This window comes from Kineosporia babensis, assembly GCF_021129305.1.
Lineage (GTDB): Bacteria > Actinomycetota > Actinomycetes > Actinomycetales > Kineosporiaceae > Kineosporia > Kineosporia babensis.
Window position 1 is genome coordinate 288,358 of sequence record NZ_JAJOMB010000006.1, and the last position, 110,066, is coordinate 398,423.

Annotated in this window: 92 protein-coding genes and 1 pseudogene (1 of these 93 running past the window's edge); 59 read left to right on the top strand and 34 right to left on the bottom strand. The window is 68.9% G+C overall.

The features are described from left to right. From LR394_RS14085 to LR394_RS14100, 4 genes are all read left to right on the top strand, one after another. On the top strand, positions 1–844 hold the end of the coding sequence (locus LR394_RS14085) for a protein kinase family protein (RefSeq protein ID WP_231441847.1). The gene continues 995 nt to the left of window position 1, outside the view; the window shows 844 of its 1,839 coding nt (coding positions 996–1,839); its start codon lies off the left edge, out of view; the stop codon is at positions 842–844. Further along, positions 841–1,623, top strand: coding sequence for a vWA domain-containing protein (locus LR394_RS14090; RefSeq protein WP_231441849.1), 783 nt, complete (start codon positions 841–843; stop codon positions 1,621–1,623). Before LR394_RS14085 ends, LR394_RS14090 begins: the two co-directional genes overlap by 4 nt. Beyond that, positions 1,620–2,294, top strand: a complete 675-nt coding sequence (locus LR394_RS14095) for a protein phosphatase 2C domain-containing protein (RefSeq protein WP_231441851.1) — start codon at positions 1,620–1,622, stop codon at positions 2,292–2,294. The genes LR394_RS14090 and LR394_RS14095 overlap by 4 nt, the downstream gene beginning before the upstream one ends. Before the next feature lie 107 nt (positions 2,295–2,401). After that, positions 2,402–5,227: a TIM-barrel domain-containing protein gene (locus tag LR394_RS14100; protein WP_231441854.1), complete on the top strand. Its 2,826-nt coding sequence runs from the start codon at positions 2,402–2,404 to the stop codon at positions 5,225–5,227. On the opposite strand, the gene LR394_RS14105 is transcribed toward LR394_RS14100, so the two are convergent. Beyond that, positions 5,228–6,646 (bottom strand): Gfo/Idh/MocA family protein, encoded by a 1,419-nt coding sequence (locus LR394_RS14105; RefSeq protein WP_231441856.1) that lies wholly within the window; start codon positions 6,644–6,646, stop codon positions 5,228–5,230. It abuts the gene before it with no gap. Positions 6,647–6,660: 14 nt separating this feature from the next. Beyond that, entirely contained in the window at positions 6,661–8,064 is a 1,404-nt protein-coding gene (gene uxaC, locus LR394_RS14110; RefSeq protein WP_231441858.1) for a glucuronate isomerase, read from the bottom strand. Between the two features lie 84 nt (positions 8,065–8,148). On the opposite strand from uxaC, the gene LR394_RS14115 reads away from it, so the two are divergent. The 4 genes from LR394_RS14115 to LR394_RS14130 all read left to right on the top strand — a co-directional run bounded on the left by LR394_RS14115 (position 8,149) and on the right by LR394_RS14130 (position 12,805). After that, positions 8,149–9,165 (top strand): LacI family DNA-binding transcriptional regulator, encoded by a 1,017-nt coding sequence (locus LR394_RS14115; RefSeq protein ID WP_231441860.1) that lies wholly within the window; start codon positions 8,149–8,151, stop codon positions 9,163–9,165. Beyond that, a complete protein-coding gene (locus LR394_RS14120) occupies positions 9,162–10,679 on the top strand; it encodes a UxaA family hydrolase (RefSeq protein WP_231441861.1) in 1,518 nt (505 codons plus the stop codon). Before LR394_RS14115 ends, LR394_RS14120 begins: the two co-directional genes overlap by 4 nt. After that, entirely contained in the window at positions 10,676–12,001 is a 1,326-nt protein-coding gene (locus LR394_RS14125; protein WP_231441863.1) for a mannitol dehydrogenase family protein, read from the top strand. Before LR394_RS14120 ends, LR394_RS14125 begins: the two co-directional genes overlap by 4 nt. Positions 12,002–12,121: 120 nt before the next feature. Beyond that, positions 12,122–12,805: a Crp/Fnr family transcriptional regulator gene (locus LR394_RS14130; RefSeq protein ID WP_231441866.1), complete on the top strand. Its 684-nt coding sequence runs from the start codon at positions 12,122–12,124 to the stop codon at positions 12,803–12,805. 16 nt (positions 12,806–12,821) lie between these two features. On the opposite strand, the gene LR394_RS14135 is transcribed toward LR394_RS14130, so the two are convergent. From LR394_RS14135 to LR394_RS14150, 4 genes are read right to left on the bottom strand one after another with little or no spacing between them, the layout of a single operon-like run. Beyond that, positions 12,822–13,328, bottom strand: coding sequence for a hypothetical protein (locus LR394_RS14135; protein ID WP_231441868.1), 507 nt, complete (start codon positions 13,326–13,328; stop codon positions 12,822–12,824). A gap of 9 nt (positions 13,329–13,337) precedes the next feature. Further along, positions 13,338–14,207: a hypothetical protein gene (locus LR394_RS14140; RefSeq protein ID WP_231441870.1), complete on the bottom strand. Its 870-nt coding sequence runs from the start codon at positions 14,205–14,207 to the stop codon at positions 13,338–13,340. Next, the gene (locus LR394_RS14145) at positions 14,207–16,378 is read right to left on the bottom strand and encodes a hypothetical protein (RefSeq protein ID WP_231441872.1); all 2,172 of its coding nucleotides are present in this window, start codon (positions 16,376–16,378) and stop codon (positions 14,207–14,209) included. The genes LR394_RS14140 and LR394_RS14145 overlap by 1 nt, the downstream gene beginning before the upstream one ends. Beyond that, complete coding sequence (locus LR394_RS14150) at positions 16,371–17,132, bottom strand: hypothetical protein (RefSeq protein WP_231441874.1); 762 nt, start codon at positions 17,130–17,132, stop codon at positions 16,371–16,373. Before LR394_RS14150 ends, LR394_RS14145 begins: the two co-directional genes overlap by 8 nt. Positions 17,133–17,589: 457 nt before the next feature. Here LR394_RS14150 and LR394_RS14155 point away from each other — a divergent pair, with 457 nt between their 5' ends. From LR394_RS14155 to LR394_RS14190, 8 genes are read left to right on the top strand one after another with little or no spacing between them, the layout of a single operon-like run. Next, a complete protein-coding gene (locus LR394_RS14155) occupies positions 17,590–20,211 on the top strand; it encodes a vWA domain-containing protein (protein ID WP_231441876.1) in 2,622 nt (873 codons plus the stop codon). Between the two features lie 51 nt (positions 20,212–20,262). Then, positions 20,263–23,463 (top strand): tubulin-like doman-containing protein, encoded by a 3,201-nt coding sequence (locus tag LR394_RS14160; RefSeq protein ID WP_231441878.1) that lies wholly within the window; start codon positions 20,263–20,265, stop codon positions 23,461–23,463. Next, positions 23,460–25,688 (top strand): PX domain-containing protein, encoded by a 2,229-nt coding sequence (locus LR394_RS14165; RefSeq protein WP_231441880.1) that lies wholly within the window; start codon positions 23,460–23,462, stop codon positions 25,686–25,688. The genes LR394_RS14160 and LR394_RS14165 overlap by 4 nt, the downstream gene beginning before the upstream one ends. Then, positions 25,685–26,689 carry a hypothetical protein gene (locus LR394_RS14170; protein WP_231441882.1) on the top strand — a complete coding sequence of 335 codons (1,005 nt, stop codon included), beginning with the start codon at positions 25,685–25,687 and terminating at the stop codon, positions 26,687–26,689. Before LR394_RS14165 ends, LR394_RS14170 begins: the two co-directional genes overlap by 4 nt. Further along, positions 26,689–27,702 carry a TRAFAC clade GTPase domain-containing protein gene (locus LR394_RS14175; RefSeq protein WP_231441884.1) on the top strand — a complete coding sequence of 338 codons (1,014 nt, stop codon included), beginning with the start codon at positions 26,689–26,691 and terminating at the stop codon, positions 27,700–27,702. The genes LR394_RS14170 and LR394_RS14175 overlap by 1 nt, the downstream gene beginning before the upstream one ends. Then, positions 27,702–29,729, top strand: a complete 2,028-nt coding sequence (locus LR394_RS14180) for a hypothetical protein (protein WP_231441886.1) — start codon at positions 27,702–27,704, stop codon at positions 29,727–29,729. Before LR394_RS14175 ends, LR394_RS14180 begins: the two co-directional genes overlap by 1 nt. 23 nt (positions 29,730–29,752) lie before the next feature. Further along, positions 29,753–30,880, top strand: coding sequence for a nucleotidyl cyclase domain-containing protein (locus tag LR394_RS14185; protein WP_231441888.1), 1,128 nt, complete (start codon positions 29,753–29,755; stop codon positions 30,878–30,880). 15 nt (positions 30,881–30,895) lie between these two features. Further along, the gene (locus LR394_RS14190) at positions 30,896–34,255 is read left to right on the top strand and encodes a CHAT domain-containing protein (RefSeq protein ID WP_231441890.1); all 3,360 of its coding nucleotides are present in this window, start codon (positions 30,896–30,898) and stop codon (positions 34,253–34,255) included. Here LR394_RS14190 and LR394_RS42940 read toward each other — a convergent pair. Further along, the gene (locus LR394_RS42940; protein WP_231441892.1) at positions 34,239–35,093 is read right to left on the bottom strand and encodes an AraC family transcriptional regulator; all 855 of its coding nucleotides are present in this window, start codon (positions 35,091–35,093) and stop codon (positions 34,239–34,241) included. The two genes, LR394_RS14190 and LR394_RS42940, sit on opposite strands and share 17 nt — an antisense overlap. Positions 35,094–35,219: 126 nt before the next feature. Between LR394_RS42940 and LR394_RS14200 the strand changes: the two genes are divergently transcribed. Further along, complete coding sequence (locus LR394_RS14200) at positions 35,220–35,765, top strand: carboxymuconolactone decarboxylase family protein (protein WP_231441894.1); 546 nt, start codon at positions 35,220–35,222, stop codon at positions 35,763–35,765. A 196-nt stretch (positions 35,766–35,961) separates the two neighbouring features. Here the strand turns inward: LR394_RS14200 and LR394_RS14205 are convergent, their stop codons facing one another. Then, complete coding sequence (locus tag LR394_RS14205; RefSeq protein WP_231441896.1) at positions 35,962–36,330, bottom strand: HPF/RaiA family ribosome-associated protein; 369 nt, start codon at positions 36,328–36,330, stop codon at positions 35,962–35,964. Positions 36,331–36,404: 74 nt separating this feature from the next. Continuing rightward, the gene (locus LR394_RS14210; protein ID WP_231441898.1) at positions 36,405–37,064 is read right to left on the bottom strand and encodes a type 1 periplasmic-binding domain-containing protein; all 660 of its coding nucleotides are present in this window, start codon (positions 37,062–37,064) and stop codon (positions 36,405–36,407) included. Positions 37,065–37,226: 162 nt separating this feature from the next. On the opposite strand from LR394_RS14210, the gene LR394_RS14215 reads away from it, so the two are divergent. The 3 genes from LR394_RS14215 to LR394_RS14225 all read left to right on the top strand — a co-directional run bounded on the left by LR394_RS14215 (position 37,227) and on the right by LR394_RS14225 (position 41,565). Next, positions 37,227–38,414 (top strand): HupE/UreJ family protein, encoded by a 1,188-nt coding sequence (locus LR394_RS14215; RefSeq protein WP_231441900.1) that lies wholly within the window; start codon positions 37,227–37,229, stop codon positions 38,412–38,414. Positions 38,415–38,551: 137 nt separating this feature from the next. Next, positions 38,552–40,444 carry a purple acid phosphatase family protein gene (locus LR394_RS14220; protein WP_231441902.1) on the top strand — a complete coding sequence of 631 codons (1,893 nt, stop codon included), beginning with the start codon at positions 38,552–38,554 and terminating at the stop codon, positions 40,442–40,444. 65 nt (positions 40,445–40,509) lie between these two features. Further along, complete coding sequence (locus LR394_RS14225) at positions 40,510–41,565, top strand: WxL protein peptidoglycan domain-containing protein (protein ID WP_231441904.1); 1,056 nt, start codon at positions 40,510–40,512, stop codon at positions 41,563–41,565. A gap of 108 nt (positions 41,566–41,673) precedes the next feature. Here LR394_RS14225 and LR394_RS14230 read toward each other — a convergent pair whose 3' ends face one another. Further along, on the bottom strand, positions 41,674–42,171 hold the full coding sequence (locus tag LR394_RS14230) for a MarR family winged helix-turn-helix transcriptional regulator (RefSeq protein WP_231441906.1): 498 nt from the start codon (positions 42,169–42,171) through the stop codon (positions 41,674–41,676). A gap of 137 nt (positions 42,172–42,308) precedes the next feature. On the opposite strand from LR394_RS14230, the gene LR394_RS14235 reads away from it, so the two are divergent. Genes LR394_RS14235 through LR394_RS14250 form a run of 4 tightly spaced genes read left to right on the top strand, consistent with a single transcriptional unit; the run spans position 42,309 to position 46,965 of the window. Continuing rightward, the gene (locus LR394_RS14235; RefSeq protein ID WP_231441908.1) at positions 42,309–43,496 is read left to right on the top strand and encodes an acyl-CoA dehydrogenase family protein; all 1,188 of its coding nucleotides are present in this window, start codon (positions 42,309–42,311) and stop codon (positions 43,494–43,496) included. Between the two features lie 30 nt (positions 43,497–43,526). Continuing rightward, positions 43,527–44,429, top strand: a complete 903-nt coding sequence (locus LR394_RS14240; protein WP_231441910.1) for a haloalkane dehalogenase — start codon at positions 43,527–43,529, stop codon at positions 44,427–44,429. Further along, positions 44,426–45,625, top strand: coding sequence for an acyl-CoA dehydrogenase family protein (locus LR394_RS14245; RefSeq protein ID WP_231441912.1), 1,200 nt, complete (start codon positions 44,426–44,428; stop codon positions 45,623–45,625). Before LR394_RS14240 ends, LR394_RS14245 begins: the two co-directional genes overlap by 4 nt. Before the next feature lie 17 nt (positions 45,626–45,642). Continuing rightward, on the top strand, positions 45,643–46,965 hold the full coding sequence (locus tag LR394_RS14250; RefSeq protein WP_231441914.1) for an LLM class flavin-dependent oxidoreductase: 1,323 nt from the start codon (positions 45,643–45,645) through the stop codon (positions 46,963–46,965). Between the two features lie 83 nt (positions 46,966–47,048). Here the strand turns inward: LR394_RS14250 and LR394_RS14255 are convergent, their stop codons facing one another. The 3 genes from LR394_RS14255 to pnuC form a co-directional block, all read right to left on the bottom strand. Beyond that, positions 47,049–47,660 carry a hypothetical protein gene (locus tag LR394_RS14255; protein ID WP_231441917.1) on the bottom strand — a complete coding sequence of 204 codons (612 nt, stop codon included), beginning with the start codon at positions 47,658–47,660 and terminating at the stop codon, positions 47,049–47,051. 104 nt (positions 47,661–47,764) lie between these two features. Continuing rightward, positions 47,765–48,886: an AAA family ATPase gene (locus tag LR394_RS14260; protein ID WP_231441919.1), complete on the bottom strand. Its 1,122-nt coding sequence runs from the start codon at positions 48,884–48,886 to the stop codon at positions 47,765–47,767. Further along, on the bottom strand, positions 48,883–49,527 hold the full coding sequence (gene pnuC, locus LR394_RS14265; protein WP_231441921.1) for a nicotinamide riboside transporter PnuC: 645 nt from the start codon (positions 49,525–49,527) through the stop codon (positions 48,883–48,885). The genes LR394_RS14260 and pnuC overlap by 4 nt, the downstream gene beginning before the upstream one ends. Positions 49,528–49,662: 135 nt before the next feature. On the opposite strand from pnuC, the gene LR394_RS14270 reads away from it, so the two are divergent. Next, complete coding sequence (locus LR394_RS14270; RefSeq protein WP_231441923.1) at positions 49,663–50,388, top strand: SDR family NAD(P)-dependent oxidoreductase; 726 nt, start codon at positions 49,663–49,665, stop codon at positions 50,386–50,388. Between the two features lie 50 nt (positions 50,389–50,438). Here LR394_RS14270 and LR394_RS14275 read toward each other — a convergent pair whose 3' ends face one another. The 7 genes from LR394_RS14275 to LR394_RS14305 form a co-directional block, all read right to left on the bottom strand. After that, a complete protein-coding gene (locus LR394_RS14275) occupies positions 50,439–51,515 on the bottom strand; it encodes a hypothetical protein (protein WP_231441925.1) in 1,077 nt (358 codons plus the stop codon). Positions 51,516–51,625: 110 nt separating this feature from the next. After that, positions 51,626–53,554 carry a beta-N-acetylhexosaminidase gene (locus LR394_RS14280; RefSeq protein WP_231441926.1) on the bottom strand — a complete coding sequence of 643 codons (1,929 nt, stop codon included), beginning with the start codon at positions 53,552–53,554 and terminating at the stop codon, positions 51,626–51,628. After that, the gene (locus LR394_RS14285; protein ID WP_231441928.1) at positions 53,554–54,489 is read right to left on the bottom strand and encodes an N-acetylglucosamine kinase; all 936 of its coding nucleotides are present in this window, start codon (positions 54,487–54,489) and stop codon (positions 53,554–53,556) included. The genes LR394_RS14280 and LR394_RS14285 overlap by 1 nt, the downstream gene beginning before the upstream one ends. After that, entirely contained in the window at positions 54,486–55,382 is an 897-nt protein-coding gene (locus LR394_RS14290) for a carbohydrate ABC transporter permease (RefSeq protein WP_231441930.1), read from the bottom strand. Before LR394_RS14290 ends, LR394_RS14285 begins: the two co-directional genes overlap by 4 nt. Then, the gene (locus LR394_RS14295; protein WP_231441932.1) at positions 55,382–56,314 is read right to left on the bottom strand and encodes a carbohydrate ABC transporter permease; all 933 of its coding nucleotides are present in this window, start codon (positions 56,312–56,314) and stop codon (positions 55,382–55,384) included. The genes LR394_RS14290 and LR394_RS14295 overlap by 1 nt, the downstream gene beginning before the upstream one ends. A 2-nt stretch (positions 56,315–56,316) precedes the next feature. Continuing rightward, positions 56,317–57,708, bottom strand: a complete 1,392-nt coding sequence (gene ngcE / locus LR394_RS14300) for an N-acetylglucosamine/diacetylchitobiose ABC transporter substrate-binding protein (RefSeq protein WP_231441934.1) — start codon at positions 57,706–57,708, stop codon at positions 56,317–56,319. Positions 57,709–57,756: 48 nt separating this feature from the next. Further along, positions 57,757–58,527 carry a sugar isomerase domain-containing protein gene (locus LR394_RS14305; protein ID WP_231441937.1) on the bottom strand — a complete coding sequence of 257 codons (771 nt, stop codon included), beginning with the start codon at positions 58,525–58,527 and terminating at the stop codon, positions 57,757–57,759. Positions 58,528–58,750: 223 nt separating this feature from the next. Here LR394_RS14305 and LR394_RS14310 point away from each other — a divergent pair, with 223 nt between their 5' ends. The 5 genes from LR394_RS14310 (at position 58,751) to LR394_RS14330 (ending at position 61,906) form a co-directional block, all read left to right on the top strand. Continuing rightward, complete coding sequence (locus LR394_RS14310) at positions 58,751–59,668, top strand: MurR/RpiR family transcriptional regulator (RefSeq protein ID WP_407937046.1); 918 nt, start codon at positions 58,751–58,753, stop codon at positions 59,666–59,668. 197 nt (positions 59,669–59,865) lie between these two features. Next, positions 59,866–60,234, top strand: a complete 369-nt coding sequence (locus LR394_RS14315) for a DUF2500 family protein (RefSeq protein ID WP_231441941.1) — start codon at positions 59,866–59,868, stop codon at positions 60,232–60,234. A 15-nt stretch (positions 60,235–60,249) separates the two neighbouring features. Continuing rightward, a complete protein-coding gene (locus tag LR394_RS14320; protein ID WP_231441943.1) occupies positions 60,250–60,633 on the top strand; it encodes a DUF2500 domain-containing protein in 384 nt (127 codons plus the stop codon). Between the two features lie 190 nt (positions 60,634–60,823). Then, complete coding sequence (locus LR394_RS14325; protein WP_231441945.1) at positions 60,824–61,279, top strand: hypothetical protein; 456 nt, start codon at positions 60,824–60,826, stop codon at positions 61,277–61,279. Positions 61,280–61,312: 33 nt separating this feature from the next. Next, positions 61,313–61,906, top strand: coding sequence for a sugar O-acetyltransferase (locus tag LR394_RS14330; protein ID WP_231441947.1), 594 nt, complete (start codon positions 61,313–61,315; stop codon positions 61,904–61,906). 13 nt (positions 61,907–61,919) lie between these two features. On the opposite strand, the gene LR394_RS14335 is transcribed toward LR394_RS14330, so the two are convergent. After that, on the bottom strand, positions 61,920–62,264 hold the full coding sequence (locus LR394_RS14335; RefSeq protein ID WP_231441949.1) for a metallopeptidase family protein: 345 nt from the start codon (positions 62,262–62,264) through the stop codon (positions 61,920–61,922). 94 nt (positions 62,265–62,358) lie between these two features. Between LR394_RS14335 and LR394_RS41590 the strand changes: the two genes are divergently transcribed. The 7 genes from LR394_RS41590 (at position 62,359) to LR394_RS14375 (ending at position 75,012) form a co-directional block, all read left to right on the top strand. Next, positions 62,359–62,955 carry a sugar O-acetyltransferase gene (locus tag LR394_RS41590; RefSeq protein ID WP_331283062.1) on the top strand — a complete coding sequence of 199 codons (597 nt, stop codon included), beginning with the start codon at positions 62,359–62,361 and terminating at the stop codon, positions 62,953–62,955. Between the two features lie 135 nt (positions 62,956–63,090). Then, a complete protein-coding gene (locus LR394_RS14350) occupies positions 63,091–66,408 on the top strand; it encodes a DUF4132 domain-containing protein (protein WP_231441951.1) in 3,318 nt (1,105 codons plus the stop codon). Positions 66,409–66,434: 26 nt separating this feature from the next. After that, positions 66,435–67,544 (top strand): ATP-binding protein, encoded by a 1,110-nt coding sequence (locus tag LR394_RS14355; RefSeq protein WP_231441953.1) that lies wholly within the window; start codon positions 66,435–66,437, stop codon positions 67,542–67,544. Between the two features lie 3 nt (positions 67,545–67,547). Then, positions 67,548–69,869 carry a DUF5682 family protein gene (locus LR394_RS14360; RefSeq protein ID WP_231441955.1) on the top strand — a complete coding sequence of 774 codons (2,322 nt, stop codon included), beginning with the start codon at positions 67,548–67,550 and terminating at the stop codon, positions 69,867–69,869. Further along, positions 69,866–70,996, top strand: coding sequence for a VWA domain-containing protein (locus LR394_RS14365; RefSeq protein ID WP_231441957.1), 1,131 nt, complete (start codon positions 69,866–69,868; stop codon positions 70,994–70,996). Before LR394_RS14360 ends, LR394_RS14365 begins: the two co-directional genes overlap by 4 nt. Further along, positions 70,993–72,954: a hypothetical protein gene (locus tag LR394_RS14370; protein WP_231441959.1), complete on the top strand. Its 1,962-nt coding sequence runs from the start codon at positions 70,993–70,995 to the stop codon at positions 72,952–72,954. The genes LR394_RS14365 and LR394_RS14370 overlap by 4 nt, the downstream gene beginning before the upstream one ends. A gap of 213 nt (positions 72,955–73,167) precedes the next feature. After that, complete coding sequence (locus LR394_RS14375) at positions 73,168–75,012, top strand: adenylyl cyclase (protein WP_231441961.1); 1,845 nt, start codon at positions 73,168–73,170, stop codon at positions 75,010–75,012. Between the two features lie 111 nt (positions 75,013–75,123). On the opposite strand, the gene LR394_RS14380 is transcribed toward LR394_RS14375, so the two are convergent. Further along, positions 75,124–75,918 (bottom strand): FAD-dependent thymidylate synthase, encoded by a 795-nt coding sequence (locus tag LR394_RS14380; protein WP_231441963.1) that lies wholly within the window; start codon positions 75,916–75,918, stop codon positions 75,124–75,126. 44 nt (positions 75,919–75,962) lie between these two features. Further along, positions 75,963–76,094, bottom strand: a pseudogene (locus LR394_RS43635) (TetR/AcrR family transcriptional regulator); the annotation flags it as partial. A 104-nt stretch (positions 76,095–76,198) separates the two neighbouring features. On the opposite strand from LR394_RS43635, the gene LR394_RS14385 reads away from it, so the two are divergent. Then, positions 76,199–76,411, top strand: coding sequence for a hypothetical protein (locus LR394_RS14385; protein ID WP_231441965.1), 213 nt, complete (start codon positions 76,199–76,201; stop codon positions 76,409–76,411). On the opposite strand, the gene LR394_RS14390 is transcribed toward LR394_RS14385, so the two are convergent. Next, positions 76,382–77,566, bottom strand: a complete 1,185-nt coding sequence (locus LR394_RS14390; protein WP_231441967.1) for an MFS transporter — start codon at positions 77,564–77,566, stop codon at positions 76,382–76,384. The two genes, LR394_RS14385 and LR394_RS14390, sit on opposite strands and share 30 nt — an antisense overlap. Then, positions 77,563–78,207, bottom strand: a complete 645-nt coding sequence (locus LR394_RS14395) for a GntR family transcriptional regulator (RefSeq protein WP_231441969.1) — start codon at positions 78,205–78,207, stop codon at positions 77,563–77,565. The genes LR394_RS14390 and LR394_RS14395 overlap by 4 nt, the downstream gene beginning before the upstream one ends. A gap of 212 nt (positions 78,208–78,419) precedes the next feature. Between LR394_RS14395 and LR394_RS14400 the strand changes: the two genes are divergently transcribed. Further along, positions 78,420–79,769 (top strand): sugar porter family MFS transporter, encoded by a 1,350-nt coding sequence (locus tag LR394_RS14400; protein ID WP_407937055.1) that lies wholly within the window; start codon positions 78,420–78,422, stop codon positions 79,767–79,769. Here the strand turns inward: LR394_RS14400 and LR394_RS14405 are convergent. Then, the gene (locus LR394_RS14405) at positions 79,766–81,880 is read right to left on the bottom strand and encodes a transglycosylase domain-containing protein (protein ID WP_231441972.1); all 2,115 of its coding nucleotides are present in this window, start codon (positions 81,878–81,880) and stop codon (positions 79,766–79,768) included. The two genes, LR394_RS14400 and LR394_RS14405, sit on opposite strands and share 4 nt — an antisense overlap. 376 nt (positions 81,881–82,256) lie before the next feature. On the opposite strand from LR394_RS14405, the gene LR394_RS43640 reads away from it, so the two are divergent. Both LR394_RS43640 and LR394_RS14410 read left to right on the top strand, forming a co-directional pair. Continuing rightward, on the top strand, positions 82,257–82,583 hold the full coding sequence (locus LR394_RS43640; RefSeq protein ID WP_407937047.1) for an MmyB family transcriptional regulator: 327 nt from the start codon (positions 82,257–82,259) through the stop codon (positions 82,581–82,583). Positions 82,584–82,814: 231 nt separating this feature from the next. Next, positions 82,815–83,456, top strand: coding sequence for a Type 1 glutamine amidotransferase-like domain-containing protein (locus LR394_RS14410; protein ID WP_231442028.1), 642 nt, complete (start codon positions 82,815–82,817; stop codon positions 83,454–83,456). 12 nt (positions 83,457–83,468) lie between these two features. On the opposite strand, the gene LR394_RS14415 is transcribed toward LR394_RS14410, so the two are convergent. Further along, positions 83,469–83,666: a hypothetical protein gene (locus tag LR394_RS14415; protein ID WP_231441974.1), complete on the bottom strand. Its 198-nt coding sequence runs from the start codon at positions 83,664–83,666 to the stop codon at positions 83,469–83,471. A 634-nt stretch (positions 83,667–84,300) separates the two neighbouring features. Here LR394_RS14415 and LR394_RS14420 point away from each other — a divergent pair. After that, on the top strand, positions 84,301–86,361 hold the full coding sequence (locus tag LR394_RS14420; RefSeq protein WP_231441977.1) for a PQQ-dependent sugar dehydrogenase: 2,061 nt from the start codon (positions 84,301–84,303) through the stop codon (positions 86,359–86,361). 113 nt (positions 86,362–86,474) lie between these two features. Here LR394_RS14420 and LR394_RS14425 read toward each other — a convergent pair whose 3' ends face one another. Further along, positions 86,475–86,666, bottom strand: a complete 192-nt coding sequence (locus LR394_RS14425; RefSeq protein ID WP_231441979.1) for a hypothetical protein — start codon at positions 86,664–86,666, stop codon at positions 86,475–86,477. Between LR394_RS14425 and LR394_RS14430 the strand changes: the two genes are divergently transcribed. The 4 genes from LR394_RS14430 (at position 86,656) to LR394_RS14445 (ending at position 89,980) form a co-directional block, all read left to right on the top strand. Then, positions 86,656–87,693, top strand: a complete 1,038-nt coding sequence (locus LR394_RS14430; RefSeq protein ID WP_231441981.1) for an isopenicillin N synthase family dioxygenase — start codon at positions 86,656–86,658, stop codon at positions 87,691–87,693. The genes LR394_RS14425 and LR394_RS14430 overlap by 11 nt on opposite strands. Positions 87,694–87,732: 39 nt before the next feature. Next, on the top strand, positions 87,733–88,512 hold the full coding sequence (locus LR394_RS14435; protein ID WP_231441983.1) for an MOSC domain-containing protein: 780 nt from the start codon (positions 87,733–87,735) through the stop codon (positions 88,510–88,512). Then, positions 88,509–89,435 (top strand): PDR/VanB family oxidoreductase, encoded by a 927-nt coding sequence (locus tag LR394_RS42945; protein ID WP_231441985.1) that lies wholly within the window; start codon positions 88,509–88,511, stop codon positions 89,433–89,435. The genes LR394_RS14435 and LR394_RS42945 overlap by 4 nt, the downstream gene beginning before the upstream one ends. Before the next feature lie 152 nt (positions 89,436–89,587). Continuing rightward, positions 89,588–89,980, top strand: coding sequence for a hypothetical protein (locus LR394_RS14445; protein WP_231441988.1), 393 nt, complete (start codon positions 89,588–89,590; stop codon positions 89,978–89,980). Positions 89,981–90,178: 198 nt separating this feature from the next. On the opposite strand, the gene LR394_RS14450 is transcribed toward LR394_RS14445, so the two are convergent. From LR394_RS14450 to LR394_RS14465, 4 genes are all read right to left on the bottom strand, one after another. After that, positions 90,179–91,558 (bottom strand): AbfB domain-containing protein, encoded by a 1,380-nt coding sequence (locus LR394_RS14450; RefSeq protein WP_407937048.1) that lies wholly within the window; start codon positions 91,556–91,558, stop codon positions 90,179–90,181. Beyond that, complete coding sequence (locus LR394_RS14455; protein ID WP_231441991.1) at positions 91,555–93,042, bottom strand: family 43 glycosylhydrolase; 1,488 nt, start codon at positions 93,040–93,042, stop codon at positions 91,555–91,557. Before LR394_RS14455 ends, LR394_RS14450 begins: the two co-directional genes overlap by 4 nt. A 568-nt stretch (positions 93,043–93,610) precedes the next feature. Continuing rightward, complete coding sequence (locus LR394_RS14460) at positions 93,611–94,639, bottom strand: sugar phosphate isomerase/epimerase family protein (RefSeq protein ID WP_231441992.1); 1,029 nt, start codon at positions 94,637–94,639, stop codon at positions 93,611–93,613. A gap of 131 nt (positions 94,640–94,770) precedes the next feature. Then, a complete protein-coding gene (locus LR394_RS14465) occupies positions 94,771–95,991 on the bottom strand; it encodes an ROK family protein (protein ID WP_231441993.1) in 1,221 nt (406 codons plus the stop codon). Positions 95,992–96,133: 142 nt separating this feature from the next. On the opposite strand from LR394_RS14465, the gene LR394_RS14470 reads away from it, so the two are divergent. The 5 genes from LR394_RS14470 (at position 96,134) to LR394_RS14490 (ending at position 100,869) form a co-directional block, all read left to right on the top strand. Further along, complete coding sequence (locus LR394_RS14470) at positions 96,134–97,237, top strand: Gfo/Idh/MocA family protein (RefSeq protein WP_231441995.1); 1,104 nt, start codon at positions 96,134–96,136, stop codon at positions 97,235–97,237. A 19-nt stretch (positions 97,238–97,256) separates the two neighbouring features. Beyond that, complete coding sequence (locus LR394_RS14475; RefSeq protein WP_231441996.1) at positions 97,257–98,150, top strand: sugar phosphate isomerase/epimerase family protein; 894 nt, start codon at positions 97,257–97,259, stop codon at positions 98,148–98,150. Then, a complete protein-coding gene (locus LR394_RS14480; protein ID WP_231441998.1) occupies positions 98,147–99,187 on the top strand; it encodes a Gfo/Idh/MocA family protein in 1,041 nt (346 codons plus the stop codon). The genes LR394_RS14475 and LR394_RS14480 overlap by 4 nt, the downstream gene beginning before the upstream one ends. Next, the gene (locus LR394_RS14485) at positions 99,184–99,954 is read left to right on the top strand and encodes a hypothetical protein (protein ID WP_231442000.1); all 771 of its coding nucleotides are present in this window, start codon (positions 99,184–99,186) and stop codon (positions 99,952–99,954) included. The genes LR394_RS14480 and LR394_RS14485 overlap by 4 nt, the downstream gene beginning before the upstream one ends. 84 nt (positions 99,955–100,038) lie before the next feature. Further along, positions 100,039–100,869 (top strand): 3-keto-disaccharide hydrolase, encoded by an 831-nt coding sequence (locus tag LR394_RS14490; protein WP_231442002.1) that lies wholly within the window; start codon positions 100,039–100,041, stop codon positions 100,867–100,869. A 38-nt stretch (positions 100,870–100,907) separates the two neighbouring features. Here the strand turns inward: LR394_RS14490 and LR394_RS14495 are convergent, their stop codons facing one another. Further along, positions 100,908–102,134, bottom strand: coding sequence for an ROK family protein (locus tag LR394_RS14495; protein ID WP_231442004.1), 1,227 nt, complete (start codon positions 102,132–102,134; stop codon positions 100,908–100,910). A gap of 159 nt (positions 102,135–102,293) precedes the next feature. Between LR394_RS14495 and LR394_RS14500 the strand changes: the two genes are divergently transcribed. The 8 genes from LR394_RS14500 to LR394_RS14535 all read left to right on the top strand — a co-directional run bounded on the left by LR394_RS14500 (position 102,294) and on the right by LR394_RS14535 (position 109,643). After that, a complete protein-coding gene (locus tag LR394_RS14500) occupies positions 102,294–103,346 on the top strand; it encodes a Gfo/Idh/MocA family protein (protein ID WP_231442007.1) in 1,053 nt (350 codons plus the stop codon). Continuing rightward, positions 103,346–104,122 carry a hypothetical protein gene (locus tag LR394_RS14505; protein ID WP_231442009.1) on the top strand — a complete coding sequence of 259 codons (777 nt, stop codon included), beginning with the start codon at positions 103,346–103,348 and terminating at the stop codon, positions 104,120–104,122. Before LR394_RS14500 ends, LR394_RS14505 begins: the two co-directional genes overlap by 1 nt. A 61-nt stretch (positions 104,123–104,183) precedes the next feature. Further along, positions 104,184–105,497 (top strand): ABC transporter substrate-binding protein, encoded by a 1,314-nt coding sequence (locus LR394_RS14510; RefSeq protein ID WP_231442011.1) that lies wholly within the window; start codon positions 104,184–104,186, stop codon positions 105,495–105,497. Positions 105,498–105,499: 2 nt separating this feature from the next. Next, positions 105,500–106,423 (top strand): carbohydrate ABC transporter permease, encoded by a 924-nt coding sequence (locus LR394_RS14515; RefSeq protein WP_231442014.1) that lies wholly within the window; start codon positions 105,500–105,502, stop codon positions 106,421–106,423. Continuing rightward, positions 106,423–107,289, top strand: coding sequence for a carbohydrate ABC transporter permease (locus LR394_RS14520; protein WP_231442016.1), 867 nt, complete (start codon positions 106,423–106,425; stop codon positions 107,287–107,289). The genes LR394_RS14515 and LR394_RS14520 overlap by 1 nt, the downstream gene beginning before the upstream one ends. Positions 107,290–107,794: 505 nt before the next feature. Then, entirely contained in the window at positions 107,795–108,013 is a 219-nt protein-coding gene (locus tag LR394_RS14525; protein ID WP_231442018.1) for a hypothetical protein, read from the top strand. Continuing rightward, positions 108,000–108,338 carry a hypothetical protein gene (locus LR394_RS14530; protein WP_231442020.1) on the top strand — a complete coding sequence of 113 codons (339 nt, stop codon included), beginning with the start codon at positions 108,000–108,002 and terminating at the stop codon, positions 108,336–108,338. The genes LR394_RS14525 and LR394_RS14530 overlap by 14 nt, the downstream gene beginning before the upstream one ends. Positions 108,339–108,590: 252 nt before the next feature. Further along, a complete protein-coding gene (locus tag LR394_RS14535) occupies positions 108,591–109,643 on the top strand; it encodes a LacI family DNA-binding transcriptional regulator (RefSeq protein ID WP_231442022.1) in 1,053 nt (350 codons plus the stop codon). 72 nt (positions 109,644–109,715) lie between these two features. Here the strand turns inward: LR394_RS14535 and LR394_RS14540 are convergent. Further along, positions 109,716–110,066: MFS transporter (locus tag LR394_RS14540; protein ID WP_231442024.1), on the bottom strand; the 351-nt coding region annotated here is incomplete at its 5' end.

Below are 110,066 nucleotides of genomic sequence, written 5' to 3' on the forward strand. Positions count from 1 at the left end.
CGAACGTCCTCAAGTCAAAAGCCCACCCGTCGAATCCCCGCCCCCAGCGGCCATCGCCCGCCCCACCCATCTGATCCTGCTCCTCGTCCTGGCCATCGGCCTCGACCTGCAGCAGTACGCCTCCGAGGACCTCGCACCCGGAGCGCCGGGCGTCGTGCGAGCCACCGCCGACGGACTCTGGATCGTCAGCCTGGCCGGAATCCTGATCTGGCCACGCGCCCGGCCGGTGCTGGCCGCGCTGGCAGGTGGGGCCGCCTTCGCCCTCGTCGTGATGAGCGTGGGCTGGTTCGCCGTCGTGCTGCCGCTGCTGGATCCGGACGAGATCGCCCAGGGAGAAGAGTTCTACGCCGGGGCAGCGGTCTGCTACCTGATCGCGCTCGCAAGTTTCTTCCTGGTCTGGAAACACGCCCCGCAGCGTCCGGCCGAGCGCAGCGTCACCCGGCTGTATCTGGCCGGGGCAGTAAGCATTCTGCTGGCCGAAGGGCTCCTGCTCGACCAAGGAGCCGACGTCGTCCACGGCGGATGGCACACCCCGCTGGGCTACCCCTCCGGCGTACACCCCGTAGCCCAGGTGATCGGGGTCAGCGCGGTGGTGGGCGCCGTGCTGATGCTGTTCGCCCTCGCCGCTCTGGTCCGGCGCAGCCTGGCCTGGCTGATCGCGATGACCACCGTCCTCGCGACCCGTCTGGTGGTCACGGAAGACCACTGGGAATGGCGGGAACTGGCCGACCCGTGGGACCGGATCGCCCCACTGGCCTACTGGGTGGCGATAGCCGCCTTCGTCCTGTGCGCAGTGACCGTTCCGCTGGCCCGCCGCAGCGCCGAACCTCAAGGAGCACCGTGACCTACACCCGAAGGATGAGCACCCGCTACCCCGGCTGCGTCGTCGTCCTGATCGACCAGTCCGCCTCGATGGCCGAGGACATCGCCGGGCACACCGGAATCACCCGTGCCCAGGCGGTGGCCTCGGCGGCCGACGGCCTGCTGGACGAACTCGTGCAGCGCTGCGTCAAGGACGACGACCAGGTCAAACCCTGGTGCGACGTGGCGGTGCTGGGCTACGGCGGCCAGGGAATCGTCTCGATGTTCCCGCCCGGCTTCGTCTCCACCTCCGAACTCGACCGGTTCGCCCTGCCCAGCGCAACGGCCCAGGACGAGTTCGACACCGGGATGCACTGGATCAAGCCGATGTTCGACGGGCACACCCCGATGGCCGAGGCGCTGCAGCGGGCACACCAGATGATCCGGGGCTGGATCCAGAAGCACCCGGACTCGTTCCCGCCGGTCGTCCTCAACGTGACCGACGGCATGGCCAACACCGCCGATCCGCACGAGCCCGCCGCCGCCCTGCGCCGGCTCGGCACCAGCGACGGAAACGCCCTGCTGTTCAACCTGCACCTGTCCAGCAGCCAGGCGCAGCGCGTCGAGTACCCGGCCACCACACCGGTTCTGGAGGACAAGTACGCCGCCGCGCTGTTCGACATGTCCAGCGAGATCCCACCCCAGCTGGTCGAGACCTCGCGCTTTCCGCTGCAGCCCGGCGCTCGCGGGTTCGTGTTCAACGGTGGTGCCGCGGCGCTGCTGCACTTCTTCATGTGGGGAACGCCGGTCGGTGCGCTGTGACGTTCCCGATCGCTGAGCTGATTTCCCTTCCCCGGCGACACGGTTCATCGCCCGATGGGGAAGATGCCGGCGGTTTCGACGAGGTTCGCGGCCGGTTCGTGCTCAGCGACGGCGCAGGGTCGGCCTTCTCGGCCCGGACCTGGGCGCGGACACTGGTGCGGCACTTCATCAACGATCCGGAGGCCGGCTGGCACGAGCAGGCGGTGGCGTCCTGGCGGGCCGGCCTGACCCTGCGTACTCCTCGTACTCGCCGGGCGGCCGAGCAGGGCAGCGCCGCGACTCTGGTCGGTCTAGCCATGGCGGACGGGGTGGGCTGGCAGGCGACAGCGGTGGGCGATTCCTGTCTGTACGTTCTCCGCGCTGAGAACAACCTGTTGCCAGAGGCTTTCCCGATCGCCTGGGGAGACCGGTTTCCGGCTGCTCCCGAGCTGTGGACGACCGGTCGGCCTCCGCGCCTGGCCCGGCTCGCCGGTACTGCGGCCCCCGGCGACGTCCTGATTCTGGCCACCGACGCGGTGGCCCGCTGGGCGTCCGCCGGTCCGCCCTCGATCTGGCGCTGGCTGGCCACGACCGAAACGGAGCAACTGTCGGCGACGCTGGCCAAGTACCGGGACGAGAGCGAGATCGAGGACGACGACCTGTCGGTCCTGATCGTCCGGCCGCCTCTCTAACACCTGTCCGATATGTGATTTTTGTACACCTATCGACATCGTTGCCGCACCGGGTAAGAATGGCGGGCGCCACTGCGACGTCATCGGCGAGCGAAAGGTGGGCAACGATGCCCGGTTCCCGAACGCTGAGGAAAGTGCTGGTCATCGCCCTGGCGGTGGTGCTGTCGACGGTGGCTCTGGTGCCCTCGGCACAGGCTGCGGGACCGGCCCCGGCCGGGCGGTCGCAGGTGGTCTCCGGCCCGGCTCGCTTCCAGGTGCTCTCGCCCACCCTGATCCGGACCGAGTACGCCGGCGACCAGAAGTTCGTGGACGCCGGAACGTTCAACGTGGTGGGCCGTGACTCGTTCGGCCCACCCCGCTTCACCACCCGCACGTCCAAGGGCTGGCTGAGCATCGACACCGGAAAGCTCCTGCTGCGCTACAAGATCGGTTCCGGCCGCTTCGCCGACGACAACCTGCAGATCAGCCTGAAGGCCGGGCCGCAGTCGGTAGAGGCTGCTCCGTGGGCCGGGCAGGGCGTGGTGGCCTGCGACTTCGGCAAGCTGTGCGAGGCCGAGAAGCTGGACCTGGACGGGCTGGCCCTGGCGACGAACCATTCCGGCTACACCGGGGGTGGTTTCGTGGCCGGATACGAAGGCTCCGGCAATGCTCTGCGGTTCTCGGTGGCGGCGCCGTCGGCCGGGACGTTCCAGTTGGCCGTGCGGTACGCGAATGCGCAGGGCGGCGACGGGCAGAGCACCGAGCGGACCTTGCGCGCGGTGGTGGACGGGGACGCGGGCCGTCAGTTCACGCTGCCGCCCACCGGCTCGTGGAGCACCTGGTCGGTGGTCAACGTGCCGCTCGAGCTTCCGGCCGGCCAGCACGAGGTGAAGATTGTTCGGGGACCGGCCGAGTCGGGGAACCTGAACATCGACAGTCTCGCGGTGCAGCCGACCGGGGCGGCCTACCCGTCGCCGTCAGTGCCAGAACCACAGCCCTGCTCATTCGGAGACGTCTGTGAGGCCGAGCGCGGTGAACTCGCCGGCGGCGCGAAATCGGCAGACGACCACAACGGCGCCTCAGCAGGAAGTTTCGTGGCCGGGCTGGAGAAGATCGGCGCCGTGGGCACCCTGACCGTGACCGACGTGCCCAAGGCCGGCTCGTACTGGATCCAGGTGCGTTACGCCAACGGCAAGGCCGGTTCGCAACCCGTCCAGTCACGCGAGCTGAGCGTGCAGGCCGGGGGCGGGCCGACGTCCATCATTGATCTGAAGCCGACCAGTGGATGGGACTACTGGCGCACCGTGGCGGCGCCGGTCCGGCTGGCCGCCGGGACGAACCAGGTGAAGCTCGGCTGCCCGACCGAAGCCAGCTGCCACGTCAACCTCGACACCGTCGCCTTCACCAAGGCCAAGACGCCGCTGCTGGCCCCGCACGCCCCGCTGGGCGGCTACCGGCGCGGCCTGGACGGCGTCGACGGGGTGGCCCGGACGACGCCGGGCCTGCTGTTCCAGGACGGCTGGTCGCTGCTCGACGACACGGCATCGGCGCTTTGGCAGCCGAAGACGAAGAAGGTCACTCAGCGCGCGGCGGTCAGCGGCGGCTACCAGGACGGTTACGTCTTCGGCTACGGGCAGGACTACGACACCGCCCTCAGCGACCTGTCCCGGCTCACCGGGCCCACGCTGCTGCTGCCCAAGTGGGCCTACGGAGTCTGGTACGCCGAGTACTACGACCGCACGGCCGCCGACTTCCAGGACGTGATCGTGCCCCGCTTCAAGGCCGAGGGCGTGCCACTGGACGTGCTGGTGGTGGACACCGACTACAAGACGCCGGACCTGTGGAACGGCTGGTCGATCGACACCACGAAGTTCCCCGACCCCAAGGGCTTCTTCGACTGGGCCAAGCAGCAGGGCCTGCACACCACCCTGAACATCCATCCCAGCATCATGGGCAACGACCCGCTGTTCCCGGCCGCGCAGGAACGGGCCAAGGGCAAGCTGTCCCGTAGTGGCTGCAACGGCGGCCCGGACTGCTACACCTTCGACTGGGGCGATCCGGACCAGCTCGCGGCCTACCTGAACCTGCACGATGAGATGGAGAGCTACGGCGTCGACTTCTGGTGGCTGGACTGGTGCTGCGACGCCTCCCGTTCCACGCTGCCGGGCGTGACCCCGGACGCCTGGATCAACCAGCAGTACGCCGAGCGCAACGGTTTCGCGTTCAGCCGGGCCTACGGCTCGCTGCAGGCCGGTGGGTACGGCAACCCCGCGCCGGTGCCGACCGGACCGTGGGCCGACAAGCGCACCACGCTGCACTTCACCGGCGACACCATCTCCACCTGGGCGTCGTTGCAGGCCCAGGTGGGTCATGCCCCGGCCGAGGGCGCGGCCACCGGGCTGGCGGCCGTCAGTCACGACATCGGTGGGCACACCGGAGGACTGCAGGAGCCCGGGTCCGAGCCCGGCAGCACGAAACTGCCGGACGACCTGTACGCCCGCTGGGTGCAGCTGGGCACCTTCCAGCCGATCGACCGGCTGCACTCCAACCACAGCGACCGGCTGCCCTGGCAGTACGGCCCCGCCGCGGAGGCATCGGCCAAGAAGTTCCTGAAGCTGCGCCGCACTCTGCTGCCCTACACCTACAAGGCGGCGCAGGAGGCCACCCGTACCGGCACCCCGATCACGCGTCCGCTGTACCTCGCGTACCCGAAGGAGCAGGAGGCGTACGCCACGGCTGGATCCCAGTACCTCTACGGGCCGGACCTTCTCGTCGCTCCCGCCACCAGCCCGGGAACCAGCGCCACCACCTCGGTCTGGTTCCCGCCGGGCAGCACCTGGATCGACGGGTTCACCGGCAAGAAGTACCGCGGGGGCACCACCGCCGAGATCACCACCACCCTGGACACCATGCCGGTGTTCGTCCGTTCCGGAGCCCGGGTGCCCGGGTTCTGATCAGGTCAGGTCCACTCCCAGACCGAGGTCCGCCACGTCCACCGGCATCCGGCTGACCAGCGAGCGGTTGGCGGCGATCCCCACCGCCACCGCCCGCACCCCGTCCAGGTATCCGGCGGCCCGACTCAGGGGGTCGTCGCCGAGGCGAAGGTCGCGGCGGAAGACGTCTTTCAGCAGAATGGCGTCACCGCCGCCGTGCCCGCCGATGCCGGCGGGAATCGGGTACTCCTGGGCCCGGCCCCAATGCCGCTGCACCAGAAGACGATCGCGTTGCGGGCGCTGGTCGTCCGTGGAATCGGCGTGGGTGGCCGAGGGGTCGAGGACCACCTGACCCTGCTCGTCCAGGTCGATGAAACCGCGCTCGACCACGTCGAGTTCGGCCCGCCCCTCGGTGCCGTTGACCGTGACCCGGTAGCCCTCCCAGGGGGAGTGGGCGTTGAGCGAGTACGTCATGGTGGCGCCGCCCGCGTACTCCACCAGCAGCGACATGTTGTCCTCGATGGTGACGCCGGGGGCGAACGGATCCTGGTCGCGCCGGTAGCCGTCGTAGTGCTCGGAGTCGAGGTAGAGGGCCTTGAGGCGGGGGTCCTGGCGCAGGTCCAGGGCGAACGGGTCGCCGGCTACTCCGGTGCCGCGCTCCGGGCGCTCACCCAGACCGCGCTGGGCGGCGGCCTCGGCGCCGTAGAACTTCAGTCCGCCCAACGCGAAAACCCTTGCGGGGGAGTCTCCCAGCCACCAGTTGACCAGATCGAAGTGGTGACTGGACTTGTGGATCAGCAGGCCGCCGGAGTTGGCCTTGTCGCGGTGCCAGCGGCGGAAGTAGTCGGCGCCGTGCATGGTGTCCAGCACCCACTCGAAGTGCACGCTGGTGACCTGCCCGATCCGGCCGGACGTGATCACCTCGCGCAGGCTCGAATTGCGCGGTGCATAGCGGTAGTTGAACGTCATCACCACGTCGCGGCCGGTCTCGGCGACCGCATCGGTGATCAGCCGGCAGCCCTCGGCCGTGGTGGTCAGCGGCTTCTCCACCACCGCGTCGGCGCCGGCCCGCAGCGCCCGGTCCACCAGTTCGGCGTGGTGCACGTCGGGGGAGGTGACGATGACGACGTCCACCCGGTTCTCCTTGACCATCAGCTCAAGGTCCTTGGGGGCGTAACGGGGCAGGCCCAGTGAGCCGTCGTAGTAGTCGATGCGCCCCGGGTTCGGGTCGCACCAGGCCACGATCTCGCCGACGTCGGCGTGCTCGCCGCGCAGCGCGTCGATGTACATGCCGGCGCGGTGGCCGGTTCCGACAACGGAGTAGCGGCGGCGCGGGCGGCCCTCGGGCACCGGCGCGAACTCGGGAATCACGCTGGGGGAGGCGCTGGGGCCGGCCTTGGCCGGCGGGGCGGTGGGGTTCTGGTCGATCGGGCTGCTCACCGGAGACTCCTGATTCAGCTGCGTGCGTAGGCGATCTTGGGCAGGTTGTAGGCGAGATCGACGGCCGTCTCGGCGGCTTCGTCCTCGGTCAGCCGGTGCTCGGCGACCAGGGCGGCGAGGTAGCCGGCGTCGATCCGGCGGGACAGGTCGTGCCGGGCCGGGATGGAGGCGTAGGCGCGGGTGTCGTCCACGAAGCCGGAGGTGTTGTAGAAACCGGCTGTCTCGGTGGCGCTCTCGCGGAATCGGCGCATCGCGTGGGGGCTGTCCAGGAACCACCAGGGGGCGCCTAGACGCACGGACGAGTACACGCCGGCCAGCGGGGCGAGCTCCCGGCTGTAGCTGGTCTCGTCGATGGTGAACAGGATCAGCCGCAGGCGTGGATCCATCCCGAACTCCTCGAGCAACGGCCTCAGTCCGCGGGTGAATTCGATGCCCACCGGGATGTCCCAGCCGCGGTCCGGGCCGAAGGCGGCGGCCGAGGTGCTGTGGTGGTCGCGCAGGACGCCCGGGTGCAGTTGCATGACCAGGCCGTCCTCGGTGGACATCCGGGCCATCACGTGCAGCATGTGGCCGGCGAACGCGGCGGCGGCTGTCTCGCTCACCTTCCCGGTCAGAGCGTCCTGGTAGATGGAGGACGCTTGCGGCTGGCTCAGCGGGGTGGTGTCGGCGAGGTAGTGGCCATGGTCGGTGGCCAGCGCGCCGGCCTCGATGAACGCGGCCCGGCGCTGACGGAGGGCGGCCAGGTAGCCGGTGTAGTCGCCGGTGTCGATACCGGAGACCTGGCTCAAGGTGGCGACGTCCGTGGCCCAGGAGGGGCGGCTCAGATGGGTGAGGGCGTCGGGACGGAACGTCGGGATCACCCGCTGCCCGTAGCCGTCGGCCGCCAGTTTGGCGTGGTGTTCCAGCTGCGCGGTGGCCGGGTCGGTGGTGGCCAGGAGCTCGATGTCGAAGCGGTCGAGCAGGGCCCGGGGCCGGAACGACGGGCGGCTCAGGACCGCCGAGATCTGCTCGTACAGCTCGTCGGCGGTCTCGGCCGAGGGAACGGTGCTGACCCCGAAGACCTCCACGAGCTCGTGCTCCAGCCAGTAGCGCGAGGGAGTGCCGCGGAACAGGTGCCAGTGCCGGCAGAAGGTGCGCCAGATCTCGCGCGGCCCGGCCGCGGGCTGCCCGACGCCCAGCGCCTGGGGCGAGACGCCCTGCGAGTAGAGCATCCGGGTGACGTAGTGATCGGGGGTGACCAGCAGCGCGGCCGGATCGCCGAACGGTGAGTCGTCGGCCAGGGCCTGGGCCTCGACGTGGCCGTGCATCGAGACGATCGGCAGCCCCGAGGTCTGCGCGTAGATCCGGCGGGCCAGCTCCCGCACGGCCGGATCGGTGGGCAGCGCGCGGTCGGGATGCAACGTCAGCGTTGTCGGCATGTGCAAACCTTTGCATCTGAAACGCTTCTGTCAAGCCTCGTTCCGATCCTGCAAACCTTTGCAGAGTGGGCCAGGTGCGGCATGATGCCGGGAGGAGGTGAGGCGATGGCGGTGACGCTGCGCGATGTGGCGCTGGCTGCGGGGGTCTCGCCCTCCACGGTCTCCCGGGCGCTGACCGTGCCGGAGAAGGTGGACGAGCGCACCCGCGAGCGCATCCTCACCCTGGCCGCCGAGCTCGGCTACCGGCCCAACCGGGCGGCCCGCGGCCTGATCACCGGCCGCACCGGCAACCTCGGGCTGCTGGTGCCGGACCTGGCCAACCCGTTCTTCCCCGGCCTGGTCAAGGCGATCCAGGCCCGCGCGCTGGAGTCGGACTACCAGGTGTTCGTGGTGGACACCGACGAGGACGTCGCGCTCGAGCCGGAGCTGATCCGGCAGCTGGCCAAGCAGGTGGACGGGCTGCTGCTGTGCTCGCCCCGGATGCGCCCGGCCACGCTGCGCGAGGCCACCGAGGCCACGCCCACGGTGCTGGTCAACCGGGCGCTGGCCCGGGTCTCCTCGGTGACCTTCGAGAACGGTGAGGGTACGAGCGCGCTGATCCGGCACCTGGCCGGTCTGGGGCACCGCCGGATCGGGTTCGTCGGTGGTCCGGCGGGCAGCTGGTCGGGGGCCCAGCGGCTGCGGGGGGTGCGCACCGCCTGTGCTACGGCGGGACTTCTCCTGCACGAACTGGGCCAGGTGGCGCCGACCTTCGAGGGTGGCACGTCAGCCCTGGAGCTGGTGCTGCGAGCGCCGGTCACCGCCGTGGTCGCGTACAACGACCTGGTGGCGATCGGCCTGAGCCAGGCCCTGGCCGAGCGGTCGATCGAGGTGCCGGGCCGGATCAGTGTGGCCGGCTTCGACGACATCCCGATGGCCGGGATGATCCGGCCCTCGCTGACCACCGTGGCCATGCCGCTGGCCCGGGCCGGGTCGGCCGCGGTCGATCTGCTGCTGCGACACCTCGGTGAACCCGAACCCCGGGTCCGCCAGATCCAGGTCCCGACCGCTCTGCGGGTGCGCGGATCGACCGGCCCGTCCCTCGGATTGGATGAATCATGAGCCTTCTGCTGCGCCTGGCCGCCGACGACGATGTTGCGATCGTGCGTCGCGCTGTGGCTGCCGGTGATGCGCTGAGCCCCGGACTGGTTGCGCTGGAGGAGATTCCGGCCGGTCACAAGGCCGTGCTGCGGGATCTGCCGGCCGCCGCCGAGGTGCGCAAGTACGGTCAGGTGATCGGGGTGACCACCCGGGCGGTGCGGGCGGGCGAGCATCTGCACACCCAGAATCTGGCCTTCGTCGACGGCGGGGCCTCGGCCTCCACGGCGATCGGGCACGGTTCGGTCCTGGAGTTGCCGGCGGATCTGCGCCGCACCTTCATGGGGTATCACCGGGCCGACGGCCGGGTCGGTACCCGTAACAGCATTGCGGTGCTCACCACGGTGAACTGCTCGGCCGGGGTGGCCAAGGCGATCGCCCGGCGCACCGACGACGCGGTGCGGGAAGAGACCGGCGGACGAGTGGACGGGGTGGTCGCCCTCACCCACGGCACCGGTTGTGGAATGGCGAACAGCGGCCCGGGCTGGGACATCCTGCGCCGCACCCTGACCGGGTACGCCCGGCACCCCAACATCGGCGGGCTGGTGGTGGTCGGGCTCGGCTGCGAGATCAATGAGATGACGGGGGTGCTGGCCGATCTGGATCTGTCACCGGAGGTTCCCCTCGTCTCATACACGATTCAGGACGCCGGGGGCACCAAGGCCGCGGTGGCGAAGGGTGTCGAGGTGGTCCGGGAGATGGCTGAGTCCCTGGCCGGTCAGGAACGGCGTGAGGCCGGGGTCGATCAGCTGATTCTGGGCCTGCAGTGCGGAGGTTCGGACGGCTGGTCCGGGCTGACCGCCAACCCGGCGCTCGGGGTGGCCAGCGACCTGTTGGTGGCGGCCGGGGGCAGCAGCATCCTGGGCGAGACCCCGGAGATCTACGGCGCGGAGGTGCTGCTGATGCGCCGGGCGCTGTCCGGGCAGGTGGCCCAGGAGGTGCGGGACCGGATCGAGTGGTGGCGCGAGTACACCGCCTCGCTCGGCACCTCTTTGGACGGAAACCCGTCCCCGGGCAACAAGGCCGGGGGCATCACCACCATCCTGGAGAAGTCGCTGGGCGCGGTGGCCAAGGCCGGTCACAGCCCGCTGTCGGCGGTGGTCGGGTACGCGCAACCGGTGCCGACGCCTGGCCTGACGTTCATGGACACCCCCGGCTACGACCCGGTTTCGGTGACCGGGATGGTCGCCGGCGGGGCGAACGTCCTGTGTTTCACGACCGGCCGCGGTTCGGTTCTGGGAAGCCGTCCGGCGCCCACCCTGAAACTTGCCACCAATCGTCAGCTGGCCCGGTCGATGGCCGACGACATCGACATCGACTGCTCGGGCATCGTCGAGGAGGGCATCGACGTGGCCGCGATCGGCCGCCAGATCTACGACCGGGTGCTCGAGGTTGCCTCCGGAGAACTCACCCGCAGCGAGGAACTCGGCGCGGGGCAGGAAGAGATCGTGCCCTGGCAGATCGGAGCCGTACTGTGAAACGCCTTTCCTCGGAGACTTTGACCGGCGCCCAGAGATCTTTCGGCCCGGACGTCCCGGTGCAGATCGTGCACCTGGGCATCGGTGCCTTCCACCGCGCCCATCAGGCCGTCTACACCCAGCAGGCCGGAGCGGGGGAGTGGGGCATCTGCGGAGTGACGCAGCGCTCGGCCACGGTTGCCGAGCAGTTGCGCCCGCAGGACGGCCTGTACTCGGTGCTGACCCGGGGCGCCGACGAGCAGCGCCTCGACGTCGTCGACGTGGTGCGGGACGTGGTGGACGGCAGCGCGGAACCCGAGCGGCTCACCGCCCGGCTGGCCGATCCCGAGGTCAAGGTCGTGACGCTGACGATCACCGAGAAGGGCTACCGGCTGGGCCCGGGCGGGGCTCTGGACCGGCTGATCGCCGGCCTGGCCGCCCGGCAGGCGGGTTCCGGCGCACCGCTGAGCGTGCTCTCGTGCGACAACCTCAACGGCAACGGCGAGGTGCTGCGCGACCTGGTCCTGGCCCACAGCCCGGGTGATCTGGCCGACTGGGTGCTGCGGAACGTGAGCTTCCCCAGTTCGATGGTCGACCGGATCGTCCCGGCCACCACCGACGCCGACCGGGAACAGGCCGCCGCCCAGCTCGGTGCGCACGATGCTGCGCTGGTGGTCGCGGAACCGTTCCGGCAGTGGGTGATCCAGGACGACTTTGCCGCCGGGCGGCCTGCCTGGGAGAACGCCGGTGCCGAGATCGTTGCGGACGTGGCACCTTACGAGCGGCGAAAACTGCGGGTCCTGAACGGCGCGCACTCGTTGCTGGCCTATCTCGGGGCGCTGGCCGGCCACCAGACCATCGCCCAGGCCGCGTCCGACGAGGTGCTGGCGCAGGCCGCCTGGCGGCTGATCGAGCAGGACGTGGCGCCCACCCTGGCCGAGGACGGGCTGGAGGTGCTGGGATACGGCAAGGTCGTTCTGGACCGGTTCCGTAATCCGGCCCTGCCGCACCGCACCACGCAGGTCGCCATGGACGGCAGCCTGAAACTCGGCCCGCGCCTGCTGGGCACGATCCGGGACGCCCGCGCGAGCGGAAGGCTGCCCGAGTCAGCGCTGCTGGGGGTGGCGGCCTGGATGGCCTACGTCGAGGCCACCACCACCGACGGCGACCTTCCCCTCGACGACCCGCACGCCGACGTCCTCAGTTCGGCCGTGAAGTCCGGGGACGTGGTGGACTCGCTGCTGGCCGTGGACCAGGTGTTCGGCCCCGATCTGCGTGAGGACACGGCCGTGCGGTCGGCCTTGACCGACCTGCTGCCGCTGGCCCGGAGCTTCCGCCGCTAAAGGTTCCGGGAGCGACAGGAGGGGCGGACGGGATCAGCGTTTGCGGTGATCGGTGACGTCCGGGTCACAGATGGCAAACAGGGCTCGGACGGTGCTGCCCCGGTGCGTATGGTCGTGGTCATGTCGCAGGAGGCGATCTGGCCGGCGAAGAGTTTTCTGGGGCGCCTGCCGGGGGAGATGCGTAACTCGATCCTGTCCCGGGGGCATGCCCGGCACTACGAGGACGGGCAGGAGGCGATCGTCGAGGGCACCGAGTCGCCCTTCGTGCTGATCGTCCTGTCCGGCTGGTTCAAGATCGTCGCGACCATGCAGACCGGTAAGGAGGCGCTGGTCGCGGTCCGGGCCGGCGGGGACCTGATCGGCGAGCTCGGGGTCATGGAGGACACTCCGCGGGTGGCCACGGTGCGGGCCAGCGGGCCGGTGGACGTGCGGGTGATCAGCCGGCTCGACTTCCGCGAGCTGCTGGCCGAGATGTCCGAGGTCGCGGCGGCGGTGAGCGGGGTGATCGCGAGCCGGCTGCGGGTGGCCACGCGCCGGCAGGTCGAGTTCACCACCTGCCCCAGCGATGTCCGGGTGGCCCGGATCCTGCTGGAGCTGATGGTGGCGCACGGCCGGCCGGTCCGCGGCGGAGTGATGATCGACGTCGCGCTCACCCAGCCGGAACTGGCCGGGCTCTCCGGCTGCACCGAGCCGACCGTGCACCGGGTCCTGACCGTGCTGCGCCGGCAGAAGGTGGTGGAGACCGGCTACAAGCGGGTGGTGGTGCTCAACGAGGACGAGCTGGCCCGGCGCGCCGAGGGCTGAGCCCGGCCATCAGTTCTCACCACGCCAGGACGGCCAGAGCGAGGGCGGGGAGTGCGGCCAGGCCGAAGAGGGCCAGACCGGCGTTCAGATAACGGTTCTTGGTCACCGCGATCCGGGCGATCAGTTCGGAGACCGCCCAGACCTCGGCGGCCAGCACCTGCGGATCGTGCAGGGTCGGGGGTGTGCCGAGCGCGGCCACTCCCGGGTAGGAGAAGCGGTTGGCGGTGCGCGCGTGCGGCATCCGGGGCCGCAGCGCCTGCCCCAGACAGACCGCCGAACCGGCGGCCAGAAGGAACAGCAACCCGCCGAAGATCCAGGTGAGCACTCCGCGTCCGCCGCCCCCGACGTCCTTCAATTGGCCGCCCTGACTGATCAGGACGCTGAACACCCCGGCCTCGATCGCCGCGAGAATGTTGGCTTTGCCGTCGGCCTGCTGCACGGTCTGCTGAAAATGGTTGAGCGCGGCCAGCGCCACTTCCAGGTGGGACTGGCCGGTGAGCTCCTCGGCCACGGTGTCGGTCATGCCTTCCTCCTACGCGTAGTCCTGGTCGTACGGCTCGTCCTCCGGCGGCGGAGGCGGGCCCGGCCGGGAGGAACCGTTCAGCTGCGCCGGGGGTGGTCCCTCGTCGGCCGACAGAGCGCTCAGGTCACCGAGCAGACGCTGGCGGACGGCGGCCAGGTCCACATCCTGCAGACCGTTGTTGCTCTGCAGCAGGCGCAGCAGCTCCAGCCGGGTGTCCCGGTCGATCTGCCGGTTCTTGGACACCAGGTCGATCACGGCCCGGGAGTCGCCCGGGTTGTTGGCGATGTGCACGGCCAGGCCCGAGGGGTCACCCCTCATCGCCAGGTTCACCGCTTCCACCTTGCGCGCGCCGATCTCGTCCTCGACCATCTGCTGACCGAGGCGGGAATCGATCGTCAGCATGACGAAACAGGTCTGGATGGTGATGCCCTCGGGCATCCGGCCGGTGCGGGCCCCGAACCGCGCGTTGATCGCGGCCGTCGCCTCGTGCGCCTGGTGCGCCTCGAACTGTGATGACAACGGCCACATCAGCGATCGCAGCCGCTCGGTCAGGAACTGCTGGCCGTCGCCGAGGTTCTGCGAGACGGCCAGGCCGGGCCGGTCGACGAACCAGCTCACGTTCACCTCGGCGCCGAAGAAGAACGCACTCCTCAGCGCGGCCAGCTGGTAGTAGAACGTGGAGCGCTTGACCGTCACGTCGACCAGGTACCGGCGCCGGATGGTCAGCCGCTCCGACATCGAAGGGGTGCGGCCCTCGGCCACGACAGAACCGTCGCCGCTCGCGTAGACCACCGTATGGCCGGGCACCGCCGGGCCCAGAGCCAGGCCGTTCACCGATTCCTCGCGCACCAGAGGCAGACTCCGCGGGGGCTCGTGCATCATGCCGCTATCTCCTTCTCCACCCAGGCCCCCAGATGGGGTGCCGTGCCGTCGGTTCCGTTCCAGCTGCGGGCGGTGGCCCGCAGGATCTGCCGGGTCCGGGGGTCGAACGCGACCTGCTGCAGCATCCGCTGCATCTCCCGTCGGGCCTGCGGATCTGCGTCGCACAACCGGGCCCAGTAGGTCAGCACGCTGCGGGCCCGGGTACTCAGGTCGGAGTTCAGGGTGTGCCACCAGAGCCAGACGATCTGATGGCGCCGGGTGCTGTCGGCGATGGTCAGCTGCAGCAGCGTCGGCCACCGGCCGTCCCCGTCGCTCACCAGGTCCCAGGCGATCAGCAGGAAGAAGAACCGGCCGGTCCAGGCCATGTCGTCCTTGCGCAGGTTGGCCCACTGGTACATCTGGTTCACGACCTCGCCGAAGTACAGCTGGGGGTCGTGCACCACCAGGGTGGCCAGGCCGTCGGCCACCTCCCGGCGGACCGCGTACGACTCGTCGCGGGCCAGCCGCAGCAGCGCGGCCGGCAAGAGCTCGTCCCGCTCGATCAGCGCGGGCGCCTCGTCCCGAACGGCGCCCAGCGCGTAGATGCGCGCGGCGGTGCAGCGCAGGTTCGGATCATCGGCCCGCTCCCACTCCTCGGTCATCAGCCGCAGGGCCGGGCGCATCTGGGCATCCCGGGCGGCGAAGGTCAGGGCGGTGGCGGCGGCATCACGCAACCGTTCGTGCTGCGACTTGGCCCAGTTCAGCAGCAGCAAGCCGTACATGTGGTCGAAGGCCTGCACGGTCAGGGCCCCGACGGCGGTAGCCGCCCGGGAACGGATCCCGGCCGCCGCCCGCGCGCCGAGATGGTCCAGCCAGTGCACCAGCGCGATCCGGCTCTCCCGGTACTCCGTCCACACATGCAGGAACAGGCGGGGACCGAAATCCGCCTGGGCGTAACGGATCACCTCGATGTCGACCTTGCCGTAGCGGGTCCAGAACAGAGCCGGCTCGATCACCGCACCCAGTTGCTGCATCTCCCGCCGCCGGGAGGTGCCGAACGGATCGGCCGGGCGCTCGCGGCGGTCGCGGTCCGACCGGAACGGGTCGAGCTCGCCGAGCAGCCGGGTGGCGGCGTCGGCGATCACCTCGTGCGGCTGCCCCTGCAGCACGGCCAGAGCGATGGCCAGGCAGCGGGTACGCAGATCGGGCAGTTCGGCGAACCAGTCGGCGACGTCGGACTCCCCTCGGCCCTTCAGGGACGGTTCGAGCAGGGCCCGCAGCGAGGGCGCCTCGGGTGAGCACCGGGCCAGCTGATCGGCGATCTCACTCGCGGTGGCCAGCCGGGTCTGCGGTCCGAGGTGATCGGCGACGATGCCGGCCAGGTCGGGGTGAGCCAGCAGGCCGGGCAAGCGGTCTCGGCCCACCGCCCCCAGCCGGTGTTTGAGGACGGCGGTGAGCACCTCCATCCGCTGCGGGCCGGGCCCGAAGTCGACGTGCCCGACGAGCGGGCCGGACTGGGGCAGCCGGGACAGGTTGCTGACGGTGATCACCAGGCGGATCTTGCGGTCGCGCAGCTGGACGGCGAGCGCATCGAGGTCGAACGCGCGCATCGGGGCCGCCGGGGACTCGCCCGGTTCCTCGCTGAGGATCAGCGCGGCACAGGTCTCGGGCAGGTCGCCGACGGACAGGTCGCCGAGCCGGGTGGCCGGGTCGAGTTTGTGGATCTGCTCGGGCTCGGACCGGTTGAGCGCATGGACGGCCGCGGCGGTGCGCCCGCTGCCCAGCGGGCCGGTGACCACCGTGATCGGGAACTCCTGTACGGCCTGGCTCAGCCGGGTCGCGCCGGGACTGCCGACGAAAGCCAGAACAGAGACTTCTCTTTCGTCGTCCGACAGTTCGTAGAGCCGGATCCTGGTGTCGTGACGGCCGGTGATGACCGTGACGTTCTTGTCCCGGCCGACGTAGTCGTTACCGACGTAGCGGTGCCAGGCCCGGCCGGCCTCCTGGCGCTGGTGTTCGTTGTCGGTCTTCTGTCCGGGTGAGTGGGTGCTGTCCTCGCTGAAGGCCTTGTCGAAGCTGTTCTTCTCGGCCGGTTTCGGCTTCTCGGCGGCGGCCGGGGCCTGGGCCTCGGGTTCTTTGGCCGGCGCGGGCTGGGGTTGTGCCGGCTTCTCGGAGTCGTTGTCAGCCATGGAAGGTCGCGTTGGCACCGCTGGAATGAATCGTGGTGTTCTTGTCCCGCGCTATGTAATCTCTGCCGACGCTGACGTGAGTCGGCGGGTGATCGGCCTCGGGCTCGGCCGGCGTGGGAAGAGGCGGATCGGGTAGGGCCGAATCCATCGGCAGGGAAGGTGTTTCCAGGCCGGGCAGCTGGACGTGCACCGTGCCGCTGCGCTCCTTGGCCTGGAACGGCGCCGACCGGAAGCTGTGCAGATCGGACCGGCCGGACTTCTCGAGCTTGTGGTACCAGTCGTCCGGGATCCCCAGGACCAGGTAGGCCTCGGGCACCTCGGTGAGAAGAGCTCGTAGCAGCGGCAGGTCGACGATCCGGCAGGCCTCGTCGATCGGGTCCCCGGACCAGCCGTCGAAGCCCTGGCCCGGCTGGTCCCGGCTGATCTCGCCGATGTTCAGGGCCAGCCGCAGCCGGATCGTGTGCGCCGCCGAGGCCCCCAGCGCGTGCAACCGCAGCTGCTCCCGCAGGGTGAGTGCGAACCGGGCGGTGAGCTGGTCCCGGGTGGTGGTGGCCTCGAGCAGCACGGCGGCCCCGTCGCCCCGGTCGATGATGTCGATCAATTGCTTCCCCGGATCGATTCCGGAATCGCCGAGAGCGGCCAGAAGGATGTCCTTCAATGATCGGCGCAGCATTCTCTTGACGAAGTCGGTTCGGGCGCTCGAGGCTTCGATGTCGACCACGGCGATGAATGCCGTGCGCGTGGTTTCGGGCATGCTGATCCATTCTCCGGCGGGCTGACTTCGGGCTCAGGTATACCCCTGCCGGCGCCGGTCAATACCGGCGAATGAGGGGATTCGGGCTTTTGCCGTGCGGCGGCGGTGCGTGACGACGGCCAGGACTCGTCCTGCCCTTTCGGGCGGAGTGGGTGGTTTACGTCTCACGCATCGTAGACAGCTTTGTGCTCGTGGTGGGGTGAAAGCGTCAGATTGTTCGGGTGATCGGTCGCCCGGTGTTGGGCGGCTGGGTGTTATCCCCGGGGTAAGTCCGGGTCCTTGGCATCAATTGAGGAATTCTGCGGCGTATTGGACCGCGGCACCTTATGGTCGACCTCGGAACCGTCGTACGGATCGCGCCGCGACTGCCTGAGCCTGCGCTTTTCGTGATCACGGCCGGTGCCGCCGATACCTGTTTCCAGTCTCTGATCCGGTTCGGGGAAGTAGGCCAGAAATCATGAAGAAGCGCTTCATTGCCGGTCGCCGCTTACTGATACCGAGCGTTGTCGCGGTCCTGGTTGCCTTGCCGCTCGCGGGGGTGGCCACGGCCGGCCCGGGGCCGGCCCGGCTCGCGGCGGAGGCGGCGGAGGAGATCGAACCAGCGGTGATGGATGCCGTGGTCCTGGTGGACCAGTCCGGCAGTCTCTCCGACGAGGACGTGGCCCGGGAGAGCGAAGCCGTCTCGGCGATCGCGCAGAGCGGGCTCAGCGCGCGAAGCCGGGTCACCGTAGTGGGTTTCGGCAGCAACAACGGCGGGCAGAGCGCCACCACCACCTTCTGCCCGCCGACGATCCTGCGGGACTCCGCCGCCCGGCAGTCGCTGGCCGACTGCTCGGACACGATCGCCCGGCGCACTGCTGAGGAGGGGAACGACACCGATCACGCCGCCGCGGTGGGTCAGGCGATCGATGTCCTGCAGCAGGATTCGCCGAAGGGTGCGATCAAGGCGGTGTTCTTCCTGACCGACGGGCGCCTGGACGTACGCAACAGCCCGAACTACGGCGCCGCGCAGGACCGGAACGCGGCCGCCCAGGTGCAGCTGGACAAGCACCTGGCCACGGCCAAGGACCAGGGGATCCAGGTCTGGCCGCTGGGTTTCGGTGCGGAGATCGACGAACCGGCTCTGCAGGCCCTGGCCGCGGGCGGTGCTCAGGGGGACGTCCGGTGCCAGGCGAAGCCGCAGGCCCGGGTGGTGCGCTCCTCGGCCGACGTGCAGTGGACGCTGGTGAAGGCGGCCGCCGGGGCCACCTGCTCCTTCGTCGAGGATCCGGACACCGGGAAGATCGACCCGAACGGCACCGAGGACCTCAAGGTCTCGATCTCCCCGCTGGCCACCAACGGCTCGATCATCGTCGCCAAGGGCGATCCCGCGATCAAGGTCACCTACCTGAAGCCGGGCGGTGGCGAGGTGACTTCCAGCGGGCAGCAGGGGGAATCGACGTACGAGCGCAGCGGTGACAACACCAGGACCGACACGCTCAGCATCGTCAATCCCGATCCCGGCGAGTGGACGGTACGCCTGGAGGCGCCGAAAGGGATTGAGAGGCAGCAGATCGGGGCCACCGTGGTCTGGCAGGGCGCGCTGCGGACGTTCTTGGTCACCGATCCGCCCTCGCCCAAGCCGGGCGAGGAGTTCACGGTGTCCATGTCCCTGCTTACCCGCAAGGGCCGGATCACCGACGCGGACCTGCTGACCGGGATGTCGGTCGGGGTGAAGGCGCAGGCTGCCGGTGGCGCTGAGACAGATGTGCCGATGAGTGACAACGGGAAGGGCTCGGACCCCAAGGGTTCCGACGGTGAGTACACCGGCACGATGACCGCACCCGACCAGGAGGGCGCGCTCGGCCTGCGGGGCTCGGTCACCGGGGCCGGCGTCTACAACACCGACGTCCCGCTGGAGTTGATCGTCGCTGCCGACGTCATTCGTCCGCAGGTGCGGTTCGAGTTCGACACGCCCGATCAGACCTGGGCCGGTGAGACCATCGCGGGCACGCTCAAGGTGAACAATCCGGGCGAGACGCGGGACGTGCAGATCCAGGCCGAGGACCCGACCGGGACGCTTCAGGCCGGGGTGAACCCCGGTGGTGCGTTCTCGTTGCCGTCGGGAGACAGCGAACGTGACGTGGAGCTGAGCGTGCTCCCGGAAAGTAGTAACGGTGAAGCAGCTCTCAGCGTCAACCTGGTCGATGCCGCCGGTCAGCAGGTCTACGGCAACACCCTGCTGTCGGTCGAGGTGCGGGACGAGCCCAGTTGGATCGAGAAGAACCGCACGCTGCTGATCGCGCTGTTCCTGCTCGTGGTGCTGGCTGGGCTGGCGCTGCTCGTCGCCCGGCAGGCCCGCCGGCGGCGGCTGGACGTCCGTAAGCTCACGGTACTCCTGAAGACCGAGGACGGCTCGCAGTTCAGCCTCAAGGCTCGCACGGGATGGTCCGACCAGTTCAGCTTCGTGATCCGGGCGCCGGAAGACCTGTCCCGGCGGCTGTCGTTCCCGAGCCCGGGCGATGCGGAGATCTACCGCCTGCGCCGGGCCGCGCGGAACGTGGTGCGGCTGAGGACGCCTCAGGGCGAGCAGATCAACCTGCAGAACGGGAAGTTCGAGACGCTGCCCGAATCCCCGGAGCTGAGCATCGGGGTTCAGGACGACCGCCGGCGGGTCCCGGCCAAGAAGCCGCGAAAGAACAAGCCCGAGCCGGTCACTCCCGATCGGGGGTCGGCGGACATCTACGACGGCTACCCGGGCGGCGATGACGTTTACGGCGCAGCCGCAGACCCCTATGGCAGCTCCGATTCTCAGGGCCCGAGCGGTTCTGGGCGGGGAGGGCGGACCGAGAAGGACACCGACCCCTTCGGTTCCGATTCCTACACCGGTGCGTCCAGCGTCCATAGTTCTGAACCTTACGGCGGCGACCCCTTCGGCGGCGACCCGTACGGCGGAAACCCCGGCGGGAGTGACCCGTACAGCGGAAGTTCTTACGGGAGTGACCCGTACGGAGGCGACGATCCGTACGGCAGCCGGCCGAAAACGTCTTCAGGCCGGTCGACCGCGGCCACGCACGACAGCGACGACCCGTATGCCTAGGCCAGTCAAACCCTTTTCCTGGCAGCACCGATCGAGCGGAGACGATCACGCATGACCATGAGCCTCTATCAGCCGGTCCTTTTCGTCGGGTTGGGTGGTACCGGCGGTCACGTCGGTGTCGAGCTGGAACGTCGCCTGCGCGAGGAGATCTGCGGCCCGGACGGCGCCGCGTTCGCCGAGCAGTGGAAGCAGAGTTCGCTGCTGCCCTACCAGCTGCCCTCCTGCGTCCAGTTCGTCTACGCGGACGTGAACCAGGGCGACCTGGACCAGTTGCCCCTGCGCAGTGGCCTGGGGCCCGAGCATCTGCCCGCGGTGCACCGGACCGCGCATTTCGTCCGCAACCTGGTGCCCACCGTGGAGACCTACCCCCGGGTGGCCAGCAATCTGCGGTTGTCCTCGGGGGCGACCGTGAACTCCTGGCTGCCGCCCGAGCCCGGTGAGCCCAAGGTCTCGCCGCTGAAGCGCGGGGCCGGTCAGTTGCCGACGGTCGGGCGGGCGGCGCTGTTCGAGACCTTTCAGGACGGTGTGGGCCCGGCGATCGGTGATCTGAGCCGGGCGATCGGCAACCTGAGCAACAGCATCGAGGACCTGGACCACCTGGGCGGCCGGTGGAACGGGACGGTGGACGTCTTCGTTGCGTTCTCGGTGGCCGGAGGGACCGGGGCCGGGATCTTCTACGACTACCTGCACCTGATCGGCAAGGTCTTCAACGACACCGGCCTGAAAGCCCAGATCTATCCGTTGGTTCTGATGCCGTCGGCGTTCACCGAGGGGCTGGGCGGAGGCCGTCCGGCGCAACTGAACGCCGGACGTTCGTTGCTGGATCTGTTCCGGTTGATCGACGAGCAGAACGGTGGGGACGCCCAGCGCAACCTGCGCGGCGAGAACCTGGACGGGCCGGGGATCGTCGATCCGGACGACGTGGCCGTGCGCTACCCGAAGGAGGGCGAGGTGCGGCTGGAACCGTCCACCGTCCAGACCGCCTTCCTGTTCTCGTTGCCGGTCGGGGCGCAGAAGGAGGACCTGCACCGCTCGATGGTCTCGCTGATGCTCTCCCTGGTGGGCTCGGAACTGGACGAGAAGAAGTCCGGCCACAACGCCCGGGTGGGTGACGATTTCCAGACGTTCTCGGCGAGTTTCATCAACGGCGGGGTGGACCGGGAGATCGACTCCTCGAACGGGATCGGCGGCTGCGGGGTCTCCACGGCGCTGGTGGCCTCGATGACGGTGCCCGAGGACGAGCTGGCCGACTTGGTGGCCGGCCGGCTGCTGCGGCATGCGGTGATCGAGCTCTCGGCGCCGTTGCCGGGCCGGGTCGAGCAGAACCGTCAGCCGATCGAGCGGTTGTTCGGCTCGTCCGGGATCGGGGAGATCCTGACCCGGCCGGTGCGGGGCGTGCATGAGCAGCAACCGGTCTCGGGAGCCAAGGACATCACCGCGGCGCTGACCGACCGGGCCCGGGAGATGCAGGACGAGCTGGCCGAGCTGCGACTGCGGCTGCATCGGGAGATACCCCGGATGGTCGGCGATTTCGAGCCTCGCCGGGCCATCACCGAACTGCTGGGCGAGCTCGACGTGTTCCGGGTGCAGCGGGTGGCGGCCGGTCATCCCCGGCTGGCGGCGGAGATGGACAAGCGGGGCGCCGAGGGGATGATGACGCTGCGGGTGGCCGAGCCGCCGCGCGCGGACCTGATGGAGACACCACCGCCGATCCCGCCTCTGCACGACCGGTTCCTGAGCCGCGTGAAGTGGGACGACGAGGAGCCGGTGGCCGCGCGCGAGGCCCAGGACCAGTGGTTCGCCTGGCGCACGCGCACCATCTGGAGCGCCATCTGGAAGGAGTTCCGGCCGCAGTGGTCGATCACCTGGTCCACCGCCGCCACCCCGCTCAAGGGCATCACCGACGAGCTGTGGCGCCAGGCCCAGGCCGACGAGCAGCGCTTCCAGGCCCGGGCCGAGAGCCTGGCCCGCACCCGGGTCGGGGTCTCGTACCTGCTGCCGCCCAACGGCGATCTGGAGCGCTTCTACGTCCGGGTCCGGCAGAACATGATCGACACCCGGGTGGACGACGGTCTGCTGCGCCCGGCCGCCCGCGAGGCCGAGCTGATCACCCAGCTGATCGGCGCCGAGGGCTGGCGCCAGGCCTACGACAAGACCCGCGACCAGAGCGCCGAGCAGATCGTCCTGCAACTGCGCGGGCGGGTGAAGGCCGAGGTCAAGAAGTTCTTCCGGGCCCGCCCACGGGGCCGGCAGCCGCTGCTGGCGCCGATCAGCGAGCGCTTGGCGGCCGCGGCCGGGGTCGCCCCGGGCGGGCAGTCGCTGCCGGAGGAGGACATCGCCGACTTCCAGGCCAAGCTGGCCGGTCTGGTGCCCGGCGCCTTCAACCCGCAGGGCCCGGCCGGGCGGCCGGTGAAGGTGCTGATCTCCTACCCGGCCGCGGCCAAGAACGAGCAGATCGAGCAGTACCTGCGCGGTCAGGTGTTCCTGCCGGAGGGGGCCAAGGTCCAGCCCGAGTTCCGGCGCACCTCGGCCGAGACCATCTCGGTGGTGTTGTTCCGCACCGCGATGGGGGTCACCGAGGTCCGTGAAGTACGGGAGGTCCTGCGTACCTGGGCCGGAGCCCAGCACCGGGAGCAGCCCCGCGACTTCCTGAAGTGGCGCCAGCGCACCGGGTTCGACTTCTCCTACCTCGCCACCCGGGAGAAGCACCGGGTGATGATCCTGCACCGGATCCTCAACGCGATGTGGAACGGGCGGGTGCGCACCAGCGGTGATCCGCGATCGCCCGAGGAGGTCAGCATCGAGATGGACGGCGGCACGACGATGATCCTGCCGCTCAAGCCGCTGGACCGGGCCTCCTCCTGGGCCAGCCTGCTGCGGGCCTACGAGGTGTGGACCCTGGACGACGACGCGGTCCGCAGCCGCTTCTGCGACCAGCTGATGAACGAGTTGCCCAACGGCATCTCGGCCCGGCCGGACAAGCCCAGCGACCTGTACCTGACCTTCCGGGACGTCTCGCTCTCGCAGCCGGACCTGATCACCGAGCAGCGCGAGAAGCTGCCGGCCGGCAGCCGGGGGATGGCCGACAGCGCCCTGAGCTTCTGGCAGAACACGCTCAAAGCCGCTCTGGACACGCCGTTCCGGGGCGTCGCCTCCCCGGTCCGGGACACCCTGCGGCATCTGGAGGACTCCTTCGCCGACCGCGACGAGGCGGGCCCGCGGCCCGAGCAGGACGGGAGCCTGAAGTGGTGAGCATGCCGCTGGAGACACTGGAAGCGGTTCCCGGCCGGGTGGTGGTCCTGGACCTTCAGGGCACCTCGGCCGAGGCGGCCACGGCCCGGGCCCGGGAGATCCTGGCCGACCGGGCCGGCGGTGATCTGGCCCGGATGGTGGTCCTGGACAGTGCCGCCGCGCTGTTCGCTCATCACGAGACCTACCAGGAACTGCGCGGCTCGCAACGGATCGCGACCCTGCTGTGCGTGGCGGTCGGCCCCCATGGGGACCCGGACGACCCGACGGAGTCGCGGTTCAAGGTGCCGGCCACGATCGGGGCCGGGGACGGCTCGGCGGCGGTGCTGTGGGTCGGTGACCCGGCCGGAGTGCGCTGGCGGCCGCTCGCCTCGTCCGCCGCGCTCACCCGTCCCGATCAGGACGGGCGGGCGGGCCTCGGTCAGCTGATCGACCTGCTGTCGGTCGAGGCGATCTACGACCGGGTGGCGGCCCTGTCGCGTGACGTGCGGGGCGGGGTGGCCAGTCCCGGGCTGCAACTGGCCGGGGGTGACGCGGACCCGGCGCTGGGCCTCTCGGCGCTGGCCACCGTCCTCGAAACGGTCAGCCGGCCCGGTTCGTACGCCCAGAGCGATCGGCCCCATGCCCGCGACTTCCTGGCCGCTGTGCTGGGCCCGGACACCGCGAGCACCCCGGACTGGCCGCGCCTGGCAGTCCGCGGCGCAGCCCTGGCCGAGACCGAGGCAGCCGCCCGCTCCGCCGGTGAGCAGGCCATCGAGGCCATGGCCCTGGTCCGGGGAATGTCCCTGCCGATCAGCGGGCCGGGACTGGTGAGGGCCGCCGGTGAGCAGGTGGCCGAGGCCGGTGAACGACTGGCCGAACTGCAGGCCCTGACCGGCCATCTGACCAGGGTGGTGGGACCGGCCGAGCAGCAGGCCGCGGCCGGGCGCACCGGGCTGCGTCCCCCACCGCCGAGCGTCGCCGGCCGGACCGCGCTCGGGCGCAGCGTCGGTGCGCTGGTCGACGGGCTGCTGGCCGACGGCTGCTCCCTGGCCGATGCGCAGGAACAACTCTCGCTGCTGGAGTCGAAGCTGCGGCCACCGACCCCGAAGGAGTACCAGAACCGGATGGCCCGGCTGTGCCCGCCGGCCCTGATCGACCGGCTGGTCCGGCCACCGGCCTTTCCCACGCCGCAGTGGTGGCTGCCACTGGGCGGGCTGGCCGCCATGGCTCTGGCCGCGATCGGCGGCACCGTGTGGCTCCTGCCCGCCCTGGCCGTGCTCGTGCTCTGGATCGCCGCTGCCGCGGTGGCCTGGAGCACCCCCGGCATCGCCCTCTGGGACCGGGTGGCCGGGATCGCCGTGGCCGACGGGGCCGCGGTACTGGGTCTGGCCGCCGGCATAGGCCTGGCCAATCTGCTCGCCGGCCGTCTGGACTCCGGCCAGCAGGTGATGCTCGGCCTGGCCGGGCTGCTGGCCGGGGCGCTGCTGATCCCGCTCGTCGTCCTGCTCTCCTGGCAGCAGCGGGCCGCGATCTGGCAGGAAGAGGTGCCGGAAGAGCGCGGGCCGGGCGCGGTGGACGGGCTCAAGGGCCTGATCGCCGGGATGGTGGGGGAGTGGTCGCGCACCCCGGCCCGGGACGAGGCCGGCGATGCCCTGCGGTGTGGGCGAGCCACCCTCGACGGCCTCCTGAACGCGATCGCCGACCAGCCGGCACCGCCGCCGAATCACGTCCAGAGCGAGCCCGGGCAGGCCGCTTTCACCCAGCAGGTGATCCACCACCAGTTCCTGGACGTGCAACGACGGCTGCTGAGCCGACGCTGGGCCGAGCTGACCAGCCTCCCCCCGATCGAGCACCAGCGTCTGGCCCGCGAAGCCCTGCACGAGAAGCTGTCCCAGTGGCAGGAGCGGCTCAGCAGCCACGACCCGCTGGGCCCACTGGACTTCGCGGTCACCACCGACCCGGTGCCCGCGCCACCGGAACCGGATGTCGGCGACTACCTCTCCCGGACCACCGCAGCCCCGGCCGACGGTGACATGTGGCAGCTCACCGCCCCAGCTGACCTCGCGGTCCTCGACCTGGCTCCGGAGCGGATGCAGGTGGCCCGGTTCGCCCCCTCGGCCTTCCGCAAGGCAGCCGACCAGCTGCCCCCGGGCGTCACCTGGTCCGAGGGGAACCTGCGCGCGGGTGCCCTGCGGCTGATCCCGGTCCGCCCCGAGTTCGTCGTGAAGCTCTGGGGGCAAGCGTGAAACACAGCGAGGAGAAACTGGAGTACCGAGGCCCGGGCGGCGCCGACATCACGGCCGAGGTCGTGCACCGGCATCCGGACCCCGACCCTGGCCATCTGCCCGCCGGGGTCGACGCCGAGATCGTCCGGGTCCACGTCGACGGCGACCTCATCGACCTGCACCGCCTCACCGTCGTCTCGGAGAAGCACGCCGACCCGGCCGTGCGCGCCCAGGCCTACGCCCAGCTCGACGCCGAACTGCTGGCCGGGATCCGGCTGCTGCGACGCGGGCACCCGGTCCCCGGCCCGCGCTCGCTGAGCCGTCTGGTCGGACGCGAGCGCCCGGACAGCCTCCCGTTCGTCCTGCTGGCTGCCCGTCGGGGAGTTCCGGTGGCCGAAGCCGCCGGCAATCTCCTGCGCGAAGAAGAAAGCCATTTCACCGCAGCCCTACTCGGGGCCTACCGCTGGATGACGGCGGCCGGGTTGTCGCACCGGGCACTCACGGCCCACAGCGTGCGCTGGGACTCCACCACCCGCACCGTCCAGATGGAGCACTTCTTCGCCAGCGGCCTGATCGACACCCCGCGCCCCCGCCCGGCCGGCCTGATCTCGCTGCCCCCCAACGTCAACCCGGATGCCCCGGCCGGATGGATCCTCGACCGGGACGACGCCCGCGCCGTCGCCGAACTGCTCTTCCTGGCCCTGACCGGCCGTCGTGCCTCCAACCCGGAACTGGCGCGCCGGCCGGACCTGGACCAGGCACTCGAGAACGCCTTCCACCCCGATCCACGGCAACGGCCGACTCCTCGTGACTTGCTCGAGCGGTTTCGCGTCCCCGAACCGCTGGGTCCTCCGCCGAACAACGACATGGGCGAGGGCATGGCCGATTTCGAGCGAGAGCGACTGCGCAAGCACCCGGCTGCGGTCGGCGCCGCTGCGGCTGAGCCGCACCGGGCCAGTCCTTCGGGTGGGCGTGGCTTCTTCCGGCGACGCGGGCGCCTCGAGCACGACAGGAGCCAGTGATGACCGAAAACCACTCCGGCGCCGAGCCGATCCTGTGCTACCACTGCCTCAACCCGATCGACTGGGCGACCCAGCAGCCGTTCCGCTACGACCCGGCCCAGGAGAGCTGGGTACCGGTCCCACCCGCGCACGAGACCTCGGCGCAGGCCTGGGCCCACGGCACGGTGAACGCGATCATCTACTGTCCGCACGAGCAGTGCCGCCAGCAGCTGCCGTTCAAGTACGGCCAGCACGGCCCGCCGGTGATCATCGGCTTCGTCGGCGAGACCGCCAGCGGCAAGACCCATCTGATCAGCGCGATGATCCAGGCGATCGAGGCCCAGGGCCTGGCCGGCCTGAAGGTGCAGTGGGTGGACGGCTCCCGGCACAACAAGGTCAAGGACTCCGCCATCCGGAAACTGTTCGGCGAGCGGGTCCCGCTGCCCCGGACCGAGCGCAGCATCGTCGAGTTCACCGACGCCTTCATCGCCCAGGAGACGAACCGGCCCGCCCGGGTGGTCGCGCTCTTCGACGTCTCCGGGGAGGACCTGGTCTCGGCCGAGGACACCCGGCGCTTCCTGTTCGGGGCCGACGCCCTGATCTTCGTCGCCGACCCCAAACTCCTCGGGATGTTCGGCGACCGGGCCATCGCCACCGTCCTGAACGTCCTGCCCGCGCACCAGCTGGACCGGATGGCCAGCGCCGTCGTCCTGAACAAGGCGGACCTGCTGCAGTTCGACTTCCCGATCGACCTGTGGCTGCGCCGCCCGGTCGGCCTGGACCCCCGGGCCGTGCTCCAGGAGAGCCGGGACGTGTACGCCTACCTGCACAGCCGCGGCGCCCAGGCCTGGAACCGCCCCTACCAGGTGATGCCGAGATCCACCCTGCACGTGGCCTCGGCCACCGGCGGCGACACCGTCGGGAACCAGTTCGTGCGGGGCGTGAATCCCCGCCGGGTCCTCGGCCCGCTCCTGGCCACGCTGGCGATGACCGGCGTGATCACCTCCGCCCCGGCCCAAGAGATCGGGATCTGATGGCTCAGCACGGTATCGAGGTGGCCGCCCACCAGATCGAGTTCCAGTGGCGAAGGACTCACGGGTTCAACGCTGTCGCCGCGTCCCTCAACGATGAGCAGGAATACGACGCCATCCGCAAATCGCTGGTCAGCGTGGCCGAAACTCCTCAGGGGCAGCGGCTCTCCCGCCAGGCCTCCAGCGTGGTGCTACAGGTGACACCGGTCCGCCGGGCGGTGATCTACCGGCAGTACAACGAACGGCCCGGTGAGGGGGACCGGGCCGAGATGTCAGCCCGGGCTCTGGTCACTGGCCGGGTCCTGAACGAGGGCGGCGGTACCGGCCTCCTGATGGCTCTGGGCCTCTTGGCCGGCGGAACCAGCATCATCGGCGCAACAGATTCTCGGCACGAAGGCTCTGCCCTGCCACCGGTGACCCCTGAGCAAGTACAACTGTCTCATCAATACGCCAGGAACATCATTTCCCGAGAAGGGGATGCCCTGGGATACCCGGCGTCCTGGCGCCGTCCGCTCATCACCATGCTCCTGGACGAAACCTCCGAGCGCCTGTGGATCGCCGCGCCGCCCGAGCACGAACTGGTCGGTCAGCCCGGGAACTGGCAGGCCCGGCTCATGGCCGATGTCCTCTGGGTCGTCTTCCCGATCCTGTCCGCGCTCCCGGCCGACAAACCCGGCTGGGCCTACTCCTTCTCGTCGTACGAGGACCAGCGGACCGATCGCAGCAACACCGGCCTGCCGAGGGTGATCTTTCTGGGCCCGCCCGACCCGAACGCCCCGGGCGCCTTCGCTCAGCTGCCTGGCAGACGGCTGAAGCTGGAGCGGGCCGGGCAGCCGCCCGGGTCCAGTGAACCCATCTGGTCCAGGATCGCGCCGAAGCTGGTCCTGGCGATGGACCGGTACGGGCCCGACCGGCTGTCGAAGACTCTCCAGGAAAACATGGTTCCGACCCCTGGGAAGACCGCCCTGTGGACGGCGGAAAGAGTGCTGGACGAGCTCCTGCAATCGCACCCGAGCGCGGACGAGCCTCCGTATCAGGAACCGCCGAACAGCGCCGGCCCGAGTCCCTACCAGAATCCCACCCAGGACGAGGACACGCCGGTGACCGCCGCGGCCGAACCTCGGGACGCCTATGCGGCCCCGCCCTCTTTCGTCCCGACCAGATCCGAGGATCGCATGCCAGCAACTGACACCCGTCGTCCGGCCCTGGCCGGTCCAGACGACCGGCTCGCTCGCAAGGTGGAGACAGCGCCGCCCGGGGATGCCTTGGCCACGCTGATGGACTACTCCGGGGAGTACGTCGAGAAGGCCTGGGAACAGCACGGACGGCAGGCCCCGCGCCAACTGACCGCAGTGGCCAACCGGCTGCTGGTACCGAGATTGTCCGACGCACACTCCCGGGGGCCGGTGATGGCCTGGCTGGCCCGCCCGGCCACCCCGGCAGCGCTGGTCCGGGCGATCGACGACACCGGAATCCGGGATCCTGAGCGCAGTCTGCTGAACGATGACGACATCAGGTCTCTGGACCAGGACCTCGAGCGCGCTCTGGGACGCCGGTGGTTTCGTGAGCACGCAATCTTCACCAGCGATCAGTCTTCCGACCGTTCGGGACTCCAGGGGAGCAGCAATCGCAGAAGGAATCTTCCCCGGTATCTGGTGCCCTTTCAGGGCGCAGTCTCCGGCCTGCTGGCCAGCCTCCTGCTCTGGGCGATCGCGCTGCTGGCCGTGATCGTCCTCTATCAGACGTTCACCGGTGATGTCGCGCAGCCGACCGGGCCCGATCCGGCACAGGTGACGTTGCAGCAGGAACTGGATCAGCAGAAGGCCGAGTTGGCCCAGCGCGAGAGGGATGCCCAGACGCAGAAAGAAGGACTGGATCAGCGGCAGGAAACACTGGACGAGAGGCAGGAGGAGCTCAACGGCCGGATCCAGGATGTGACGGACCGCGAGAATGCGGTTCAGGAAAAGGAAGAAGCCCTGCAGAGTCAGACGTCGCAGAACGACTCACCCGCACCCACGGACACCAATTAGCCGGAACGGACCACGGGGGAATCATGTTCGAGACGGATGACATTCTCGCCCACCGCGAGCTGACCGGTCCCGGACACCAGGGCGACGGTGACCGGGGCCGGGCGCAGGTACCGAGCACGAGCATCACCTACCCGCGTCCGTTGCTCTACCGGTTGCCGCCATCGGAACTGCCGCCGGCGCTGCAGCGAAGGGTGGACGACCAGGGTGTCCAGTACGTCGGGCTGATCCTCGCCTGCAGGCTCTCGGCGCCGGAGAAGCCCTGGACCTATGCGCGGGCCGGGCTGCAGGTGATCCTGAACAATGCTCGGGCCCGGGTTGTCTCGCTGAACGAAGGTGAATGGCCGGCGTCGGACGGTGCCGATCATTTCGGTCTGCTGACCCATGAGTTCGGGTGGATGTTCCGGCCTCACGAAAAGGAGGGCTGGAGCGACTACGTCAGGCAGGCCGTGGTGGAGGCTCCGGGCGAAGAGACCGAGGTGGGCGGGCGGCTGGAAGGGGAGGCGGTCCTGACCAAAGGTGTTGCCCGGCGTACGGTCCTGACCCAGGCGGGGGATCCGGTGACGTTCTGCGAGCCGATCTCGGGCGAGCAGCGCGAGGGCGCTACCAGGGTCGTCATCACTCTGGACGTGGTCGGTTACAGCCGGCACCGCACGTCGGGGCAGGATGCTGTGCAGAAGCGGCTGTTGTGGGTGGCCGAAGAGGCCTTGAAACCGCTGGCGCTCGGCAATGTCTTCACTCAGGACGCGGGGGACGGCCTGCAGCTGGTTCTGCCGGCCGGCGCCGACGAATCCGTGGCGATACCGACCTTCTACCGCGCCCTGGTCGCTGCCCTGGATCAAGTGCACGCCGAGCTCGGTGAAGGCGAAAGCTTCCAGATCAGAATCGGTATGGCCCGGGGGCACACCGCTGCTGGAGTCACCGGCGTCCGTGGGCAGGCGGCGGTTCTGGCCGCCCGGCTGTGTGACTGCGCCCAGGCTCGGGAGGCGATCAGGGACTCGGGTGCCGACTTCGTCCTGACCGTTTCCGCCGAACTGTACGAGGACGTCGTCAAGCAGGCCGGTCGCCACCCGCGTCCGGCCTCCTTCACCCCGATCCGGGTCGTGGACGAGGGCAAGCACCTCGACGTCCAGGCCTGGCTCCACCGGCCCTGAAAGGTGGTTGCGTCCATGACCTCACGGCAACCCGGGGTGGCCGCGCTGCTGATCGATCTGCTGCTGCTCGAACAGCATCGAGTGGATCCCCGGCCCGCTCCTGACGTCGCCGGTAACGACCGGATCCTGATCGAGGCGGCCACCGCCCTGGCCGCCACCTGCCCCCGCCGGGCGCTGCACCGGCTGTCCGATTTCACCGTGTACACCGAGGACGACCTGACGCTGGGCCGGGGGTTCGCCCTGGCCGCAGGGTTCCTGGACACGAATGCCCTTCCCTACGGCGCCGAACCGGTCACCGAGATCCCTATGGGCGAAGGGCAGCAGATCTTCGGCGCCTGGCTGTCCGGAGACGGAAAACATCTGGCCGACAGAGGTCTTGAACGTCCGGTGGCGGATCCGCAGTGGCGCCTCGTGCATGCCCTTACGCATCGGGTCGTTCCCATGCTGGCGTCTTCTCGCCTCGGAACTCCCCAGCCGGGGCTGATCCACGGCTGGCGTACCGAGATCATCCCGCATCTGGAAACGCACCCGGTGACAGCGCCATACGGCTGGACCCTGTACGCGGAAATGCTTCACCGCAGCGGCCAGGAGCTCGAGGCCGTTCAGATTCTGGAACGGGTGCTGTGCGCGGTCCCCGACGATCATGCCGCCCGCGGCCACGCCCATCGCGTTCTGGGAGATCTGGCCGCCACGCCGGATACCGCCTGTGAACACTGGGAACGTTCGCTGGCCGAGTACCGCCAGCCCGGTCTGGCCGCCGGTACGGCCGCGGTGTTGCTGCGCCTCGCCAACGCTCCCGGCGGTTCTTCCGCTCATCTGGACGAGGCGGCAGTTCTGGCTAAATGGTCTGGCCACGAGGGACTTACGCAGGTAGTGCAGGCCCACCGCCGCACCCGCACCACCCTTGCCGCCCGGGAGGAAGCGCCCGAGGAGTGGGCTCATCGGATCGGCAGCCGGAGCCTGGTGCGCGGGATCTGCCGGCTGCTTCTGGCCGCGGCCCAGCAAGTTGCGCAGGCCGGGGACGTCCTCGCGGGTATCGACCTGTGTACCGAGGCGATGAGCCGGGCCCAGAGGATCGAGGCCGGTACCGAACTGTTCGACGCCCTCAGCGTCCGCGCCACCCTACTCTCGGCCGCCCATCCGCTGCTGTCGGCGGTGACGGCCGTGCAGGCGATCCGATCGGTACACCAGGCCGCCGCCCGTGAGCCGCTGCTGTGGGCCCGGTGCGTCGTCCTGGCCAACCACGCCGTCGAGCGCGCCCATTTGCTGCAGTCGGCCCCGCTGCTGGAACGGACGATCGAGGTCGCCGAAGCGCTGTGCGCAGCCGTCCCGCACTCGAACTGGCCTGAACTCGCGGCCGCCCTGACCCAGTTCCGGACCGAGACCACCGGCCGGATTCAGCGGATGCAGGCGGCCCTGGACTGGATCGCGGCCCGGGACGTGCGCGACACCGGCGCCCGGATCCCGCAACTGGAGTTCGAGCACCTGCTGGACGAAGCACTGGCTCAGGCGCAGGAAGCTCAGGACGAGGTGACGGTCGCAGCCGTGCACGCGCTGCGGGGCGACCAGGCGGGCGCAGTCGCTGCGGCCGAACGGGTGGCGGCCTCAGATTTCCAGCTGGGCGCGGAACTCCTGCTGCTGGCCGGCGAGCCGGATGCCGCCCTGCGAACCCTGAACCAGCTACCGGACGACGATTCCCGCGGCTGGCCCTGGTCCGGCCCGACATTGCGGGCCGAGATTCTGTTGGCTATGGGCGATACGGTGGCAGCGATCGAACAGGCCAACCAAGGTATGGACGATTACCGGGCCTGGGTGGCTCGGCTGGGTCTGGATTCGTTGCGGGTTGCGGCCGGGCAGGACGCTGCGGCCGGACGGGTGCATGCAGCCGTCGTGCGGGCCCACGGTGCATTGTGGGAGGCCTGGAACGAAGGACAGCACCCGGATGTCAGTTCCGACGAAGCGGCCAGAGCCTTCGCGGCTGCCTTGACAACGGCCGACGAAGCTCGCGGAGGGGCAGCAGTTTTCGCCCGGCCTCAGCGGCAGCGTGTTCTTCGGGGGCGGCAACTTGCCGAGGCCCGCTGGTCAACCGCTCTGGAGCATCTGGCCCGGGCCGAGCTGGAATCGACGGGGCTGCAGGATGATCCCTCGCCCGAGCTGTCCGGCCGGTTCATCGAGGCCGAGCAGGAGCTACGGGCCTCGATCGCAACCACTTCAGGCCGGCACGCCTGGTCCGGCGAGAAGGAAGCGGCCCAGCACTTCACCGACAGCGTCGCCAACGCCTTGCCTGCCGACACCGTTCTTCTGGAGTACTACCTGAACGGCGCTCACTTGATCATCCTGGCGATCGGCCCGGCCGGTCGCGCGGTCAGGACCCCAGCAGCGTCGGCCCAGGTGCGCAGGCTGCACGGTAGCGTTCGAAGGCCGGCCGCCCCGGCGGAGCTGTCCGAGCTGCTTCTGAGCCCGGTCGCCCGGGACATCGAGCCGTGCCGCAACGTGCTGATCGTGCCGCACGGAGCACTGTCCACCCTGCCCTGGCACACCCTGCCGTTCGGAGCTGGACGCCTGGACGACGAGCGCAACGTGAGCCTGCTTCCCGCCGCCGGCCTGATCCCGGCCCTGGCTGCCGCGCCCAGGCCAGATCTGGCCCGCGGCAGTCTTTCTATCGCAGCCCCCGATTTCCTGCCGGGCTCGCTCGACGAACTGCCGGCCAGCCGGATCGAAGGCGAGGTGGTCGCCCGGCACCTACCCGCAGCCACCCTGCTGACCGGGCCGCAAGCGTCCGTTGCTGAGATCCGTAACCATCAGGAGCACTGGCTGGAACGCGGTCAGGATCCCCGAGGGCCCGCTCTCGTCCACATCGCCAGTCACGGCTACGTCGATCCGGACTGGCCGCATCTGTCCTGGCTGGCCCTGAGCGGATCGGAAAAGCTCCGTCTGCCGGACATCTTCGCGGCGGTGTCGCAGTGCGATGTGCTGCTGCTGTCGGCATGCCAGGGTGCCGAGGGGCGAGCGACCGCGGCCGGAGACGTGATCGGCCCGGTCGGCACTGCCCTGAGCGCCGGCGTCTCACACGTAGTGGCCCCGGTGGGCGCAGTGAACGACATTGTCGCCTGCCTGTTCATGTCCGAGGTGGCCCGGCAGCTGGGATCAACTCCGGCCCCGGATATCGGTCAGGCCGTGGCGGTGGCCCGAAAGACGCTGCGGAGCATGAACGGTGAAGATCGCCGCGAGCGGTACCTCGAGCTGTCGGATCTGACCGGTCAGCCGCCCGGCGCGCTGGATCACCCTCGCTGGAAGGGCATTGGCGGCTGTGGCGACGGAAGGCCTGATCCGGTGGACAAGCTCGTTCATATCGGCATCAACTGCTCTGACTGATCGCCCAGTTCCGGGGCGAACTGCCCAGATGCTGGGTGAAGACCCGGGAGAACGATGAAGCGTTGGCGTATCCCAGGCGGGCGGCCACGGAGGAGACCGGGGCGCCGGAACGCAACTGCTGCTGGGCCAGAGTGAGCCGCCATTGGGTCAGGTACTCGCCGGGGGCCAGGCCGATCACCTTCTTGAAGTGGGCGGCGAATGCGCTGCGCGACATCCGGGCCTCGCGGGCCATCGTCTCGAGATCCCATTCCTGGTCGGGGGATTCGTGCAGCGCCAGCAGCAGCGGGGCCAGGCGGGCATCGGCCAGGCCGGTGAACAGGCCCGATGGCACACCCAGTTCGTTCACGTGATCCAGGATCCAGCGCAGCAGCTGGATCAGGACCACCTCGAAGAGCCGGTCGGCCACCAGGCGCTGACCGCAGCGCACCTGGTCGACCTCCTCGAAGAGTAGTTGCAGGGCCGGGTCCAGGCCGGCCACGTCGGCCAGCGGGAGCACGATCACCGGCGGCAGGGCGCGCACGATCGGGTGCGTCCGACCGCCGTCGAAGTCGAGCGCGGCGCAGGCGAAGTCTGAGTCCTCGGTGGGCGCGTTGTGGAAGGCGTGCTCCAGCGGGCGCGGGTAGAACAACAGGGTCGGGCGATCGATCTGCAGGCGCTCCAGACGTCCGCCGGAGCCCTGATGAGTCACCGCCATCTCGCCCCGGCGCAGCACGTGCAGGAAGCCCCGGCCCGGCTGGGACGCGAAGGTGGTGACGCCGCACAGCGGGCCGGTGTGGAACAGGCTGGTGCTGACCCGGAACATCTCCAGGAGCGGCGAGATGCGATCGAAGGAGCTCACGACCCGAGTCTAGGACGATCGGTCATGAAGAGAAGACTCTCTGATACGTATCGTCCGCTGATTCGGGGGAACCTGGTCTCACGTTCATCCAGCCGGGTGTGCGAAGAACAAGGTTCAGGAGTTCCCATGGCCAACGTCCCCCTCGTCGAGCGCACTTCTGCCACCGGTTCCGTGCAGGAGCAGCTGGAGCAGATCAACGCAGCCTTCGGCGCTGTGCCGGCCATGTTCAAGGCGGTGGCCAACTCGCCCGCCGCCCTGCAGAGCATGTGGAGCGCCTTCGGGGCCTTCTCGACCGGTTCCCTCGGCCCGGCCCTCAGCGAGCAGATCGCTGTGGCGGTGGCCAACCGCAACTCTTGCGAGTACTGCCTGGCCGCGCACACCGCCCTGGGTAAGAAAGCGGGCCTGAGCCGGGAGACGCTCATCGCCGCCCAGGACGGGCAGTCCGAGGAGCCGCGGACCGCAGCGTTGCTCGCCTTCGCCCTGAAGCTGGTGAACGACCGCGGCCAGGTCTCAGCGGCCGACGTCGAGGCGCTGCGTGAGCACGGCTGGACCGACGAGCAGATCGTGGAGACGATCGCCCAGGTGGCCCTGAACCTCTTCACGAACTACATCAACATCGCGCTGGACGTGCCGATCGACTTCCCGTCGGTGGCGTTGCGCAAGGCGAGCTGAGGCACCGGCCGGGGGAGCCGGGCGGACTCGCGGTCGAGGCGTTCACCATCACCGAGGCCCTGGATCGGCCGACGGCGCGAGAGGCGTCTCGATGCGGGTGATCTGCCGGCGGACAGCCACGTGGACCGGCTGGCCCTCGGGCCTGGAACCAAAAGGTCCCGGCATCACCGTAGGGCGATGCCGGGACCTGGGTGGTTCAGGAGAGCAGATCCTCAGGTAGTTCCTGCGGCTCGCCCGCGGTGCGGATCGACTCGCGCCCACGGCGGGACGAGAGCTTGGCCGTGCTGGTCTCCAACGACTTGGACAGCTTGCTCACCGCCCCGTGGTAGGCGTCGTGCACATTGCCGGCCGAGTGCGTCACCACGACCGACTTCACCCCGGCGATCCGGGCGTCCAAGCCGCATCTGATGTCGTCGGTCCCGGACTTCTCGCCGTTCTGGTCGCTGAGGTGGACCTCCACCCGGACCAGCTGGTCGGCGAAACGGGACAGTGAATCGACGAGCTGGTCCTCGATCCAGTCGGTCTCCGTCCGGATGTTCTTGTCGGTCTGGACCTGAACCTGCACTGGGCGCCTCCGTCGCTTTCGATGGTGCCCAAGAGCTTTTCACAGACCTCCGCGCCCCGCGATGTGAGAACCGATCACGACAACCAGAGGACGCCCCCGGTCACCTGATGGAGCACGGCGGCCACTCCCGCGCGTACCGCGTCCGCACACCGATCGGCGGTGAAGGTGGCCGGGTCGAAGGGGGAGGCGGCCCGTAGCTCAGAACCCCGGTAGGCGGCGCCGGTCCAGTCCACCGCCGTCACATTGGCAGTGGGCTCACCGGTTTCGGCGCCCAGGACCAGGAACTGCTGGTCCAGGTGGCTGGCGCTGACCAGGGTGAGGGCGTCGACCAGAGCGTTGCCCGCGCTGACGATCAGATCGCCGTTCATCGCGATCGCCTCGGTCAGGCGGGGCACCAGATCGGTCTCGCCGGTGCCGTCCACCGTGCGCAGATCCACGTCCTCCTGATCGGCCCACTCCTCGACGGCGGTGACCAGGGCCTGGGTGGCGGAGTCGGAACCGGCGGTGAGTAGGACGACGCGATACCCCTTCGGCGGATGCACCGCGTCCCACGACCCGGGCGCCGGGGTGAAGGTGGCCTCGGGGGTAGGTGGTGCGGCCGGGTCGGTGAAACCGGCGGTCAGGGCGCCGATCGCGGTCGGGGCCGGGCGGGGCTGCGACCAGTCGCCCGATCCGCAGGCCGCAGTGATCAGCGTGGTCGCCAAGAGGACAGCGACCAGGGAACGGGGGCGCACGGGCTCCTCCTCGGTGATTGCGTGAGTACTTTTTAGCCCCCTTGAAGGCTTCAAGGCAGATTGTGACCGTTTCGGGCTAGGTTGTTCCGCATCTGTTGGCCCAGGCAACTTTATTCATTCATCTGGAGGGTGGAACGTGCTCGCGCCAACAGAAGGAGTCCCATGTCCAGCCGCACTCTCCGTGCCGTCGTCCTCGGTGGCGTCGTCGCCGCGGGGATCGTTCTCGGTGCGGCCCCCGCCCAGGCGCACGGTTTCACCTCGGTGGTCTACGTCGATGCCACCGCACCCGAGAAAAACCAGGTAAGAACGGAAATCGGCCTGGAGTACGACCTGCTCGTCGTCTCCGCCGCCGACACCCGCCGCAACGACCAACTGTTCCAGGACGGCACCGCAGCCTTCGAGAGCGGCGACGCCGATGCTCAGGCCCAGGCGCTGGAGCAGCACTCCGGCACCGTCCTGGAGTACGTCACCGAGCGCTTCTCGGTGGCCGGGTGCACGCCCGAACGGGCCGGCGACATCACGATCGCCGAGCGCGAAGGCGTCCCCTACGCCTTCCTGACCCTCGACCACACCTGCACCTCGGGCGAGTACGTACTCACCAGCAAGCTCTTCCCGGACAGCGAGACATTCGTCCGCGACACCAAGACGATCGTCACCTACGCGGTCGGCGGGCTGCACGGCTCCGCCGCCCTGGACGCGTCCACACCGTCCTTCGATCTGTCGCAGAGCGGTTTCCACCGGTTCTGGGAGTTCTTCAAGCTCGGCGCCGAGCACCTCTACGAAGGTCCGGACCACCTGCTGTTCCTGCTCGCCCTGATTGTCGGCTCGCGCCGGCTGCGGGAGGTGGTGCTGGTCGCCACCTCGTTCACCCTGGCCCACTCGGTCACCTTCATCCTGGCCGCGCTCGGGCTGGTCAGCGTCTCGGGCGAGATCGTCGAGCCGATCATCGCGCTGTCGATCGCCGCGGTGGCGGCCTGGTACCTGTGGCGGCTGATCCGCCGCGGCAGCCACGCGTCCGAGCTCGATGCCGCGCCGGAGGCCGGCCTGTTCCGCCTCGACCGGGCCGGATGGACGCGGCTGGCCGTGGTTTTCGTCTTCGGGCTGGTGCACGGTCTGGGATTCGCCGGTGCGCTGGGCATCGACGAGGCGTTCTCCTGGACCCTGCTGTGGTCGCTGCTGGTGTTCAACGTCGGGATCGAGGCGGTGCAGCTGGCCATCGTGGCCGTGCTGTTCCCGGTCCTTGCCGTCCTGCGGCACCGGGCCCCGACCTCGGCGGTATGGATCAGTGGCCTGGTGTCGGCGGCGGTGGCCGCCGTCGGTCTCTACTGGTTCGTCGAACGGGTGCTCTAAGGCGCGAAATGGCATTTCCTGCCAGGACTTAGTCGATGATCCAGTAGAAGCACTGCAGGAGTTCACCTTTCGTTCACCGCGAGGCTGAACATTGAGCCCGCATCATTACTGTTCACCCTGAAAGGGATGAATCACACGTGTCTCACAACGACGCTTGCCGAGCGAAGCGACTGGCTCTGCCGATCGCAGCCGGCGCGCTCGGCCTCGCCGTCTCGATCGGGGGCTTCGCCGCCCCCGCTCAGGCGGCCGACGCGGTCACCCTGACCGGCGTCATCCTCGGCGTCGGCGCCGACGAGTCCCAGCGGATGGTGACCTGGTACTCCTCGGGCGACACCACCCAGGCCGTGCAGGTGGCCCCGGCCGCCCAGGTCGTGGACGGCGAGTTCCCGGCCTCGGCCAAGAGTTTCTCTGCGGTGGGCGGGGCCAACATCGCCTCCAGCGGCGGCTTCAACCGCAACGCCACGATCACCGGTCTGGCCGAGAACACCAGCTACTCCTACCGGGTCGGCGCCGAGGGCAACTGGTCGAAGACCTACACCTTCAAGACCCAGGACTTCGAGGGTGACTTCGACTTCCTGTTCCTGGGCGACCCGCAGATCGGCGCCTCCGGCAACGTGGCCAAGGACCAGGCGGGCTGGCAGGACACGCTGGACGTGGCCACCAAGGACAACCCGGACGCCGAGATCCTGGTCTCCGGTGGCGACCAGGTCGAGACCGCCAACACCGAGACCCAGTGGGACGCCTTCCTGGCCCCCGACCAGCTGCGTCAGGTGCCGTGGGCGGCGACCATCGGCAACCACGACGTCGGCGGCAAGGCCTACGAGCAGCACCTGGCGGTGCCCAACGGCGACCGGTCCGGGCAGTACTACGCCAACGGCAACCCCGCCTCGAACACCTCCGGCGGCGACTACTGGCACATCTACAAGGACGTGCTGTTCATCAACCTGAACAGCAACAGCTACACCACCTCCTCCGGCGGTGGCGGCGACGAGGCGCACCTGAAGTACGTCAGCGACGTCATCGAGAAGCACGGTGACGCGGCCAAGTACACGGTGCTGGTCTACCACCACTCGATCTACTCGCCGGCCTCGCACGCCAAGGACAGCGACAACAAGGTCCGCCGGGTCGACTTCCCGACCACCTTCTCCAAGCTCGGGGTGGACCTGGTGCTGCAGGGCCACGACCACGCGTACACCCGCAGCTACCTGATCAAGAACGGCGAGAAGGCGGACGCGGACGAGAAGCCCGGCGCGGCCGACGTCTTCGCCGGCCCGGGTGGCGTGCTCTACGTGACCGCCAACTCGGCCTCGGGCTCGAAGTACTACGGCATCACCAAGCCCGACAACAGCGGCACCAGCGGCGCGGGCAACGGCGCCGACCCGCTGAACCCGGACAGCTACTGGTACAACTCGGTCCAGAACCAGGAGAACACCCGCACCTACGTCAAGGTGAAGGTGAAGGCGGACGAGCTGGTCGTGGAGAACATCCGCAGCGAGACGAACGTGGGCTCGAGCGTGGACAAGGTCACCGTGCACCCGTACAACGGTGAGGGCCAGCAGATCCAGGTCCGGGTGCCGAAGGCCGCCCCGGGCGAGTTCGGCTGGACCATCGACGGCAAGAACGGCCTGGTCGACCTGGGTACTGCCGAGGAGAAGGACGGCGAGTACTACAGCGCCAACGGTGCGATCAACCCGATCACCGTGAAGGACTCCCGCAGTTCGCAGGCACCGTGGTCGATCTCGGCCTCGGTGGGCGACTTCAAGGACGCCGACAAGAAGTTCTCCGGCTCGCTCCTGGGCTGGACCCCGAAGGTGGCCGAGGCCGGCGCCGGGGCCAAGGCCGGTGAGAAGGTCGAGTCCGGCCTGAACGGCGGCGAGGGCCTGTCGGTCTCGCGCACCCTGGGTCAGGCCGACCAGGGCCACGAGAAGGGCGAGGCCAAGCTGGCCGCCGACCTCGACCTGAAGATCCCGAGCGAGGTCGCGCAGGGTAGCTACCGCGCCACCCTGACCATCACCGCGCTCAGTAGCTGATCCCCACCTGGGTGGGGCGGCTGCCCGGCTGCCCCACCGCTTTTCCTCAAGGAATGAGCCCGGTCGTGAGAACCGTAAGAACCCTTGCCGCAGTCGCTCTTGCTCTGAGCGCACCCCTGTTCGGCGCGAACCCGGCACTGGCCGCCCCGGTGCCCACCGCGTCCATGATTGCTGCCTCGGACGACGTGACCTGGACGGTGCGCACCGCGTCCAACGAACTGGGCGAGGCCCGAACCAGTTTCAGCTACGACATCCGGCCCGGCGCCACGATCGAGGATGCGATGGTGGTGGCCAACCGCGGCAAGACCCCGCTCACCCTCGGGGTGTACGCGGCCGACGGCTTCACCACCGACGCCGGCCAGATGGACCTGGTGACCAAGGACGCCGAGTCGATCGCGGTGGGCGCCTGGGTGCAGGCCGACCAGGAGAGCATCACGGTCAAGCCCGGCAAAACCGCCAGAATCCCCTTCTCGGTGACGATTCCCGAGAACGCGACGCCGGGCGACCACGCCGGCGGCATCATCACCTCGCTGGTCCAGGCCGACGACACCGAGACGATCAACGTCGACCGCCGGCTGGGCATCCAGATCAAGCTGCGCGTGGACGGCGACCTCAAGCCCGGGTTCGCGATCGAGGACCTGAATGTCGGCTACCGCGGCACGCTCAACCCGGCCGGCCAGGGTGACGCCGAGGTCAGCTACACGATCCGCAACACCGGCAACGCCATCCTGTCCGGTCAGGGCAACACCAAGATCACCGGGCCCTTCGGCTGGTTCGCGACCGACGGCCCGGCGCAGGCGATCCCGGGACAGCTGCTGCCGGGGGAGACCTGGAAGGTCAGCGGCACCGTGGAGGAGGTCCTGCCCTCCGGCCGGCTGAACGCGAAAGTGACGCTGGTGCCGATCATCACCGATGCGGCCGGCTCCAGCACGACGCTCGCGCCGGTGACCGCCTCGGCGAGTGCCTGGGCGCTGCCGTGGACGCTCATTCTGCTGATCGTGGTGCTGCTGGCGGTGGTCGTCGGGATCGTGGTCGTCTCGCGGCGAAACCGTGCGCGCCGGAAAAAGCTTGAGGACGAGCGGGTGGACGCCGCGGTCAAGGAGGCCTTGGCGGCTCGCTGAGTTGGTTGCCTGGCAGGCCCGGTCCGTTGCGGACCGGGCCTGCTGCTTTTGCCGGACGGCGTCAAGAAGCTGTCGGGATCGGGGTGGTCTGAACGAGCGCTGGTGAATTCAGCTGCCGCGCAGATGCCGGTCGGCGAAGTCGTCGTCGTGGGTGAGCTCGACCGCCAGGGTCCGGGTGAGGCGGTCGATGTTGGCGGCGAGCACGCTGAGCTCTTCGGGTAGCCAGTCGCGGAAGGTCTGACGGAGAGTCTCCACGCGAGCCTTGCGCACCGCGGCCACCCGGGCTCGGCCGGCGTCGGTGATCGAGATGATCACCGTGCGGTGGTGCTCGGGGTGGCGCTCGCGCTGCACCAGCCCGGCGTCGGCCAGGGGTGCGACCCGGCGGGTGGCGGTCGACGGCGTCATGTCGAACTGCTCGGCGATCTCACCCATGGTCAGCGCCTGCCCGTCGGCGAGACGGGACAGCAGCAGGAAGGCGGTGCGGTCGAGCATCGGACCGCCGCCGGTCTCGCCCCGGTGGAAGCGGTGGAACTCGCCGAGCCGGATCAGCCAGGCGATCGACTCCTGGATCCGGGCCAGCTCGGAGTCGGCCGACGGGGTTCCCATGGTCACCATCGTGCCCGATGCCGTCCTCTGATCGTCCGGGCCCTGGGGCGGAAGCTCGATAGTAAGTCTATTGATTTTGTAGGAAATGCTGCTAGCGTCATTTTCATCGTGCAAATGAAGGCGTGGAAGGACGTGGCGTGACTCAGCCGACCGAGGTGGGACAGCAAGACCTGGCGGAGGTGCTGAGCGGGCTGGAGGCCGATGCGGCGCAGCGGGAACAGGCGCCGGAGCGGCCTCACGCGGTCCTCGACGAGCTCCGCCGGACCGGGCTCCTGAAGCTGCGGGTCCCGCGTGAGCACGGGGGAGCGGATGCCACCCTGCGAGAGGTGTTCGCCGCGCTGATCGACGTTGCGCGGGCCGACTCCAACGTGGCGCAGGCTCTGCGTGCGCACTTCGCCTACATCGAAGGGCTGCGGTTCACCCCGGACAGCCCGGCCCGCTCGGCCGCCCTGGACCGGATCGCGGGCGGCAGTGTGATCGGCAACGCGATCACCGAGCCCAGCGGCGCGGCGGCCGGAGATTTCGCCGGGCTGTCGACACAGTTCGTGCGCGACGGCGAACAGTGGACGATCACCGGCACCAAGTTCTACTCGACCGGCACCTTGTACGCGGATCAGGTTTGGGTGTGGGGTGTGACCGAGGACGGTGTACCGGCCAGTGCCCTGATCCCGCTCGATCGGCCCGGCATCACCGTGGTCGACGACTGGGACGGATTCGGGCAGCGTGCCAGTGGTAGCGGCACCACCCACTTCGATCGCGCACCGGCCACCGCGGACGAGGTCGTCCTGGCCGGGCCCGCGCCGCGCCTGGCCGTCGGCTCGTTCCTGCAGCTGTTCCTGACCGCAGTGGTGGTCGGCAACCTCGAAGCAGTGAGCAACGACGCCCAGGCTCTGCTGCGCGGGCGAAGCCGGGGCATCAGCCACGGCACCACCGAACTGCCCCGGCATGACCCGGTTCTGCTGCAGCAGGTGGGCGACATCGCGAGCAAGGCCTACGCGGCCCGGGCGATCGTGCTCGACGCGGCCTCCCTGCTCGATCACGTGGATGCCCGGCTGCACGCCGGTGAACTGGACGGAGCGGTTGCCCAGCAGGCCGGTCGCCGGGTCGCCGAGGCCAAGATCTCGATCGAGCGCCTGGCCCTGGCGGCGGCGACCGCGCTGTTCGAGGTCGGGGGTGCTTCCGCCACCCGCACCGGCGCCAACCTGGACCGGCACTGGCGCAACATCCGCACGCTCGCCTCGCACAACTCCACGCGGATCAAGGCCCGGGTGGTCGGCGACCACATCATCAACGGCGCCGACCTGCCCGACAACACCTACTTCTAAGCCCTCCCCGGAACCAGGAGCACCTCTCCCATGAGCAAGAACACCATCCCGGTCGAGGCTTTCGGGCCCGAGGCCAAGAGCGTCGATGTGCCGGTCCTCGACTCGCACCTGCACCACGTCGAGCAGGGCGAGGGCGCGCCGATCGTCTTCCTGCACGGCAGTCCCACCAACTCCTACCTCTACCGCCACGTGTTCAGGGCGCTCAACGGCAACGGACGCCTGCTCGCGGTGGACCTGATCGGATTCGGTGACTCCGGCCGTCCGTCGATCGCCTACGAACTGGCCGACCACGAGCGCTATCTCGACGCCTGGTTCGACGCGCTCGACCTGCGTGACGTGACCCTGGTACTGCAGGACTACGGCGCGGCCTTCGGCGTCTCGTGGGCGGCCCGGCACCCCGACCGCGTGCGCGCGGTGCTGCTGGCCGAGCCCGTGATCCGGGACATCGAGTCCTCGGCCCTGCCGGAGGCGTTCGTCGGCGCGCAGAAGCTGATCCGCACGCCCGGCGACGGTGAGAAGTTCGTGGTCGAGGACAACGGTTTCCTCACCCAGGTGTTCCCCGGCGCCTTCCTCGAACCGCTTGCGGCCGAGGACCTTGCCGTCTACCAGGCGTCGTTCCCCACGGCCGAGTCGCGGGCGCACCTGATCCGCTTCCCGCGCAACCTGCCGATCGACGGTGTTCCGGCCTCGAGCGTGGAGTACCTGGCCCGCAACGAGGAGTGGCTGAGGACATCGGCCGAGGTGCCGAAGACGCTGCTCACGTACCAGCCCGGATTCCTTCTCACGCCTACGATCGAGGCCTGGATCCGCGAGAACGTAGCCAGCATCGAGGTTCACGACGGCGGCGCGGGCGTTCACTTCGTGCAGGAAGAGCAGCCGCAGGGCCTGGCCGATGCGGTGAAGGCGCTGCTGGCCCGGGCGGGCGAGCGATGAGCGGGGCAGCGGTGCAGCCTGGTTCGGCCGAACTGGAGGCCCTGCTGGCCCGGATCGCCGAGGGTGCGCTCCGGCGCGAGGCCGAGGGTATTGCGCCTTTCGAGCAGATCGCCTGGATCAAGGACGCCCGGCTCGGCGCGTTCCGGGTGCCGATCGAGGAAGGCGGGGGAGGGGCCGGCGTTCGTGAGTTGTTCGAGCTGGTGGTGCGTCTCAGCCATGCCGACTCGAACATCGGGCACCTGCTGCGGGCGCATTTCGGCACCGTGGAAGACATTCTGACCTGGCCCGCCTCGCCGCGTCGGGAGCGCTGGCTGGCCCGGATCGTGGCCGGGGATCTGTTCGGCAACGGCAACAACGAGCTGGGCGCCAAGCACGCGGGCGACTTCAGCAAGTCCACCACGTTCACGCCGGACGGCGACAGCTATATCGTCAACGGTGCCAAGTACTACTCCACCGGAACGCTTTACGCGGATCACACCTTCGTCACCGGGGTGACCCCCGACGGGTTTCCGGTGCAGGCGCTGCTGACCTTGGGCGCCGAGGGCATCACGATTGAGGACGATTGGGACGGCTTTGGTCAGTCGCTCACGGCGACCGGGACCACGCGGTTCGAGAACGCTCGCATCGCCGCCGAAGAGGTGACTCTGCCCCCGGCCGACCTGAGCTCGATCCCGCGCTGGCACCTCGGCCCGTTCTACCAGCACTACCTCAATGCGGTGGTGGCCGGAAACGTGCAGTCGGTGCTGGACGATGCCGTCGCGCTGATCAGCCGCCGGGTGAGGAGTTTTACCCACGGCTCGGCCGACCTGCCCAAGAACGACCCCGTGCTCCAGGAAGTCGTGGGTGAGATCTCGGCCCTCTCTTCGGCGGCCACCGCCGTCGTCCTCGAAACCGCCGACGTGCTGGCCGGCGTCCCCCATTCCTTGGTAGCCGGCCGCACCGACGACGACGTGGTGCACGAAGCGGCCTTGCGTGCGTCGCAGGCCCAGGTGATCGTGCACGACCTCGGCCTGCGGGCCGCAACCGCGCTCTTCGAGGTCGGCGGAGCTTCGGCGGTGAAGCGCCCGGCCCAGCTGGACCGGCACTGGCGCAACATCCGCACCGTGGTCTCGCACAACCCGGTGCGCTTCAAGAACCGTGCCATCGGCGATCTGCTGGTGAACGGCGAGACGCTGCCCGACAACACCTACTTCTGATCGGAGGCTGCCCTCTCGTGACTCGCCAGCTGCATCTCAACCTGTTCATCCTCGCCTCCGGGCACCATGAGGCGGCCTGGCGGCACCCCTCCTCGAGGCCGGAGGAGATGTTCGGGCCGGGCTTCTACACCGGGCTGGCCCGCAGCGCCGAGGCGGCGGCCTTCGACGCGGTGTTCCTCGCCGACATCCCCAAGCTCGACGACAACATTGAGTACAACTCGGCCGGCCGGCTCGATCCGCTGATCACCCTGGCCACGATCGCCGCGGCCACCCGGCGGATCGGGCTGATCGGCACCGCCTCCACCACCTACTCCCACCCCTGGCAGCTGGCCCGCTCGTTCTCCAGCCTTGATCACCTGTCGGGCGGCCGGACCGGCTGGAACATCGTCACCACGGACTCCCCAGCGGCAGCACGCAATTTCGGGCTGGACGGCAACCCGGACGCGGGCACCCGCTACGAGCGCGCCGACGAATATGTGGACGCGGTGCTGAAACTCTGGGACAGCTGGGAGGACGACGCGATCCGACTGGACCGAACCGCGGGCCGCTACCTCGACCCGTCCCGAATTCACCATCCAGGCCTGCGAACCCAGCATGTCAAGGTTGCCGGAGCGCTGACCACCCCGCGGCCGCCGCAGGGCTATCCGGTGCTGGTGCAGGCTGGTTCGTCGAACCACGGCCGGGCCTTCGCGGCCAAGTACGCCGAAGCGATCTTCACCGCCCAGCAGCACATCGACGACGCCCGGGCCTTCTACACCGACGTGAAGGGCCAGGCCGCAGCCCGCGGGCGCAACCCCGAGCACGTGAAGATCCTGCCCGGCCTGAGCCCGGTCATCGGCGGCACCGAAGAAGAGGCGCTACGCCTGCAGTCCGAGCTGAACGAGCTGACGGTACCGGCGTTCGGGCTGATGCAGCTCAAGGACTTCGCCTACGTGGACCTCGATCACCTGGACCTGGACGAGAAGGTCCCGGAAGAGGCATTCGCCGGCGCCGGAGGCGTCACCGACAACCTGAAGAGCCGCACGCAGGTGTACGCCGACATCGTGCGCCGGGAAAAGCCCACCCTGCGAGAGCTTCTGCACAAGCTGGCCGGGGCCCGGGGCCACAAGGTCCTGGCCGGCGCACCTGAGCAGATCGCTGATCACGTGGAGCAGTGGTTCAGCAGTGGCGCCGCCGACGGCTTCAACGTCATGCCGCCCTCGCTGCCCAGCGGCCTTGACACCTTCGCCGAGACGGTGGTGCCGATCCTGCGTAAGCGTGGCCTGTTCCGCGAGGGCTACACCGGAACGACGTTGCGCGAGCACCTGGGCCTGCCGCGGCCGGAGAACCAGTACACATAGGGGTAAATCGGCTCAGGTCCTCCGGGTCAGGATGCCGATCCTGCGGCGGCCCGGCAGCTGTGTGGCCTCCCGACCGCCTCCGGTCAGAGGTGCTCGGGGGCGTTGGCCAGGATCGTCCGGGCGGCAGCGGCGGCCACCTCGATCTCGGCATCACCGTAGGTGCGCTCGTCGCCACCTTGGAGAAGCAGGGTGAAGGCGGCGTTCTGTCCGATGAACTCCAATTCGGCAGCGCTCTGATCGAAGTTGTAACTGAAGCCGGCGACGTCTCCGACTCCGCTCACGCTCCGGACGTTCTTGTACTCGATGGTCTTCTTGAGATAGGCCGTGATCTGTTCGACGATCTTCGGATCGGTCGTGGGGGAACGGGCGATGATCTTCATATCGTGCCCGACCTTCGATCCGGTGACCACGTACCGGCAGTCGCCGGAGCTGATGTCCTCGTCGTAGGAAACGGTTCCGCCGGTGGCCTTCTCCAGATCTTCGGCGGGAAGCATCTGGCACATCCAGCTTTCCAGCGGTGAGACCTCGTCGGAGAAGAACTTGTCCGCGATGGCCAGAACGCCGAACAGGGCCACGACCGACAGGGCGAGGCAGCCCATCCCGCCGAGACCGATCAGCAGGATGATCTTCTGCGGCGACAGGGGCAGGCGGCGTCCCCCCGGCGCGACGTTGGGCTGCCCGGTTCCCCGGCTCATGGTGTTCCCCTCTTCGCTCTGCGAGCCGGGAGGATATCAAAGCCGCACTTGGTGTTTCGACGAGAAACGGGCGAAAAGGTATGAGTGTTGCAAAATTCTGTCGTTCACATCGGGGAGGCGAATCCCGGTCCAGTGAAGGGCGAACCAAATGTCAGACGTTGAGTGAGCACCTGGTCGCTGCTGCGTACCGCCAACCGAAGTCGTTCTTCCAGCGTGCCGGTCAGCAGTACCCAGGAGTGCCCGGCGGCGGTGAGTTCGTCGATGAACCAGCCGGTCATCGCCGCCCGTACCGACAGATCACCCTCGCGCATGCCGTCGTCCTCCCAGGGCACTCCTTCGTGGTCGGTGATCAGGTAGAGGTGTCGCGGGGGTAACTGCTGCGCCCACGGCTGGAGGGGACGGGCCTGGGCGCCGAGGTAGCGGCGCTCCCAGAGGAAGGTCGCGAAAGAGTCGGTGTCGCAGGTCAGGACCGGTGATCCCTGAGCAGCGGCGCGTTCTTCGGCGGCGGTCTGCTCGAAAGCTACTGTGTCGAAGTCTTCGTGATCCCAGGTGATCTCGTCCAGTGCAGGCTCGGGAAGTCCGCGCTCTCGGGCGGCGGAGCGGGCCTTGTCCCACTTGATCTCGGTGTGCTCCCGTCCGTACTCACCCACCCAGGCGGTCCGCTCCCAAACCCCACCCCGGCGTCTGTAATTGGAAGCCAACATGGTCGAGATCGTTGTGGTGCCGGTTGATTCTGCCCCCAGCAGGACGATCCGGGTGGTCAGGCCTGCGCGGGTGGCCGGTGCCAGCGAATCCCAGAAGCCAGCCAGATCGGACCGTACACCGGTGGCCGACAGCCCGTCCCGCCGCATCGGCGCCAGGTCGGCGTTGAACCGCCGTGCCAGCTCCGGACCGTACGAATCCCCGCAGTACACAACGTCTACGGCCGCATCGGAACCAGCGGCCCGGATGCCCGCCTGCATCACCGCTACCTGCGCCTGCCAGACCTGTTCATCCCCGAGGTCCATCGGCGCATCGCAGCGAATGCCGGCGACCACCACCTGCGGATCGTCGGCATGCTCGGCCTGCAGCCAGGACACCCGCTCGGCCAGGCTGATGCTCTCCGCGATCGAGGCCATCACCAGGACCGTCACACGTTCGCAATCCAGCGCGGCCTGCCGGATCACCCGGTGATGCCCCTGGTGCGGCGGGTAGAACTTGCCGATGAAGAGCCCGTGCCCGGTCATGCCGCGACCGTACTGGGCGTGGCGTTCGTGCCGGCGGCCGAAGAGCGCCACAACCGCAGGCCATTCAGGCACAGGCCCAGGAAGAGCACGTAGATCACCGCGGTCAGGTAGAGCCCTTGACTGGCGTAGAGCGGCACGTAGATGCAGTCCGCCGCGATCCAGAAGTACCAGGTAGCGATGCGCCGGGTGTTCAGTAGCCACTGAGCCGCCAGAGCCAGCGCCGTGGTCAGCGCGTCCCAGAAGGGGCTGACGTCGTCCGCGGCACGCAGCAGCACGGTGAGGCCGGCCGTGCCCACCACGACGGCCGCCAGGCATCCGGCCAGCAGCAGAGGACTGGCCGTGCGTACCGGGACATCGGCAACCTGGCCGCGCCGCCACTGCCACCAGCCGATCGCCCCGAGCACGATGAAGACGATCTGCAGACCGGCACCCGCCCACAGCCGCGCCGACATGAACAGCACCAGGAAGAGTGCGCAGTTCACGATGCCGACCGGGAAGTTCAGCACGCTGGCTCGCATGGTCAGCCAGACGCACAGCCCGCCGGAGACGAAGCCAAGCAGCTCGGCCCAGGTCACGGCGTGCCCGTTGAGCTCGAACAGCGCCTGGTTCAGCGGTGCCACCACATCGTTCAGCCAGTCCATCGCACTCCGTCCTCATTCGCGTCGATGTGACGATATATGAAGAAGGGTGAGCTGCCCAGTGTCTTCGGCGACTTCGCCGGATCGGTGGTTCACGATGGAGGGAGCAATGTCGCTCGCTTCGCCAGGAGGATTCACATGACCGACCTGTCCGGCCGTAAGGCTTTCGTCACCGGAGCGTCCGGCGGGATCGGCGCCGCCATCTGCGCCCGCCTCCAGGCCGACGGCGCCACCGTCTGGGCACTGGATGCCAGGCCCGCGACCGGAGAGCAGATCGGCACTTTCGTCGAGATCGATGTCAAGGACGCCCAGGGGCTCTCGCGGGTGGTCCGGCAGGTGATTGAGGACGCGGGTGGCGCCGACATCCTGGTCACTTCGGCCGGGGTGGTGGAGGACGACGTCCCGGCTGAGGAACTCGGCGCCGACCTGTACGACCACGTGATGGGCGTGAACCTGCGCGGGGTGTTCCTGACCTGCCAGGCGTTCGGGCGCACCATGCTGGAACAGGGCTCTGGCAGCATCGTCAACATCGCCTCGATGTCCGGCAACGCCACCGTCAACTTTCCGCAGCGGCAGGCCATTTACAACGCGTCCAAGGCCGGAGTCAGCGCCCTGACCCGGTCTCTGGCCGTGGAATGGGGCCCGCGCGGGGTGCGGGTCAACGCGCTCTCGCCCGGCTACATCGATACCCCGCTCAACCACCTCAAGGCGCACCAGCACCAGACCTGGAAGGACCGCACCCCGCTGGGCCGGTTCGGCACTGTGGAAGAGGTGGCCGCCGCCGTCAGTTACCTGTCCGGACCGGAGGCCGGATTCTACGCGGGTGCGGAACTGCTGATGGACGGTGGCTATTCGTTGTGGTGAACGGCGGTGACCGGTCTCTTCACGAGACCGGTCACCGGTCTGACCGATGATCAGGAGCAGGTCCAGGTGACCGGAGTGGGGTTGGGCCACTCGGAGTCGGTGGACGACCAGCTGGTGCCGATCACGACGCCGTCCTCGGTCACTTCCTCGGCGTAGGAGCCGGTGTCCGGCAGCAGGGTGGGCAGAAGCGTCTTCACGCCGTCCTGCCACACCGTGGCACCGCTGGTGGTCCAGGAGCTGACCCGGACCGAGGAGTTGCCGGCCAGAAGACCGCTGCTGTTGATCGCGTTCGGGCTCTCGTTGGTGCCCATCGCGGTGTACGAGTCGCCGTCCCAGACCGCGCTTGCGTCGTCCCAGTAGTCGCCGTCCTCGCGGTAGGAGCTGACCCCGCCCAGGATGTAACGCCCGTTCACCGCATGGGCCGTGGTGCTCTTGGCGTTCTCGCTCTCCAGGATCGGTGCGAGCCCTCCACCGACGGTGCCCTTCAGACCGACCGAGTAGTTGCTGTCGACCTCGCTGGTACTGGCCACCACGGTTCCGGCGTCATCGATGTCGTGCAGGTTCAGAACCCCGTCGCCGTACCCCAGATCCAGGTACTTGCGGGGCTTGCTCGCCGACCAGACGATGCCATGGGTCTTACCGTCGATCTGCGCCTCGCCCACGATGGTGCCCGCCTCGTTGATGGCGCCGGCCCGGGCCGCAGACGCGCCGGCCGGCATGGTCAGCCGGGTGATCTTCCCCTTCGACCACAGGTACGGGCGCTGCTCCACCAGGTCGTTGGCCACGACGAGGCCGTGGTCGGTGACGTCGGCGGCCTGCGCCGCACCCTTGCCGGGCGAGTCCAGAACAGTTGCCTCGGAGCCGCGTTCACTCCACAGAACGGCCTTGTCACCGTAGTCGTACGGCGGCATGCCGCTGCCGACGAAGTACTGCTCGCTGGCCCCGGTGACGTTGAACCAGGCCAGGCCCTCCGGAACCGCTGCCCGGGTGAGTTCCCAGGTGCAGTCCGCCGTGGGTGCAGCGGTGGCGGCGGAGGCCGACCCGGCCGTGGCCGGAGCCACGATCAGGCCTGCGGCCGCCACCACCGACGCGACCCGGGCGGAGCTGTGCTGAAACGCAAAACGCATGGTCATCCCCACTCTGAGCGCTATTCGAACGGCCCGGCCGGGCGATGACCACCCTTACATGGATGCGTTTGATTTGGGTGGTTATTTCTGGTTTGGGGTTCTGGTCGCGCTCAGCCGCGGCCGAAGGTGAACACCGCCGGGGCCTTGCGGTCGGCCGGGCGCTGGACCAGCACGCCGTCGGCCGTGGTGATCGGCATCTGGGTGATCGCGTTGATCAGCTGGTAGCCGCCCTTCACCGGCTTGATCTGCCACTTCTCGAGATTGTCGGCCTTGCAGTCGCCCACCACCGAGACCGGCAGCTTGTCGTCCAGCGGCGACCCGAGCCACAGCCGCCCACCCTGCATCCGCAGGCAGGAGCTGTTCTGCGTGGTGATCCGGTAGTAGCCGTCGTCGGTCGCCTTCAGGTCGAAGGTCTGCTTCTTCGCAACGGCTTTCAGCTGGTTGCCGTCGGCTCCGATCCAGTTCTTCCCGAGCTTGACCGTCGCCTTGCCGTCCTTCAGCGGCTGGAAATCGACGTTCTCGTATCTCGGCGACCGGCCCAGTTCGTCCGACAGGGCGGCGAACTCGGCGTAGTTGCCGACCGTGTGCTCGGTGGCCCAGGTCGACTCGGCGATGAACCGGGTGGCCGCGAACAGGTCCTGCTCGACCGAGTTCTCGGTCTGTGTGGTCGAGTAGTCCGGCCAGGCGGTGATCTTGGCGCCGCGGACCTGGCCGCCGTTGGGGTTGTCCGGGATCGGGGTGGGGTCGGTGCCGTCGAACTTGCGCGGAGTCCAGCCCTGGTTCCAGAGCGACTCCTCGTTGATCGGGTTGGAGCCACCGTTGCGGATCAGGTAGAGCGAGTAGGAGGCGTTCTGCAGGTCGTAGCCGCGCTCGATGATCTCCTGGGCCTGGACCATGCTGGCCCGCCCGTCCCAGTACTCCACGACGATGTCCTGATCGAGCTGATGGGTGGCGTTCAGCGGGATTCCGTCGTTCCAGACCCGCAGGGTGCGGCCGCGCTCACGCAGGTGACCGGCGACGGCGTTGATGAAGTCGACGTAGACGTCTTCCGGCACCGCGTCGGGCCCGTACTGCTCGGGGTGGGCGTCCATGTACTCCTGGAACTGCGGGTACTGCTCGAACGCCGAGCCGAGCATGTACTCGTCCGCCCCCATGTGCCAGTACGTGTCGTCGAAGACCTTCGCGTACTCGTCGGCCAGCGTGGTGACGAACTCCAGCGCCTCGGGCTGGGTGATGTCCAGCCGGTCGGGCTGTTTGACGCCGGCCGAGTTGGTCAGCTGAAGCTCGGGGTAGTTGGCCAGCCAGGGGCTCATGTGCCCGGGGGAGTTGACCTCCAGGACCAGCTGGATGTGGTTCTCGTCGGCCCACTTCTGCAGCTGACGGGCCTCGGCCTTGGTGTAGTAGGCCCAGAAGTTGGCTTCGGGGTAGGCGTCCGACCTGACCTTGGTCTCGATCCAGAGCTGGTTCAGCTTGAGGTAGGACATGTCCTTCATCAGCCGCTCGAACCACTCGGTCGAGACCTGGATCTGGCAGGCGCACACCCCGACTCCGCGCTCGGGATACGCCGGCACGTCGGTGGTGCTGCCGCCGGGAATGGTCTTGGACCGGGTGAGGAGCTGGACCAGAGTCCGGGTGCCGTAGAAGGTTCCGGTCTCGGTGGCCGCCTCGATCTCGACGGTGCGGCCGACGTCCATGGTGTAGCCCTCGTCGCCCAGGGCAGCGCGCTTGTCCACCGAGAGCACGACGTCTCCGGTGCGTGCCTTCCCGCTGCTGACCGGGACCTTGCGGCCGAGCCGGTCCTGCAGGTCGTCGGCCAGGCGGTGGGCGACCTGGGTGGACGTACGGTCGGTGATGATCCGGGAGGTCTTGCTCCAGGTGAAGCTGCCCGCGGCCGGTTCCCAGTCGGTCAGCGCGGGAATCGTCAGGGGAGTGCTGTCTTTCGAGGGAAGGGGTGCTGCGTCGGCCGTCGAGATGCTGGTGACGAGAGCCAGTGTTGCGATGGCCGCACCGGCCAGCCGGGCGGTCAGGGAAAGAGCCATCAGGTGCAATCCTCCAGGGTTTTTCGGATGCGTTCGTGGCTGGCGCGCCGGTCCAGCCCGGCCTGCCGGAGGGCCAGGAAAGATGCCCCGGTGCAGCCGTTCTCGGTGATGCGCAGGTCCCGATCGTACAGCGAGTCGGACAGAATCCGGGAAAAGCCGAGCTGGGGAAGGAATCCCTGGGTCAGCACCGAGCCGCCGAGCACCAGCGGGCCCGCGGATCGGAAACGCTTGATCAGGATGGCCAGATGCTCCCCGGCCTGTTCGAGGATCAGCCGGGCGGTGGCGTCGGACGCTGCCTGCTCGAAGGCGATCGGCGCGAGCTGGGCCAGCTGAACCGGTGATTCGGCGTAGGCCGCGCGGATCAGGTCGTGGCGATCGGCTACGCCAAGAGTTTTCAGCACCTGGGCAGTCAACGTTGTCGGGCGCGCCAGGCCGCCGAGATCGGAGACCGCCGCCTGGACGACACGCTGGCCGATCCAGAACCCCGACCCTGCGTCTCCCAGCAGCCAACCGGCGCCTCCTGCGACGTCGGTGAGCACACCGTCCTCGATCAAGGCGGCCACCGAACCGGTGCCGGCGATGACCGCCGTTCCCGCAGGCTCGTGGGCTCCGGAAAAGTACATGGCGGCAACATCACTGGCGAGCTGGATGGTCGAGGGCCGAAGGCCGGCGCCGGCGGCGAGGGCCGGGATGTCGATCTTGTCCGGTTCCCCGGCCATCGCCAGCATGCAGTGCTGGACCTCGATCTCCGGGCCTGCCTTGGCCCTCGCCTCCCGGACGGCGGCCACGATGGACCGTGCGGCGCCGTCGATTCCGCGACTGGTGGGGTTGCCACCGGCCTGCTGGGAACGAGCGATGCAGGTGCCGTCGGCCCGGACGAGGAGGGCACGAGTGGTGGTGCCCCCCGCGTCGATACCGAGGTACCCAGGGATCACTTCAGACTGCCCTGGGCGACCGAGCCCTGCAGCCGGCGCTGGAAGATGATGTATACCACCAGAACCGGCAGGATCGTCATCACCGCGCCGGCGAACAGCGCCCCGAAGTCGACCGAATAGCCTGCGCTGGAGGCGAAGGCGGCCATGCCCTGGGTGAGCACCCACTTGCTCTGGTCGGTGTTCAGCACCAGCGGCAGCAGGAACTGGTTCCACAACCCGACGAAGTTGAGGATCGCCACCGAGGCCATGCCGGGCCGGGCCATCGGCAGCATGATCTGGAAGAAGGTCCGCCACGCGCTGGCCCCGTCGATCGCGGCGGCCTCGGCGATCTCGCTGGGCAGTTCCTCGAAGTAGGAGATCAGGAAGAAGACGGTGAACGGATACGCGAACGCCGTGTAGGTCAGGATCAGCCCGGGCAGGGTGCCGAGCAGGCCCATGCCCTGCAGCACGAAGAACAGCGGCACCACGGCGAGGAAGATCGGGAAGGTCAGCCCGGCCAGGATCAGCTGCCGGATCACCGTGCGGCCGGGGAACTCGAAACGGGCCAGGGCGTAGGCCGACATCGAGCCCAGCAGCATGGTCAGGAACAGCGCCGAGCCGACCACCAGGACGGTGTTGAGGAAGTAGCTGCCGATCCCGGCGGTGGTCCAGGCCGAGACGTAGTTGTCGAACGACCAGCGCTCGGGCAGGGCGAACGGCGAGGCGAAGATCTCCTGCGAGGTCTTGAACGACTGCAGGACCGTCCACAGCAGCGGAGCCAGGACGACCAGGGTCCAGACACCGAGGATGGAGTGCGAGGTGACGGCGGCCCCGCGGTCACCGTTGCGGCCGGTGGGCCGCTGCGGAGCCGGGCGGGCGGGTTCGGTCTGCGGGGGCAGCGTGGTCTGGGTCATCAGGCCCTCCCGGCCTTCGTTGCGAGGCGGGCCAGGCGCAGGAGGCCGACGAAGGCGAAGGTGATCAGGGCCAGCACCACGCCCATCGCGCAGGCCTTGCCGAAGTCGGCCTTGGTGAACGCGGTGGTGTAGATCTGCTGGGTGATCACCAGGGTCGAGTTGTCCGGCCCACCGGTGGAGTTCAGCGCCTGGACGTAGACGAAGCAGTCCAGGGCGAAGATCCCGATGTAGATGTAGGCCGCCCGGACGCTGCCGGACAGGTACGGCGCGATGATCGAGCGGGCCACCCGGAACCGGCCGGCGCCGTCCAGTCGGGCGGCCTCCAGCACCTCGTGGTCGATGCCCTGGATGGCCGCGATGAACAGCACCATGTAGAAGCCGACCATGCCCCAGACCGCGACGCCGATCGTGGCCGCCATTGCGGTGCGCTTCTCGCCGAGCCAGGCGTAGGCCTCGAAGCCGTCCGCGCCGACGTTGGTGAGCACCCCGTTGAGCAGGCCGTTGTTCGGGTCGTAGACCTGGGCCCAGACCAGGCCGACAACGATCGCCGGGATCACGTACGGGAAGAACGAGATGACGCGGTAGAAGGCCGATCCGCGCACCCCGCGCACGCCGCCGGCCGAGGGCCCGCCCACCGTGACCAGCACGGCGAACGCGAACGCGATGCCGAGGGTCACGACCGGCAGAATCAGCAGGAGCAGCAGGCTGTTGCGGACCGCCTTGAGGAAGGTCGCGTCGCCGAGCAACTCGGTGTAGTTGTCCAGACCGACGAACGGCTTGTCCGGGCTGAAGCCGCTCCACGAGGTCAATGAGTACGTGACCGCCTGGGCGAACGGCCACAGCACCATCACCGCGTACAGCGCGAACGGCACCAGCAGGAAGACGACCAGCAGGCTCGCGCGGTCCAGATCGAGTTGTCGGCGACGCGCCACGATCACTTCACCTCGACCTTGGTGATCGAGTCGTCCTCGCGCACGGCGTCGGTCAGGTCCTGCATCTTCTTGGTCAGGTCGGCGACCGAGGAGTCACCGGCCAGGAAGGAGTTCCACAGCACCAGCATGTCCGGGCCGAAACCGTAGAGGTCCTTGAAGGTGTGCGAGAAGGCGTCGGCACCCGCCGCCTCGATCATCTTGGTCTGAGAGACCAGGGCGGTGGAGCCGAAGCCGTCCTCCGGGACGGTGCCCTTGACGATCGTGGAGGCGAGCTTGGCCTCGGCGAAGGCGGTGGCCGCCTCCTTGGAGAGCATGGTGCGCAGCAGTTCCTTGCCGCCGGCCTTGTTCTTGGCCTTGGTCGGCACGAAGAACGGCTCACCGGCCGAGGCGTGCACCGCGGTGGCGGGCAGCACCGAGGAGGCGGTGGCCGGAGGAGCCGGGAAGCCGGTCATCTGGAAGTCGTCGGCCGTCTGCTCCTTCATCTCGTTCTCGATCCACGAGCCGGACGGGTACAGCACGAACTCCTTGGCCTGGCTCCACTGCGCCTGGGCAGCGGTGAACTGGGTGCCGGCGCCACCGGGCCGGAAGTAGCCGGCGGCCACCGCCTCACCCATCGCGGTGAGCACGGCCTGCACCGCGGGCAGGCTCCAGCAGTCGGCGGCCAGGTTGCCCAGCGCGATCCGGACGTCGTGACCACCCTCGACGATGGCCGAGTCGATGGCCAGCGTGAGGTAGTAGTCGGCGGCCTCCTTGCCCCAGCCGAACAGGTACAGGTCCTCGGCCTTGGCCTGGGCGCCGAGCTCGAGGATCTCCGCCCAGGTGGTCGGGACGCTCCAGCCCTTCTCCTCGAAGAGCGAGGCGGAGTACCAGATGCCGTACAGGGTGAGGCAGTAGTTGATCGCCACCAGCTTGCCGTTGACCGTGGTGTCGTTCAGCATGCCGTCGTACAGGGTCTCGCGGATCGCGGTGCCCTCGAGGTTGACCGCGTCGACCACCTCGGTGAGGTCGTCCACCTGCTCGAACAGGGCGCTGTCGGCGATCTTGTCGGCACCGGAGTTGTCCAGCAGGTCCGGCGGGTTGCCGGCCACGAACCGCGGCTGCATCTGGGTGGCGATCTGGGTCGAGGCGGTCACCTGGACCGAGACCCCGTCCTGGGTGCCACCCAGGATCTTGCCGGCGTTCTCGACGTAGTCGACGCCGTAGCCGCCGTCGAAGATCACGGCGTCGACCTTGCTGTCGGCGGCGACACCGAACGGGTTGGTCGCGCTGACCTCACCGGTGGCGCCGGTCGCCTCGGAGCCGGAGGAACAGGAGGCGAGTGCGATACCGGTCGGCAGGGTCAGGCCGACGACACCGGCGAAGCGCAGGAAGCCACGGCGGTCGAGCTGGGACATGGGCAGATCCTTCTTCGATAAGGGTTGGCTGATCGGGACCGGGCAATTTCAGGCGTAGCGGCGAATGCGGTCGCCGTACTTGCTCTCCAGAGCATGGTTGTGCTCGTCCCCGCTGGGGATGTTGGCCGAGATGTACAGCGGAGCGGGGGTTTCGGTGCTGCCCAGACGATGGGCGATGCCCACGGTGAGCAGCTGGGCGATGAAGGCCGAGGTGATCGAGGAGACCGCGCCCACACCGAGACCGCCCGGGCTCTCCAGCGTGGTGTCCCCGTAGGGTGCCCGGTTGTCGATGACGACGTCGGCGATCTCGGAAAGACGCTTGCCACTGGGGTGTTTGGGGGTGACGGCCGCGGTGTGCGCCAGGCTGGTGACCGCGATGACCTTGTGCCCGTGCTCCTGGGCGAGCAGGGCGGTGCCGACGATGCTGCCGTTGACCCCCGAGTTCGAGGCGATCACGAACACGTCGGCCGGGTCGCGGTCGATCGTCGCGAACAGGTCCTCGGCGATCCGCGGGTCCCGTTCCAGTGGCGGCTGACCGGCCAGTTCGGCCACCGAGTGCTTGCCGTGCAGCACCACGTTGCGCAGCGCCACCTTGTTGGTCGGGATCAAACCGCCTGCCCGCCCGGCGATCTCCATGGCGAAGGCCTCGGAGTGCCCGGTGCCGAACGCCTGGATCACCCCGCCGGCCTCGATCGCATCGGACAGCAGGGCGATCGCGGGCTCCAGCGCCCCCGCGGCCGCGTCCTCGGCGATCGCCGCCAGACGCGTGCTCACCTCCTGGTGGAGGTCGCGAGCGGGGGAGAAGGACGGAACCGGCATGGACGCTCCTCGACTGAATCGATCAGCCACCACGGCGGCGGTGGCCGGTTAGGCGATTCAGTGTTGAGCTGTTTTGACCGGCCTGTCCAGTAATGTCGACGAACGGCATGAATGGTTTACACGGCGGCAATGGATGTGGCTGAATGATTCATCTTTCTTGACGGCCAGATCCGGCTTCGTGAGAATCCTGCTGTCCGCCGCCCATCGAGGAGGGCCCGAGTCGATGCCCGGCCTGCAGGGGACCAGAACAGTAGGGGTGACGGAGCTGATCCGGGACGCCCTTCCGGACCTGTCGCACTCGCTCGCCCGGGTGGCCCGGGCCGTGCTGCAGGACCCGACGGCCGTGGCCGGGCTCTCGGCCGATCAGCTGGCCGGCCGCGCGGGGGTCTCGCAGGCCAGCGTCACCCGGTTCTGCAAGGCGATCGGGCTGGATTCGTACCAGGGGCTGCTGTTGCGGATCGCGCAGGAGAGCGGCCGGTACGCCGGGCCCTGGTCGATCACCGAGCTGAGCAACGACATCAGCCCGGACGACCCGCTGGACAAGGTGCTGGAGACGGTGGCCGCGGCCGACATGCGCAGCCTCGAGCAGGCCAAGGAACGTCTCGACCTGAAGGCGCTGGAACGCGGCGCCCAGGCGATCGCCAAGGCCCGCCGGGTGGATCTGTACGGCGTCGGCGGATCCGGGGCGGTGGCCAACGAACTGGAGATGCGGCTGTTCGGCATCGGGGTGCAGGCCCGGGCCTGGCTGGAGGTGCACGGTGCCGTCACCTCGGCCTCGCTGCTGACCACCCGGGACGTGGCGGTGGGGGTCTCCGACTCGGGGGTGACCGCCGAGACCTTCGAGGCGCTGCAGAGGGCCCGCGAACGCGGAGCCATCACGATCGCCATCACCCGGCGCTCATCGTCACCGTTGGCGGCCATGGCCGACATCCAGCTTGCGGTCAGCGGTTTCGACACCAAGTTCCGGGCCGGATCGTTCGCCTCCCGGCACGTCCAGCTCCTGGTGGCCGACGTGCTCTATGTGCGGGTGGCCCAGTTGGGCTTCGACCGGGCCTCGGCCGCCATCGCCCTGACCTCGCACCTGGCCCCCAGCCACTCGGTGGTGGGGCGGCGCCCAGGCCGCAGGAGCGCGAGCCCTTAGCCGTTCTGCGGTTGCCGGACTGCTGTGACAACAATCCCTGACGGGCTCACCGGGCTGGCCGCGATCGTCCGTCGCTGTGGTTCTTTCGTCGCACTGCCGTCCGCCCGGAGGATGAAGCCTTCCACCGCCACCCCCTGCCAGGATGAGCCCGCGCTCGCAGATCGGGTCTGCGGACGGCTCGGGCAGGAGGCCTGGCAGTGAAGACAGTCGACAGTGTTCTGGGGTTCGTGATCCTCGCGGAATGGTTACTGGCGTTCGGATATCTGGGGTTCAGATTCGCCCGCACGCTGGGCCGGATGCGCCAGGGCGCGGTGATCAACCAGAACGCGGCGTCCCAGAGTTACGAGGCCGTGGTGGTGGGGCGACGGGTCGACGTGACCGGCGCAGCCAAGCGCCAGGAGGAGGCAACCCACTTCCAGTACCTGACTTTCGAGGGCCCGGACCAGGCCCGGCAGGAATTCCTGATCAAGAACGGCGACCACCACTGGATCCGGACCGGTGCTCGCGGCCTGCTCAGTCACCAGGGCCTGCAGTACACCGGATTCGTCCCCCACCGGCAGAGCTGAAGGAGCCTCCTAGAGATGACCACGACCCTGGGCCTGATCGGCTTCCTGATCCTGACCAACGCCGTCTTCGGTTACATCCTGTTCGGCATCACGCCGGGGACGATCCGACAGCGACTGCGCGACAACGGCCGGCCCAAGGAGGAACTGCCCTCCCAGCTGGTGGCCAAGCGGCACGAGGTGCATCTGCAGCACGGCGAGGGCGATCCCTGGCACCACACCCGCTACTTCGCCGCATTCCAGGTCTCGGGGCGCTCCAGCTGGGTCAGCAACGTGCTCTTGCCGATCCCGCGACGAGCGTCGGGAGTTTCCCCTGGGAGCTACCGAGTGGGGACTGCTGGCCGAGGGCGATCACGGGGTGCGGCGGTGTCAGGGCTCCCGCTATCTCGGGTTCCGGCGTGAGCCCGGGCTCGCTGAATAATCCGTTTCCCGGAGGGTCGGGATACGTCATGATCCTGGCACGATGTCACGGACGAAACGGCGTAGGACGCCACCGGAGAAGAAGGCGCTGAGTCTCGCGAGGGATCGGCGCAATGCCCACGGAGAGCATGACAAGGCCTCTCGGCGAAGGATTCCCGCGAACAAGCGGCGGGTGAACCGGGCCAACCGCCGGGTGGAGGAGCACCATCTGGCGATCGCGGCGCGCGGCGACGAGGACACGGTGCTGCGCGTGGAGGAACGCCTGCTCGGACGGACCCGGCAGACCTGGCGCAAGACGCCGGACCGGCCGCTGGGGGAGCACCGGGCCCGGCAGCGGAAGCGGCGGGCGCAGAGCTACCGCTCGCACCGCTTCATGCAGTACGTGAACGGCACGCGGCCGGTCCCGGCCGACCTCGACCCGAACCAGGCCGACTGGGTGTTCACGTTCCAGTACTGGTCGGCCGAGGCCGAGGTGATCCAGGACCGGGCCACACAGGAGAAGGCCCGCGCGGCCCGGCAGAAGGAGTTCGACCGCCAGGACGCGCGGCGCAAGCTGGCCGAGCGGCGCGCAGCCCACCGCAAGGCCGCCGTTCAGCAGCGCAAAGGGCTGGCCGAGGGCGGATTCTGATCGTCCTCATGCCCATCGCCTACACTTCACCGGGTGACGCGGGCGGAGCAGGACGTGCTGGAAGGTATCCGAGCGGGCCGGCTTTACACCGAGACCGAGGCGGCCTTCCGGGATCCGCTGCGCCGCGCCGAGGAGATCTTCGCGTACAACCTCACGCCTCCTTCACAACCGGAGCGCCGGCGGGAACTGCTGGAGGTCATTCTGGGCTCGGTCGGGGAGCGCACCGTTCTCCTGCCGCCGTTCCAGGCGGGCTTCGGCAGTAACGTGCATATTGGCGACGACTTCTTCGGCAACGTCAACATCACGTTCGTGGACGACGTCGAGATCCGGATCGGTCACGGCGTGATGATCGCCCCGAGCGTCACGCTCACCACCACCGGCCATCCGGTGCACCCCGATCTGCGGGTGGACTTCCGGCGGTTCTCGGAGCCGATCGTGATCGAGGACAAGGTGTGGATCGGCAGCAACGCGGTCGTGCTGCCGGGGGTGCGGATCGGCTACGGGTCGGTGATCGGGGCCGGCAGCGTGGTCACCCAGGACGTTGCGCCGATGAGCATCGCGACGGGGGTTCCGTGCCGGGTCCAGCGGGCCATCACCGACGCCGATCTGGCTCAGCGGCAGGCCTAGTCTCTGTCGCCCCCTAGCTCCACCCGAGGTCGTGCAGTCGCGCGTCGTCGATCCCGAAGTGGTGGGCCACCTCGTGCCGGACCGTGATCCGGACCTCCTGCGCCACCTCCTGCTCGGTCTCGCAGATCGCCAGGGTCGGGTTGCGGAAGATCAGGATGCGGTCGGGCAGGCTACCGGCGGCCCACCACTCGTCCCGTTCGGTCAGCGGCGTGCCCTCGTACAGGCCCAGCAGGTCGGGGTCGTCCTCGGGGGCGTCGTCCTCGACCAGGATGACGACGTTGCGCAGATTCCTGGTCAGCTGCGGCGGGATCTCGTCCAGGGCCAGGCCGACCAGCCGTTCGAATGCCTCGCGCGTCATCTCCATCACGACACCGATCTTTCCCTACCAGGCTGAGAGCCGTATGGCACCGGTCAGGGGCTCTGCGCAGCCCGTCGTTCTAGACTGGCCGGCCGTGACCCTGGACGAACAGTTCGCGCTGATGGCCACCGGTTTGCCGTACGACGACCTCAGGCCGGAGCTGATCCAGGCTCGTGTGGCCGCGGTGCAGGCGACGAGCGACTACAACACTGCTTATGGACGTCCGCAGCCAGAACGCGAGGCACTGTTGCGGAAAGTGGTGGGCTCGGTGGGTGAGGGCGGCAACTTCGAGCCGACGTTCCGCTGCGAGTTCGGCCGGAACATCCATCTGGGCAAGCACTTCTTCGCGAACTTCGACTGCGTGATGCTCGACGGCGCCCCGATCCGGATCGGGGACAACGTGCTGCTCGGGCCCAAGGTGGGCCTGTACACGTCCAACCATGCCCTGGATCCGGGAGAGCGGCGGGAAGGGGCCTGCGTGGCCCGGCCGATCACGATCGGCAACGACGTGTGGATCGGCGGCGGGGCGAGCGTCCTGCCGGGGGTCACCATCGGGGACGGTGCCGTGGTCGCGGCGGCTGCAGTGGTGACCAGGGACGTCCCCTCCCGGACGGTGGTGGCCGGCAATCCGGCGCGGGTGCTGCGGGAGATCACGGACGCCGATCGCACCGGGTATACGCCCTCGCACTGACGCGCACCGGTTCGGCTGACCGCTCGTGGGCAGTCCGGGCTGGTCAGGGGCTCGATCGGCATTTTGTCGGACCCCGTGGCTAGTGTTCCTCAGCGAATCGAGGAAGTGCTTTTCTGGCGGAGGAAAACCGGGCCCATGCGTGATTTCAGCTTTACCCCGACCTGGCAGCGGCACCTGACTCCCCGTCGGGGCAGCCTCGGAGCCGCTACCTTCACTCCGGTTCCCCGCGCCGGTGAGACAATTCGGGCCTTGCTCGATCAGCAGGCAGCCGATGTGGAGAGCATGCTGAGCATGTCGTCCGCTGATCTGCGCGAGGCCGCCGTCGTGCTTCGCGACGGCCTGGAGAACGCCACCCCGCTCGCGGCGGCGCTGCAGGCACTCGCCCTGGTCCACCGCTGGGACGTCAAGGAGCACAAGGCGCCCTTCGCCGATTACTGGCTGAGCGAGCGTGGTCTGCCGTTCGCCGTCGAGGCGGCGGTCGAGTTGATGGGTCTGTGCATCGACACCGGGGGCAACGGTCTTCGTTCCCTGCGGCCCGGGGAGAAGATCGAATCGGGCTACTGGCTGCCGCAGGCCCAGGTGACGCTGCGGGTACGGGCGGCCCTGGCGGTAGCGTCCGACGCCGAGTACGACGAGATCATCGGCCGGCTGAAAGCACATCGGTCCCGGCACGAGTACCACCGTCTGGCAACATCTCTGCTGGCGCCGACCGAGACCGCCTGGGTGGAAGAGGACATCGCCGCCACCGCCGCGGTGGGAGACGACTACCGGGGCTTTGCCCTCACCCAGGCGCTGAGCACGCTCGAGCAGATGGAACGCCTGGAGAAGGCGGTCCGGGCGCCGTGGTACTTCCTGTGGGTGGTGACCGGTAGCCATGCCTACGTGGCCACGCTGACCGATGCCCTGGGTACCGGTGTCCTGCCGGTGCTCCTGCGCTGGTTCGACGAGAAGGAACTCGACACCGAGGCCCGGCGGCGGATCCTCTCGGTGATCGCGCAGATGCCGGCCGAGGCCGCGATCCAGGCGCTCGCCGACCGGGTGAGTGAGAAGTTCGTCCTGCCGGCCCTGCTGGAGGCGTCCGAGCGATTCCCGGCCCTGGCCCTGAAGGTTCTGGCCGCCGCCGGGAGCCGAGGCCAGCTGGCTGAGCTTCTGACCGCACACGTACGGACCAACCGCGAGCTGGCGCAGCACGAACTGGCCGCTCTACCGTCGGAGGCCGCGAGCCGGGTGCGGGCCGTGCTGCAGGATGCGGTCGCCCTGGACGAGGCTCCTGCGCAAGCCCTGCCACCGCTGCTGGTCACGCCGCCCTGGGTGAACCGGGCCAAGGTCGCCAAACCCGTGGTGGTGGGAGGTTTGAGCTGCGCTGATGTTCCGGTGATCAGCTGGCTGGAGCAGGAGCAGGAGAAGTTCGGCGTTCACACCGGGTTCGATTTCTCCAACGACTCGCACAGCTGGGAGGAACGAGCCCAGGGCGTGCTGCGCGGCAGCTCCTTCTGGTGGGAGGGCCCGGCCTTCTTCGCTCTTGCTCCGGAAGAACTGGCCCGGCCCCTCCTGGCGGAGTGGACCCCGCACGAGTACACCGAGGCCGACGATCTGGGACCGGTCGTCGCCCGGTTCGGGGTGGCCGCTCTGCCTGCCCTGATCCGCCGGGCCCGGCAGAGCCCGAGCCTGGTGGGCCCGGTGCTGATGCCGCTCGCCGCGCCGGTACTGGCCGTGCTGATGGCTGATTGGCTGGCCCGGCTCAAGAGCGTGCGTTCGCTGGCCGCGACCTGGCTGTTGCGCCACGCCGAGCCCGCCGCCCGCGCGCTGGTTCCGCCGGCTCTGGGTAAGGCCGGGACGGCCCGGCGTCAGGCGGAGAACGCCTTGCTGTACCTGAGCACCCACGGCCGGCGCGAAAGCGTGGAAGAGGCTGCTCGGGGCTACGGAGAGCAGGCCGAGGCGGCGATCACGGTGCTGCTGGAGCGTGACCCGCTGAGCCTGTTGCCGAGCAAGGTTCCGGCTCAGCCGGTCTGGGTTCAGGCCGCGGTGCTGCCGCCGGTGCGGCTGCGGGACGGTTCCGGAGTGCTTCCGGCATCGGCGCTCGAGCACCTGGTCACGGTTTTCGCCCTCAGCCGGATGGACCAGCCCTACGCCGGGCTGGAAGTGGTCCGCGAAGCGGTGCTCCCGCAGGATCTGGCCGGGTTCGCCTGGCAGCTGTTCCAGCGCTGGTTCGCGGCCGGCGCGGTGGCCAAGGACAACTGGGCGCTCGACGCTCTGGCCCTGGCCGGGGACGACGAGGCGGTCCGCAAGCTGACCCCGATGATCCTGGCCTGGCCGGGCGAAGGTGGGCATGCGCGAGCGGTCACCGGGGTGGCGGTCCTGGCCGGGATCGGCACCGACGTGGCGCTCATGCACCTGCACAACATCGCCCAGCGGGCCAAGTTCAAGGGCCTGAAAACCGCCGCCCAGGCCAAGATGAGCGAGGTCGCCGAGGCGCTCGGCCTGACCAGCGAGCAGTTGGCCGACCGGCTGGTCCCGGGACTCGGTCTGGCCGCCGACGGCAGCCTGCGGCTGGACTACGGCCCGCGGCAGTTCGTCGTCGGATTCGACGAGCAGCTCAAGCCGTACGTCGCGGACGCCTCCGGCAAGCGGCTGAAGAGCCTGCCCAAGCCCGGCGCGAAGGACGACCCGGAGCTGGCACCGGCCGCCTACCAGCAGTTCTCGGCGCTGAAGAAGGACGTGCGCCGGATCGGCCCGGACGTGATCCGGCGCCTGGAACGGGCCATGGTCACCAGCCGGCGCTGGAGCGGCGCCGAGTTCCGGCAGCTCTTCGTGGAGCACCCGCTGCTCTGGCACATCGTCCGCCGTCTGGTCTGGGGCCAGTACGACGAGCAGGACCAGCTGATCGGAACCTTGCGGGTGGCCGAGGACCGGACCTTCGCCGATGCGGACGACGAGGAGGTCACGCTGAGCGACGACGCGGTGGTCGGGGTGCTCCACCCGCTCCAGGCGGGCGCCGACGTCCCGCTCTGGGCCGAGGTTCTGGCCGACTACGAGATCCTGCAGCCGTTCGCCCAGCTGGCCCGGCCGGTCTTCGTGCTCACCGAGAAGGAAGCCGCCGACGGACGGGTGGAACGGTTCGAAGGACTGAAGATCCCCAGCCGGAAACTGCTCAGCCTGGAACAACGAGGCTGGCTGCGGGAAGACCCGATGGACGCCGGCTACCAGGGATCCATGCAGGTCTCGTTCGATTCCGGGGTGGAGTGCGGGATCCAGCTGGAGCCCGGACTGATCGTCGGGGACCCGGACTTCTGGGAAGAACAAACGCTGTCCGACGTCTCGCTCAGCGCCCGCAGCGCCTGGGCCACCGAGCAGATCCGGGCCGGCCGGCCGTTTCCGCTGCGGGAGCGTGATCTCATCGCGGTCTCCGAGATCCTGCGCGACCTGACCGACATCACCCAGCCGTCGGCCTGACGAATCCGAGAACTGGAGCACTGCAGATGGAAGCCGTAGAGGTCACCGCGCCGGCCGAACAGGTCCAGCGCCCCCGCGCGGAGGTCCGGTACGAGCAGGAACTGGCCCGCCTGAAGGCCGACGACCAGGCGGCCCGGCCACCCGGCTGGGCGCTGAGTGTGCAGGCCGCCCGCCGGTTCATCGTGGGCGATCAGAAACTCGACGTCAGCCGTAAGTTCGTGGGCGACCCGTCGCTGATCGAGCGCGCCCTGGTCACGCTGGCCACCAGCCGCGGCCTGATGCTGGTGGGCGAGCCCGGCACGGCCAAGTCGCTGCTGTCGGAACTGCTGGCCGCGGCCGTCTCCGGCGACTCCACCCTGACCATCCAGGGCGGGGCCGCCACCACCGAGGACCAGATCCGCTACTCGTGGAACTACGCCCTGCTGGTCTCCGAAGGCCCGTCGCAGCGCTCGCTGGTGCCGGCCCCGCTGCTGCGCGGCATGGCCGAAGGACGCACGGTGCGCTTCGAGGAGATCACCCGCTGCCCGCTGGAGGTCCAGGACTGCCTGCTGTCACCGCTGTCCGACCGGGTGCTGGCGATCCCGGAACTGACCGGGCCCGGATCGATGGTCTTCGCCCGCGACGGGTTCAACATCATCGCCACCGCCAACACCCGCGACCGCGGGGTGAACGACATGAGCTCGGCGCTGAAGCGGCGGTTCAACTTCGAGACCGTCTTCCCGATCGCCGACCTGGGCACCGAACTGGCCCTGGTCGAGGAGGAAGCCACCAAGCTGCTGCAGCGCTCGGGAGTGACCGCCGCGCCGAACCGGGGCGTCACCGAGGTCCTGGTCACCGCGTTCCGGGAACTGCGCAGCGGCCAGACCGCCCGGGGCGATGCGATGGAGCGGCTGTCGGCGGTGATGAGCACCGCCGAGGCTGTCTCGGTCGCGCACGCCGTCGGGCTGCGCGGCTGGTTCCTGCGCGGTGAACCGGGCACGGCCGAGGACCTGGTGGCCTGCCTGGCCGGTACCGCCGCCAAGGACAGCCCGGAAGACCTGGCCAAGCTCCGCCGCTATCTGTCGCAGCAGGTCACCTGGCGCTCCGGGGACCACTGGAAGGCCCTGCACTCGGCCCGTCACCAGCTTCCGGGCTGAACCGTGGCGGTCACCTTCATCGGCGTCCGGCACCACAGCCCGGCCTGTGCCCGGCTGGTCGCCCGGACCATCGACGAGCTGCAACCGGCCTACGTGCTCATCGAAGGCCCGGCCGACCTCAACCCCCGGCTGGACGAGCTGCTCCTGGGCCACGAACTACCCGTGGCCGTGTTCACCAGCTACCGCGACGAGGAACGGCGCCATGCCTCCTGGGCGCCGCTGTGCGACTACTCACCCGAGTGGGTCGCTCTGACCCGGGGCCGGGCCGTGGACGCCCAGGTGCGCTTCATCGATCTGCCGGCCTGGCACCCGGCCTTCGCGGGCGTCGGAAATCGTTATGCCGACGCCGAACTGCGCTACGCCGAGGTACTGGAACGGCTCTGCCGGGAGTTCGGCGTCGACAACGTGGACGTCCTGTGGGACCACCTCGTGGAGATCGCCCCCGCGGACGATCTGGCCGAACGCCTGGTCACGTACTTCGACCTCGTCCGGGGCGAGACCGCGGCCGATGAGGGCGACAGCGCTCGCGAGGCGTACATGGCGCAGTGGGTGGCCGCCGCCGCGCAGGCCGGTGGGGACGAGCCGGTGGTCGTGGTGACGGGCGGATTCCATCGCCCGGCGCTCGTGGCTGCACTGGCCCGGGCCGGGTCCGGGGGAGACGAGCCGCAGGATCCTGGCCCTTCTGCGGGATCCTCTTCGCCGCCGTGGCCCGACATTCCGGCCCTGCCCACCCACGCACACGGCGGCAGCTACCTGGTGCCGTACTCCTTCCGCCGCCTGGACGCCTTCGACGGCTACCAGTCCGGCATGCCCTCACCCGCGTACTACCAGGCCCTCTGGGAGTACGGCCCGCACGGCGCGGCCCGCCACCTCTCCGAAGCCGTCACCACCAGGCTTCGAGAGCGCAAGCAGACCGTCTCCACTGCCGATCTGATCGCCGCGCGGACCACGGCCGAAGCTCTGGCCATGGTCCGCGGCCACACCCATCCGGCGCGCACCGACGTTCTGGACGGTCTGGCATCGGCGCTCGTGAACGAAGCCCTGGACGTCCCCCTGCCCTGGACCAGCCGGAGCCCACTCGGCAGCGGCAACCATCCCGTCGTGGTCGAGATGATCGCTGCCCTGAGCGGATCCCGGGTCGGCCGGCTGCATCCCGATACCCCCGCGCCTGCGCTGGTTCACGACCTCGAGGCCGAGCTCGAACGAGAAAACCTCGCCGGCAGCGCCAATCACGAACTCGACCTCACCCGCGAGCACGACGCCAGGCGCAGCCGGCTGCTGCACCGGGTGCGGCTGCTCGGGATCCCCGGGTTCCACCGTGAGCGCGGGCCGAGCACCGGTCTGGACCCGCAGTTGCACGAACACTGGCAGGTCCGCGTCCACCCCGACCGCCTGGCCGCAGCGATCGAGGCCGGCGCCTACGGCGCCACCCTGACCGATGCGGCCGCGGCAGCCCTGACCGAGCGGGCGGTCACGGCCGGCAGCGACGTGGACAAGCTGGCTCGGGTGCTGTTCGACGCGGCGCTCGCCGGGCTGAGCACGGTGCTCGACGATGCGCTCCAGGAGGTGGACCGAGCGGTCGGGCGCGTGCCTGAGCTCGCGCCGCTGGGCCAGCTGCTGGCGGTCGTGCTCACCATGTGGCGGCACGACCGGGTTTTCGGTACCGCGCACACCACGGCGCTGAGCACGGTGATCGCCGCCGCGGTGCGGCGGATCCTGTGGCTGGTGGAGGGTGTGCACGGCGGACCGCAACCGGCCGATCGGGGGCGGATCGGCGCGTTGGTGGCCTGCCGCGACGCGTTACGGCACGCGGGCACCACGCTGAAGCTCGACCGCGAGGATGCCCTTCGGATCGTCGGGCGGGTGGCCGCGAACTCGGCGGTGCCCCCTGACCTGCGGGGTGCGTCCTTCGGCTTTGAGTGGTCCTTCGCGGCTGTCGGCGATCCGGAGCGGGTCGTGCGGGGTGCGTTTCAGCCGGCGACTGCGGGGGACTGGCTGGCCGGGTTGTTCGCCCTGGCCCGCGAGGAAGTGCTGCACACCGAAGCCGTGCTGACGCTGCTGGACGAACGGATCACCGGGATGGACGCGCACGAGTTCCTGGTCGCGTTACCCGCTCTGCGGCAGGCTTTCGAGTTCTTCCCGCCGCGGGAACGGGCCCAACTGGCCGAGCGGCTGCTGGCCCGACGCGGACACCACGGCGATGCCCGGGCTCTGTTGCGCGGGGTGAACGATCCGGAACGGGTGGCCGTGGGTATGGCCCTGGACCAGCGGGTCGATGCCCGCCTGCGCCGGGAAGGGCTGATCGTGCAGGAGGTGCGACCTTGATCGATCCGGGACTGGAACGCTGGCGCCTGGTGCTGGGCACTCCGGCCGGAGCCCTGGGACAACTGGATGACGAGGCCAGCGGCCGGGACGCTGCCCTGGACTGGTTGTACGGGCGCGACGCGGACCTGGAAGCCCGCGGGGTGCGCAGGGCGCCCCTGCCGGATCGGCACGGGGGCGCCGGGGACTCGGTCGTCACCACCGTGGACTGGCTGAACGACATCACCCGGCTGTTCCCGAAGGAGACGATCGAACGGCTGCAGCGCGACGCGGTCGAACGCTACGAGATCCACGACGTGGTCACCGACCCGACGGTGCTCGAGACGATCGAGCCGAACCCGGCCCTGCTGCGCGCGGTCCTGCAGACCAAGCACCTGATGAATCCGGAGGTGCTGCGCCTGGCCCGGCGGATCGTCGAGACGGTGGTGCGGGAGCTGATGGAGAAGATGAGCACGCAGGTCCGGACCGCGTTCTCCGGCACCCGGTCGCGGCGGCCCAGCCGCTGGAAGCAGGCCCGCGACTTCAACGTCAACCGCACGATCCGCGCGAACCTCGGGCACTACCGGCCCGAGGAGCAGCGCCTGTACATCGATACCCCGCACTTCTACTCCCGCGACCGCAAACACCTGCAGCAGTGGCAGGTGGTGCTGCTGGTCGACCAGTCGGGCTCGATGACCGACTCGGTGATCCACTCGGCGGTCACTGCGGCCTGCCTGTGGGGACTGCCGGGGGTCCGGACCCACCTGGTCGCCTTCGACACCGGCGTCGTCGACCTGACCAGCGACGTGGACGACCCGGTCGAGCTGCTGATGAAGGTGCAGCTCGGCGGGGGCACCGACATCCATCGGGCGGTGCGCTACGGCGCCGGGCTGATCGAGCAGCCGCGCCGGTCGATCGTGGCGCTGATCAGCGACTTCTACGAGGGCGGGGATCCGGGGCCGCTGGTGCGCCAGGTCGCCGAGCTGGTGGAGCAGGGCACCAAGGTGCTGTGCCTGGCCGCGCTCGACGAGCAGGCCAATCCGTCCTACGACCGGACGACGGCCCAGCGCCTGGCCGACGTCGGGGCCGCGGTGGGCGCAATGACACCGGGCGAACTGGCCTCCTTCGTTGCCGAGCAGGTGGGACGATGAGAGCGGAACTGCTGGCCCTCACCCCGGACTCGCTGGCCGAGCTGACGAACCGGGGCCTGGTGAAACGGGCCACCCGCGATGTCGAGCGAGCAGCTCCGGTGGTGGTGGAGAACGAAGCGGGGACGCTTGCGGCGACGTTCGCGGACGGGGTCACCACGGAACTTCCGGTCGGGGGACTCGAGGCCGGGCGCTGCAGCTGTGGTGCGGTGGGGATCTGCCGGCACGTCCTGGCACTGGTGCTGGTGTACACCGCGAGTGCTCAAGAACCCGATCAGGATGTCTCAGGGCAGGCCGGGGCGGAGCACGAGGGCGCCGCCGAGGCGATTCCAGAGAACGACTGGAGCCCAGCCACTTTCACCGACGAAGAACTTGAGGCACACATCGGCAAACGGGCCCTGACCGCAGCCCGCCGCGCTCACAAGGCCGGTTATGCGGCTCACGTGCGCCGGGCCGCCGCCACGAACCCGGTGCCGAGCGTGGATCTGCCGTCGGCGACCGTGCGCTTCCACGTACCCGGCGACCTCGGCTATGCCCGTAGCGATGCCAAGGCCGGAACCCGCGAAGACCTGATCGCCCTGGCCGTCTGGGCCTTCCGGGCCGCCGACGAGCAAGAACCGACCAAGCCTGAGGTGCACGTCCAGGTCGGCGGAGAGGCAGCGGGCGACGGAGGTAACGAGCTGGAAGAAGCAGTCACCCTCGCCACCACCGTATTGACCGAAGGCGCCGTCAACCTGGAGACCGGCCTGGCCACCCAGATCGCCACGGCCCGCAAGTCGCTCGAGGCGGCCCGGCTGCGCTGGCCACTCCTGGCACTGGACGATCTGGACACCCAGCTGCAGGCCTACCGGGACCGCTCGGCCCGTTACCGGCCGGAGGCCCTGGCCGATCACGTCGCGGAACTCCTCGCCCGCCACCGCGCGGTCACCAACGACGGAACCGGTCTGCACTCGCGGATTCTCGGCACGGACGAGGCATCGCAGACCCAGCTACGCCAGGCCCGGCTCGACGGTCTGGGCGCCCGGGTCAGAGCGTTCGGTGACGAGCGCACGGTGGAGGTGTTCCTGGCCCATGCGGACAGCGCTTCGGTGCTGGTGCTGCGCAAGGTCTACAAGGCCGGCGAGCGGGGTGACGGGCTGGCGGCCCGGCGCGTGGCGGGGACCACGATCCAGCGCCTGGCCGGGAGTTCGGTGATCACCGACTCGGCCCAGCGCAGCGCCAGCCGCACGGTCCGCATCGGCTCGGGCAGTCTCAGCCGCACGCACGCGATGACCGCCGCCCGCCCTTGGCAGCACCTGCCCCCAGGCATCATGGCACCCGATCTGCAAGGCCTGGCCAGGGAACTGGACGAACTTCCGCCCCGCCTGGTTCGGGCCCGGGTGGAAGCCGAACTGGTGCGGGTGATTCCGCTGGCCGGGGTCGAGGCGGTCACGTACTCACCCGGCGACCAGCGTCTGGACGCGGTGGTCACCGATGCCGTCGGCACGGCCGCGCTGATCTCGGCGACCCACGAATCCTGCACGCCAGGAAGGCTCGACGCGCTGGCCGCGGCGCTGGAGGACGATCCTCGCTACGTGTCGGGAATGGTGGCCCGGCGGGGCGGCCGGATTCTCATCGATCCGATCGCCCTGGCCTTCGAGGACCGGGTGATCGTGCCCGACCTCGCCCCTACTGGACGCACCGCGGCCGCCGACGGGCCGGCGCTCGGTGCGCCCGACGTCCTCCATCAGGCTCTGGACGAAACAGCCGCCCTACTGGCCGAAATCGCCCATCGGGGAATGGGGCACTTACCACCGACGATGACCGATCGCCTGCAGACCGCGGCAGGAATGCTGCGCACTGCCGGACTGGTGGCCGTGGCAGCCGACGTCCAGCAGCTCGTCAGTACGCCGCCTCACCAGGCCGTAGACGTGTGGGCGAACGCGTATCTGAGGGTGAGCCTGGCCCGGGATCTCAGCTGATGGAAGGCACGACCTGGCCGTGCCAGGGGCCGTCGCTCGAGGTGCCGTCACCCCAGCCGCTCCATCAAGGTTCTCTCGCCGGACCGTCATGGTCTCCTCAAACGGCCCGGACTGCCTTGACCCAGGCCGCAAATGGGGCAATTCTCCGGAGTGAGCCATCCCTGATGACCTGCGACGCAGCCGCGTCCCGTCAAGCTCAGCTAGGAGTTACTGATGTCCCCCGCACCCCGCTCGGCCCGGCCACCCGGTCGCACCGCCCTGGCGATCCTGATCGGCTCGGTCCTGGCCCTGCTCGCCGGTCTCGTCGCGTTCTCGCCGATGGGCCCGGCCACCGCCGCGCCGTCCGAACCGGAGGCGCCGGCGATCGAGACCTCGGACACCCCGGACCTCGGTGAGAACGTCAAGGTCTACGACGAGTCCACGCCGGCCGAGCAGATCCAGGCGGACTTCGACGAGGCCTTCGAGGCGCACAAGGTCAGCCCGGACGCGCAGTTCGGCGAGCAGCGCTACGCCTTCCTGTTCAAGCCCGGCACCTACGACCGGGTCTGGGCCAACCTGGGCTTCTACACGTCGGTGGCCGGCCTCGGCCGCAACCCCGACGACGTGACCATCAAGGGTGCGGTCAACGTGGACTCGGGCTGGAATCACGGCGACACCGCCAACGCCACCCAGAACTTCTGGCGCAGCCTGGAGAACGTCTCGGTCGTCCCGGAGGAGGGCACCAACCGCTGGGCGGTATCCCAGGCCGCGCCGATGCGGCGGGTGCACATCAAGGGCGACCTCACGCTGGCCCCGTCCAACCAGGACAACGGCCAGGGCTACTCCAGCGGTGGCTACCTGGCCGACAGCTTGGTCGACGGCAAGGTCTCGTCCGGCTCGCAGCAGCAGTGGTACACCCGCGACAGCTCGATCGGCAGCTGGGAGGGCGGGGTTTGGAACATGGTCTACTCGGGGGTGGAAGGCGCTCCGGCCAACGCGTTCCCCGACTCGCCGCACACCACGCTGGACAGCACGCCGGTGACCCGGGAGAAGCCGTACCTGTACGTGGACGACGAGGACAAGTACCAGGTCTTCGTGCCCTCGCTGCAGCGTGACTCGGCCGGTACCAGCTGGCCGGACACCGCGGGCGATCCGATCCCGATGAGCGAGTTCTACGTGGCCAAGCCGGGCGACAGCGCGGCCACCATCAACCAGGCGCTCGAGCAGGGGCTGAACCTGTTCTTCACCCCGGGCACCTACGCGGTGGACGAGACGATCAAGGTGACGCGGGCCGACACGGTGGTCACCGGCATCGGCTTCCCGACGCTGATCCCCGAGGGCGGGGTCACGGCGCTGAGCGTGGACGACGTGGCCGGGGTCAAGGTCAGCGGCCTGACGTTCGACGCGGGCACGACCAACAGCGAGACGCTGATGACGGTCGGGACCGAGGGGGAGCACGCCGACCACGCGGACAACCCGACCAGCATCCAGGACGTGTTCTTCCGGATCGGCAGCAGCGTCCAGGGCAAGGCCACCACCACGCTGGTGGTCAACAGCGACGACACGATCATCGACCACATCTGGGCCTGGCGCGCGGATCACGGTGGTGCCCCGACCGGCTGGGGTGTGAACACCGGCGACACCGGGCTGATCGTGAACGGTGACGACGTACTGGCCACCGGTTTGTTCGTGGAGCATTACCAGAAGTACGAGGTGATCTGGAACGGCGACCGCGGCAGGACCATCTTCTTCCAGAACGAGAAGCCCTACGACGTGCCGGACCAGGCCGCCTGGATGAACGGTGACCAGAACGGTTACGCCGCTTACAAGGTCGCGGACGACGTCACCGAACATGAGGTGTGGGGCGGCGGATCGTACTCGTTCTTCAACGTCAACCCCGAGGTCAAGCTCGACCACAGCTTCGAGGTGCCGGAGAAGGACGGGGTGCGGCTGCACAGCCTTCTGACCGTCTCGCTGGGTGATGTCGGCACGATCAGCAACGTCGTCAACAACACCGGCGGTGCAGTGCCCAACCCGGCAGGTAACACGACGCCGCGCAACGTGGTCTCGTACCCGTGAGGTAAGTGCCGGGCCGGTCAGGAGGCCGGCCCGGCACAGAGGTCCTGTCCTGTGGATCTTTGCCTCGTGCGGGGCGCGTCCTCGCTACGGCCATGATCCGCCGGGCAGAACCTAAGCCGTTTCGACGTCGTGACGCAGCTGGCGCCATCCCCGCAGGTTGCCGAGCTGCGGTTCGGGCGAGGCCGAGGGCCGGGCCACGTGTTCCAACGGGCTGGCGTGCATCGGGGAGGCCGAGACCAGCCTCGCGTAGAGCTCCAGGTCCTTGGCCGGGTCCCGAACCCCGTCGTGGGTCAGGTACGAAACCCGGGCGCAGCGCGCGGCACTGACCTTGAGCACGTCAGCCTCGTCAAGGGAGTCCTCGGCGCTGATGTAGGGCGTGTGCCACTGGCCGGCCGTCAGCTCGGCGGGGGTGGAGTCGAGCAGGGCTGTGCGCATGGCCTCGGCGCAGGCGCGGATCTCGGGCTGGGCCAGCGGGCTGCAGCGTTGCTCGAAGAAGTTGTCCCACTCAGTCGAGGTGACGATGACGGTCTGCCACATGAACGGCTCGAGCAGGCGGTTGCTGAGCTGCTTGTGCAGACCCGCCTTCATCAGTTCCTCGGCGGCCACCAGCGCGCTGTCCCGAGCCCGCAGCCACACCCGTTCCAGTTCTGAACTCTCCAGCGCAGAACCGGCCTGCATACCCGGCTGGTTGGCACCCCATTCCAGCGGCATAGCCGGGTCGTTGCGCACCGTCTCCAGTTGCTTGGCCACCGGGATGGCGCGTGAACTGGCGGAGTTACGGGAGAACACCCGGTGGGTGTTGAACTCGGCGAGCACGTAGCGATGCATCTTCACCTCGAGCGTGCTGAGGCGGATGCCGGACGGGCCGACGGAATCGGCGACGATCCGGGCTGACGGCTGCGACATGAAACATTCTCCCGGGGCGGACTGAACGACGAAGACGTCCGAGGTTAGCGATGGCGGCCCAGGGCCTGGACCCCGACCTGGATGAGATCGAGACCGGCCAGGAACTGAGCCCGGTCGTCGTGCTCGCGCAGTTGATCGGCGACACTGCGTATGAAGGCGGCCTCCTCGGCATCCAGGTCGGTCTCCGGCCCGGGCCGCGCTGGGTATTCTGCCGCAGGTCATCACCCTGCCGGAGAACCAGGCCTCCAGCGCGGCCGCGCTCAACGACACCATTCAGGAGATGGCCACCAGCATCGGCATGGCGGTCACCGGAACCATCGTCGCCGCCGCCTTGAGCGCACCACTGGCCGGTATCGCCACGAGCCCCGCCGACGTCCATAGTTTTGAGAATGCCGTCACTACAGCGACTTTCGCTAGCGCAGTGATCTGTACCGCCCTGGTGCTCTGGGCCGCGCAGCGGGACCTACGAGACAGTAAGGGGCTCGAGCCGTAGATGCTTGGACCACCCAGAAGCGCACAACGCCGTGCACAACAAGCAGATGAGCGCTACGGCGGACAGCATGCCGGGGTATCCGAACCACGGGTGCGCCGCGGCCAGTGCGGCGGGGATCAGGAAACCGACGTAGGCCAGGGCGTAGTAGACGCCGGTCAGGCCGACGAGTTCTCCGGGCTTGGCTATCCGCTGCACCTCCAGCAGCCCGGACACCACGGCAATGCCGTACGCGGCACCGAGAACCAGGGCAACCGGCACCGCCAGCCAGGGCGAGCGCACCACGGCTGTGATCGCGGCGAGCACCATGCCGGCGGTCATCAGCAGCATGGAGACGGTGATCGCGCGGGATGTCGAAATGTCATCCAGGCGGCGGGCGATCGGCTGGACGGCGACGCCGGTGCCGAGGGTGGCCACCGTGAGCGCGGCGGTGAAGAGCAGGGCCCAGTCTCCGAGCTGTTCGCTGACCAGGGAAGGGATGACGGCGTAGGCGACGCCGGCCGAACCGAAGATCCAGGGGGCCATCGGCACCACCACCCGCAGGAATCGTGGGTGTTTCAGCGCGGAGAAGGTGGTACGCCCGGGCTCGGTGGTCGGTATGGGATAGCGCAGAAGGGCCAGGATGACCGGTACGCAGAGGACGGCGTGCACCAGGTAGGGCCAGACCAGCGCCGGTTCGGTGAACTGGGCGAGCAGCCCGGCAGAGGCCGGACCGAGGGCGAATCCGCTGCTGAGCCAGATGGTGGCGCGCCGCGCTCCGGTGCCGGGGGCGAGTGTGGGGTCGAGGGCTGCCAGTTCGGTGATCCACGAGGTGCCCACGGCCATGGCAATGCCCACGGCCAGACCGCTCAGGGCCCGCCCGGCGAAGATCCCGGCATAGCCCAGTGAGTCACCGAGGCCCAGCAGGGCGCTGCCGAGGAGTGAGGCCAGGAGTCCGGCCAGCAGCACCGGGCGTCGCCCGTGCCGGTCGGACAGTCCCGAGGCGAGCAGCAGTCCTGGTATCAGTCCGATCACGTAGGCGCCGAGGAAGATGTCGACGTCCAGCTGCGAGTAGCCGCTCTCGGAGCGGTAAGCCAGGAGTAACGGGGTGAACTGGTTTCCGCCCCAGCCGATCACGAACATGGCGAAGGCGACGCGGCGCCAGGCAGGAGAACTCATGAACCGAAAGTCACCGTGTGGGTCTGGGAGAGATGCTCGAGCAGGGAGGTGGCGAAAGCGTCGACATCGCCGGCGAGCACCAGATCCCGTAGGTGGGTGTGCTCTTCGACGAGGACGGGCAGACGATCGAGCCGGCCACCCAGGGCGCCGACCGTCATCCGGCGCTGCCGGTCGGTCAGCGTGCCGTACATCTTGGTCGCGATCCGGTTTCCGGACGTCGTCACGATCGAACGGTGAAAAAGCTCGTCCCCGGCGGCGAAAGCCTGAAGATCCTCGCGATCGACGGCGTCCTGCTGGGCGTGAAGGTGTGCGGCGGATTCCTCGGCGAACCGGTCCCGGGCGGCTGCGGCCTTGGACAGCCGGCGGGCGGCCGCGACCTCCAGTGCGTGGCGTACCTCGAGGATCTCGCCGGCCTCGTCCGGATGGACGAGCACGACCAGGGCGCCGCGCCGGGGGAGGAGTTGCAGGAAGTCCTCGGTCTCGAGCTTGAGAAACGCCTCGTGCACGGGAGTGCGGCTCACGCCCAGACGGGCGGCCACCTCGACCTCGCTGAGCAGGGAACCTCCGCGCAACTCGCCTTCGAGGATCTCCTGGCGAACGGTGGTGTAGACCCGCTGCGCGGCCGGGACGGGGGAAGGCATGGTCAGCACTGTACGCTCTTGCATCCAAGCTTGCATGCAACCCTGCGGCCAGGTAAGTCGAATGGCCGTTCGTGGCACGTCCTGCCACCATTGTCCGGGTTGGGGAAGGCGCGGGCGCCTACGCAAGGGCGCCGACGACCCAGGCCGGAGGCGCAACGATGAGCCAGGCAAGCGAGCCGAGCACCGTGCGGCCGGACCGCCCGACCGGATCGGTGGTGGTCGTGGCCCTGGTCTCGGCGATCTCCGGCCTGCTGTACGGCTACGACACCGGCATCATCTCCGGAGCCCTGCTGCAGATCGGCGACGAGTTCGACATCGACCACGGCTGGGAACAGGTGATCGCCGCCTCGATCCTGGTCGGCGCCGTGATCGGGGCCCTGACCTGCAGCCGGCTGGCCGAGCGGCGAGGCCGCCGGGGCACCCTGCTGCTGGTCGGCATCGTCTTCGTGGTCGGGTCGGTGGCCGCCTCGCTCGCACCCAGCCCGATCCTGCTCTCGCTCAGCCGCCTGGTGCTGGGCTTCGCGGTCGGGGGCGCCACCCAGACCGCCCCGGTCTACGTCGCGGAACTGGCCCCGACCGCCTACCGCGGCCGCCTCGTCCTCTTCTTCCAGATCGCGATCGGCGCAGGCATCGTCATCGCCACGATCGTCGGAGCCAGCGAGACCATCTCCTGGCGGCTGGCCATCGGCATCGCCGCGGTCCCGGCCGCCATCATGTTCGTGCTCATGTTGCGCCTGCCGGAAAGCCCGCGCTGGTTGCTGCGCGAGGGCCGGCTGGATCAGGCCCGCGCCGCCCTGGCCCACGTACGCCCTGCCGACGCCGACCTGGACAGCGAATTCGGCGAGATCCGCGACAACGTCGAGGCCGAGCAGGAAGCCGGTACCCGCGGGTGGTCCGGCCTGCGCGCCGCCTGGGTGCGCCCGGCCCTGGTCGTCGGATGCGGGCTGGCGATCTTCACCCAGCTCTCCGGCATCGAGATGATCGTCTACTACGCGCCCACGATCCTCACCGACAACGGCTTCTCCGACTCCACCGCCCTGCGGGTCTCGGTGGCCCTCGGCTCCACCTACCTGATTGCCCAGCTGATCGGCCTGGCCATCATCGACCGGGTCGGCCGCCGTCGCCTGACTCTGCTGACCCTGCCCGGCGCCGCGGTGGCCCTCTTCGTCCTGGGCTGGTTCTTCGTCACCGGCAACGACGGCAAGGAGATGACGCCCTGGATCATCGCCACCCTGATCGCGTTCATGGCCTTCACCGCCGGCGGCATCCAGCTGATGGGCTGGCTCACCGGATCCGAGATCTACCCGCTGGCCACCCGGGCCGCCGGGGCCGCCGCCCAGTCCGCATCGCTGTGGGGCACCAACGTGCTGATCACCCTCACCCTGCTGAGCATCATGAACACGATCGGGACCGGCCAGACGTTCTGGATGTACGCCCTGTTCAACGTGGCCGCGTTCGTCTTCCTCTACCGCATGATGCCGGAGATGACCGGGCGCAGCCTCGAAGAGATCGAACACCGCCTGGAACGCGGCGAGTTCACCCCGGCCGGGTTCACCCGCTAGAACTGCTCCACCGACGTACCGGCCAGCGCCGAGGTCATGATGCGCTTCCAGATCGGCGCGGCGATGGTGCCGCCGTAGACGTTGGAGTAGTACGAGCCGTTGATCGTGACGCCACGCATGTCGTCCCGGCTGCCGTCGACCGTTTCGGGCCCTACCCAGACCGAAGTGGCCAGCTGCGGCGTGTAACCGACGAACCAGGTGTCCTGAGAGTTGTTCGTGGTTCCGGTCTTTCCGGAAGCCGGCTGACCGCTCGACAACGGCCCGGTCGAGGACGCGGTCCCAGAGGTGAAGACCTTGCTGAGACCCTCGGTGGTGGCCGCCGCGACGTCCGCGTCGAGGCTCTGCTTGCAGTCGGCCTGCGGAACGTCGAGCTGGTTGCCGTCCCGGTCGGTGACCGAATCGACCACGACCGGGTTGCAGTAGACGCCCCCGGAGGCGAACGTCGCATAGGCGTTGGCCATGGTCAGCGGCGACTGGCTGGCCACCCCGAGCACCACCGAGGGCACACAGTTCGGGATCTCGGTGGTGGTCTCCGGGTCGTCCTTGTACAGGTTGCCCTGGATGCACTGGTCGGCGGCCGGCTGAGCCAGATGCATGCCCAGTTCCTGCGCGGTCTTCTGCACATCACACAGGTCGAGCTGCTGTTCCATCCGGGCGTAGGCACCGTTCACCGACTGCGCGGTCGCCTGCGCCACCGTCATGCTGCCGCTGCCCTCGCTGTCTCCGGCGTTGTTCACCGTCCAGGTACCCGTCAGCGAGACATCCGCGCAGGTCTGAAAACTGCTGTTGGACAGGGTGACCGGGGCGCCGCTGATCGTCTCCTCCAGCGTGTGGCCGGCCTTCAGCCAGGCCGCCAGCACCACCGGCTTGAACGTGGAACCGGTCTGGAAACCGGACGATCCGCCGTACGCGTAGTCGGTGGAGTAGTTGATCGTGGTGTTCTCGCCGCCCTCGGCCACGCTGTAGTACTTGTTCTGGATCATCGAGAGCACCTTGCCGGTACCGGGCTCGACCGTCACCGAAGCCGCCGCGACCCGGCTGGAGTCGTCCGCCGGCACCGCTTCCGTCACCGACGTCCACGCCGCGTCCAGGATGTCCGGATCAAGCGTCGTCCGGATCGTGTAACCGCCCTGCTTGAGCGCGGTGGCCCGGGCCTCCTGCGACGAACCCAGCGCAGCGAAGTCGTCGCTCTTGACGATCAGGTTGTACACGTAATCGCAGAAGTAGGCGCCGGTCCCGGCATTCGCGCAGCCCTGCAGGGTCGGCGTGATGTCCACCGTCAGCTTGGCCGCGCTCGCCTCGTCCAGTTCCGCCTGGTCGATCAGGCCCTGCTGGAACATCTTCTTCAGCACCGTGTCGCGCCGCTCCTGCGCGCTCGCCCGGCCGGCCTTCGTCTTCAGGTCGTACTTGGTGGGCGACTGCACCATCCCGGCCAGCGTGGCCGCCTGAGCCAGCGTCAGGTCCGCGGCGGTGCTGTCGAAGTAGTAGCGCGCGGCCGCCTCGACCCCGTTGACCTGACCCCCGAACCACGCGATGTTCAGGTACTCCTGAAGGATCTCGCTCTTGGACAGCTTCTGTTCCAGTGCCCCGGCCAGCCGGATCTCCTTGAGCTTGCGCTCGTTCGTCTGCTCCTGCGCCGCCTCGTAGGCGTCCTCGTCGCCCGCCTGGTACGCGGCTTCCTTCAGCAGGTTCTTGACCAGCTGCTGGGTCAGCGTGGACGCGCCCTGCGAGACCCCGCCGGACAGTTCGTTGGTCACCAGCGCCCGCACCAGCCCCTGCGGATCGACCCCGCCGTGCTCGTAGAACCGCTCGTCCTCGATCGCCACGATCGCGTCCTGCAGATACGGCGACATCTCGTCCAGTTCGACCGGCACCCGGTTCTGGTCGTAGAACGTCGCGATCGTCGAGCCGTCCGCGGCCAGCACCGTGGTGTTCGCCGACATCGTGGTGTCCGCGATCTCGCTGGGCAGATCCTGAAACGCCGAGACCACCTGGTTCGAGGCCAGACCGCCCGCCCCCACCAGCGGCACCGCCAGCCCGGCGGCCAGGAGCCCACCGATCACACTGGTGGCAACGAAGACGCTCAGGCGACCGGGCAGCGCGGAGGGCATGAACCGGACGGTAGAGAGCTTTCCTGTGAACGGTTTTCAGGTTTCGTTCCTGTGCCTGGACTGTGAAAGGGCCAATGGCAGACGCAGTGGTGCCGTCCTGCGTGAACATCGTGACCACTACCCGGGCAGAGCTTCTCTCTTTCGTCTTCTGCGCGGAAGATTCTCGCAACCCTCTTTCTCGACCAGGCCCCGGTGCTGTTGGTCAATGAATGCGAGCTCCTCGCGGGGTGAGATCGACCCCTTCGAGGCTATGGGGGTCGGCTCCTCGCGGGGGATACCGTTCACTCGGAACGTTGAACGGTGTAGTTCGAAGCGGTTGTGGGGTGGTTGGCCTGGCGCGCCGTCCTGCCCGCGGGAAGTTCGGCAGTGAGAGCTGGTGAATGATCGGATTGCGCGCAGCGACAAGTTCCACGAGTTGTGGGAGACACACAAGGTCGAGTCGCTGACCTCGACAGCCAAGCGGATCCGGCATCCGGAAGCCGGTGAACTCGCCCTGCAATGCGATGTGGTGCTCTGCCTGGCCACTGGTCGTTGGCTGGTGGGCTTCCGTTCGCGGCCGGGGTCGGGTGCGGGTAAGTGGTTGTCGATTCTCTCGGTGCTGGGCGAGCAGAGGTTCGACTTTCGAGGACGGTTCGCAGTGCCTGCGGTGTCCCGTGGAAGGACGTGGCCTCGTCGTTGTCGACGGGTTGGGGTCCGCCGTTGAGGGCGTGCGCCAGGGAGAAGAGCGTCAGTGAGGACGCTGGTGGCGCCGGGAGGAGAACCGGTCCGGTCAGAATCGTTGCTATCGCGGCGAACGACTGCTGCCACGAGGTGGAGTCCGCGTGCCACTGGGTGAGCTCCTCCAGGTCGACCAGACGCCTGGCCCGAGCAGGATCACCGGTCCCTGTCCGGGTGCCGTCATAGCGCAGTTCTTCTTGCCACTAGGGTTTTGCCGGTGCGCCTGTATCTCTCTTCGTTCCGCAGCGGTGATCAGCCAGAGCAAATGTTGGCGCTCCTGGGCCGTCCGGCCAGGAGCGGCGAAGTTGCGGTGATTGCCAATGCGATAGATGACCGGCCGGAGCCGGAGCGCCGGACGGCGGTCGAACGCGAGTTCAGGGCACTTGCCGAGCTCGGTCTGCGACCGGTCGAGCTCGATCTCCGGATGCTCTTCGGTTGCTCCCCGGCGCAGGCCACCGCCGCACTGGCCGAGTTCTCCCTGGTCTGGGTCCGCGGAGGGAACGTGTTCGTTCTGCGTCAGGCGCTGGCCCTCAGCGGTGCCGACCAAGCCCTGATCAAGCTGCTGCAGGAAGACGCTCTCGTCTACGCCGGCTATAGCGCGGCTGCCTGCGTCCTCGCACCTGACCTGCACGGGCTGGAGCACTGCGACGACCCGTCAGCTGTCCAAAAGGCCTACGCCGAGCAGGCTCGTTACGACGGACTAGCGCTTCTGGATTACGCCGTCGTGCCACACGTCCATTCCCCTGGCCACCCAGAGACGAAGGTCCTCGGTGAGGTGGCCGACCGCTACCGCGCCGACGGCATCCCGCATCGGACCCTGCGCGACGGCCAGGCGATCGTCATCAACGGAGCGAGCTGACCGGCGCCCGGACTACCAGATGAGAGCCTCGATGTGGTTGCGACCGGAAAGAAGCTCGGCGATGCGGATCTGCGCCGCTTCGCGGACATCGGACTCGGGGTGGTGTGCGTAGATCGCGAGCTCTACACACAGGTCATAGAAGCTCAGCCGCTCACGCTCGTACAACTCCGGATAGACGCCGTGCAGCCATCCAGGAACCTCAACGTGCACCCCACTCCATACTGGGGATGCGCCCGGGTAGGCAGCGATCAGGGAGAACTGGGATCGGGCGTCCGAAGGTACCCCCAATGTTCCCGAGCGGATCTGGAAGACCAGCGGATCTCAAGGCCACTGGCCGTCGGAATTTCAGCTCTGGCCGGAGTATCCCGCAGGTAATTGATCACTCCGGACGCGGCGTCGGTGAGGGTGTTGAGGCAGTGGTGGTCGTCTACGCGCAGGCGCCCTTCTCCCCGAACGTGTGCCACGCCGATCGCGTTCATCGGCCAGCAAGGCGGACAGGAACAGCACAAGGTCCTCGGATACCTCGAGAGCCTTTTCATTATGAGACGCTCATCAGCGCGCGGGACCTCTGGGACAGGAACTGTAGGAGGAACCCGTCCTACCGAGGTCTCGCGCTTCTTCTCCGCATCCAGCCCGGCGTGTACGCCAAGATCACACAGCGCTGCCACCCGTTACTCGGAATGGCTCAGTGAGATCCACCTCAACCATTCTCCGGATTCCAAGGGGTTATCCCGCGCGGGCGTCGGGAGGGTGCAACCGTGTTCCGGCCACGAACCATCGACCGTTCGAGAACGGAGTACCCCGCGTGCGCACCCCAGGTGGTCCCGCCCGATGGTTCGGCCCCGTGGCCGCGCTGGCAGCCGCAACCCTGGCGCTGTCCCTGACCGCAGGCACTACGGCGCAAGCCGCGCAGCCGCTCGATGATCCGATACCGGAGCAGACCATCCAGTCCGGGCTCGGGCTCGTCCTCACCCAGTTCGCCACGTTCCCGCAGTCGACGCCCACGCCGGAACCGATCGATCCCCGGTTGATGCGCCGGGCCCGGATCAACGCAATCGTCGAGCTGCCCGACCGGTCGGGCCGGATGGCCGTGCCGGACCTCAACGGCATGCTGTATCTCGTCCGCAACGGCAAGCCCGAGGCCTACCTCGATGTCGGAACCGCGTTCGCGCCTCAGTTCTTCTCCGGCCGGGGCCTCGGCCAGGGGTTCGGATACGTGGCGTTCCACCCGGACTTCGCGCGCAACGGCCGTTTCTACACCGTCCATACCGAGTTGGCGACGTCGACGACCGTGACGCCCGACTATGCGCAGTCGTCCACCGGCTACCACGGGGTCATCACCGAGTGGACCGCGAAAGACTCGTCGGCCAACACTTTCCGCGGTACACACCGCGAGGTGCTGAGGATCGGCTTCACCGGGCGTGTCCACGGCATCCAGCAGATCGACTTCAACTCGACCGCTCGTCGCGGTGACCGGGATTACGGACTTCTCTACCTCGCCGTGGGCGACGGTGGCCAGGGCGCCACCAAGACCGACCCGCAGAATTTGGCGATGCCGCACGGCAAGATCCTGCGTATCGACCCTGACGGGAGCAATGCCGGTAACGGCCGCTACGGCATCCCGAACGACAACCCCTTCGTCAGCCAGGCTGGTGCGTTGGGTGAGATCTACGCCCTGGGGATGCGTGACCCGCACCGCTTCAGTTGGGACAGCGGCCCCGGCCATCGCCTGTTCCTGGGGCATATCGGTGAGCACACCGTGGAAGCGGTCTACGACGTGCGTGCCGGCGACAACCTCGGATGGAGCGAGCGGGAGGGCTCATTCGTCTTCGATCGAACGGCAGCAAACCCGTGTGATCGCATTCTCCCCCTGCCGGCCGACGACGCCGAATTCGGTTACACGTACCCGGTCGCCGCCTACGACCACGACCCGCCGGCCGACTGGGACTGCTCGTCGGACGTCGGCCGGGCCGTGTCCGGCGGGTTCGTCCACCGAGGCCGCACCCTGCCGGAGTTGCGGGGCAAGTATGTTTTCGGCGACCTCGTCGACGGCCGGGTGTTCTACACCGAGGCCGACGAGATGCGCCGCGGGCACGCCCTGGCGCCACTGCACGAACTGATGCTGTTCGACGACACTGGCCGGCGGGTCGTCATGCCGGACCTGTCCGGCCCTGGCGCCCCGGGTGACCAGAACCGGGTCGATCTGCGGTTCGGCCGCAGTGCCGCAGGCGACCTTTACCTGCTGTCCAAGGCGAACGGCAAGATCTGGAAGGTGACCGACACCAAGACGTTTGCCTCCGGAGACGTCGGGAACACTCGCCTGCGTCCGCGGTTGGACGCGAAGAACTGGGCACCGGTCACGCCGGCGCTGTGGCAGTTCTCGAAGAAGACAGCGACCCTGGCCCAGGCCGGGCAGAGCCGCCCCGGGCCGCGGCGGCCGTTCGAGTACGCCGTGCTGACGGACGGCCCAGCCTTCGGCGCGGTGGAGATCGAGGGCAAGGTGCGACTGGACACGCCGGTCGAGATCACCAATCGCGACGTGATCATGGTCTTCGGGTACCGCTCGGACACCGAGTTCTACTACGTCCATCTCTCCAGCGACAACAAGATCTATCCGCACAACGGGATCTTCGTCGTGAACAACGCCGATCGACTCCGGATCGACGACCAGTGGGACGGATCGCGCGGCGCGCCGCCCGCCATCACCGACTCCGAATACCACAAGGTCAGAGTGGTGCACCTGCCATCGACCGGTGAGATCGCCGTATATGTCGACGGTTCCAAGGATCCACTGATGACGGCGACGGACACGACGTTCGGTTCCGGCCGCGTGGGGTTCGGTTCGTTCGACAACACCGGAAGCCTGCGCAACCTGAGGCTGACCGGCACGCCCGCCACGTCCTGAGGGCCCGGCAGCGAACGTCGGGTGTGACCGGATCAGGTCCGGCCACACCCGACGTTGCTCAACGGCCCGGTTCCGACCCGGTCCCCAATCATGCTCACCGGTACCGTGGTCAGCTACCCGACCAGCCCGGCGACGGTCAGCCCGGACGTCACCTCGGCGTTCGAAAGGTCGACGGCGCGGGGCAGGTAGAGCAGCGAGCCGGGGAGGAAGAGCCCGTTGCCCATGGCGTCGATGAACCCGCCTTCGTAACCGCGGCGAAACTCCGGCGGCCGGAGGGAGCGCGAGGATGCCGGTATGACCTTCACCGTGCCGACCGTCGACATCAGTGCCTGGGTTCAGGAGGGCCCGGCCGCGGCCCAGGCCGAGGTGGTCGCGCAGTTGGACGCGGCCTGCCGGACGGTGGGGTTCATCCAGATCGTCGGGCATGGCGTGCCTGCGTCGATCCGGGCCGGGCTGGCTTCGGCCATGGACGACTTCTTCGCCCTGCCGCTGGCCGCGAAGAAGCAGTACGTGCGCCCGGCCTGGGAGAACCGGGGGTACAGCCCGCCCAAGAGCGAGGCGCTGAGCTACAGCCTGGGCGTCGACCCGATCACCCGGATGAACGACTTCTTCGAGGCCTTCAACGTGGGCGCCACGCTGGCCGACTACCCTCACGTCGAGCTTGCGGAGAGCCAGTACGCGGCTAATACCTGGCCCTCGGCCGGCGCCTTCGAGAACCTGGTGTCGGTGTATTTCGAGGATGCCCGGCGGGTGGCCGAGACCCTGACCCGGATCTTCGCGGCGGCGCTGCAGGTCGGGCCCGGCTATTTCGACGCGATCACCGACCATTCGATCAACGTGCTGCGGATGAACAACTACGCCCTGCCACCGGGCGAGATCGAGCTCGGCGCCGACCTGACCGGGATGGGCGAGCACACCGACTTCGGCCTGGTCACGGTGCTGTGGGCCGACCAGGTGGAGGGGTTGCAGGTGCTCGGCGCCGACCAGGTCTGGCACAACGTGCAGCCCGCCGACGGCGCCCTGCTGGTCAATCTGGGCGACATCGCCGCCCGGCTGACCAACGACGTCTGGATGTCCACGCTGCACCGGGTCAAGCCGCCGGTGGTCGAGGGCAGGATCAAGCGCCGCCGTTCGGCCGCGTTCTTCCACGACTGCAACGCCGACGCGGTGATCTCGGTGCTGCCGCAGTTCGTCCGGGACGGCGAGGAGCCGCTGTACGAGCCGGTGACCGTGCAGGAGCACATCGAGGCCAAGCTCCGGGGTTCCCGGGCTGGGCTGAAGAACACCGGCGCCAGGCGGGAGGCGGCCCGGGTGCAGGCGGTCTCCGGCTGAAAGTCGCACTTCGCAGATGGGGTTGATATATCTGGGGTGATGAAACGCGAGGTGGTCGATCTCTACACGTACCCGGTCAAGGGGCTCAACGGCCAGTTGATCGAGGCGGCCGAGGTCGGCCCGGAGCGCGGGTTCCCGGCCGACCGGTGGTTCGCGCTGGCCACGCGTGAGGGCGGTTACACGACGATCAAGGACCGCCCGCTGCCCTCCTGGGACTTCCATTCGCTGACCAACGCGCCCCGGCTGGCCGGAGTGCGCGTGGAGCTCGCGGGTGGGCGGCTGGTGTTCCGTGTGGCGGGGCGGATCGTGCTCGATGCCTGCCCGGACGATCCGGACGACGTCCGCGAGATCGAGAACCTGTTCGCCCGGGTGCTGGATCTCGACGAGGACCAGCGGCCGTTCCTGGCCCGTTCCGAACCCGGCCGGTTCAATTACAACTACACGGCCTCGGTCTCACCTGAACTCACCTGGGCCTGTCACCTGATCAATCTGGCCTCGGTACGGGATCTCGAGCAGAAGACCGGCGCACAGATCGACCCTTTGCGTTTTCGGGCCAACCTTTATGTCGATCTCGGAACTCCTTGGCTGGAAAGGGATCTGATCGGCCGGGAACTGCAGATCGGAGACGTCCGGGCGCGCATTCAGTCGGGAACGGCGCGGTGCGCGGCCACCGAAGTGAACCTGACCAATGCGCGCAGAGACGTTCCGGTGCCCCGTCTGCTCAAACGTCAATTGGGAGACGTCGACATGGGCGTCTACTGCACGTTTCTCACCGACGGAACGGTGAAGCGGGGCGCCCCGATCGAGGTGCTTTCGTGAGTGACGTCACGGCGCAGGTGGTTTCCCGGCGTGAACCGGCCGCCGGAATTGTCGAGCTCGAAATGCTGCTCAGCGGTCAGTATGCGGTGGCGCCCGGATCTCACATCGATCTGGAAACCCCGGCCGGGATGCGCCGCAGCTATTCGGTGACCCACGCATCGAACGATTCTCGCGGGACGACCGTCGGCATTGCGGTGGCTTTGGACGAACAGGGACGCGGTGGTTCGCGCAGCATTCACGCGGACGTCAAGGTCGGCACCGAACTCATGGTCGGACCTCCCACCTCCGGCTATGCCCTTCCGCCGGCCCGGGACGGGTATCTCCTGGTGGCCGGTGGCATCGGAATCACGGCCATGCGCTGGTTCTATCACCAGCTCAAGGCCAATGGGGGACGCGTGCGGCTGGTTTATCTGGTCAAGTCCCGGTCCCGAGCCGCTTATGTCGAGGAATTCGCCGGCGAGGACGTCACCGTGTACGCGGCCGAAGAGCACGACGGACGCCTGGACCTGTGGCCCTGGCTGCAGCATCCGGGCGAGACCAACCTGGTGTGCTGCGGCCCGGCCGGGCTGCTGGACCAGGTGCGCGCGATGACCATGCACTGGCGTCCCTCGCGGCTGCGCTTTGAGGACTTCCGCCCCCAGCCCCCGTCCGAGTTCGCCAACGAACCGTTCACGGTGCGCTGGGCTCCCACCGGACAGCAGATCGACGTTCCGGCCGACAGGTCGATGCTGGCGGCGCTCCAGAACGCAGGAATCCCGATCCGGAGTTCCTGCGGCGCCGGAACCTGCCAGACCTGCGTCGTGGCCCTGCACGCAGGAACACCAGAACACCGGGACGTGGTGCTCACCACCGATCAGCGGGCCAAGCTGATCACCCCGTGCGTCTCCCGGGCCGAAGGCCTGATCGAGGTCGGTCCGGCCTGAACTGCCTGGGCGACGCTGCCCAGAACCCTGTCGTCGAAAGTAGGAGCACGTGGTTGCGACCTAAGAAGGACGTTCGGGGACGCTCAAGGCGGAAGGATCTTCGGTATGAGCCCCCCGCTCACCAGCCCCCGGACCAGACAGGAACCCTCATCATGATCGCCTGCCCCGCTCGCAGCGAGTCCTCCTGGTTCATCCCCGCCGACCTGGTCGTGGCCTTCGCCTGCTTCGTGGCCACGTTGCTGACCTGGGCGGCGTGGATGCGCTGGGGCGTGGACCTGGACGTCGACTACCCGGCCGGGCGGGTGGTGGGCCTGGCGCTGACCCTCGCGCTGATCGGCCTCCCGCTGGCCTGGCTGAACTGGGCGGGCTCGGTGATCGTGGCGATGCCGCCGGCCCTGGCCGTGAGCGCCTTCTACGACTGGCAGGCGCAGGACGAGTCCGGCCTGTTCGTGGTCGGGGTCCTGCTGGTGCTGATCGGTTCGCTCGCCGTGACCGCGCTGATCACCCCGTTCGTGGCGGCGGCCGGTCGCCGGCAGCGTCGCTGACGTGCCCCTGGTCTTGCCCGGAAGCGTGCCGCCCATGAGGATGGACGGCACGCTGTCGTCCCACGTGAGGTGCTCCTGATGAAGATGCTGCTGGTCCTGGTTGTCGTGGTCATCGTGGGGCTGGTGCTGTACCGGCGTTTCGTGCGGTAGCAGTGGGTGGCGCTTGCGCCGGTGCACCAGCGCGCAGGCGCACCTGACTTAGTAGCCGATCTGGAAGGTGGCGTCCTGCCGGTCGGTGGCCGCGGAACTGCTGCTCAGCGGGTCGATCCGGAGTACGAAACCGGCGTGGCGCAGGTAGTGGCCGGACCGGTTGTGCGAGCGGAACGATGTCCAGGCGCTGTCGGCCAGCCCGGCGGTGCGGTGGAATGTGGCGTCGCCGGCGAACAGGGCTGAACCGTCGTTGGGGGCCAGAACCACGCTGTAGTTGGCATGCCGGAGGTAGTGGTTGGCGATGTTGACGGACTGGAACGAAACGCCGCTGGAGTCAGCCAGTCCCGGCACCAGACGCCACTGCGAGTCGGGGTAGGGGTCGAAGGGGTACGGGTCGATCCGCCCGGCGTAGCTGGCGTGCCGGATCAGGTGGTCGGGATAGTTGAACGATTTGATCCGGTTCCAGTTCGGCGCACCCCAGCGACTGATCAGGCTGGACTGCTCGGTGGCGGTGATCGGGCTGATCGTCGGGTGTTTGGCGTTGAGCGGTTGGGTGTACTGGGCCTTGGTCAGCGGCGTCCAGCTGTCCAGGCCGATATTGCCCGAGCGCCAGGCGTACAGTTCGCCGTTGTTGGGGGAGTAAGAGTCGCCCCACAGCCACCACTCGTTGCGGTCGTTGGCCTTCACCACGATCGGGGCCTCGATGCCCCCGTTCACCACCCCGGCCGTGTAGGTGCCCTGGTCGAAACTGCGCGGGTTCCACGAACTCGATCGGGCGCCGTACAGCCGTCCGTTGGCCAGGTTCTTGTAGTACAGATAAGGGACGTTGTTGTGCACGTGCGTGGTCGCGTCCAGAACGTTGAAGCCTGGGTCGAAGAATAACTGGGCCGCGCTCACCGTCCGGAAGTCGCTGGTGTAGTTCACCCAGAACCCGTCCCGGCCGCCGCTGTTGGCCGAGTAGAGGATGCCGTACTGGCCGCGGGCCGCGTCCCAGAACGCCTCCGGTGCCCAGGTGTGCGTGTTCATCGTGTGCATCCGCAGCCGCCGGTACCCGGTGAAGCTGCGTAGGTCGGCCGAGTCCCAGCAGTGGATGTACTGGTTCGGCTGGGTGAAGTCGGTGCCGGTCAGGTCGGTGGCCAGGACCACGAACGTGCCGTCCTGCTTGCGCTGGATGAACGGGTCGCGCAGGCCGCCGGTGCCCGCGGTGGGGGTGACCACGGGGTTGTTCTGGTTCAGCGGCGTCCAGTTCAGGCCGTCCGCGCTGACCGCCAGATGCAGGCCGTAATTGGCGCCGAGCTGACTGGGCGACTCGGTGAAATAGCCCATCACGTAGGCCTGGTAGGTGGCGGCCCGGGCCGGCTGGGCCAGGGCCAGGCCGGCGGCCCCGGCCAGACCGGAGGCGATGAGCGTGCGTCGGTTCAGCATCATTCTCCCGCGGGCGCGCTCAGGGTCACGCCGAGGCGGACCGGGGTGGCGAAGTTGGGTGTGTCGTCGGAGTTCCAGGTGAACTTCTGGGCCCGGGTGGAGCGATTCATGTCGCAGCCCCCGCCCGCAGAGTCGTTGGCGTGGTAGACGATCCAGTCCTCGCTGCCGTCCGGGCTCTTGAAGAAGCCGTTGTGCCCGGGCGCGAACACGCTGTTGGCATCGCTGCGCTGGAACACCGGTGTCGACTTCTTCGTCCAGTGCGCCGGATTCAGCGGGTCGGTCCCAGTCAGGGTGAGCAGGCCGAGCTTGTAGTCCGGGCCCCAGCAGGCGCTGGCTGAGTACACGACCATGACCTTGCCGTTGCGGTACAACGGTTCCGGGCCCTCGTTCACGGCGCCGGTCTGCCGTTCCCAGGCCAGGGTCGGCGAACTGAACCGCACGCGTGAACCGGTCAGCGTCCAGGGGTTGGACAGCCGCTGGATGAAATTGCTCTGCCCGGCCCCGTCGCCGCCGTAGGTGCCCATCAGGTAGAGGTTGCTGCCGACCTTCAGCACGCTGGCGTCCAGCGCCCAGTCGCTGCCCAGATCGGCCTTGAAGGTGTACGGGCCCATCGGGTCGGTCCCGGAGGACTCCAGAACGTGCAGACGCTGGGTGGGGTTGTAGTCGGTGACGTTCTGGCCCGCGGTGTAGTAGAAGTACCAGCGGCCGTTGATCAGGTGGAACTCCGGCGCCCACATGTTGCAGCAGCCGTTCGCGCGGCCGGCCAGGTTGAAGATCACCTGGTCGGTGGCGGTGGCCAGCCCGGCCAGGGTGGCCGAGCGGCGCATCGTGACGGTCGAGTTCCAGGTGGTGGTGGCCAGGTAGTAGAAGCCGTTGTGATACTGCAGCCACGGGTCCGGGCCGTTGCGCTTGATCGGGTTGTTGAACGTCTTGGGCGCGGGCGGGGTGGGTACCAGCAGCCACTGCTGGTTGGCGCCGTCCAGGTCCTGGAACTGGGAGACCTTGGCGCCGTCGGCGGTGGAATGTTCCCACACGTCAACGGCTTTGCTGCTGTTGCGGTTGATCAGCCGGACGTGCCCACCGGCCGAGTCGGCCAGCCGGAACTGCTGCCGGGAGTCGTTGCGGTCGGCGTTCTGGACCAGCTGAATGCCGTCGGCGGTGCTGGGCAGGTCGAGAACCTTTCCGCTGTGCACGGATTGGACCCGGTACCAGCCGCCGCCGGAGTCCAGGAACTTCCACTGCTGCCAGGCGCCGTCGTTGCGGGAGAACTGGTTGATCGCGGCGCCGTCGGTGGTGGCCAGGTTGTACACGTCCAGGGCCTTGTTGCTGTTGCGGTTGATCAGCACGTAGGCGGTGCCGGGCTGAACCACGGCGGCGGAGGCCTGGCTGGTGGTGGCGACCAGGCCCACCACCACCAGGACCGCGGTCAGGGCGCCGGCCGCCAGGGCACGCAGCGGTTTTCGGGCAGGCCGAACAGATGGGGGCATGGCTGTCCTTCGAACGAGAGCGGGTCACGACTCGGGGGTCGCCAACGCCGCCCTGGTCCACGGCCGGGAGGACCAGAACAGTGGCGGTCAGGAACAGTGAGCGGTCAGGGCACGAACTGCACTTCACGGACCAATGCGCAGAAATGTTCTCGTTCACACCCGAGCCGGTCAAGAGTCTTGCCAGACCCGCGCAATACCCTTAGGGGTCAACGTTTCCGCTGGTCAGAGCCGGAATGTGAAGGTGCGCAGCTACCCCGCTCCAGCGCCGGACGGTCGAGTTGCCGCTCGTTCAGCGGGACGCGGCGGCGGGGGAGGACTTCACCGTCACCGCGCCGAGAGCCCTGACCGTGCGCGGTTTCGCCCACCTGGTTCGGCCAGGGGGCGAACCTCAAAAGCGTCACATGGGAAGATTTTCGCGCCACCACGAGCGAAGAGCACGGTGAGGCCAGTCAGCATCGCCACGGCCGCCTCGGCGCTCGGCTACGCACCGGCCTACGAGCCGGAAGCGGCCGTGCCCGCATCATTGAACTGGCTGATCGAGCACGACCGGCTTCCGGTCAGGAACCCGCTACTGGTTACTGAACGCCGCGTCGAATGAGGCCGTCGGGGGCTGCCAGAGCATCGAGCGCACGAACTTCACGGCCTCGGCGGCCCCGTGCAGGCGGTCCATCCCGGCGTCTTCCCATTCGATGGAGATCGGCCCCTGGTAGCCGATCGAGTTCAGCGCCCGGAAGGAGTCCTCCCAGGGGACGTCGCCGTGGCCGGTGGAGACGAAGTCCCAGCCGCGACGCGGGTCGCCCCAGGGCAGGTGCGAGCCCAGCACACCGCTGCGCCCACCCGGCGGGCGCAGTCGGGTGTCCTTGCAGTCGACGTGGTAGATCCGTTCGCGGAACTCCCAGATGAAGGAGACCACGTCGATCTGCTGCCACATCATGTGCGAGGGGTCCCAGTTCAGGCCGAAGGCGGCCCGGTGCCCGATCGCCTCCAGGCTGCGCACCAGAGTCCAGTAGTCGTAAGCAATTTCGGACGGGTGGACCTCGTGGGCGAACCGCACGCCTTCGGAGTCGAAGACGTCCAGGATCGGGTTCCAGCGCGCGGCGAAGTCCTCGTACCCGGCGTCGATCACCGAGGCGGGAACCGGCGGGAACATGGCCACGTACTGCCAGATGCTGGAGCCGGTGAAGCCGACCACGGTGTCCACGCCGAGCTTGCGGGCCACCCGGGCGGCGCGCTGCATGTCCTCGGCGGCGCGCTGCCGGACGCCTTCGCCGTCACCGTCGCCCCAGACGTACTCGCGCAGGATGGCCTGGTGGCGGAAGTCGATCGGGTTGTCGCAGACCGCCTGCCCGGCCAGGTGGTTGGAGATCGCCCAGACCTTCAGGCCGTACTTGTCCAGGATGTCGAGCCGGCTGCGCACATAGGCCGGGTCCTCGTCGGCGCGCTGCAGGTCCAGATGGTCACCCGAGGCAGCGATCTCCAGGCCGTCGTAGCCCCACTCGGCGGCCAGCCGGGCCACCTCCTCGAAGGGCAGGTCGGCCCACTGCCCGGTGAACAGGGTCACCGGCTGACGGGCCTCGAAGGGGGTCTGCTGCTCCATCGCAATCCATCCATGCTCTCGGGTGCCGTTGGCTCAAAGTGACGCTAGACCGCGGGCCCGGCGGGCAACAAGCCGAACAATCGGCCCGGATTAGGCTTTCTGACGGCGTTATTCGCCCCCGGCCGTCCCAGCTATTGGCCGCCCATCCGTTCCAGCAGGATGTCGGGCTGCAGGAACTGCTCGGCGCCGATCACGAAGCCCCCTGCGCACCCCGCGTCGGCCGGCTGCAGCGAACCGGTGATGGTCAGGTTCCGGGTGGCCAGGGGCAGCGCCCGCCGGTAGACCACGCTGCGGACCCCGGCCAGCAGTTCGTCGGTGGCCTCGGCCAGGCGCCCACCGAGGACGATGTGCGAGGGATTGAACATGTGCACCAGCGAGGCCAGCACCTCGCCGATCGCCGTCGCCGACCCCTGCACCAGCTCCAGCACCGCCTGATCGCGGTGAACCAGGGCGTGCAGGAAGGCATCGGGGCTCAGCCCGGCCGCCCGGCTCAGCGCGCCCAGCCCAGCCTCGGCCTCCAGACAGCCGGTGTTGCCGCACGCGCACAGCGACGTGCCCTGCGGCACCCGGACGTGCCCGATGTCGCCGGCTGCCCCGTCGGCGCCACGCAGCAGCTTGCCGTCGGAGGTGACCAGCCCGGCGCCGATCCCGGTGCCCACCTTGACGAAGAGCAGCGGCCCGGGCGCCGGGGGCCGGGCCCGCGCCTCACCGAGTGCCCGCAGGTTCACGTCGTTCTCCAGGCTCACCCGACCGCCCAGCAGTTCCCGCAGATGCGCAGCCACCCGGTAGCCGTCCCAGCCCGGCATGATCGGCGGCCGGACCACGGTGCCGTGCCGGTCGTCCACCGGCCCGGGCAGCCCCACCACGGTGATCAGGTGCTGGCTGAGCCCGGGCCCCAGCAGGTCGGCGGCCTCGGCGGCGATCGTGTCCAGCACCGGCTGCGGGCCGTCGGCCATGCTCAGCGCCAGGGTGTGCGAGGCCAGCAGGTTCTGCCCGAGGTCGAGCACGGCCAGCCGGGCCTGGTGGGCACCGCAGTCGGCGACCAGCACCAGGCCGAACGAGGGGTCGATCTCCAGGGCCTCGGCCGGACGCCCGCGCCCGGCCAGATGCTGCAGGCCGCCGATCCGCACCGCACCGATCGACTCCAGCGTCCGGATCCCGGTGTCCACCGTGGAACGGGCCAGCCCGGTGACCCGGCCCAGATCGGCCTTGGAGGTGGCGGTGCCGCTGGAGATCAGCCGGGCGAGCGTACTGGCGATCACCTCCGGGCTGACCCGGGCCGACAAGGGGGGTACCTGCAGCCAGACCGGGCCGTCCAGTTTCGACCCGAGGGCTGGGCGCTGCTCACTCACGGTGCTGAATGTATCCCGCGGCGGATGACTGATTAATTCCCTCACCCGGCATAAATCAGTCATTGAACAGCGGATTGGCACGATCAAAAATCGTCGTCACCAACCCCGCGTACGGAGCTCGGGGGGAACACGGGTGATACGGATGACTACGGACGACACCGGTACGCCGGTTCAGCTGCGCCACGCCATCGTCGGGGCCGGTTTCATGGGCCAGGTGCACGCCCGCGCGGTGGCCGCCGCGGGCGGCCGGCTCGCCGGGGTCGCGACCGGCCGGGCCGACGAAGCACAGGACGCTCGCCGCACCCTGGGTGCCGAGCGCGGCTTCGGTGAATGGTCCGATCTGGTCTCCTCGGACGAGATCGACGTGGTGCACGTGTGCGCCCCCAACGCCGTGCACGCCGAGATCACCCTGGCCGCGCTCGCCGCCGGCAAGCACGTGATCTGCGAGAAGCCGCTGGCGGTCTCGATCGAGCAGGCCGAGAAGGTGACCGCCGCCGCGCAGGACGCCGGCCGGGTGGGCGTGGTGCCCTTCGTGTACCGGTTCCACCCGATGATCCGCCAGGCCCGGGCCAAGGTCGCGGCCGGCGAGGTGGGCCGGCTGAACGTGGTGCACGGCAGCTACCTGCAGGACTGGCTGCTCGGCGCCGACGACACCAACTGGCGGGTCTCGGCGGCCACCGGTGGCCCCAGCCGGGCTTTCGCCGACATCGGCTCGCACTGGTGTGACCTGCTCGAGTTCGTCACCGGCAGCCGGATCAGCGCCGTCTCGGCCCGCCTGGCCACGGTGAACGGAGAGCGCGGGTCGGCGGCCGTGGACACCGAGGACGTGGCCGTGGTCCAGTTCGAGACCGCGGCCGGGGTGCTCGGCTCGACGGTGATCAGCCAGGTCTCGGCCGGCCGCAAGAACCGCCTGTCGCTGGAGATCTCCGGGAGCGACGCCACGCTCTCGTTCGACCAGGAGAACCCCGAATACCTGTGGGAGGGCCGGCGCGGGGGCAGCATGCTGCACGTGCGCGACCCGCAGACCCTGAGTCCGGAGGCGGCCCGCTACGCGCTGGTCCCGGCCGGGCACCCGCAGGGCTACCAGGACTGCTTCAACGCCCTGGTGCGCGACACCACCGCGACGATCAACGGCACGCCGGCCGACGGCCTGCCTGCTTTCGGTGACGGCCTGCGGGCGGTCCGCCTGGCCGACGCCGTCCTGGCCTCCGCGCGTGAGCGCGCCTGGATCACCGTCGAGAACTGAAACTCTGAGGGAGCTGACGATGGCAAAGATGCATCGGCTGAGTATCAACCCGCTGCCCTGGATCCTGGGCGACCTGGGCTATCACCTGAACGCCGCCGTGGTCGAGACCGCGCTGCGCGAGCTCAAGGACGCCGGCTACACCGCCATGACGGTGGAATGGCCCGGCGACATGGAGGTCTCGGCCTACGGCGCGCTGTTCGCCCAGCACGGCATGGCCCCTGCCCCGGGCTACTTCTCCGGTTCCTTCCAGGACGCGTCCCAGCACGCCGCCCTGGTCGAGGGGATCAAACGGCACGCCGAGGCGCACGCCCACTTCGGCCTGGACCAGGCCTTCATCGCCGCCGACCTGACCCCGCAGCGGATCGCCGCCCCGGCCGTCGGCGCCGAGGAGAACACCGAAGCCAGCGCGGTGATCGCCGAGGGCATGGCCCTGGCCGCCGAGGCCGCAGCCTCGATCGGCGTGCACTACGGCCTGCACCCGCACGTCGGCTCACTGGTCGAGGTGGAGTCCGAGGTCCGCGCCGTGCTCGACCGCTCGGCCGGCTCCGCGCTGGGCTTCGGCCCGGACACCGGTCACCTGGCCTGGGCCGGCGCCGACCCGGTTGCCGTGATCGGCGACTACGCCGACCGCGTGGTGGCGATCCACGTCAAGGACGTCGACCCGGCCGCCCGCCTCGAGGCGATCAAGGCCGGGGACGACTACATGGCGGCCACCCAGCAGCGTCACGTGTGGACCGAGCCCGGCCGCGGCCAGATCGATTTCGGCGCGGTGCTGGCTGCGCTGCCCGAGCAGTGGAACGGCTGGACCGTGGTCGAGGTCGACGTGCCGAACCTGCCCAGCCGGCTGGAGAGCTCGACGTTCGCCCTCGAGTACCTGCGCGGGCAGGACTTCTACGGCGGGACGCCAGCGTGACCGGGGTCGGGCTGATCGGGGCCGGTGCGGTGGTGCAGACCATCCACCTGCCCACTCTGGCCCGGCTGAGCGAGGAATTCACCATCCGCACGGTGATGGACACCGACCCCGCCACCGCTCAGGCGGTGGCGGCACGGGTCGGCGCGCAGGCCAGCACCGATCTCGAGGACGTGCTGAACGACGAATCGATCGAGGTCGTGGCGATCTGCAGCCCACCCGAGTTCCACGCCGAACAGACGGTGGCCGCGCTGCGGGCCGGAAAACGCGCCGTGCTGTGCGAGAAACCGCTCGCCACCAGCCACGACGAACTGCGGGACATCGCCGAGGCGCTGGCGGAGACCGGCGGCCTGCTGGTGGTCGGCGCGATGCACGTGTTCGACCCGGCCTGGACCGAGATCCGGCCCCGGCTGGGCGAACTGGTCCGCAGCGCCCGCACCGTGCGGTCCAGCATCGTCCTGCCGTTCAACGACCGCTACGAGTCCCGGGCGAGCCATCTGTTGCCGCGCCAGCCGATGAGCATGCCTGACGCCTCCGATCCGGCCGTGCGCCAGGCCTTCCTGAACGCCGCTGTGCTCGGCCTGGCGGTGCACGACCTGCCGCTGGTGCACGAGTTGATCGGCCGTCCGGGCACCGACGCCGAGATCGTCTCCGCGGAGTTCCTCGAACCGTTCGGTTACGTGATCGGCATCCGCGCCGGCCAGACCCTGGTGGAGGTCTCCGGTCTGATGCAGCCGCACTGGAAACCGTTGTGGGAGCTGGAAGCTGTCTCTGCGGAGGAGGTCCTGCACGTGGAGTTCACCCCCTCGTTCGTGCCCGCCGGCTCGGCCACCGCCACGATCACCGGTGCGCAGGGCGCCTTCAGCGTCGGCAACCGGCCGACGAACGGGTACGAGGCCGAATGGCGCCGGCTGGCCCAAGCCCTGCAGGGCCAGACGGACGCGGTTCCGTCGAGTGCCGACGTGCTCGCCGACGCGGAATTCGTGGTGCACGTGGCCGATCGCGCCACCGCCCTGCTCGGCGAGCAGGTGCCCGCATGAGGACGTCGATCTCGGTTCCCACTCAGCTGCGTTCCGTGGCAACGGCTCTGGCGGCATCACTGCCGGACTTCTACAGCGTCTCAGAACCAGAGGACGCTGCCGGTCTGGTTGTTCTCGACGGTTCCGGAAACTGGGTAGCGGCTGCCGCAGAAAAACTCTCGGCCGGACGCCACAACCTTCTCGTGCATGCTCCCGGACCGGTGGACCCAGGCGAGGTGGACACCCTGGCCGCACGAACGTCCACCATTGTGCTCAGTGAGCCGTTCGCCGGAAACCCGGTCCTGAAGAATCTTCCGCAGGACATCCCGTTCGGGGCGGTCTCGAGCACCGCGCTCGCCGCCCCCGAGACCCCGGTCGAACGGGCCCTGCTGGAACAGATCCGCAGCCTGCGGGCTGCCGGATTCACCGATCTGGCCGTCGAGAACGCCCAGATCACCGCCACCGGTGCACTGCTCACCGGTGAGGCCCGGCACGAACAACGCCTGGTGCGGGTCCGCGCCCTCGTGACCCGCACGTCCGCCGTGACGCCGCACCACGTGCTCCGCGCCTACAGCCCGGAGCACGTGCTTACCGTGACCCTTCCCGACCCCGCCACCGCGGCGCCGGGCACGGCAACCCTGGTCGGCCCCGACGGTGAGCGCATCCTGCCCACCGACTACGAGAGCGCCCATCGGCGCACCTGGCGACTGGCTCACGAAAGTCCCCGAGAAGCGGCCTCACTGCGTGATTTCGCCGACGACCTGAGGGTTCTCGGCAGCATCAGCTGATCCACCCTTCGCCATCACGCATGTGTCTCAAAGAAGAGGACAGGTTCTGGGCGCGCTGGCGCTCGTTCCGGTAAGGGGAGTGAAGTGACGTTCAAGCCGTTGTTCGACGGAAAAACCCTGGCGGGCTGGAAGGCCGTCCCGCGGGTGTACGGAAATGCCTACCCGGGTGGTCCGGACGTGGCCGAGATGCTTCTCAGGCTCGGTGTGGAACCACCGGTCGAGCCCGAGAAGCACCCGGCCGTGTGGTCGGTCGAGGACGGCGTGGTGATCGGCCGGCAGGGCACCCCGGGCTACGGCGGCTATCTGCTGAGCGAGCAGGCCTACGGCGACTTCGAGCTCGTGATCGAGGCCAGACCGGACTGGCCGGCCGACACCGGGATCATGCTGCGTCGCCGGCCGGACAGCTGGGAAGGCTTCCAGGTGCTGGTGGATCACCGCCAGTCCGGTTCGATCGGCGGCTTCTTCGGCAACGGCCTGGCCAGTTTTCACGCCGTGCCGTTCGCCCTGGACGCGGTGGTGGATCAGGCGGGCGCCCCGATCGGGCTGCGTGAGGACGACCCGGCCACCTCACAGGAGCCGGTCACCCCGGACAAGCAGCGCCTGCTGTCCTACGCCGCCGACGTGGACGACTTCCTGAAGGTCTGGCGCTGGGGTGACTGGAACGAGCTACGCGTGCGGTGCGTGGGCGGCGCCCTGCCTACCATCACCACGTGGGTGAACGGCCTGAAGATCGCCGAACTCGACACCGCCACGATCGACAGCCCGGACTACGACCCGGCCGCGGTGGCCGAACTGCTCGGCGCCCGCGGCCATCTCGCCCTCGAGGTGCACGACAACGACGCGCATTTCGGGGAGTCCCGTTGGGGCCGGGGAGCAGCCTGCCGCTGGCGCAACGCGCAGATCGAGGAACTGTGAGTTCACTGCCCGGGCGCCCACGCCTTCTCGAGAGCCGATCAGGCGCTCCAGCCGGCCAGATGATCGCCGGACAGCAGCCCTTCGACCACGGTAGAGGCCGCGCCCTGAACGCCGACTTCTTCTTCGCCGGAGGACCTCTCGATCGTGATGTCGGCGGTCGCCAGCAGAAAGGCGTGCTCGTCGACCGCCTGGCGGATCGGCTCGGTGAACAGCTCGCCCGCTGCGGTGGCGACCCGGCCACCGATGACGATCAGGGCCGGGTTGAACAGGTTGGTGGCCCCGGCGACGGCGAGTCCGAGGGAAACGGCCGCTCGGTCGATGATCTGGCTGCAGGCGCCGTCCCCGGCGTGTGCCCCGGCCACCACGTCCACATCACGAATCTGCTCGGGGGTGAGCTTTTCGAGGTACGGGCTGGCGCCGCTGAGCCGGGCCTCGATGCCCAGGCCGACGATCGCCCGGCCGCTGGCGAACATGGTCAGGCAGCCGTGATTGCCGCACCAGCAGACCCGTGAGCGGTCGGCCGAGACGGTGAGATGACCGATCTCGCCGGCCACTCCGGAGGCACCGCGGTACAGCCGTCCGTCGTTGATCAGCCCGGCGCCGATGCCGGATCCGACCTTGACGTAGAGCAGGCTCGGGGCCGGCTGCGGGGTGCGGCTCAGCGATTCCCCGATCGCCATCAGGTTGACCTCGTTGTCCACCCAGACCGGCACGCCGTAGCTGTCGGACAGCCAGTCGCCGACGCTGAACGCGCTCCAGCCGCTGTTCGGGAACGTGTCCATGGTCAGGCCTTTGGGGGATACCGGGCCGAGCACGCCCACCCCGATGCCGCGCAGTGGTCCGCGCCGGGCCGGGTCGCCCAGCAGTTCGGCGAACTCCATCCGGGCTCGGGCCAGTGCTTCTTCCGGCTGCAGGCCGAAAGGTAGTTCGCTGCTGCGTACCTTCAGGACCCGGCCGGCCAGATCGGCCAGGCCGGCGCTCATCCCGGTGGCGCCCAGCAGCACCACCAGGACGCACCCGGCGTCGGCGGCGAAGTCCAGCTGCCCGGCCGGGCGCCCACCGGTGGACGCGGCGGCCGGTCCCTCGCGCACCAGGCCCATCGCGATCAGCTGGTCCACCCGCTGGATCACGATCTTTCGGCTCAGCCCGGTCAGGTTCATCAGCGCCGGGCGGGTGGTGGCCTGCCGGTCCCGGATCAGCCGCACCACCTGCTCCAGGTGGGCGTCACTCGTTGCGGGGCTGGCGCTTTCCACGGTGATCGGCATCGGGGACCTCCGAGTAGTCGTTGCGGGTAACAGGTTACGCCGCCGGAGCGCGAACCTTGACTTTAATCCCTGAGGTACATATGTTCTGGCTCACCTCAGCCGAGCGATCGCCGAAAACCTTCGCTCCCGGCCGAGTGAGCTGCCGAAACGAGGACAATGATGTCTGTTTCACCGATTTCGCCGAACCCGCTCGGTGTGGGTTTTCTCGGCGCGGGCCCGGTCACGCAGGCGATCCATCTGCCCGCCCTGGCCGGGCTCGGTCACCTCTTCAGCGTCCGGGCCGTGATGGACGCCGACGGCGGGACCGCCCGGAGCGTGGCGGCCCGGGCCGGCGCCCGGCCCAGCACCTCGGTCCAGGACGTGCTCCAGGACGAGAGCATCGACGTGATCGCGGTGTGCAGCCCGCACCCCTTCCACGCCGAGCAGGTGATCGAGGCCTGCCTGGCCGGCAAGAAGGTGGTGCTGTGCGAGAAGCCTTTCGCCACCACGGTCGAGGACGCCACGCGGATCGCCGAGGTCTGCGCCACCACCGGGGTGCCGGTGCTGGTCGGGGCCATGCACACGCACGACCCGGGCTGGCTGGCCTTCACCCAGGCCTGGGGCGAAACGGCCGGCAGCGCCCAGCACATCCGCTGCTCGGCCGTGCTGCCGCCGAATCCGCGCTTCGAGGACTTCGCCACCGAGGTCAGCCACCGCCCGCCCGCGCCCACCGGCCCGACCGCTGCGGCCGACCGGATCCGGGACGGCGTGCTCGGCCTGGCGATTCACGACCTGCCGCTGATCCGGGCCTTCCTGGCCGAACCGGGGCAGATCGTGGTGCACGAGGCCCGTTCGCTCACCCCGTTCGGCTACTCCATCATCTTCTCCAGCGCCGGTCAGGTCGTCGAACTGCACGCCCTGATGTCCGAGAACTGGGACCCGCACTGGTCCTTCCAGGTGTTCGCGCCCACCCGGGCCGCCACCGTGACCTTCATGCCCTCCTACGTGCAGGCCGGCCCGGCCGACGTGGTGATCGACGAGGCGGGCCGCCGCACCCAGCTGAAAGCCGCCCCGCACAACGGCTATCTGGGTGAGTGGCAGCACCTGTACGACGTGGCCCACGGCGGAGCCCCGCGCTACGGCACCGCCGAGCTTGTCGCCGACCTGGCCTTCGCCCTGGACGTGGCCGAGCAGGCGTGCGGGGCAGCGGCCACCACGAACCGGGCCGCGTGATGGGCGCCCTCGCCGTCGGCGGCGAACTCCAGGCCCTCAGCCGCGGTGATGTGCCCGCGGTGGTGGCCTCGCTGCCGGTCTCGCTGCGGCTGGCCGAGCCTTCGGACCTGGTCGCGCTCGAGGGTGGGCCGGGCTGGCCCGAGCGGGTGGCTGCCGCAACGGCCCGGGGCGTGATGGTGGTTCACCCCACCCCGGCCGCCCCCGAAGCCGTACCGGCCCACCCGGGCGCGCCCGTCGTCCTCAATTACCGCTTTGCCGACAACCCGGTCATGCCCACGGCAGCAAGGCTCTTCACGGACTGGCCGGCCGACGCCATGATCGAGGCAGCCGCCGTGGTTGCCCAGCCCGCCGAGCTGGACGGCGTTCTGCTCGACCAGCTGGCCACCCTGCGCCGGCTCGGCAGCCCGGCCGTCGAGCTCACCCGGCTCACCTGGAGCAGCGCGGGCTACTACCTGAGTGCGGTGACCCGGACCGGCGTCCGGCTCCTGCTCAGCGCCCACGTCACCACCGCAACCAGCCCCCAGCTGCGGATCCGGGGCCTGGCCCCGAGCGTGGCCCTCGAACTCACCCTGCCCGACCCGGGTACGGCACAACCCGCCGTCCTGGTTCGCACCACCGATGCCGGTGCCACGAAATTCCCCACCCTGTGGGAGTCCTCGCACCGCGCCGGATGGCGCCGCCTCGTTGCGGCAGTCGACGGGACAACCCCGGCCGACGATCTCACCGGACTGCGCACCGATCTGGGCCTTCTCGCCCCGCTCCTGCCCGCGTCCTGACGTTCCCCCGCTCCATCTCTTCCCCCCAACACCGGTCCCCATCCTCGAAACGAGGCACACCATGAGCGAGTTCCGCATGCCCGACATGTCCCGCCGCAGCCTGCTGCGCGCCGGAGCCGGACTGGCCCTGCTGGGTGGCCTGAGCGCCTGCGCCAAGTCCAAGACCGTGGCCGCCGGCGGCGACGGCCAGGTCGTCTTCTGGGACATGCCGTGGGCCCAGGACTCCTACAACAAGTCCTCGGACGCCCTGGTCAAGGCGTACAAGCCGGCCGACGGCCTGCCCGCGGCCAGCCTGCAGCGGATCCAGTGGAACAACTTCACCACCACCTTCTCCTCGGCCCTGGCCTCCAAGACCGGCCCGGCCGTGAGCACCGGCGGCGGTTTCCAGGCCTTCCAGTTCGCCGAGGAGGGCTACATCGCCACCGCCGACAACCTGGTGAAGAAGTGGGACGCGGAAGGCTTCACCCAGGACTTCCTGCCCGGCACGCTCGAGGCGATGAAGACCGACGCGGGGTACGTGGCGGTGCCCTGGCAGACCGACATGCGGGTCTGGTGGTACCGCAAGTCGGCCTTCGAGGACGCCGGGGTGGACGTGCCGAAGACCTGGGACGAGCTGGTGACGGCCGGAAAGGCGCTGAAGAGCAAGGGTTACGTGGGCTTCGGGGTCGGGGCCGGGGCCGGCAACAACCTGGGCGCACACACCATGGTGCTGATGATGATCAACAACGGTGGTGGCCTGTTCACCCCGGACGGTCAGCTGGACCTGCTCAACGAACGCAACGTGGAGGCCATGGAGTTCGTGATCCGGCTGGTCAAGGAGGGCATCACCGACCCGGCCGCGGTCAGCTACACCTCGGACAACCAGCTGGCCCAGTGGAAGAACAAGAAGTTCGCCTTCGGCCTGTTCACCGCCGCCCTGGACGAGGGAGTCGGCGACACCACCGGCGACCTGCTGGTGGCCGAGCCGCTGACCGGTGGGCACGGCGACAAGGTGGCGCTGGCCTTCGGCAACAACATCATGATGTACACCAACACCCCCTCCCAGGAGGGCACCGAGGCGTTCCTGGACTACTACATCAAGAACATGAAGGCGTTCTGGCAGCAGAAGGTCGTCAACGGGATGCCGGTGCTGCAGTCGATCGTCGACCTGCCCGAGTTCCAGGCCAGCGAGAACAAGATGAAGGTGATCGCCGAGTACCAGCCGGTCGCCCGGACCTACGGCTCCCGCTCCACCAGCCTGTTCGCCGCGATGGCACAGGTCGACGGCGGGCAGCCGCTGGCCGAGTTCACCCAGACCGTGCTCTCCGGCAAGACCGACGCCAAGACCGCGCTGACCACCCTGGAAAAGGGCCTCTCGGCGATTGTGAAGTCCTGACGATGACGACCACCACCGAACGTCCGGCGCCGGCGGTGCCCGCGACCTCGCGGCCCCGCCGCCGGTGGCGCCCCGAGTCCCGGACGATGTTCCTGCTGATTGCGCCCTCGGTCGCGTTGCTCCTGCTGATCCACGGGTTCCCGCTGCTGGACGCGTTCCGCCAGTCGCTGCACGACGGGACACTGATCAACACCGGCTCGTTCGTCGGGATCCAGAACTACACCGACAACCTCACCAGCGAGGTGTTCTGGAAGGCCGCCTCGTTCACCCTGGTCTTCACCGTGGTCGGGGTGTTCGGCAGCTGGGCGGTCGGGCTGGGGCTGGCCCTGCTGCTGCGCACCCGGATCCCGGCCCGCGGCGTGTTCAAGGTGCTGCTCCTGCTGCCCTGGGTGGTCCCGATCGTGGTGTCCTCCACCGCGATCAACTGGCTGGTGGCCACCAGCAGCAGCCCCATCCCGCAACTGTTCGAGACGCTCGGGCTGGGCCAGCCGCTGTTCCTGGCCGACCCGTTCTGGGCCCGGATCCTGGTCTGCGTGTTCAAGGTCTGGATCAGCTTCCCGTTCATGATGATGATGTCCAGCGCCGCCCTGGCCAGCGTGGACAACAGCGTCTACGAGGCGGCCCGGGTGGACGGCGCGACCGGCTGGCAGCAGCTGCGCTGGGTCACCCTGCCGATCGTGGCCCGCTCCACGTACATCTCCTGGATCCTGATGACGATCTTCTGCGTCAACGACTTCCCGACCATCTTCCTGCTCACCGGCGGCGGCCCGATCGACGCCACGAACTCCCTGGTGGTGCTGGCCTACCGGCTGGTCTTCCAGAACCAGCAGGTCGGCGAGGGCGTCTCGGTGGCCTTCATCATGACCTCGGTCCTGGTGGTCATCTCCACCCTGCTGTACCGGCAGATCCGAAAGGCGGCCCACTGATGTCTGCTCTGGCTCCGGCCCCGGCTCGTGTTCCGGCTCGTGTTCCGGCGAAGGCACCGATGGGCGCCGGCCCCTGGCTGCGGTTCGTGCTGATGCTGGCAATCGTCGCGATCACCCTGGTCCCGATCGGGGTGGTGCTGTTCCTGGCCTTCACCCCCTCGGCCGCCTCGGCCAGCAGCGGCGGCTTCACGATGGAGAACTTCTCGAGCGTGTTCGCCACCAGTGACGTGCTGCTCTGGCTGCAGAACAGCCTGCTGGTCACGCTGGGCACGGTGTTCGTGTCGGTGGCGGTGGCCGCCCCGGCCGGCTACGTGCTCTCCCGCGGCCGCAGCCGGGCCGTCTCCGGGTACTCGCTGATGCTGTTCGTGTTCCAGAGCCTGCCGGTGATCACCTCGGTGATCCCGCTGTTCATCCTGTTCGCCAAGATCGGCCTGGTGGACAGCCTGCTCGGGCTGACCATCGTCTACGTGGCCTCCTCGATGGCGGTGGCCACCTGGATGATGGCGGCCTACATGGACTCGATCCCGATCTCGCTGGAGGAGGCCGCCTGGATCGACGGCGCCTCGATGTTCCGCGGATTCGTCCAGATCGTGCTGCGCAACTCGCTGCCCGGGGTGCTCTCCACCGCGATCTTCACCTTCCTGGTGGCCTGGAACGACTACCTGGTGGCGATCGTCTTCCTGCGCTCGGCGGTGGCTTTCACCCTGCCGGTCGGGATCCAGTCGTTCTTCCAGCAGAACACCACCGACTGGGGCTCGGTGATGGCCATCGCGGTGGTCATGCTGATCCCGCCGGTCGCGGTCTTCGTGTTGCTCAACAAGTACTTCAGCGTGGGCGGGATCGGGGGTTCGCTGGCCGGGCAGTGAGAATGACCAAACGCTGTTCTCCAAGTCGGTCGACGAAGAATGGGGGCTTGGGGTGGTGTGGCAGGGCATAGGTCTGTGCTGCGCGTGCCCGGGAACAGTAAGCGCCCCGGTCCAGGGAACAACTGGGCCGGGGCCCAATCACTACCTACAACGTGGATGGCTGGTGGCCATGAATCCTGGACGATGTCCTCGGTGGTCCCGGCTACGTTCAGGCCGCGGCGAGTGGCCGGTGGGAGACGGCCACGGTGATGCCATGCAGGCAACTCGAGTGCCTGATCGTCGGCGCCAGCGATGACATCGATGCGTGTGTACGAGTGTCGCGGCAGTCTTGGCAGACGGTGCAGTGCTGGTGACGCAAGCCGTGCAGACAGATTTCCCCGGTGGCTTGGTGACCTTTTCTCCACGAGGGTCCCGGATGGGCGTGTTGATCGCCGCGACGCCTTTCTGTGCCCGCGGGGTCTCCGTCAGTCGTAGTCTGGGTGGGCCGAACCGAGAGGAGCACACCATGCCGCGCACAGTGATGGGCCGCACTGCCTACACGCCCGCCGAGATGCGGGCGATGTCCCCGGAGGAGCGCGAGGCGGTCCGGGAGGCGCACCGCCCCCACGCTGCCGTCATGCCGGGCGAGATTGACCCGGAACTCGATGCCCGGGCCACGGCCGAACTGGACCGGCAGATGAACGAGCGCCTGGCTCGGGAGCGTCTGAAGCGTGAGGCCTCCTGACGTGCCCTATCGGTACGTCGTCAACCCCACCGTTGAGTTCCTCGACTCCCTGAACCATCAGCTGGCCGCTGATCCGGAGCGCCTCCCGAGCGTGGCCGAGTTCTACCCGTCCGGCTTGGTCGACCTGGTCGAGACCGTAGCCCTGCTCTGGGACCAGGCCGACGTCGCTCCTGAAGGCGGTACGGGCGACTATCGCGACGTGTGGCACCAGGACGAGTACGGCGCCCGCTACAAGGTCCGTGTCTGGCGTGGGCGGGTGACCGGCATCTTGAGCCTGTGCGAGGTGTTCGTCGAGCCTGGCGCGGACGAGGAAGACGAAATCTAGCCGTAGCTCTTCCTGAGCGGTTCGCTAGGCATTCGCGACAGCTTTTACTTCATTGGTGTTCGGCCTTTGCTCCCGATCGGGATATTTCCCCTGGGTGCGGTGCTGGGTGGTGTCCCGGCAAGCGTGGTTGACCAGTCGATTGGCCCTTGGGCCCACTGGCTGGCGGTTCGTTCCCCTCGTGACCGTGCGGTGGTTCCTGCGCGGAGGTTCAGCACGATCACGCGGTTGGGAGCACATGACAAAATGACGTCCATGACAACGGGTGTGGGCAGCGATCAGACGCGGCGAGCCGGCCGGGCCGAGAGCCGGATGCCCACGATGGCCGACATCGCCGACCACGTCGGGGTCTCCCGGCAGCTGGTGTCGCTGGTGCTGCGCGACGTGCCCGGTCCGAGCGCGGAGTCCAAGGAGCGCATCCTGGCCGCGGCCAAGGAGCTGGGCTACCGGCCGAACGCCTCGGCCCGGATGCTGCGCCAGAGCCGGACCTGCCGGATCGGCGCGGTGTTCGGGATGCGCCACCCGTTCCAGGTCCGGGTGGTCGAGCGGTTGTTCGTGCGGGCCGCCGAGCAGGGTTTCCACGTGGTTCCCGGTCCGGTGACCTCCGAACGGCCAACGGACGCGGTGGTCGCCGCCCTGATGGAGGAGCGGGTGGAGGCGCTGCTCGCCTTCAATCCCGACCCGGCCTCCCCGGCGCTGGCCGAGGCCATCGACCTGGTGCCGGTGGTCTGGCTGGGGGAGTGGGTGGACACCCCCACGGTGGACAACGTGCACGTGGACGAGGTGGAGGGACTGCGGCTGGCGGTCGGGCACCTGATCGAGCTGGGGCACCGGAACATCGAGTACGTGGGCTGGACCGGGGGCAACGTGGGCAGGGACCGGGCCGACGCCTATCGCCGGGCGATGGCCGGGGCCGGGCTGGAGTCGCGGGCCAAGGTGCTCTCCTGCGACACCTACGACGAGGAGGGCGGGGCCGAGATGGCCCGCCGGATCCTGAAGCGCAAGCGCCGTCCCACCGCCCTGATCTGCGGGGGCGACCAGACCGCCGTGGGGCTGCTCGGGGTGTTCGCCCGGGCCGGCCTGGACGTGCCGGGGGAGATCTCGGTCGTCGGGTTCGACGACAGCTACCTGGCTTCGCTGTCGTACCACAACCTCACGTCGGTGCGGCAGGACGTGGAGGCCACGGTCGAGGCCTCGCTGAGCGCGGTGCTGGAACGGCTGGAAGACGCGCACCGACCCCGCCAGGTCACGGCGACGCAGACAGGTCTGGTCGTGCGGGACTCGACGGGGCCGGTGCGGGCCGGCTGATCTCTGCTGCAGATCGGCTTTCGGGCCAGCTTGCGGATCAGCTCTCGGGTCAGCTTTCAGGGCAGCTTCGGGTCAGCGCACGCCGCGGATCGGGATGATCACCGCGGCGCCGACCGCGGCGACCCCGGCGGCACCCCACAGCAGCAGGGTGTAGTTCTCGCCCCCGCTGCTGCCGAAGCCGAGCAGGGCAAGACCCAGGGCCGGGGCCAGCGACTGCGGCAGCGAGTTGGCAATGTTGATCACGCCGAGGTCCTTACCGGGCTTGTCCGGGTCCGGCAGCACGTCCACCACCAGGGCGTTGTCCACCGCCGCGTAGATGCCGTAGGCGAAGCCGAGGATGATCTCGGCGACGTAGAACAGCGCCACGGTGTCGGCGTGCGCCAGGACCAGCAGGCCCACGCCGAACACCAGGGTGGAGCCTCC

Bases quoted from the DNA above. Each gene is read 5' to 3' on its own strand.
- LR394_RS14100 (WP_231441854.1), top strand. From the start codon at position 2,402: ATGCCCGGTTCCCGAACGCTGAGGAAAGTGCTGGTCATCGCCCTGGCG.
- uxaC (WP_231441858.1), bottom strand. From the start codon at position 8,064: ATGCCGACAACGCTGACGTTGCATCCCGACCGCGCGCTGCCCACCGAT.
- LR394_RS14115 (WP_231441860.1), top strand. From the start codon at position 8,149: ATGCCGGGAGGAGGTGAGGCGATGGCGGTGACGCTGCGCGATGTGGCG.
- LR394_RS14120 (WP_231441861.1), top strand. From the start codon at position 9,162: ATGAGCCTTCTGCTGCGCCTGGCCGCCGACGACGATGTTGCGATCGTG.
- LR394_RS14130 (WP_231441866.1), top strand. From the start codon at position 12,122: ATGTCGCAGGAGGCGATCTGGCCGGCGAAGAGTTTTCTGGGGCGCCTG.
- LR394_RS14135 (WP_231441868.1), bottom strand. From the start codon at position 13,328: ATGACCGACACCGTGGCCGAGGAGCTCACCGGCCAGTCCCACCTGGAA.
- LR394_RS14140 (WP_231441870.1), bottom strand. From the start codon at position 14,207: ATGCACGAGCCCCCGCGGAGTCTGCCTCTGGTGCGCGAGGAATCGGTG.
- LR394_RS14145 (WP_231441872.1), bottom strand. From the start codon at position 16,378: ATGGCTGACAACGACTCCGAGAAGCCGGCACAACCCCAGCCCGCGCCG.
- LR394_RS14150 (WP_231441874.1), bottom strand. From the start codon at position 17,132: ATGCCCGAAACCACGCGCACGGCATTCATCGCCGTGGTCGACATCGAA.
- LR394_RS14155 (WP_231441876.1), top strand. From the start codon at position 17,590: ATGAAGAAGCGCTTCATTGCCGGTCGCCGCTTACTGATACCGAGCGTT.
- LR394_RS14160 (WP_231441878.1), top strand. From the start codon at position 20,263: ATGACCATGAGCCTCTATCAGCCGGTCCTTTTCGTCGGGTTGGGTGGT.
- LR394_RS14175 (WP_231441884.1), top strand. From the start codon at position 26,689: ATGACCGAAAACCACTCCGGCGCCGAGCCGATCCTGTGCTACCACTGC.
- LR394_RS14180 (WP_231441886.1), top strand. From the start codon at position 27,702: ATGGCTCAGCACGGTATCGAGGTGGCCGCCCACCAGATCGAGTTCCAG.
- LR394_RS14185 (WP_231441888.1), top strand. From the start codon at position 29,753: ATGTTCGAGACGGATGACATTCTCGCCCACCGCGAGCTGACCGGTCCC.
- LR394_RS14190 (WP_231441890.1), top strand. From the start codon at position 30,896: ATGACCTCACGGCAACCCGGGGTGGCCGCGCTGCTGATCGATCTGCTG.
- LR394_RS14200 (WP_231441894.1), top strand. From the start codon at position 35,220: ATGGCCAACGTCCCCCTCGTCGAGCGCACTTCTGCCACCGGTTCCGTG.
- LR394_RS14215 (WP_231441900.1), top strand. From the start codon at position 37,227: ATGTCCAGCCGCACTCTCCGTGCCGTCGTCCTCGGTGGCGTCGTCGCC.
- LR394_RS14230 (WP_231441906.1), bottom strand. From the start codon at position 42,171: ATGGGAACCCCGTCGGCCGACTCCGAGCTGGCCCGGATCCAGGAGTCG.
- LR394_RS14240 (WP_231441910.1), top strand. From the start codon at position 43,527: ATGAGCAAGAACACCATCCCGGTCGAGGCTTTCGGGCCCGAGGCCAAG.
- LR394_RS14245 (WP_231441912.1), top strand. From the start codon at position 44,426: ATGAGCGGGGCAGCGGTGCAGCCTGGTTCGGCCGAACTGGAGGCCCTG.
- LR394_RS14255 (WP_231441917.1), bottom strand. From the start codon at position 47,660: ATGAGCCGGGGAACCGGGCAGCCCAACGTCGCGCCGGGGGGACGCCGC.
- LR394_RS14260 (WP_231441919.1), bottom strand. From the start codon at position 48,886: ATGACCGGGCACGGGCTCTTCATCGGCAAGTTCTACCCGCCGCACCAG.
- pnuC (WP_231441921.1), bottom strand. From the start codon at position 49,527: ATGGACTGGCTGAACGATGTGGTGGCACCGCTGAACCAGGCGCTGTTC.
- LR394_RS14270 (WP_231441923.1), top strand. From the start codon at position 49,663: ATGACCGACCTGTCCGGCCGTAAGGCTTTCGTCACCGGAGCGTCCGGC.
- LR394_RS14275 (WP_231441925.1), bottom strand. From the start codon at position 51,515: ATGCGTTTTGCGTTTCAGCACAGCTCCGCCCGGGTCGCGTCGGTGGTG.
- LR394_RS14280 (WP_231441926.1), bottom strand. From the start codon at position 53,554: ATGGCTCTTTCCCTGACCGCCCGGCTGGCCGGTGCGGCCATCGCAACA.
- LR394_RS14290 (WP_231441930.1), bottom strand. From the start codon at position 55,382: ATGACCCAGACCACGCTGCCCCCGCAGACCGAACCCGCCCGCCCGGCT.
- ngcE (WP_231441934.1), bottom strand. From the start codon at position 57,708: ATGTCCCAGCTCGACCGCCGTGGCTTCCTGCGCTTCGCCGGTGTCGTC.
- LR394_RS14305 (WP_231441937.1), bottom strand. From the start codon at position 58,527: ATGCCGGTTCCGTCCTTCTCCCCCGCTCGCGACCTCCACCAGGAGGTG.
- LR394_RS14310 (WP_407937046.1), top strand. From the start codon at position 58,751: ATGCCCGGCCTGCAGGGGACCAGAACAGTAGGGGTGACGGAGCTGATC.
- LR394_RS14320 (WP_231441943.1), top strand. From the start codon at position 60,250: ATGACCACGACCCTGGGCCTGATCGGCTTCCTGATCCTGACCAACGCC.
- LR394_RS14335 (WP_231441949.1), bottom strand. From the start codon at position 62,264: ATGACGCGCGAGGCATTCGAACGGCTGGTCGGCCTGGCCCTGGACGAG.
- LR394_RS14350 (WP_231441951.1), top strand. From the start codon at position 63,091: ATGCGTGATTTCAGCTTTACCCCGACCTGGCAGCGGCACCTGACTCCC.
- LR394_RS14355 (WP_231441953.1), top strand. From the start codon at position 66,435: ATGGAAGCCGTAGAGGTCACCGCGCCGGCCGAACAGGTCCAGCGCCCC.
- LR394_RS14370 (WP_231441959.1), top strand. From the start codon at position 70,993: ATGAGAGCGGAACTGCTGGCCCTCACCCCGGACTCGCTGGCCGAGCTG.
- LR394_RS14375 (WP_231441961.1), top strand. From the start codon at position 73,168: ATGTCCCCCGCACCCCGCTCGGCCCGGCCACCCGGTCGCACCGCCCTG.
- LR394_RS14380 (WP_231441963.1), bottom strand. From the start codon at position 75,918: ATGTCGCAGCCGTCAGCCCGGATCGTCGCCGATTCCGTCGGCCCGTCC.
- LR394_RS14385 (WP_231441965.1), top strand. From the start codon at position 76,199: ATGGCCACCAGCATCGGCATGGCGGTCACCGGAACCATCGTCGCCGCC.
- LR394_RS14390 (WP_231441967.1), bottom strand. From the start codon at position 77,566: ATGAGTTCTCCTGCCTGGCGCCGCGTCGCCTTCGCCATGTTCGTGATC.
- LR394_RS14395 (WP_231441969.1), bottom strand. From the start codon at position 78,207: ATGCCTTCCCCCGTCCCGGCCGCGCAGCGGGTCTACACCACCGTTCGC.
- LR394_RS14405 (WP_231441972.1), bottom strand. From the start codon at position 81,880: ATGCCCTCCGCGCTGCCCGGTCGCCTGAGCGTCTTCGTTGCCACCAGT.
- LR394_RS14430 (WP_231441981.1), top strand. From the start codon at position 86,656: ATGACCTTCACCGTGCCGACCGTCGACATCAGTGCCTGGGTTCAGGAG.
- LR394_RS14435 (WP_231441983.1), top strand. From the start codon at position 87,733: ATGAAACGCGAGGTGGTCGATCTCTACACGTACCCGGTCAAGGGGCTC.
- LR394_RS14445 (WP_231441988.1), top strand. From the start codon at position 89,588: ATGATCGCCTGCCCCGCTCGCAGCGAGTCCTCCTGGTTCATCCCCGCC.
- LR394_RS14450 (WP_407937048.1), bottom strand. From the start codon at position 91,558: ATGATGCTGAACCGACGCACGCTCATCGCCTCCGGTCTGGCCGGGGCC.
- LR394_RS14455 (WP_231441991.1), bottom strand. From the start codon at position 93,042: ATGCCCCCATCTGTTCGGCCTGCCCGAAAACCGCTGCGTGCCCTGGCG.
- LR394_RS14460 (WP_231441992.1), bottom strand. From the start codon at position 94,639: ATGGAGCAGCAGACCCCCTTCGAGGCCCGTCAGCCGGTGACCCTGTTC.
- LR394_RS14470 (WP_231441995.1), top strand. From the start codon at position 96,134: ATGACTACGGACGACACCGGTACGCCGGTTCAGCTGCGCCACGCCATC.
- LR394_RS14475 (WP_231441996.1), top strand. From the start codon at position 97,257: ATGGCAAAGATGCATCGGCTGAGTATCAACCCGCTGCCCTGGATCCTG.
- LR394_RS14485 (WP_231442000.1), top strand. From the start codon at position 99,184: ATGAGGACGTCGATCTCGGTTCCCACTCAGCTGCGTTCCGTGGCAACG.
- LR394_RS14495 (WP_231442004.1), bottom strand. From the start codon at position 102,134: ATGCCGATCACCGTGGAAAGCGCCAGCCCCGCAACGAGTGACGCCCAC.
- LR394_RS14500 (WP_231442007.1), top strand. From the start codon at position 102,294: ATGTCTGTTTCACCGATTTCGCCGAACCCGCTCGGTGTGGGTTTTCTC.
- LR394_RS14505 (WP_231442009.1), top strand. From the start codon at position 103,346: ATGGGCGCCCTCGCCGTCGGCGGCGAACTCCAGGCCCTCAGCCGCGGT.
- LR394_RS14510 (WP_231442011.1), top strand. From the start codon at position 104,184: ATGAGCGAGTTCCGCATGCCCGACATGTCCCGCCGCAGCCTGCTGCGC.
- LR394_RS14515 (WP_231442014.1), top strand. From the start codon at position 105,500: ATGACGACCACCACCGAACGTCCGGCGCCGGCGGTGCCCGCGACCTCG.
- LR394_RS14520 (WP_231442016.1), top strand. From the start codon at position 106,423: ATGTCTGCTCTGGCTCCGGCCCCGGCTCGTGTTCCGGCTCGTGTTCCG.
- LR394_RS14525 (WP_231442018.1), top strand. From the start codon at position 107,795: ATGCCGCGCACAGTGATGGGCCGCACTGCCTACACGCCCGCCGAGATG.
- LR394_RS14535 (WP_231442022.1), top strand. From the start codon at position 108,591: ATGACAACGGGTGTGGGCAGCGATCAGACGCGGCGAGCCGGCCGGGCC.